103 protein-coding genes, 11 tRNA genes, 1 other RNA gene, 2 pseudogenes and 1 riboswitch (1 of these 118 running past the window's edge) are annotated in these 113,609 nt (G+C 69.6%); of the genes and pseudogenes, 60 read left to right on the top strand and 57 right to left on the bottom strand.

The window, feature by feature from the left end:
- Positions 1-1,112: the 3' portion of a PrsW family intramembrane metalloprotease gene (locus ACFYXH_RS16180; protein WP_389562966.1), read on the top strand. It extends 223 nt beyond the left edge of the window; only the last 1,112 of its 1,335 coding nucleotides appear in the window; the start codon falls outside the window, past its left edge; the stop codon is at positions 1,110-1,112.
- Here the strand turns inward: ACFYXH_RS16180 and ACFYXH_RS16175 are convergent.
- The 7 genes from ACFYXH_RS16175 to ACFYXH_RS16145 all read right to left on the bottom strand — a co-directional run bounded on the left by ACFYXH_RS16175 (position 1,109) and on the right by ACFYXH_RS16145 (position 8,465).
- Entirely contained in the window at positions 1,109-2,062 is a 954-nt protein-coding gene (locus ACFYXH_RS16175; RefSeq protein ID WP_389562965.1) for an aldo/keto reductase, read from the bottom strand. The two genes, ACFYXH_RS16180 and ACFYXH_RS16175, sit on opposite strands and share 4 nt — an antisense overlap.
- Before the next feature lie 97 nt (positions 2,063-2,159).
- Entirely contained in the window at positions 2,160-3,230 is a 1,071-nt protein-coding gene (locus ACFYXH_RS16170; protein WP_389562964.1) for a M23 family metallopeptidase, read from the bottom strand.
- 11 nt (positions 3,231-3,241) lie between these two features.
- Positions 3,242-3,397, bottom strand: a riboswitch (cyclic di-AMP (ydaO/yuaA leader).
- A gap of 215 nt (positions 3,398-3,612) precedes the next feature.
- Positions 3,613-4,830, bottom strand: a complete 1,218-nt coding sequence (locus ACFYXH_RS16165; RefSeq protein ID WP_389562962.1) for a PP2C family protein-serine/threonine phosphatase — start codon at positions 4,828-4,830, stop codon at positions 3,613-3,615.
- Positions 4,831-4,974: 144 nt separating this feature from the next.
- Positions 4,975-5,048 (bottom strand) — tRNA-Met (locus ACFYXH_RS16160).
- Between the two features lie 187 nt (positions 5,049-5,235).
- On the bottom strand, positions 5,236-6,486 hold the full coding sequence (locus tag ACFYXH_RS16155; RefSeq protein WP_389562960.1) for a hypothetical protein: 1,251 nt from the start codon (positions 6,484-6,486) through the stop codon (positions 5,236-5,238).
- A gap of 330 nt (positions 6,487-6,816) precedes the next feature.
- The gene (locus ACFYXH_RS16150) at positions 6,817-8,055 is read right to left on the bottom strand and encodes an RNA polymerase sigma factor (RefSeq protein ID WP_389562959.1); all 1,239 of its coding nucleotides are present in this window, start codon (positions 8,053-8,055) and stop codon (positions 6,817-6,819) included.
- Entirely contained in the window at positions 8,052-8,465 is a 414-nt protein-coding gene (locus ACFYXH_RS16145) for a YciI family protein (RefSeq protein ID WP_389562957.1), read from the bottom strand. Before ACFYXH_RS16145 ends, ACFYXH_RS16150 begins: the two co-directional genes overlap by 4 nt.
- Before the next feature lie 313 nt (positions 8,466-8,778).
- Here ACFYXH_RS16145 and ACFYXH_RS16140 point away from each other — a divergent pair, with 313 nt between their 5' ends.
- The 7 genes from ACFYXH_RS16140 (at position 8,779) to ACFYXH_RS16110 (ending at position 15,462) form a co-directional block, all read left to right on the top strand.
- Entirely contained in the window at positions 8,779-10,119 is a 1,341-nt protein-coding gene (locus tag ACFYXH_RS16140) for a hypothetical protein (protein WP_389562955.1), read from the top strand.
- Positions 10,120-10,423: 304 nt separating this feature from the next.
- Complete coding sequence (locus tag ACFYXH_RS16135; protein ID WP_389562953.1) at positions 10,424-12,148, top strand: LuxR C-terminal-related transcriptional regulator; 1,725 nt, start codon at positions 10,424-10,426, stop codon at positions 12,146-12,148.
- Positions 12,149-12,284: 136 nt separating this feature from the next.
- Positions 12,285-12,482: a hypothetical protein gene (locus ACFYXH_RS16130; RefSeq protein WP_327328388.1), complete on the top strand. Its 198-nt coding sequence runs from the start codon at positions 12,285-12,287 to the stop codon at positions 12,480-12,482.
- 30 nt (positions 12,483-12,512) lie between these two features.
- Positions 12,513-13,919, top strand: coding sequence for a DUF2252 domain-containing protein (locus ACFYXH_RS16125; RefSeq protein ID WP_389562950.1), 1,407 nt, complete (start codon positions 12,513-12,515; stop codon positions 13,917-13,919).
- Positions 13,920-14,071: 152 nt separating this feature from the next.
- Positions 14,072-14,479 (top strand): SHOCT domain-containing protein, encoded by a 408-nt coding sequence (locus tag ACFYXH_RS16120; RefSeq protein ID WP_389562949.1) that lies wholly within the window; start codon positions 14,072-14,074, stop codon positions 14,477-14,479.
- 166 nt (positions 14,480-14,645) lie between these two features.
- Positions 14,646-15,077, top strand: coding sequence for a hypothetical protein (locus ACFYXH_RS16115; RefSeq protein ID WP_389562948.1), 432 nt, complete (start codon positions 14,646-14,648; stop codon positions 15,075-15,077).
- A gap of 199 nt (positions 15,078-15,276) precedes the next feature.
- Positions 15,277-15,462 (top strand): hypothetical protein, encoded by a 186-nt coding sequence (locus tag ACFYXH_RS16110; RefSeq protein WP_362684582.1) that lies wholly within the window; start codon positions 15,277-15,279, stop codon positions 15,460-15,462.
- Positions 15,463-15,538: 76 nt separating this feature from the next.
- Here ACFYXH_RS16110 and ACFYXH_RS16105 read toward each other — a convergent pair whose 3' ends face one another.
- A complete protein-coding gene (locus tag ACFYXH_RS16105) occupies positions 15,539-16,120 on the bottom strand; it encodes an HD family hydrolase (protein WP_389562946.1) in 582 nt (193 codons plus the stop codon).
- A gap of 13 nt (positions 16,121-16,133) precedes the next feature.
- Entirely contained in the window at positions 16,134-17,258 is a 1,125-nt protein-coding gene (locus ACFYXH_RS16100; protein ID WP_389562944.1) for a helix-turn-helix domain-containing protein, read from the bottom strand.
- A gap of 130 nt (positions 17,259-17,388) precedes the next feature.
- Between ACFYXH_RS16100 and ACFYXH_RS16095 the strand changes: the two genes are divergently transcribed.
- The 4 genes from ACFYXH_RS16095 to ACFYXH_RS16080 all read left to right on the top strand — a co-directional run bounded on the left by ACFYXH_RS16095 (position 17,389) and on the right by ACFYXH_RS16080 (position 19,571).
- Positions 17,389-17,790 carry a recombinase family protein gene (locus tag ACFYXH_RS16095; RefSeq protein ID WP_389562942.1) on the top strand — a complete coding sequence of 134 codons (402 nt, stop codon included), beginning with the start codon at positions 17,389-17,391 and terminating at the stop codon, positions 17,788-17,790.
- A gap of 129 nt (positions 17,791-17,919) precedes the next feature.
- Positions 17,920-18,348 carry a hypothetical protein gene (locus ACFYXH_RS16090; protein WP_389562941.1) on the top strand — a complete coding sequence of 143 codons (429 nt, stop codon included), beginning with the start codon at positions 17,920-17,922 and terminating at the stop codon, positions 18,346-18,348.
- A gap of 67 nt (positions 18,349-18,415) precedes the next feature.
- Positions 18,416-18,793 (top strand): hypothetical protein, encoded by a 378-nt coding sequence (locus ACFYXH_RS16085; RefSeq protein ID WP_389562939.1) that lies wholly within the window; start codon positions 18,416-18,418, stop codon positions 18,791-18,793.
- A gap of 124 nt (positions 18,794-18,917) precedes the next feature.
- Positions 18,918-19,571 (top strand): class I SAM-dependent methyltransferase, encoded by a 654-nt coding sequence (locus tag ACFYXH_RS16080; protein WP_389562938.1) that lies wholly within the window; start codon positions 18,918-18,920, stop codon positions 19,569-19,571.
- Between the two features lie 174 nt (positions 19,572-19,745).
- On the opposite strand, the gene ACFYXH_RS16075 is transcribed toward ACFYXH_RS16080, so the two are convergent.
- From ACFYXH_RS16075 to ACFYXH_RS16030, 10 genes are all read right to left on the bottom strand, one after another.
- Positions 19,746-19,818 (bottom strand) — tRNA-Lys (locus ACFYXH_RS16075).
- An 88-nt stretch (positions 19,819-19,906) separates the two neighbouring features.
- Positions 19,907-21,493 carry an amino acid permease gene (locus ACFYXH_RS16070; protein ID WP_389562936.1) on the bottom strand — a complete coding sequence of 529 codons (1,587 nt, stop codon included), beginning with the start codon at positions 21,491-21,493 and terminating at the stop codon, positions 19,907-19,909.
- 48 nt (positions 21,494-21,541) lie between these two features.
- Positions 21,542-23,662 carry an FG-GAP repeat domain-containing protein gene (locus ACFYXH_RS16065; protein ID WP_389562935.1) on the bottom strand — a complete coding sequence of 707 codons (2,121 nt, stop codon included), beginning with the start codon at positions 23,660-23,662 and terminating at the stop codon, positions 21,542-21,544.
- A gap of 111 nt (positions 23,663-23,773) precedes the next feature.
- Positions 23,774-26,860, bottom strand: a complete 3,087-nt coding sequence (locus ACFYXH_RS16060) for an FG-GAP-like repeat-containing protein (protein WP_389562934.1) — start codon at positions 26,858-26,860, stop codon at positions 23,774-23,776.
- Positions 26,861-27,086: 226 nt separating this feature from the next.
- Positions 27,087-30,245: an FG-GAP-like repeat-containing protein gene (locus tag ACFYXH_RS16055; RefSeq protein WP_389562933.1), complete on the bottom strand. Its 3,159-nt coding sequence runs from the start codon at positions 30,243-30,245 to the stop codon at positions 27,087-27,089.
- Positions 30,246-30,400: 155 nt separating this feature from the next.
- Positions 30,401-32,632, bottom strand: a complete 2,232-nt coding sequence (locus tag ACFYXH_RS16050; protein ID WP_389562932.1) for a DEAD/DEAH box helicase — start codon at positions 32,630-32,632, stop codon at positions 30,401-30,403.
- 206 nt (positions 32,633-32,838) lie between these two features.
- Complete coding sequence (locus ACFYXH_RS16045) at positions 32,839-33,438, bottom strand: hypothetical protein (protein ID WP_389562930.1); 600 nt, start codon at positions 33,436-33,438, stop codon at positions 32,839-32,841.
- Between the two features lie 55 nt (positions 33,439-33,493).
- Positions 33,494-33,856, bottom strand: coding sequence for a fluoride efflux transporter FluC (locus ACFYXH_RS16040; protein ID WP_389562929.1), 363 nt, complete (start codon positions 33,854-33,856; stop codon positions 33,494-33,496).
- Positions 33,853-34,395 carry a fluoride efflux transporter FluC gene (locus ACFYXH_RS16035; RefSeq protein ID WP_389562927.1) on the bottom strand — a complete coding sequence of 181 codons (543 nt, stop codon included), beginning with the start codon at positions 34,393-34,395 and terminating at the stop codon, positions 33,853-33,855. The genes ACFYXH_RS16040 and ACFYXH_RS16035 overlap by 4 nt, the downstream gene beginning before the upstream one ends.
- A complete protein-coding gene (locus ACFYXH_RS16030; protein WP_327324599.1) occupies positions 34,392-34,742 on the bottom strand; it encodes a metallopeptidase family protein in 351 nt (116 codons plus the stop codon). Before ACFYXH_RS16030 ends, ACFYXH_RS16035 begins: the two co-directional genes overlap by 4 nt.
- Before the next feature lie 74 nt (positions 34,743-34,816).
- On the opposite strand from ACFYXH_RS16030, the gene ACFYXH_RS16025 reads away from it, so the two are divergent.
- From ACFYXH_RS16025 to ACFYXH_RS16010, 4 genes are all read left to right on the top strand, one after another.
- Complete coding sequence (locus ACFYXH_RS16025; RefSeq protein WP_389562925.1) at positions 34,817-36,454, top strand: metallophosphoesterase; 1,638 nt, start codon at positions 34,817-34,819, stop codon at positions 36,452-36,454.
- Positions 36,455-36,518: 64 nt separating this feature from the next.
- A tRNA-Glu gene (locus ACFYXH_RS16020) sits at positions 36,519-36,591 on the top strand.
- Positions 36,592-36,630: 39 nt separating this feature from the next.
- Positions 36,631-36,705 (top strand) — tRNA-Asp (locus tag ACFYXH_RS16015).
- A 22-nt stretch (positions 36,706-36,727) separates the two neighbouring features.
- Positions 36,728-36,801: transfer RNA gene (locus ACFYXH_RS16010), tRNA-Phe, on the top strand.
- Between the two features lie 114 nt (positions 36,802-36,915).
- Here the strand turns inward: ACFYXH_RS16010 and ACFYXH_RS16005 are convergent.
- The 3 genes from ACFYXH_RS16005 to ACFYXH_RS15995 all read right to left on the bottom strand — a co-directional run bounded on the left by ACFYXH_RS16005 (position 36,916) and on the right by ACFYXH_RS15995 (position 38,926).
- Positions 36,916-37,740 carry a cytochrome c biogenesis CcdA family protein gene (locus ACFYXH_RS16005; protein ID WP_389562924.1) on the bottom strand — a complete coding sequence of 275 codons (825 nt, stop codon included), beginning with the start codon at positions 37,738-37,740 and terminating at the stop codon, positions 36,916-36,918.
- Positions 37,737-38,468 (bottom strand): DsbA family protein, encoded by a 732-nt coding sequence (locus ACFYXH_RS16000; protein WP_389562922.1) that lies wholly within the window; start codon positions 38,466-38,468, stop codon positions 37,737-37,739. The genes ACFYXH_RS16005 and ACFYXH_RS16000 overlap by 4 nt, the downstream gene beginning before the upstream one ends.
- Positions 38,469-38,545: 77 nt before the next feature.
- Positions 38,546-38,926, bottom strand: coding sequence for a hypothetical protein (locus ACFYXH_RS15995; protein WP_389562920.1), 381 nt, complete (start codon positions 38,924-38,926; stop codon positions 38,546-38,548).
- 134 nt (positions 38,927-39,060) lie between these two features.
- Here ACFYXH_RS15995 and hrpA point away from each other — a divergent pair, with 134 nt between their 5' ends.
- The 3 genes from hrpA to ACFYXH_RS15980 all read left to right on the top strand — a co-directional run bounded on the left by hrpA (position 39,061) and on the right by ACFYXH_RS15980 (position 43,505).
- A complete protein-coding gene (gene hrpA, locus ACFYXH_RS15990) occupies positions 39,061-42,984 on the top strand; it encodes an ATP-dependent RNA helicase HrpA (protein ID WP_389562918.1) in 3,924 nt (1,307 codons plus the stop codon).
- Between the two features lie 94 nt (positions 42,985-43,078).
- A tRNA-Asp gene (locus tag ACFYXH_RS15985) sits at positions 43,079-43,153 on the top strand.
- Between the two features lie 145 nt (positions 43,154-43,298).
- Positions 43,299-43,505, top strand: a complete 207-nt coding sequence (locus tag ACFYXH_RS15980) for a DUF6274 family protein (protein WP_389562917.1) — start codon at positions 43,299-43,301, stop codon at positions 43,503-43,505.
- 366 nt (positions 43,506-43,871) lie between these two features.
- On the opposite strand, the gene bldC is transcribed toward ACFYXH_RS15980, so the two are convergent.
- Positions 43,872-44,078, bottom strand: coding sequence for a developmental transcriptional regulator BldC (bldC, locus tag ACFYXH_RS15975; RefSeq protein WP_003949541.1), 207 nt, complete (start codon positions 44,076-44,078; stop codon positions 43,872-43,874).
- A gap of 475 nt (positions 44,079-44,553) precedes the next feature.
- Entirely contained in the window at positions 44,554-45,384 is an 831-nt protein-coding gene (locus ACFYXH_RS15970; RefSeq protein ID WP_389562915.1) for a hypothetical protein, read from the bottom strand.
- Positions 45,385-45,539: 155 nt separating this feature from the next.
- Here ACFYXH_RS15970 and ACFYXH_RS15965 point away from each other — a divergent pair, with 155 nt between their 5' ends.
- Both ACFYXH_RS15965 and ACFYXH_RS15960 read left to right on the top strand, forming a co-directional pair.
- A complete protein-coding gene (locus ACFYXH_RS15965; RefSeq protein ID WP_389562913.1) occupies positions 45,540-46,625 on the top strand; it encodes a Leu/Phe/Val dehydrogenase in 1,086 nt (361 codons plus the stop codon).
- Positions 46,626-46,903: 278 nt separating this feature from the next.
- The gene (locus ACFYXH_RS15960; RefSeq protein ID WP_307662491.1) at positions 46,904-47,155 is read left to right on the top strand and encodes a DUF3073 domain-containing protein; all 252 of its coding nucleotides are present in this window, start codon (positions 46,904-46,906) and stop codon (positions 47,153-47,155) included.
- An 84-nt stretch (positions 47,156-47,239) separates the two neighbouring features.
- On the opposite strand, the gene purM is transcribed toward ACFYXH_RS15960, so the two are convergent.
- Positions 47,240-48,334, bottom strand: a complete 1,095-nt coding sequence (purM, locus tag ACFYXH_RS15955) for a phosphoribosylformylglycinamidine cyclo-ligase (RefSeq protein ID WP_327324608.1) — start codon at positions 48,332-48,334, stop codon at positions 47,240-47,242.
- A 33-nt stretch (positions 48,335-48,367) separates the two neighbouring features.
- Positions 48,368-49,885, bottom strand: coding sequence for an amidophosphoribosyltransferase (purF, locus tag ACFYXH_RS15950; RefSeq protein ID WP_389562912.1), 1,518 nt, complete (start codon positions 49,883-49,885; stop codon positions 48,368-48,370).
- Positions 49,886-49,928: 43 nt separating this feature from the next.
- Here purF and ACFYXH_RS15945 point away from each other — a divergent pair, with 43 nt between their 5' ends.
- Positions 49,929-50,159, top strand: coding sequence for a putative leader peptide (locus ACFYXH_RS15945; protein ID WP_389562911.1), 231 nt, complete (start codon positions 49,929-49,931; stop codon positions 50,157-50,159).
- 293 nt (positions 50,160-50,452) lie between these two features.
- Positions 50,453-50,647, top strand: a pseudogene (locus tag ACFYXH_RS15940) (twin-arginine translocation pathway signal protein); the annotation flags it as partial.
- Here the strand turns inward: ACFYXH_RS15940 and ACFYXH_RS15935 are convergent.
- The 6 genes from ACFYXH_RS15935 to purS all read right to left on the bottom strand — a co-directional run bounded on the left by ACFYXH_RS15935 (position 50,648) and on the right by purS (position 57,140).
- A complete protein-coding gene (locus tag ACFYXH_RS15935; RefSeq protein ID WP_389562909.1) occupies positions 50,648-51,454 on the bottom strand; it encodes an META domain-containing protein in 807 nt (268 codons plus the stop codon). It abuts the pseudogene before it with no gap.
- Positions 51,455-51,588: 134 nt separating this feature from the next.
- Positions 51,589-52,380 carry a sterol carrier family protein gene (locus ACFYXH_RS15930; RefSeq protein WP_389562908.1) on the bottom strand — a complete coding sequence of 264 codons (792 nt, stop codon included), beginning with the start codon at positions 52,378-52,380 and terminating at the stop codon, positions 51,589-51,591.
- Positions 52,381-52,421: 41 nt separating this feature from the next.
- Positions 52,422-53,759 (bottom strand): hypothetical protein, encoded by a 1,338-nt coding sequence (locus ACFYXH_RS15925; RefSeq protein WP_389562906.1) that lies wholly within the window; start codon positions 53,757-53,759, stop codon positions 52,422-52,424.
- A 212-nt stretch (positions 53,760-53,971) separates the two neighbouring features.
- Positions 53,972-56,221 carry a phosphoribosylformylglycinamidine synthase subunit PurL gene (purL, locus tag ACFYXH_RS15920; protein ID WP_389562904.1) on the bottom strand — a complete coding sequence of 750 codons (2,250 nt, stop codon included), beginning with the start codon at positions 56,219-56,221 and terminating at the stop codon, positions 53,972-53,974.
- A complete protein-coding gene (gene purQ / locus ACFYXH_RS15915) occupies positions 56,218-56,898 on the bottom strand; it encodes a phosphoribosylformylglycinamidine synthase subunit PurQ (RefSeq protein ID WP_389562902.1) in 681 nt (226 codons plus the stop codon). The genes purL and purQ overlap by 4 nt, the downstream gene beginning before the upstream one ends.
- A complete protein-coding gene (purS, locus tag ACFYXH_RS15910) occupies positions 56,895-57,140 on the bottom strand; it encodes a phosphoribosylformylglycinamidine synthase subunit PurS (protein WP_215092426.1) in 246 nt (81 codons plus the stop codon). The genes purQ and purS overlap by 4 nt, the downstream gene beginning before the upstream one ends.
- A gap of 279 nt (positions 57,141-57,419) precedes the next feature.
- On the opposite strand from purS, the gene ACFYXH_RS15905 reads away from it, so the two are divergent.
- The 8 genes from ACFYXH_RS15905 (at position 57,420) to ACFYXH_RS15870 (ending at position 61,837) form a co-directional block, all read left to right on the top strand.
- Positions 57,420-57,755 (top strand): Lsr2 family protein, encoded by a 336-nt coding sequence (locus tag ACFYXH_RS15905; protein ID WP_327324615.1) that lies wholly within the window; start codon positions 57,420-57,422, stop codon positions 57,753-57,755.
- A 100-nt stretch (positions 57,756-57,855) separates the two neighbouring features.
- Positions 57,856-57,927: transfer RNA gene (locus ACFYXH_RS15900), tRNA-Gly, on the top strand.
- 80 nt (positions 57,928-58,007) lie between these two features.
- Positions 58,008-58,080, top strand: a tRNA-Gly gene (locus ACFYXH_RS15895).
- Between the two features lie 133 nt (positions 58,081-58,213).
- Positions 58,214-59,131, top strand: coding sequence for an ABC transporter ATP-binding protein (locus ACFYXH_RS15890; protein WP_389562900.1), 918 nt, complete (start codon positions 58,214-58,216; stop codon positions 59,129-59,131).
- Between the two features lies 1 nt (position 59,132).
- Positions 59,133-59,897, top strand: a complete 765-nt coding sequence (locus ACFYXH_RS15885; RefSeq protein ID WP_389562898.1) for an ABC transporter permease — start codon at positions 59,133-59,135, stop codon at positions 59,895-59,897.
- A 14-nt stretch (positions 59,898-59,911) separates the two neighbouring features.
- Complete coding sequence (locus ACFYXH_RS15880; RefSeq protein ID WP_389562896.1) at positions 59,912-61,138, top strand: sensor histidine kinase; 1,227 nt, start codon at positions 59,912-59,914, stop codon at positions 61,136-61,138.
- The gene (locus ACFYXH_RS15875; protein WP_389562894.1) at positions 61,135-61,743 is read left to right on the top strand and encodes a response regulator; all 609 of its coding nucleotides are present in this window, start codon (positions 61,135-61,137) and stop codon (positions 61,741-61,743) included. The genes ACFYXH_RS15880 and ACFYXH_RS15875 overlap by 4 nt, the downstream gene beginning before the upstream one ends.
- A gap of 21 nt (positions 61,744-61,764) precedes the next feature.
- Positions 61,765-61,837 (top strand) — tRNA-Gly (locus ACFYXH_RS15870).
- Positions 61,838-61,913: 76 nt separating this feature from the next.
- Here the strand turns inward: ACFYXH_RS15870 and ACFYXH_RS15865 are convergent.
- The 6 genes from ACFYXH_RS15865 to ffs form a co-directional block, all read right to left on the bottom strand.
- On the bottom strand, positions 61,914-62,813 hold the full coding sequence (locus ACFYXH_RS15865; protein WP_327324620.1) for a phosphoribosylaminoimidazolesuccinocarboxamide synthase: 900 nt from the start codon (positions 62,811-62,813) through the stop codon (positions 61,914-61,916).
- Between the two features lie 137 nt (positions 62,814-62,950).
- Positions 62,951-64,411, bottom strand: coding sequence for a N,N-dimethylformamidase beta subunit family domain-containing protein (locus ACFYXH_RS15860; protein ID WP_389562891.1), 1,461 nt, complete (start codon positions 64,409-64,411; stop codon positions 62,951-62,953).
- A gap of 236 nt (positions 64,412-64,647) precedes the next feature.
- Positions 64,648-66,288 (bottom strand): hypothetical protein, encoded by a 1,641-nt coding sequence (locus ACFYXH_RS15855; protein WP_389562889.1) that lies wholly within the window; start codon positions 66,286-66,288, stop codon positions 64,648-64,650.
- Between the two features lie 211 nt (positions 66,289-66,499).
- The gene (gene purD / locus ACFYXH_RS15850; protein ID WP_389562888.1) at positions 66,500-67,750 is read right to left on the bottom strand and encodes a phosphoribosylamine--glycine ligase; all 1,251 of its coding nucleotides are present in this window, start codon (positions 67,748-67,750) and stop codon (positions 66,500-66,502) included.
- A gap of 60 nt (positions 67,751-67,810) precedes the next feature.
- Entirely contained in the window at positions 67,811-70,009 is a 2,199-nt protein-coding gene (locus ACFYXH_RS15845) for a DNA polymerase III subunit gamma and tau (protein WP_389562886.1), read from the bottom strand.
- A 122-nt stretch (positions 70,010-70,131) separates the two neighbouring features.
- Positions 70,132-70,230, bottom strand: an RNA gene (gene ffs / locus ACFYXH_RS15840) — signal recognition particle sRNA small type.
- Between the two features lie 72 nt (positions 70,231-70,302).
- Between ffs and ACFYXH_RS15835 the strand changes: the two genes are divergently transcribed.
- Positions 70,303-70,390 (top strand) — tRNA-Ser (locus ACFYXH_RS15835).
- A gap of 249 nt (positions 70,391-70,639) precedes the next feature.
- Entirely contained in the window at positions 70,640-71,134 is a 495-nt protein-coding gene (locus ACFYXH_RS15830; protein WP_389562884.1) for a hypothetical protein, read from the top strand.
- Positions 71,135-71,245: 111 nt separating this feature from the next.
- Here ACFYXH_RS15830 and ACFYXH_RS15825 read toward each other — a convergent pair whose 3' ends face one another.
- The gene (locus ACFYXH_RS15825; RefSeq protein ID WP_389562883.1) at positions 71,246-71,599 is read right to left on the bottom strand and encodes an ankyrin repeat domain-containing protein; all 354 of its coding nucleotides are present in this window, start codon (positions 71,597-71,599) and stop codon (positions 71,246-71,248) included.
- Positions 71,600-71,677: 78 nt separating this feature from the next.
- Here ACFYXH_RS15825 and ACFYXH_RS15820 point away from each other — a divergent pair, with 78 nt between their 5' ends.
- The 3 genes from ACFYXH_RS15820 to ACFYXH_RS15810 all read left to right on the top strand — a co-directional run bounded on the left by ACFYXH_RS15820 (position 71,678) and on the right by ACFYXH_RS15810 (position 73,767).
- Positions 71,678-71,860, top strand: a complete 183-nt coding sequence (locus ACFYXH_RS15820) for a hypothetical protein (RefSeq protein ID WP_389562881.1) — start codon at positions 71,678-71,680, stop codon at positions 71,858-71,860.
- 588 nt (positions 71,861-72,448) lie between these two features.
- Entirely contained in the window at positions 72,449-72,931 is a 483-nt protein-coding gene (locus ACFYXH_RS15815; RefSeq protein WP_389562879.1) for a class I SAM-dependent methyltransferase, read from the top strand.
- 371 nt (positions 72,932-73,302) lie between these two features.
- Positions 73,303-73,767 carry a LysR substrate-binding domain-containing protein gene (locus tag ACFYXH_RS15810; protein ID WP_389562877.1) on the top strand — a complete coding sequence of 155 codons (465 nt, stop codon included), beginning with the start codon at positions 73,303-73,305 and terminating at the stop codon, positions 73,765-73,767.
- Positions 73,768-73,829: 62 nt separating this feature from the next.
- Here ACFYXH_RS15810 and ACFYXH_RS15805 read toward each other — a convergent pair whose 3' ends face one another.
- Positions 73,830-74,591, bottom strand: coding sequence for an SDR family NAD(P)-dependent oxidoreductase (locus ACFYXH_RS15805; RefSeq protein ID WP_389562875.1), 762 nt, complete (start codon positions 74,589-74,591; stop codon positions 73,830-73,832).
- A gap of 129 nt (positions 74,592-74,720) precedes the next feature.
- Here ACFYXH_RS15805 and ACFYXH_RS15800 point away from each other — a divergent pair, with 129 nt between their 5' ends.
- Entirely contained in the window at positions 74,721-75,329 is a 609-nt protein-coding gene (locus tag ACFYXH_RS15800) for a TetR/AcrR family transcriptional regulator (protein ID WP_389562874.1), read from the top strand.
- Positions 75,330-75,990: 661 nt separating this feature from the next.
- The gene (locus ACFYXH_RS15795) at positions 75,991-76,488 is read left to right on the top strand and encodes a hypothetical protein (protein WP_389562873.1); all 498 of its coding nucleotides are present in this window, start codon (positions 75,991-75,993) and stop codon (positions 76,486-76,488) included.
- A gap of 83 nt (positions 76,489-76,571) precedes the next feature.
- Here ACFYXH_RS15795 and ACFYXH_RS15790 read toward each other — a convergent pair whose 3' ends face one another.
- Together ACFYXH_RS15790 and ACFYXH_RS15785 are read right to left on the bottom strand one after the other, a co-directional pair.
- Complete coding sequence (locus tag ACFYXH_RS15790) at positions 76,572-76,709, bottom strand: hypothetical protein (protein WP_389562872.1); 138 nt, start codon at positions 76,707-76,709, stop codon at positions 76,572-76,574.
- Between the two features lie 329 nt (positions 76,710-77,038).
- On the bottom strand, positions 77,039-77,257 hold the full coding sequence (locus ACFYXH_RS15785) for a hypothetical protein (RefSeq protein WP_389562870.1): 219 nt from the start codon (positions 77,255-77,257) through the stop codon (positions 77,039-77,041).
- Positions 77,258-77,992: 735 nt separating this feature from the next.
- On the opposite strand from ACFYXH_RS15785, the gene ACFYXH_RS15780 reads away from it, so the two are divergent.
- From ACFYXH_RS15780 to ACFYXH_RS15760, 5 genes are all read left to right on the top strand, one after another.
- Positions 77,993-78,265, top strand: coding sequence for a hypothetical protein (locus ACFYXH_RS15780; protein ID WP_389562868.1), 273 nt, complete (start codon positions 77,993-77,995; stop codon positions 78,263-78,265).
- 18 nt (positions 78,266-78,283) lie between these two features.
- Positions 78,284-78,571 (top strand): hypothetical protein, encoded by a 288-nt coding sequence (locus ACFYXH_RS15775; RefSeq protein ID WP_389562866.1) that lies wholly within the window; start codon positions 78,284-78,286, stop codon positions 78,569-78,571.
- Positions 78,572-78,882: 311 nt separating this feature from the next.
- Positions 78,883-79,239 (top strand): PRC-barrel domain-containing protein, encoded by a 357-nt coding sequence (locus tag ACFYXH_RS15770; protein WP_389562864.1) that lies wholly within the window; start codon positions 78,883-78,885, stop codon positions 79,237-79,239.
- 441 nt (positions 79,240-79,680) lie between these two features.
- Positions 79,681-80,067 carry a DUF5994 family protein gene (locus ACFYXH_RS15765; RefSeq protein WP_389562862.1) on the top strand — a complete coding sequence of 129 codons (387 nt, stop codon included), beginning with the start codon at positions 79,681-79,683 and terminating at the stop codon, positions 80,065-80,067.
- A 274-nt stretch (positions 80,068-80,341) separates the two neighbouring features.
- Positions 80,342-81,010, top strand: coding sequence for a CGNR zinc finger domain-containing protein (locus ACFYXH_RS15760; protein WP_389562860.1), 669 nt, complete (start codon positions 80,342-80,344; stop codon positions 81,008-81,010).
- 8 nt (positions 81,011-81,018) lie between these two features.
- Here the strand turns inward: ACFYXH_RS15760 and ACFYXH_RS15755 are convergent, their stop codons facing one another.
- Together ACFYXH_RS15755 and ACFYXH_RS15750 are read right to left on the bottom strand one after the other, a co-directional pair.
- Positions 81,019-82,236: an NAD(P)/FAD-dependent oxidoreductase gene (locus tag ACFYXH_RS15755; RefSeq protein WP_389562859.1), complete on the bottom strand. Its 1,218-nt coding sequence runs from the start codon at positions 82,234-82,236 to the stop codon at positions 81,019-81,021.
- A gap of 132 nt (positions 82,237-82,368) precedes the next feature.
- Complete coding sequence (locus ACFYXH_RS15750; RefSeq protein WP_389562857.1) at positions 82,369-84,006, bottom strand: LuxR C-terminal-related transcriptional regulator; 1,638 nt, start codon at positions 84,004-84,006, stop codon at positions 82,369-82,371.
- A 318-nt stretch (positions 84,007-84,324) separates the two neighbouring features.
- Between ACFYXH_RS15750 and ACFYXH_RS15745 the strand changes: the two genes are divergently transcribed.
- The gene (locus ACFYXH_RS15745) at positions 84,325-84,912 is read left to right on the top strand and encodes an HhH-GPD-type base excision DNA repair protein (protein WP_389562855.1); all 588 of its coding nucleotides are present in this window, start codon (positions 84,325-84,327) and stop codon (positions 84,910-84,912) included.
- 163 nt (positions 84,913-85,075) lie between these two features.
- Positions 85,076-86,608: a M28 family metallopeptidase gene (locus ACFYXH_RS15740; protein ID WP_389563027.1), complete on the top strand. Its 1,533-nt coding sequence runs from the start codon at positions 85,076-85,078 to the stop codon at positions 86,606-86,608.
- A 207-nt stretch (positions 86,609-86,815) separates the two neighbouring features.
- Here the strand turns inward: ACFYXH_RS15740 and ACFYXH_RS15735 are convergent, their stop codons facing one another.
- Entirely contained in the window at positions 86,816-88,495 is a 1,680-nt protein-coding gene (locus tag ACFYXH_RS15735; RefSeq protein WP_389562854.1) for a helicase HerA-like domain-containing protein, read from the bottom strand.
- Between the two features lie 94 nt (positions 88,496-88,589).
- Between ACFYXH_RS15735 and ACFYXH_RS15730 the strand changes: the two genes are divergently transcribed.
- Together ACFYXH_RS15730 and ACFYXH_RS15725 are read left to right on the top strand one after the other, a co-directional pair.
- Positions 88,590-88,886, top strand: coding sequence for a type II toxin-antitoxin system VapB family antitoxin (locus ACFYXH_RS15730; protein WP_003955420.1), 297 nt, complete (start codon positions 88,590-88,592; stop codon positions 88,884-88,886).
- A gap of 148 nt (positions 88,887-89,034) precedes the next feature.
- Positions 89,035-89,634, top strand: a complete 600-nt coding sequence (locus tag ACFYXH_RS15725) for a LytR C-terminal domain-containing protein (RefSeq protein WP_389563025.1) — start codon at positions 89,035-89,037, stop codon at positions 89,632-89,634.
- 22 nt (positions 89,635-89,656) lie between these two features.
- Here ACFYXH_RS15725 and upp read toward each other — a convergent pair whose 3' ends face one another.
- Positions 89,657-90,292, bottom strand: coding sequence for a uracil phosphoribosyltransferase (upp, locus tag ACFYXH_RS15720; RefSeq protein WP_389562853.1), 636 nt, complete (start codon positions 90,290-90,292; stop codon positions 89,657-89,659).
- Positions 90,293-90,408: 116 nt separating this feature from the next.
- Here upp and ACFYXH_RS15715 point away from each other — a divergent pair, with 116 nt between their 5' ends.
- The 4 genes from ACFYXH_RS15715 (at position 90,409) to ACFYXH_RS15700 (ending at position 91,909) form a co-directional block, all read left to right on the top strand.
- Positions 90,409-90,594 (top strand): hypothetical protein, encoded by a 186-nt coding sequence (locus tag ACFYXH_RS15715; RefSeq protein WP_389562851.1) that lies wholly within the window; start codon positions 90,409-90,411, stop codon positions 90,592-90,594.
- Positions 90,595-90,735: 141 nt separating this feature from the next.
- Positions 90,736-91,275: a hypothetical protein gene (locus ACFYXH_RS15710; protein WP_327324638.1), complete on the top strand. Its 540-nt coding sequence runs from the start codon at positions 90,736-90,738 to the stop codon at positions 91,273-91,275.
- A 62-nt stretch (positions 91,276-91,337) separates the two neighbouring features.
- Positions 91,338-91,766 (top strand): tRNA adenosine(34) deaminase TadA, encoded by a 429-nt coding sequence (gene tadA, locus ACFYXH_RS15705; RefSeq protein ID WP_327328396.1) that lies wholly within the window; start codon positions 91,338-91,340, stop codon positions 91,764-91,766.
- Between the two features lie 58 nt (positions 91,767-91,824).
- Positions 91,825-91,909 (top strand) — tRNA-Ser (locus ACFYXH_RS15700).
- Positions 91,910-91,962: 53 nt separating this feature from the next.
- On the opposite strand, the pseudogene ACFYXH_RS15695 reads toward ACFYXH_RS15700, so the two are convergent.
- Positions 91,963-92,571, bottom strand: a pseudogene (locus tag ACFYXH_RS15695) (tyrosine-type recombinase/integrase); the annotation flags it as partial.
- A gap of 1,331 nt (positions 92,572-93,902) precedes the next feature.
- On the opposite strand from ACFYXH_RS15695, the gene ACFYXH_RS15690 reads away from it, so the two are divergent.
- The 5 genes from ACFYXH_RS15690 to ACFYXH_RS15670 all read left to right on the top strand — a co-directional run bounded on the left by ACFYXH_RS15690 (position 93,903) and on the right by ACFYXH_RS15670 (position 97,291).
- Positions 93,903-94,067 carry a hypothetical protein gene (locus ACFYXH_RS15690; protein ID WP_385304306.1) on the top strand — a complete coding sequence of 55 codons (165 nt, stop codon included), beginning with the start codon at positions 93,903-93,905 and terminating at the stop codon, positions 94,065-94,067.
- A 9-nt stretch (positions 94,068-94,076) separates the two neighbouring features.
- Positions 94,077-94,370: a Dabb family protein gene (locus ACFYXH_RS15685; RefSeq protein ID WP_385304305.1), complete on the top strand. Its 294-nt coding sequence runs from the start codon at positions 94,077-94,079 to the stop codon at positions 94,368-94,370.
- 177 nt (positions 94,371-94,547) lie between these two features.
- Positions 94,548-95,390, top strand: coding sequence for an RNA polymerase sigma factor SigF (locus ACFYXH_RS15680; RefSeq protein WP_385304303.1), 843 nt, complete (start codon positions 94,548-94,550; stop codon positions 95,388-95,390).
- 235 nt (positions 95,391-95,625) lie between these two features.
- Positions 95,626-96,480 carry an RNA polymerase sigma factor SigF gene (locus ACFYXH_RS15675; RefSeq protein ID WP_389562848.1) on the top strand — a complete coding sequence of 285 codons (855 nt, stop codon included), beginning with the start codon at positions 95,626-95,628 and terminating at the stop codon, positions 96,478-96,480.
- Between the two features lie 61 nt (positions 96,481-96,541).
- Positions 96,542-97,291 (top strand): hypothetical protein, encoded by a 750-nt coding sequence (locus tag ACFYXH_RS15670; RefSeq protein ID WP_389562846.1) that lies wholly within the window; start codon positions 96,542-96,544, stop codon positions 97,289-97,291.
- Between the two features lie 28 nt (positions 97,292-97,319).
- Here the strand turns inward: ACFYXH_RS15670 and ACFYXH_RS15665 are convergent, their stop codons facing one another.
- Positions 97,320-97,538: a hypothetical protein gene (locus ACFYXH_RS15665; RefSeq protein WP_389562844.1), complete on the bottom strand. Its 219-nt coding sequence runs from the start codon at positions 97,536-97,538 to the stop codon at positions 97,320-97,322.
- 199 nt (positions 97,539-97,737) lie between these two features.
- Between ACFYXH_RS15665 and ACFYXH_RS15660 the strand changes: the two genes are divergently transcribed.
- The 4 genes from ACFYXH_RS15660 (at position 97,738) to ACFYXH_RS15645 (ending at position 102,178) form a co-directional block, all read left to right on the top strand.
- Positions 97,738-98,232, top strand: a complete 495-nt coding sequence (locus tag ACFYXH_RS15660; protein WP_389562843.1) for a MarR family winged helix-turn-helix transcriptional regulator — start codon at positions 97,738-97,740, stop codon at positions 98,230-98,232.
- 31 nt (positions 98,233-98,263) lie between these two features.
- Positions 98,264-100,705: an MFS transporter gene (locus ACFYXH_RS15655; protein ID WP_389562842.1), complete on the top strand. Its 2,442-nt coding sequence runs from the start codon at positions 98,264-98,266 to the stop codon at positions 100,703-100,705.
- Positions 100,706-100,871: 166 nt separating this feature from the next.
- Entirely contained in the window at positions 100,872-101,690 is an 819-nt protein-coding gene (locus ACFYXH_RS15650; RefSeq protein WP_389563022.1) for a YceI family protein, read from the top strand.
- 17 nt (positions 101,691-101,707) lie between these two features.
- Positions 101,708-102,178 carry a PPOX class F420-dependent oxidoreductase gene (locus ACFYXH_RS15645; RefSeq protein ID WP_389562841.1) on the top strand — a complete coding sequence of 157 codons (471 nt, stop codon included), beginning with the start codon at positions 101,708-101,710 and terminating at the stop codon, positions 102,176-102,178.
- Positions 102,179-102,661: 483 nt separating this feature from the next.
- On the opposite strand, the gene ACFYXH_RS15640 is transcribed toward ACFYXH_RS15645, so the two are convergent.
- From ACFYXH_RS15640 to ACFYXH_RS15600, 9 genes are all read right to left on the bottom strand, one after another.
- Positions 102,662-103,429, bottom strand: coding sequence for a TetR/AcrR family transcriptional regulator (locus ACFYXH_RS15640; protein ID WP_389562839.1), 768 nt, complete (start codon positions 103,427-103,429; stop codon positions 102,662-102,664).
- A gap of 71 nt (positions 103,430-103,500) precedes the next feature.
- Entirely contained in the window at positions 103,501-105,006 is a 1,506-nt protein-coding gene (locus tag ACFYXH_RS15635; RefSeq protein WP_389562837.1) for an MFS transporter, read from the bottom strand.
- Positions 105,007-105,078: 72 nt separating this feature from the next.
- Entirely contained in the window at positions 105,079-107,427 is a 2,349-nt protein-coding gene (locus tag ACFYXH_RS15630; protein WP_389562836.1) for an ArnT family glycosyltransferase, read from the bottom strand.
- The gene (locus tag ACFYXH_RS15625) at positions 107,424-108,833 is read right to left on the bottom strand and encodes a glycosyltransferase (protein ID WP_389562835.1); all 1,410 of its coding nucleotides are present in this window, start codon (positions 108,831-108,833) and stop codon (positions 107,424-107,426) included. The genes ACFYXH_RS15630 and ACFYXH_RS15625 overlap by 4 nt, the downstream gene beginning before the upstream one ends.
- A 25-nt stretch (positions 108,834-108,858) precedes the next feature.
- Positions 108,859-110,376, bottom strand: coding sequence for an ATP-binding protein (locus ACFYXH_RS15620; protein ID WP_389562833.1), 1,518 nt, complete (start codon positions 110,374-110,376; stop codon positions 108,859-108,861).
- 1 nt (position 110,377) lies between these two features.
- Positions 110,378-111,115, bottom strand: coding sequence for a response regulator transcription factor (locus ACFYXH_RS15615; RefSeq protein WP_327324650.1), 738 nt, complete (start codon positions 111,113-111,115; stop codon positions 110,378-110,380).
- Positions 111,116-111,181: 66 nt separating this feature from the next.
- Complete coding sequence (locus ACFYXH_RS15610) at positions 111,182-112,090, bottom strand: amidohydrolase family protein (protein ID WP_389563020.1); 909 nt, start codon at positions 112,088-112,090, stop codon at positions 111,182-111,184.
- A 49-nt stretch (positions 112,091-112,139) separates the two neighbouring features.
- Positions 112,140-112,475 (bottom strand): antibiotic biosynthesis monooxygenase family protein, encoded by a 336-nt coding sequence (locus tag ACFYXH_RS15605; RefSeq protein ID WP_385304281.1) that lies wholly within the window; start codon positions 112,473-112,475, stop codon positions 112,140-112,142.
- 121 nt (positions 112,476-112,596) lie between these two features.
- Positions 112,597-113,466: a DUF2797 domain-containing protein gene (locus ACFYXH_RS15600; RefSeq protein ID WP_389562831.1), complete on the bottom strand. Its 870-nt coding sequence runs from the start codon at positions 113,464-113,466 to the stop codon at positions 112,597-112,599.
- Positions 113,467-113,609 lie beyond the last annotated feature (143 nt).

Genomic DNA, 113,609 nt, shown 5'->3' with positions numbered 1-113,609 from the left:
CCCAGGGCTTCCTGGTCGGCCTGGGCCTCGCGACGCTGCCCGTCCCGCTCCTGATGGCGGCCTTCCGCTGGCTGGACCGCGTCGAGCCGGGCCCCTGGAAGAATCTGCTCTTCGCCTTCGCGTGGGGCGCCTTCGCCGCCGCCCTCGTCGCGATCATCGCGAACTCCTTCGCCACCCGCTGGATAGCCACCGCCACCGCGGATCCGGCGAGCGCCGACACCCTCGGCGCGACGGTGATAGCCCCGATCGTCGAGGAGAGCGCGAAGGCCGCCGCGGTCCTGCTCATCTTCATCTTCCGCAGACGGGACTTCACCGGAATCGTCGACGGCGTCGTCGTGGCCGGCTTCACCGCGACCGGCTTCGCCTTCACCGAGAACATCCTCTATCTGGGCAACGCCTTCGGCGAGGACCAGGAGATAGGCACCTCGGGCCTCGCCTCGATGACCGCGGCGACCTTCTTCGTACGCGTCGTGATGTCGCCGTTCGCACATCCGCTCTTCACAGTGCTGACGGGCATCGGCTTCGGTATCGCCGCGCTCGCCGCACAGCGCCAGAAGATCCGCCGCGTCGCACTGCCGCTGCTCGGTCTCGTCCTCGCCATGGGCATGCACGCCCTGTGGAACGGCGCGTCGTCGCTGTTCGGCCCGCTGGGCTTCTACGGCGTGTACGGGGCGTTCATGGTGCCGGCCTTCGGCCTGCTGACCTGGCTGGCGATCTGGACGCGGCAGCGCGAGCTGCGCACGATATCCGCCGAGCTGCCCGCGTACGCCGCGGCCGGCTGGCTCGCGGGGGACGAACCGCGCGCGCTCTCCTCGATGCGGGCACGCACGATGGCGCGCGACTTCGCGCGGCGGGCGTACGGACCGGCCGCGGCGCACGCCGTATCGGAGTACGAGACGTTCGCGACCTCCCTGGCCTTTCTGCGCCACCGGGCCCACCGCGGCGCGGCGGGCCCGGACTTCGTGGAGCGCGAGCAGGAGCTGCTGCACCACCTGTGGCAGCGCAAGGAGGTGGCCGCGCCCGCGCTGACGTACGCGGCACGGGCGACGGGCCGCGTGTGGGTGCCGCCGCCGTACCGCGACTACGGCGGCTACAACCCGTACCGCTCCTAGACGCCCTGGGCGGACGCCGCCGTCAGCTCGGCCAGCTCCTCGGCCGTCAGCTCCAGGTCGGCGACCGCCAGCAGGGCGGGCAGCTGCTCGACCGTACGGGCCGAGGCGATCGGCGCGGCGACGGTCGGCTGCGCGGCCAGCCAGGCGAGCGCGACAGTCGCGATCTCGGCACCGCGCGCCTCGGCGACCTTGTCCAGCGCGGCGAGCACGGCCACGCCCCGGTCGGTCTTCAGATGCCCGGCCGCGCCCTCGGCCCGTGGGCTCCGCACCGTCGCACCCGGCCGGTACTTGCCGGTGAGGAAGCCGGAGGCGAGCGAGTAGTACGGGACGGCGGCGAGACCGGCGCGGGCGGCCGTCTCCTGGCGCTCGCCCTCGTACGTCTCGCGCGAGACGAGGTTGTAGTGCGGCTGCAGCACGGAATAGCGGGCCAGCCCCTCGCGCTCCGAGAAGTCCAGGGACGCCTGGAGCCGCTCGACGCTGAGGTTGGAGGTGGCGATGGCGCGGACCTTGCCGTCCTTCACCAGCTGGTCGAGGGCGGTGATGATCTCCTCGACGGGGACGGCCGGGTCGTCGAAGTGCGTGTAGTACAGGTCGATGTAGTCGGTACGCAGCCGGCGCAGCGACTCCTCGGCCGCGGCCGCGATATTGGTGGCGGAGAGGCCCCTGTACTGAGGGTGGGCGCCGACCTTGGTGGCGACGACGACCTCGGAACGGTTGCCGCGCGCGGCAAGCCAGTTGCCGATGACGGTCTCGGACTCGCCGCCCTCGTTGCCCGGCCCCCATGCGGAGTAGACGTCGGCGGTGTCGATGAAGTTGCCGCCGGCGGCCACGTACGCGTCGAGCACGGCGAAGGACTGCGTCTCGTCGGCGGTCCAGCCGAAGACATTGCCGCCGAGGCAGAGCGGAAAGACGGCCAGGCCTGACGAGCCAAGGGTACGGAGGGAAGTCATACCTTGATCAACAGCCAGACCGGGCCGCGCTATTCCGTTTACGCCAGGACTGCCGTGAACTGCTCACGCCAGGACTGCCGGGCACTGCGGCGCTCGATCAGACAGTGAGGCCCTTGCCCTGGAGCCAGGCCATCGGGTCGATGCCCGAACCGCCCGGGGTGTGCACCTCAAGGTGCAGATGCGGGCCCGTGACATTGCCGGTCGCGCCCACGCGGCCGATCGTCTCGCCCGTCGTCACCTTCTGGCCCACGCTGACCGACATCGACGACTGGTGGCAGTACCAGACCTCCGTACCGTCCTCGAGCTCCAGGACCGTGCGGTAGCCGTACGAGCCTGACCAGCCCGCCGACTTGACGGTGCCGCCGTGCACCGCCTTGACCGGCGTGCCCGTCGGGGCGGCGAAGTCCAGGCCGGTGTGGTAGCCCGAGGACCACATGGAGCCGGCCTCGCCGAAGGTGGAGGTGATCGTGTACGCGGAGGTGGGCAGCGCGAAGTTCGCGGCCAGCTTGGCGAGCCGCTCCGCCTCCGCCTTGGCCTCCGCGGCCGCCTCGGCCTTCTGCTTCGCGGCCTCGGCCTTCGCCTCCGCCGCCGTCTGCTGCTGCTTCGCCTCCGCCGCGGCCTTCTCGGCGGCGAGCTTCTCCGCGGCCGACTTGGCCTCGGCGTCCGCCTCGGCCCGCTGCTGATCGGCCTGCTGAAGGATGCGGGCGCGCAGGGCCTCACCGGCGCCGGCGGCGCCCGTCTCCGCGTCCGCCTCGGTGCCGTCGTCCGCGGCGAGGGTCATCGCCGTGAGCGGCGAGGCGTTCGCGTTCCCCGACTGCGCGTCGGCGCCGTCGGACATGAAGGCGCCCACACCCGGCAGTGACGCGGCGTCGGGCAGCTTGTCCTTGATCGAGTCCGGAAGGTCCGGCAGCGATATGGAGACCGGCGGCTTGTCCTGCGCGCTGGCCATGCCGCCCGCGCCGACCGCTGCGATCACACCGACGCCGAGCACCGTGGAGCTGCGGGCGAGTCCGCCGCGCTGCTTCATGACACGGTGCCGACCGCGCACCGGACGAACGGAGTCCTCGGTGGGGTTCCATTCCTCCCATGCCCGCTCCGCTACGTCGTCGCCGAAGAAGTCGGATTGAAAGGGGGTTTCGGGTGCGGGGGCAGGGCTGTTGGACGCCACGGAGGCGTACTCCTTTCCTTCCTTCTCGCCTACCGGGTTAGCTGACGGGTTCGGAGCAGGAAGGTCTCCTACGAGCGCTTCGACCGCGAACAAAGCGGCAAAAGGTGCCCGATTCACCCCAATTGGTGGTTCCCCGGTTCCCTTGCGGGATTCGGCGCGTGCGCACGGTGCCGTCTCTTGCGACGGCTGGGACAACCGCGCTGCGTTATCGAACGTTAATAGACGCCAGGGCCGGATTCCAAGCTGTTCCGACTAATCATTAAAGACATTGGCCTGGACTTACCGGGACACAAGCGGCCGGAGTCGGGCGACTTGATCGATGCCCGGACCGCACCGCACTTCTGACGGTGCTTCACATGTTATGCGGAGGGGTGTCCTTCGACTACACACGGTACTGGCCCGTGTCTTCCTGCTCCCCTTTGATCACGCCTACGGTCCTGCGGCGCTCCGGCTGCCCGTCGAGCGGGCGGCTGACCGCCAGCAGCGCCATGTCGTCGTTGGGACCGCCACCCGTATGCAGGCGTACATCGTCGACGATCGCGTCCAGCAGATCCTCGGGGCCGGCGAAGAGCCGGCCGCCGAGCCGCTCGACGGGGTTGTAGAAGGCACCGTCCGCGTCGCGCGCCTCGGTCACCCCGTCGGTGTAGAGGAGCAGCGTGGCCCCGGCCGGGAGCGGATACTCGTCCGCCAGGTCCGGCAAGATCCCCAGATCACCCATTCCCAGCGGCAGCGCGTGCTCGGTCGGCTCCAGCTTGTCCAGATCGCCGCCGGCGTGCAGCACCAGCGGCTCCGGATGGCCACGGTTCACCACCCGCACCACGCCCGCGCCATGCGGAATCTCGGCGAGTACGGCGGTGGTGAACCCCTCGAACACGTCCAGGCTCCCCCGCCTCGTCCCCTCGCGCGTGAGCGCCCGCTCCAGGCGCCCGGCGACGCCCTCGATCGATCTCTCCTGCTCGGCGGCCTCCCGGAACGCCCCGATGACCACGGCCACGGCCTCGACCGCCCCCATCCCCTTGCCCCGGACGTCGCCCACGACCAGCCGCACACCGTGCGGAGTGTCCTGCACGGCGAAGAGGTCGCCGCCGATGAACGCGTCCGCCTGCGCCGCCTCGTACCGCGCGGCGATCTGCAGCCCGCCGATCCGGTCGGCGGGGGTGGGCAGCACGGCGCGCTGCGCGGTCTCGGCGATGTCGCGGGCGGAGGCCAGGCGCCTGCCGCTGAGCCGGACCACCCGGTTGATGAAGAGTGCCAGGCCGGCGACGGTGACCACGGTGAACAGCTCGGTGTTCGCCGGGGTCAGGGTCAGGGTCCCGTTGTAGACGTGCAGACCCAGCACACTGACGACGGCGGCGATGCCGGTCAGCAAGGTGGCGGGAAAGGAGAAGAACGGCGCGGCGATCAGCGGAGCGGCGGCGAAGAGCGGAGATGCGGTGTACTCGGACGGGGTGAGGAGATCGAAGATCACGCCGGCAATGATCATCAGCGAGGGCAGCGCGAGGACAAGACGGTGAGCGCTGGCGCCGCCGTCCTGCTCTCGCTGCCCCACCAGTGATCTCCTGACCAGTCCAGCCACGGCTGCGGAAAGTACCGCGCTCATCCCAGGTTGGCCGTAGCCGCGCCGGGCTGCGACTCTCCGTCGGCCAACCGGGCGACGCCGACGGTTGGGGCCGAGTACGGACGGTTGGGGCCGGGTACGACAGTGGCCCGGCACTCTGATCGAGTGCCGGGCCACTGGCTGCAGTAGCGGGGACAGGATTTGAACCTGCGACCTCTGGGTTATGAGCCCAGCGAGCTACCGAGCTGCTCCACCCCGCGTCGGTGAACACAACCTTACGCCATCCGGAGCAAGATCAAATCCATTTTATGAGGCGGTCTGCTCCGAAGCCTCTCCGAAGGCTCTCCGTATGGCTGTGGCCCACGCTGCGCAGCACCCTCGCCGCCGGCCGTCCCGCGACGGACGAGGAACTGCTGAGGGTGCTGCGCAGCGGCAATGCGCGCTGTTTCAGCGGCGGCGCAGGCGGAGTGCGGTGAGCGCGCCGCCGGCCGCGATCAGCACCGCGGCCGTGATCGCCGCGTACCAGGTGGAGCTGGACGATCCGGTGCTGGCAAGGGCGCCGGTGGTGGTGACGGAGTCGTTCGCGACGGCCGCCGCCGAGGTCGTGGCGGACGCGGACGGGGTGCCGGACGGCGTCGCGGACGCGGTCGGGGAGGGCGAGGCGGACGCGGTCGAGGACGGGTTCGCGGTCGGCTTGCCGCTCGGGGCGGTGCCGCGCTCGGGGGCGACCGTGATTCTGCCCTGGGCCCCCAGGAACGGATGGATGTTGCCCTCGGTGAGCGAGGTCGTCGCCTGCAGCGTGAGCTTGACCGGCTTCTGGATGCCCTTGAAGTCGATGACGCTCACGCGAAGGCGGGCGCGGTGCATGACGTAGCTCTTGCGGATGTCCGCCAGCTGCCACTTCTCCTCGCCCGCGAACTTCTTGACCCTGGTGTACCTGCCGTCCTCGCCGAGCTCATCGATCACCAGCTCAGGGATCTTCCCCGTGGAGCCGGGCTCCTCGACGACCTCCAGGGTGGTCCTCAGGTCGGAGTCGAAGGTCACCCCGCCCTTGAGCTGGTGGACGATGTCGACGTTGCCCGTCGTGCCGGGCTTGATGGGAGCGTTCTCGTCGGTCTCGAGCGTCATGGAGGCGGGCCCGGTGCTGATCTTCGGGCTGGCCTCGAAGACCAGGGTGTCGTCGTTCTGGCGCTGGGTGTTCTCGGCCAGGTCGTCGGCCAGGAGCTTCAGATTGCCGTTGTTGGAGGGGTAGTTCTTGCCGAGGCCGACGGAGACCTTCCAGCTCAGCTCACCCTTGGCAGGCACCGAGAACGCGGCGTTCCTGCCCTTCTCGGCCGGGTAGAACATGCCCTGCGCGCCCGCGTCCTGCTGCCCGACGAACTCGTCCGTGGCCGGGGCGTTCACCGGCTGCACGTCGAAGACGATGTGCGAGGCCGCGATGGGGCTCGCGCCGTCCGTGTCGCCGATCATCCACGGCTGGAAGTCCACCGCCTTGTCCGCGGAGTTCTTCACGGTGAACGTGAAGGTCTCGCTCGCCCCGCCGCGGGTCAGCGGCCCGGACGGCGCCGGGGTGCCCAGCTCGATGGTGAGGGGCTTGCTCGAGGCCACCGGGGCGGCGTGGGCGCTGAACGGGACAAGGGTGGTGCCGACGGCGGCGGCGACGGTGAGCGCGGCGGCGGAGGCGAAGCGAGCGGACATGGTGGACTCCCCCCAAGGAATCGACTAGGGGCCGGACTGCCGATGGATGGGCGACAGTCGGCCGTACGTAGGAGCAGCACGGCACAGCGCCGCTACAGACGGTGAAGCGAGATGAGCGAGACAAGAGAAACGAGCGGCGAGCTCGCAGAGCGCGCTGGATGAGAGATCGCCTTCCGTCCGGCCCTGTGCGGTCCCGGCTTGCGGCGATGTGCTTATCCTCACCGCTCAAGATCGGCCGGGCAATCCCCGTACTGTCACCGCTTCGCAACAGCGTCCGGAAGGCGAAAATCCGCCTCTGACCTGGGAGTTGCCTCCAGTCGTCGGGTCCGGCTACGCAGGGGGCAGCAGCCGCGCGGCCCGCATCTGCAGGTAGCGCGTCTCCGGGACGCTGAGCGTGCGCTGTGCCGCCAACCGGTAGGCGGCCCGGGCGCCTTCGGCATCCCCGGCCTTCTCCAGCAGGTGTGCCCGTACGGCGTCGAGCCGGTGGTGCCCCGCCAACCGGTCCTCCAGCTCGGCGACTTCGGCGAGCCCGGCCTCGGGGCCGTGCACCATGGCGACGGCCACGGCACGGCCGAGCTCGGCCATCGGCTCGGGGGCGCGGCGTACGAGGATGTCGTACAGAGCGAGGATCTGCGGCCAGTCGGTGTCCTCGGCACGAGCCGCCTCGTCGTGCAGCGCCGCGATCGCCGCCTGCAGCTGGTAGGCCCCGGCCGGCCCCTCGGACAGGGCCTCCTCCACCAGCGCGCTGCCCTCGGCGATCGCCTTCCCGTCCCAACGGCCGCGATCCTGCTCGTCGAGCGGAACCAGTTCGCCGTGCGGTCCGGTGCGGGCCGCGCTGCGCGCGTCGGTGAGCAGCATCAGCGCGAGCAGCCCGGTCACCGCCCCCTCCTGCGGCAGGAGCCGGCGTACGGCCCGGGTCAGCCGGATCGCTTCGGCGGCGAGATCGGCGCGGTGCAGATCGCTGCCGGAAGTCGCCGTATATCCCTCGTTGAAGATCAGGTAGAGCACCTGCAGCACGGCCGCGAGCCGCTGATCGCGGTCCTCGGGCCCCGGCTGCCGGAACGGCACTCCCTTGACCTTCTGCTTGGCCCGACTGATGCGCTGCGCCATGGTCGCCTCCGGCACAAGATGCGCACGGGCGATCTCGGCCGTGGTCAGACCCCCGACGGCACGCAGGGTGAGCGCGACCTGCGCGGCCGGGGTGAGTTCGGGGTGACAGCACAGGAAGAGCAGGGTGAGGGTGTCGTCCTCGGACGGTGCGCGGCTCTCTCCGGGCGCGGGCGCCGTGAAGGCGTCTCGAGGCGTCAGCGCCGCGACCGTCTCCTCACGTCTGCGCCGGGCCTCGTCACTGCGCAGCGCTTCCGTGAGCCGACGGGACGCGACCTTGATGAGCCAACCGCGCGGATTGTCGGGCCGGCCCGCATCGGGCCACTGCTGCGCGGCCGCGAGCAGCGCCTCCTGCACGGAGTCCTCGGCCAGATCGAAGTGCCCGTACCGGCGCACCAGCGCACCGAGGACCTGCGGCGCGTGCAGGCGCAGCAGGTCCTCGATGCCGGTCGTACGTCTCACACACAGCCTCCGCCGTCCTGGATGGGCCGGATGACCACCGGATAGGGGGGAGCCCCCTCGGGCGCCGGGCACGTCGCGACGCGCGCGGCGATCTCGGTGACCCGCTCCAGGCTCTCGCAGTCGAGAACCCAGTACCCGGCGAGCAGTTCCTTGGTCTCTCCGTACGGACCGTCCGTGATCACGGGCTTCCCGTCCTTGCCGGCACTGACGAGGCGGGTCTGCGCGGGCTCGGCCAGGCCGTTCCCGTCGACGAGCTCACCGGACTCGGAGAGGTCGTTGTTGACCTCGCCCATGAAGGCGAACATCGCCTGCAGATCCTTCTCGCTCCAGGCCGGGCTGTGTGCGGACGCCTGGCCGCGCATGGCCTCGTAGTCGGCCTGCGAGCCCTGGACCATCACCAGATACTTCATGGTTTCGCTCCCTCGGATGCGTTGCCGCCCCTTGCGGGCAACTTTCACAGGGGACGTCGCAGCCGATGACGGATTCTCGACACCTCGCGGAGAAATTTTCCGGAACTACTCGTCAGGACCACTCGCCCGGGACGTCGTGCGGGGTGTCCGGGCGGCCCGGCCTGAGGGAGTCGTCCCGCAGGACCGGCCTGTGGAGTCATCCCGCGTTTTCGTCCATTCGGCCCGGCCGGACGTGCCCTCTCCGTCGCCATGAGCGGAAATGGATCAGGAGGCAGCAGCCCTCGGCGGCTACCGAACTGACGCAGGAGCACGGATGACAAACTCGTCGGAACCGCAGCAGGAACCGTCACCGGAACCTGCGCCGGAGGGCTCGGCGGCGGGCGGTCGGCCGCAGGGTTCGCCGGCGGGCGGTTCGGCGGCGACGCGGATCGCGAGGAAGGTGTCATCGGCAGTCCTCATCGTCCTCACGTGCATTCTCGTCCCGCTGTCCGTGGTGACGGTCTGGGTGCACGACATCGTGCTCGACACCGACCGGTACGTCGCCACGGTCGCTCCCCTGGCGAGCAATCCGGCGATCCAGGACGCCGCGGTGAATCGCGCCGTCCAGGCGGTGGACGTCCGCTTCGACGCCAAGGAATTCACTACCAATGTGGCTGACTGGCTTCAGTCGCAGGGACTGCCGCCCCTCGCCGCGGAAGCAGTCAAGGGCTTCGCTCCGCAGGTGGCTTCCGCCGTCAACGACGCGGTCGAGAAGGTTGCCCGCCGCTTCGTCGAGAGCGACCGGTTCAAGAAGGTGTGGACCACAGCCAACCGGATCGGCCACAACGCCGTCGACCACGCGCTCACCGGCAAGGGGCGCGGAGCGGTCGGCATCGAAGAAGGAACCGTCACCCTCAATGTCGGCACTGCCGTGGAGACCGTCAAGAAGGACCTCGTCGACGCGGGGCTGAAACCGGCCTCGAAGATTCCCACCGTCAACAAGCAACTGGTCCTCTTCAAGTCCGACGAGCTCGCCAAGTACCAGAACGCCGCGCATGCGCTCGATGTGATCGGCAACTGGATGCCGATCATCACCGTGCTCCTCGGTGCGGCCGGTGTACTGCTCGCCCATCACCGCAGGCGCGCCCTGGCCAAGACCGCCCTCGGCGCCGCCCTGGCCTGCCTGATCGTTGTCATCGCCCTGGTCGTCGGCCGTAGCTACTACCTCAGCCACCTGCCGCCCCAGGTGCTGTCCCACGCCGCCGCCGGAGCGGTCTACGACACGCTTCTGCACTTCCTGCGCGTCACGCTCCGCACCGTGATCGTGCTTGGCGTGATCATCGCTGTCGGCGCGTACCTGATCGGACCCGGCCGACTGCCCCGCGCGGCGCGGGACAGGGCCGACCGCACCGCCGACTCCGTGGCGGGCTGGGGCTATTCGCACGGAGTGCACACCGGCGGGGTGGGCACCTGGACGGAGAGCCACCGCCGCTGGATCAACGTCGGCCTGCTTCTCGTACTGGCCCTGATCTTCGCCCTGTGGAACCACCCCACGGCGCTGACCGTACTGCTCCTGGTCCTGATCCTCCTCGCGGCGCTCGCCGTGACCTCTCTGCTGGCCGCGACGGGCCGCCGGACACAAGCGCCGAAGGACACCGGCACCCGCGGCGGGTGATGCGAGGCGAGGCGGAGCATCGCCTTCCACGGGTGAGCGCCGGACCACCGGAAGCGGCTTTTTCACCCGTTTCGGGTGATGCCCACTCACCCGCCTCAGCCTGAAGCACCAGTGCGCGAAACCCACCGTCGGCCGACCGCCCGACGCGCTGCCGCTCATCCGCACCCGGCCGCCTGCCTGGCGATCATGAACATGCGCGGTGAAGATTGACGTGTCGGTCCACGTGCCGTCGGCACGTTACATACGGTTCGCACGATACGTACGGTTGGCAGGACAAGGCAGCCGACAGCCAGATGGTGGTCGCATGCCCCGGAGCACAACCTCCGCAGCGCTGGACGGCGGAGCCCCCCGTACCGCCCGGACACCGTCAGTCCACACGTCCGGAATCGGCACCACGGCGTCGCAGCTGCAACTGGCTCCGACCGGTGACCCACTGCTGGCCGCGAAGTTCTCCGTACCGTCCGTTCCAGGGACGTTCGTACGCCGCAAGCGCCTGCTGGACCGCCTCACGGACGGAACAGCGGGACCGCTGACCCTGATCACGGGCCCGGCCGGCGCCGGCAAGACCATGCTCGCCGCCTCGTGGGCGGTCGGTGCGACGGCACCGCACCCGGCGGTCGTGTGGCTCACCCTCGAGGACGACGACAGCGCGCCCGGCGTGTTCTGGACATACGTCCTCGAAGCCTTCCGTCACCACCACGTGACCCTGCCCGACACTGTCGGCTCCCCCACGCGCGCCGACAACGTCGACCGTTCCCTGCTGGTCCGGCTGGCTTCCGCGCTGGCCCGGCTGGATCAGCCGGTGGTTCTCGTACTCGACGGCCTCGACCAGGTCCCCGGCCGCGAGGTGGCTTCGGGCCTGGATTTCATCCTGAGTCACGCGGGACCGCAGCTGCGCCTGGTGCTGATCAGCCGGGTCGACCCGCTGCTCCCTCTGCACCGCTACCGCGCCGAGGACAGCATCTGCGAGATCCGCGGGGCCGACCTGGCGTTCACCCGGCACGAGACCGCGACGCTGCTGCGGCGGCACGGTCTGGTTTCGTCGGCGGAGACCGTCGACGCCCTCACCCGGCGCAGCGAGGGCTGGGCCGCCGGACTGCGGCTGTGCGCCCTGGCCATGCAGCGGAGCGACGATCCGACCGGCTTCGCCCGGTCGTTCGCCCTTTCGCAGAGTGCCGTCGCCGACTATCTGCTTGCCGAGGTCGTCGAGGCCCAGCCCGCCGCCACCCAGGACCTGCTGGTGCGTACGAGCATCCTGAACCGGGTGCACCCGCAGCTGGCGAACCTGCTGACCGGACGCGAGGACGCCGAGGCGATCCTGGCCGGGCTCACCCGCGCCAACACCTTCGTCGAACCGATCGGCGACACGCCCTGGTGCCGCTTCCATCCGCTGTTCACCGAGGTTCTCCACGCACATCTGCGCAGCCACCAGCCCGGCCTCGAACCGCAGCTGCATCGCCTCGCGGCCCGCTGGTTCGCCGACGCCGGCCTGGTCTCCGAAGCCATGGAACACGCGGCCGCGGCACAGGACTGGGAGTGCGCCGCCGCCCTGATCGTCGATCACCTGGCCCTCGGCGGCGGGCTCACCGGCCCGGACAACCACCGGCTGGAGCGGCTCTTCGCCGGCATGCCCGCCGACCTCCCGGGAGCAGCCCCCTGGCTGCGCCACCTGCTCGAGCAGCGGCCCGAACTCACCAGTGGCCACCCTTGGCGCAGTGAGCGCACGGCATCCGCCGACGGCACGCCGACCCTGAACGGCACGGCGACGCTGAACGGCACGCCTGCCCTGAACGGCACGCCGGCCCTGAACGGCGAGCCGGCGCAGGCGATTGTCGTCGAGTCGCTCAGCGACCGCGAATGCGACGTACTGCGGCTTGCCGCGGAGATGATGTCGACCGAGGAGATCGCCGCGGAGCTGTATGTGTCCGTCAATACGGTGAAGACACATCTGAGGAGCACCTACCGCAAGCTTTCCGTTTCCCGGCGCAGCGATGCGGTCCGCCGTGCGAGGGAGCTCCACCTGCTCTGACGGCGGCGTGGGCTCAGCGTGCCTGCTCAGCTTGCGGGCTCACCTCAACCGGGTGATGCCGCACCGGCCGCACCTCGGACACCATGCAAGGAGACGATTCCTCAGGAGCATCCAGGATCATTGGGAAGTGCGGGCCATGCGTTACGAGTTCCGCGTCACCGGCCTCCTGTCCACGCCGGTTGCAGAGGCCTTCCCCGAGTTGGCGGAAGTGCCCGCCCCACAGCAGACACTCCTCTTCGGCCCTGTCACCGACGAGGCGCATCTGTACGGGCTCCTCATGCGCTTCCAGGACTTGGGCCTGCACGTGGTCGAGATGCGTCGGCTGCCGGACTGACCCGGTCCGAAGAGGCAAGGAGGCCTCGCGATGAAAGCGACGACCCCGGACGTACATCTGACCCCGTACGAGCGGGCCGCCCGCGGCAAGGCAGCCCGCGACCGGATGCCACGCGCCGGCCATGCCCTGTTCGAACCGCCGGCGAACCGGACCGACCCTATAGAGATCATCGAACGCCAGTCCGCCGCTCGCGTGCCGGAGCTCGTACCCATCCGGTACGGCCGGATGCTGGAATCACCCTTCCGGTTCTACCGGGGCGCGGCCGCGATCATGGCCTCCGACCTGGGCGCCGCGCCCCACACCGGGATCGTCGCGCAGCTCTGCGGAGACGCCCATCTGCTGAACTTCCGGCTGCTCGCCTCCGCCGAACGGCATCTGGTCTTCGACATCAACGACTTCGACGAAACCCTGCCCGGCCCGTGGGAGTGGGACGTCAAACGGCTTGCGGCGAGCCTTGTGATCGCCGGTCGCGAGAACGGCTTCTCGCGGAAACAGCGCAGAGCCGTCGTACGGGGCGCCGTCGGCGCGTACCGGGACGCGATGCGCGGCTTCGCCGGGATGACCAACCTCGAGGTCTGGTACACCCAGGCCGACGCCGACCAGCTCCGTGACCTCCTGCCGGAGCGGCTGGGCAAGGGCGCCCGCGACAGGGTGTCCCACGCGCTGTCCACTGCACGCACCCGCGACACCGAGCAGGCGTACAAGAAACTCACGAAGGTCGTCGACGGCGAACGACGGATCGCGGCCGACCCGCCGTTGATCGTCCCGCTGAGCGACCTGCTCCCCCACGTCGCGCGCCATGAGCTCGAGCAGCAGATCCGTCTGCTCATCAAGGGATACAGCCGCAGCCTCCCGTCCGACCGGCGTCATCTGCTGGAACAGTTCCGGCTGGTCGACATCGCCCGCAAAGTGGTCGGTGTCGGCAGCGTGGGCACCCGCTGCTGGGTGCTGCTCCTGCTCGGCACGGACGACGAGGACCCGCTGCTGCTGCAGGCCAAGGAAGCCGACCAGTCCGTACTCGCCCCGTATGCCGGTGCCGGCGAGTACGAGAACCAAGGGCAGCGCGTCGTATCCGGGCAGCGACTCATGCAGGCGGCCGGCGACATCTTCCTCGGCTGGGAGCGGGTCACGGGCATCGACGGCCTTCAGCGCGACTTCTACGTCCGCCAGCTGCGCGACTGGAAAGGCATCGCAGCACCGCACCTCATGCCCCCGGACCAGCTCGAATACTTCGGCAGTCTGTGCGGCACCACACTGGCCCGCGCCCACGCCCGGTCCGGCGACCGGATCGCCATTGCCGCGTACCTCGGCAGCAACGACAGCTTCGACCGGGCGCTCGCGGAGTTCGCCGAGCTCTACGCCGATCAGAACGAGCGCGACCACCAGGCCCTCACCGACGCCGCGCGCGCTGGACGGATCACTGCTGAGACTGTCTGACCCGGGTGGCGACCGGTGAGCAACGGGTGGGCGACCGGGTGGCGGCCGATCACACACGATTCACCCGTGACGGGTGAGGGCGCGCGCCGGGAAACGAGGAGGCTGGAGGGGAGCGGACCTGGAGTCCGACTGTGAGTGGCAGGAGGAGAGCTATGGATGGAGATCTGGTCCTGGCGTACGACTATCCCGTGCTGGGCGCCTTCTGGACCGTGATGTGGATCTTCCTCTGGGTCATGTGGCTGATGCTGCTCTTCCGGATCATCATCGACATCTTCCGTGACCACGAGATGAGTGGATGGGCGAAGACGGGATGGCTGATCTTCGTCCTCATCATCCCCTTCCTGGGTGTCCTGGTGTACGTGATCGCCCGCGGCAAGGACATGGGCAAGCGCGAACTCGAACATGCACAGGCGCAGCGATCCGCCATGGACTCCTACATCCGTGAAACAGCCGGCGGTGCCGGCGGGGTGGACCAGCTGGCCAAACTGTCCGAGCTCAAGGCCAAGGGCGACATTTCCGAGGCGGAGTTCGAGCGGGCCAAGGAAAAGCTCCTGCACTGAACTCGCGTACCGCTCTCGGTGTCGTGGGGTTCCCGGCAGGTCTGCCTGTCGGCAGCGGAGGTGGTGAAGAACCGGGTCGGACGCGAAACGGCCGACCCGCCGAAATCCGAAGCCGCCGCACCGGCAGGTGCGGGAGCGGAGAACAACAGGGAGTAGAGGAAACACCATGTCGCAGACAACTCATCCACGGTCGACCCACGATCGCTCCGAGGCATCCCTGGCGGCTGCCGGCGGGCTCGTGGTGTTCGCCGCAGTAATGCTGATCATCGGCGGTATCCTCGACGTCTTCCGAGGCATCATGGCCATCGCCAACGACGACATCTTCGTCTCAACACCGCGCTATGTCTTCAGATTCGATCTGACCGGGTGGGGCTGGCTCCATCTGATCCTCGGAATCGTGGCCATCCTCGTGGGCGTCGCCCTGTTCAAGGCCCCGCTCTGGGCGCGGATCATCGGCATCGCCATCGCGGCACTGCTCATCATCACCAACTTCCTGTCCCTGCCGTACTACCCCTTCTGGTCGATCATCGCGATCGCGCTGTACGCGTTCATCATCTGGGCGCTGTGCGTGGTGCGGCCGGACGAAATGACCGGGTGACGGCGCGCGTCCGGCGGCACGTGCGGGGGTGCCGATGGTCAGGCCGCATACCGGTCGCGTACCGCAAGGCCGACGAGGTCCGCTCCTGGGAAGGGCGCGGACCTCGTGCGCTGCTCCGGCTGCGGGCGGTGGTACCCGACGCACTGCCACTGACAGAGGCACTGGTGACACACAACTCACCGACCGGGATCATGAGTTCATGCCACCACTCTGGATATCCTTCACGTCCGAAAAATCCAATGGCGACGTAACGCTCGGCGAGCTCGAGGCCTTCGTCAAAGCAGCCCTGGAGGCGGGAGCGCCGCCAACGCAGCCGGTCGTGATCGAGCGGGAGAACACCCGCAAGACGTTGAAGTGGGTCGGCGTGGTGAAACCCGGCAAGTAGGGCCTGACGCGGGGCGCCCCACCCGTAGCCCACTGCGCCCCCTCTGGTGGGAGGGGGCGTCTTTCCGCGTCCAGGGTCAGGCCGGCTTCTCCCCCAGGGCGGCGCGCAGCCAGTCCAAAGACCCCTGCGAGAGGAGCTCGTCCGCGAGGCGCCGGCCAGTCTCGGTGACGAGCCGACCGCGGCTGTTGTCGATCCAGCGCTGCGCGTTCTCGTACCCCTGCGCCTTGTACTCGATGCCCTGCAGCATGCACTCGAGCTTGTCCGCGTCCCTGGCGCAGACCGCTTCCGGGCTCTCCCTCGCCTCGTACTCAGCGATCAGGTCCCTCACAGTCGAGGCCAGCACCTCGGGCATACCTGCGGTCTGGTCGGCCGTGACCGCCTGCGGGTCGGCCTCCGTCCCGTACTTCTTCCCGAGATAGTTCACGTCCCCGGTACGTGTCTCCTGGGAGTCGTGCCACACCGCAAGGAATGCGGCCCGCGCGGGGTCGGCGCCCTCGAGCTTCGCGATGATCGACGCGATCAGCGAGGTGCGCCAGGCGTGTTCAGCGACGCTCTCCGGATCTCGCACGCCCGCCATCCACCATCCGGAGCGCTTCGTGTGCTTCAGCGTCCCCGCCTCGTACAGGAAGTGCGCGACCGCGGACAGGTCGTCAGCCACCGTCCGTCTCCTCTCACGCCTCGGCGAGGCGGATTGCGTACCGGATGCTCTCTAGTTCCCGGCGCGCCCGCGTCGACAGCTCTGGGCTATCCAACATCACAGGGAGGTGGTCGCGTAGGGCATGGGCTGCTGGGGCCCTGCTGCGCAGGAGGTTCGGTCGCACGGTGAGCAGCGCCCACAGGGTGTGGACGTTGAGATCGAAGAACCCGTGGGCTGGTGTGAGGCCTCTCACGAGGTGCTGCAGGAGCCGGTCGCCCTGCCAGGGGCCGACGTCGGCGGCGATGAAGTCATCAGAGAGCTGGACGTGCGGGGCCTCGCCGAGCCAGTACGCCCAGTAGTTCAGGTTGGCGGCCTCGCCGGCTTCGTCGTCGTCGAGGGTGGCCGCGATGAAGTGGCCCATCCTGTCGCGGTCGCCCTGGCGAACTGCGACGGCGGCGACCGAGCGGGAGTTGAGCCAGCGGGTCAGCCAGTCGTCCGGGCACTCTTTTCGCTCTGTTCGCTGCTGGTGGGCCAGCCACTCGGAAGTCTCCGCATCGTCGTCGTAGCCGGCCAGATAGAGGGCCTGGCGGCGGAGCAGGAAGTGGTCGCCGCCCCGGGCCTGTTCAGCAGTTCGGCGCATGCAGGAGAAGAAGCACCGACGGCCCTCGGCGGACAGTTCGGGCTGGTCGGGAACAGGCCCGCGTCGCGGCCGCGACGGTGCCGGCAGTTCGCGGAGCGGGGTGGGTGCGGTCCCGTTGAGCGGCCAGGTGAGGACCTCGACGAGCTCGCGCTGCATGACCCAGACGCCGATCGGGTTGTCCGCCGGCGAGACCGTCTCGTCGAGGGCGCTGGCGAGCAGCACGTCCGCTTCCATGGCGCGCTCGAGGGCTAAGAGGAGCGCAGGGCGGGTGCCGAGCTGCATGAGCCGGTGGCGGTGCACCAGCATCTGGCCGACGGGCACGGCGGTGAGTGACCGTCGGCCGGTCTCCCATCCCGCGATGGTGTCGACCGAGACCCGGAAGTGCTCGGCGAGGGTGTCCTGGGTGTGGCCCAGCTGCTCGCGGATCAGCCGGAAAACGTATCCCGAAATGACGCCCCCGCGGGGGCGTGGCGGGAATCCCGTACCGCCAGTCAGGGCGGAGTGCGAGGTGCTGGTCATGGCTGCCCCTTGCCCGCGGATCGCGGCCGCTTTCCCGTACTGCCTGTCACTACAGGCGGCCCGCGCTGCTACATACGGTCGTCGTCGTAGTGATGACCGGGCAACTCGGCGTAGTAGGAAGGCCGTCGTTGTGGAGATCGAAGAGCCCACCCCGTCAGTGGAGACGCCGCGCGCCTTCATCTACGACCGGCACGCCACCACCTCGACCGTCATTCTCGACATCCGCCTCGACCGCTGCCGCGCCTACGCGGAGTCCTGCGGCTGGGACGTCGCAGGTATCTGGCTCGACCTCGGCGACCACGCGCTCGGCCACCACAGGCCGCAGTTCGACGCGCTGTGCGTGGCCATGGACAGAGACCCCGGCCCCATCGTGTGCCTCGTCGACGACTGGGACCGGCTCACCCGGGACGCCTCGCAGAGCTCAGTCATGCGACACCGCGTCGCGCAGGCCGGCGGGCACTGCGTGACAGCCGAGGGCGAGAACGACGCGCCCACCGAGAAGCGGCGCGGACGGCTCTGCACACCCCACTGACCCCACCTCGGCCGATGACTCCGGCCAGGAAACCCCGGCCGAGGCGGTGACGGGCTCCTCGCAGAGCCCGGCACGCGCACCGCGGCGCGAGGAGAGGCCTCGCGCCGAGCACACACAACGGAGCATCGCATGACCGCTCTTGCAACGGAACTGACCCACGGGCGCCAGCTCGTCAACGGCGAACTGTTCGACCGGCTCACCGACTTCTGCGCCGACGAGTACGGCCTCGAGCGCTGCGTCGCCGAACGCATCATGGATGAGGGCCTCGCGTTCCTCGACGTCATGGGGCGCACCGGCGAGAGCCTGTCGCCCTCGAAGACCGTTGACCCGGCGTGGCACACGTTCATGCTGCACAGCCCCGAGTACACCGACTGGTGCCAGAGCCGCTACGGCCGCTACATCCACCACGCCCCGAACTCCCGATACCGGGACAAGGCGGCGATAGTCGACGTCGTCGCGAAGATCCGCGCGGCCGGCTACGCGGTCGACGAGTCCCTGTGGGGCATCAAGGCGAACTGCAACGAGCCGACCTGCTGCGGCGACGGCCCCTGCTGCTGACCTGATCCCTGCGCGCGCGGCCGTCGAGAAGGCGGCCGCACGCCACTCACAGAACGGAGCTGACGCCGTGGCACCCACGCCTCTCTCCGCCTGCAGCCGCATTACGGCCTTCCCGCTGGAGGGCCTGACCGTCGCGTACACCACGCAGTCGAGCGACTCCCGCGGCTTAGGGGATGTCGCCATCGTCGGCGTCACCGACTCGGACAGCGCGACCGGCGACCACCTGTGGCGGCTGGCCGCGAGCATGTACACCAACCCGCCCACCGGCCAGACGCAGGCCCGGTGGATCCTCACCCAATGCACCAGGGCCCGCACCGTCAAGGCCCGCTCGTACCGTGATCTGCCTGACGCGAAGTGGACCGGCGACCTGACCCGCGAGTTCCACCTCGACGCCCTCTTCGCCAACCACGCCATCCTGCGCACGGGTCGTCTCACCATCGAGTGACGGCACGAGCGCCCCGGCCGCCCCGGCCTGACTGCATCCCCCTCGCGGACAGGCCGGGCCTATCCCGACAATGGCGGCAACTCCGGCCGCCAGGGCAGGGGCCCCACCCGTCGAAGGGAGCGTCGTGCCCGCACGACACGACATCGCAGCCGAGACTGAACTCTGGGACACCTACGCCGGCAGCGCCTTCAAGGAGGACATGGAGCCGGTTTTCCACTGGACGCAGTACGCCGGACACGGCCCCGGCCCCGAACTGCTGGGCGCGCCGGAGAACGTGCTGGAAATCGGCTGCGGCACCGGCCGCGCCCTGGTCTACCTCGCCCAGCGCGGGGTGAAGGCCACCGGTGTGGATCTCTCTCCGGTCATGGTGAAGAAGACGACGGAGCGATGGGGGCCTTCGGGGGTGAAGTTCGTCTGTTCCGAGGTCCTCGACCACCTGCGCGAGAATACCGAGACCTATGACGCGATCTACTCGATCTTCGGCGCCGTCTGGTTCACCGACCCGGCCAAGCTACTGCCGCTGATCGCAGCGCGCCTCAAGCCTGGCGGCGTCCTCGCCTTCTCTCACCCGTCGGCCATCCCTGGCGCCTACGGGCCGCAGGGCATGTATAAGGGCGGCTTCGCCGGGAAGGCGATGTTCACCTACCGCTACAGCTACACGCCCAAGCGTTGGACCAGCATCCTCGAGCGGTACGGCTTCCGCGATGTCGAGGCGTGTGTGCTGGATGCTCCGGAGCCGGGGCACATCGGCACGCTCCTCGTCCGCGCCCACGGGTAGCGCGCACCCCCATCACCGCCCGGTCTGTCTGGCTCCCCCTCGCGGACAGGCCGGGGCTCTTTCACGTCCTGATCGTTGGCCGCTCGGGCCAGCAGCGGGCCAGCAACCGCCCCGAACCGCCCCTGAAACGCAGTCAGCCCCAGATCAGATGTGCTCTGACCTGGGGCTTAGCGGTAGGCCGTGTGGGACTCGAACCCACAACCAACGGATTAAAAGTCCGCTGCTCTGCCAATTGAGCTAACGGCCCTCGGCATTGCATCCCCGAGCATAGCCGGACGGGACCGGTGAGCCGATCGGGTATCGGATCACCGGCCCCGTCGAGACCCCGCCGCAGGTCACCGACGTGACGTCTCGCGGGCGATCGTCCGGGGGTGGTTGCGGTTCAGGAACCAGTGGCGGGCCGAGACCAGCCACCACACCGCGGCGAAGCCCAGGACGACCAGAACCGCGACCGGGGCGTAGTTGAACGTCTCCGAGGTGACCGGGGAGACCTGCGGAAGCATGAAGAGCACGGTGATCACCGCGACCCAGGTCACCGCCACGATGCCGATCGGCCGGGACCAGCGGCCCAGGTGCCAGGGGCCGCGATCGAAACTGTCGCCGCGGAACAGCCGCAGCAGGGTGGGGATGACGTACGCGATATAGAGGCCGATGACCGCGATCGAGGTCACAGCCGCGTACGCGGTGACATTGATCAGATACGGCAGACCGAGGACCAACGCGCCGATGGTCGCGAGCCAGACCGCGGCGACGGGCGTACGGGTCCGAGGGCTGACCGTGTGCCAGACCTTCGAGAACGGCAGGGCGCCGTCCCTGGAGAATGCGTAGATCATGCGGCTGTTCGCAGTGACCGACGCCATACCGCAGAAGAGCTGGGCGCCGATGACGACCAGGAGCAGCAGCTTCCCGCCGGTCGCACCGAGAGCGTCCAGCAGGATCTGGGCCGGCGGCGCTCCCGTCGGAGAGGTCAGGGCTCCTTCGTACGACTGGATGGCGAAGGTGAAGCCGAGCAGCAGGACGAAGCCCGCGATCCACGAGGTCCAGATGGACTGGACGATGCCGCGCGGGCCGGCGGTCGCGGCGTCGTGGGTCTCCTCGGTCATATGGGCCGAGGCGTCGTAGCCGGTGAAGGTGTACTGGGCCATCAGCAGTCCGATGAGGACGACATACAGGCTGCTGCTCCAGCCGGTGTTGTTCACGAACTTCGTGAACACGAACGACGCCGACTGGTGGGAGTCGGGGGCGAGGGTGAGCGCGCCGACGATCAGCGCGACGCCCAGCACATGCCACCAGACGCTGACGTTGTTGAGGATCGCGACTATGCGTACGCCGAAGGTGTTGAGGAGGCCGTGCAGCGCCAGGATCGCGGCGAACAGCAGGATCGTGCGGCCCGGCGTGACCTCGAAGCCGAACTGGAGATTGAGGTACGCGCCCAGGAAGGACGCGGCGCCGAAGTCGATACCCGCCGTGACGGCGACCTGGCCGAGGACGTTGAACCACCCCGTGAACCAGGCCCAGGCGGCCGCGGTGCGCGGCGGTGCCAGCCGGTGGGCCCAGAAGTACAGACCCGCGGAGGTCGGGTACGCCGAGCAGATCTCGGCCATCGCCAGGCCGACGAACAGGGTCATCAGGCCGACGGCGACCCAGCCCCAGGTGATCACGGCCGGGCCGCCGGTGTTCATGCCGAAGAGGTAGAGGGTGAGACAGCCGGAGAGGACCGAGATGATCGTGAAGGAGACGGCGTAGTTGGAGAACGCCGACATCCGGCGGGCGAGAACCTGGGTGTAGCCGAGCTGCGCCAGGCGTTCCTCGTCGGACCCTGCGGAGGGTGGGGTGGGGGTGGATACGGGTTCGGGCGCGGCGACGGGCGCGGGCACCGAGCCGACTGGCGGGGGCTTCCCCGTACTGGCGTTGTCTGTCATGCCCCCAGCAATTCCCTTGCCGGGGGCACCACATGCGCCAGTCGTGGCCTAAAACAGCGCCCGGTAGTTCTGCCAGCCCGTTCCGATCGTCTCCGTCGCCCCGAACGAACCCCTCCCGTCACCCCTGTTGCGCAGCAGCTTGCCGTTCGTGTCGCGGGAGATGAGGTCGCACACGCCCTCACCCGTGATGTCACCGACCGCGATGATCTCCGTGCGTCCCGCGCCCCAATTGCTGAAGACCAGCTTCCGCGGCTTGAACGAGCCCGTCCCCGTGCCCTCGTAGCGCCACACCTCGCCGCCCGGGTCGCGCGCCAGCAGATCGCCGATGCCGTCGCCGGTGAGGTCGGCGGCGCCGATGATCATGTAGCCCTTCCAGCCGGAGCCGACCTTCACGGCCGGGTCGAAACCGGCCCGCGCGTTGCCCCGGTAGAGGAAGAGGTAGCCGGTGGACGCCTGGCGTACGAGCAGATCCGGGCGACCGTCCCCGGTGAGGTCCTCCGAGGCGGCGAAGGCGTCAAAACCGTTCCAGCCCTTGCCCATCAGATGGTGCGGCACCTTCGGGTCGATGGGGTGGTTGTCACCGCCCGCGCGGTAGAGGTTGCCGTCCGGGGTGTGGATCAGGAGGTTGCTGCGCGGGTCGCCGGTGTTCGCTCCGTACGGGATGAGGCGCGTCCGCGGATCCCATCCGGTGGTCGCCCAGGACCGGGCACCGCCCCGCGGATGGTGTACGGCCGCCTTGCCCGTCGTCGTCATCGAGTAGAACTCGCCGTAGCCGTCGGTGTTCATGTCCCGGAAGGCCGAAGCCCCGTTGACGAGCCGTACGGGTCCGGGCGTCCAGGACTCGCGACCCGTGCCGTCGGCCGGCCGCGCCACCACCTCCCACTGGTACGCCCCACTGACCCTGTCCTTCGGATCCCAGTCCCGGGCATCCCACGCGACACGTACCAGCGCGCCGGTCCGATCCGTACTGGTCTCGTTCACCAGGACCCGCCTGCGCCAGTCCTTGATCGTGAAGGTCCTGTTGACGGACGGGCGGTTCAGCAGCAGCTTCGCCTCCCAGGGCCAGTGCCGGTCGTCGACTGTGGCCGGGGCGGACACGTCGAGCACATGGAACTCGCCCCGCGGCACCGTCACCGGCTTGATGTGGATACGTCCCTCGGTGTCCGCGTACGCGACGTGGCCGCCGTACTTGTCGACGCTCCACGTTCCCGTGCCGGGCGCCACATGCTCGGCGAGCGGGGTGGTCACCGGAGGCGTGGCGACGCCGCTGTGGAAGTCGGTCATCGTCAGCGTCCCGGCCGCGTCGTCCCGCTGGACCACGAAGCCGTCGCCGAGCTTCGCGGACTTCGAGTACGGCACGGAGGTGAACCGGGGGAAGTTGGCGTCGGAGTCCCAGATCCAGGACTTCTTGGCCTCGTCGCAGCGCCAGTAGACCCACCGTCCGACCTTCTGCAGCTCGTCCGGCGAGCAGCTCAGACCGGTGTCCGAGTCATACGGAGCGTCGGTCCTCGTCGCCAGGTCGTACCACCTGATGCTGCCCAGCCTGCTGCCGGGCGTCCACATCGTCGAGCCCCAGATCGCGACCGCGCTGATCGAGCGGGTCGTGAGAACCCGGGGTCCATCGTCGTCGAAGGTGGCGATGTACTGCTTGCCCGTACTCGGCTCGTCGACCGCGAAGAACCGCCCCTCGGCGGCCACCATCCGCTGGTCCGCGCCGAGCTGCCCGAGGGTGATGACGGTGGTCGGCGTTCCCTCGCCGGTGACGGTGTGACCTGCCGCGGTCGGATTGGTGTACGCGAACCGGCCGTCCCCGAGCGCCGAGAGCAGCGGGCTGAACTCCGGGTAGCTGTCCCACACATCGGGGTTCACCGTCCGCCGCGGCCCGGCCTCGGGTGTGCCGGTGACGGCGAGGTCGTACGCGTACAGCGCCCGCCTGACCTGCGGATCGATACGGGCCACCACCCCGAGCTGCCCACCGCCGAGCGCGATGCGCTCGGGCACGGCGGGCTTGCCCTGGTAGGTGCCGAGGTCGATGACGACCTCTTCCGGCTCGGCCTGCCCCGCCGCGACGGCGACACCGCCGGGCGCAAGCCCGAGGCCGCCGGCCGCGAGAGCGACGGCGGCCCCGAGAACGAGGATGCGTTTGGTACGTCCGGTGGTGCGGGTCATGCGTACCCCCCTCGTGAGCGCCTCAGCTACAGCGCCTCATCGAACTCGGAAGGTACGACAGCCCGGACCATTGCTTGGTTGTATACGGTTGACCGGTTGTCAGCTCGGCTCTCAGAAGAGGCCCTTGTAGCCCTGCCACCCCGTCCCGATCTTCACTGTCGATCCGAACGAACCCTTGCCGTTTCCGTTGTTGCGCAGCAGGTGGCCGGCCGCGTTGCGGGAGATGAGATCCGGCTTCCCGTCCTTGGTGATGTCACCGACGCCGACGAACGCATTCCGGCCGAGGCCCCAGTTGTTGCCGAACACCAGCACCCGCGGCTTCAGCGCACCCGTCGCCGTACCGTCGTACCGCCACAGCGAGTTCGTCTTGTCGACCGCCAGCAGGTCGCCGATCCCGTCGCCGTTCAGATCCCCGGCACCGAATACCGCTCGGTACGCCGTCCACTTGGCGCCGATCCTGCCGCGGGCCTTCAGACCGCCCGAGCCGTTGTCCGCGTACAGATACAGATCGCCGGTGGAGGCCTGACGCGCCACCAGGTCCGGGCGCCCGTCGCCCGTCAGATCACCTGGTGAGGTCAGCACATTGAACTGGTTCCAGCCGCCGCCCAGTCCCTGCGCGGAGTCGTCGAGCGGGCCACCCGATGAGGTGCAGCGCCCATTGATGCGCGAGAGATGGCCGTCGGTCTCCCGCACGATCAGATCGTTGCAGCGGTCACCGTTCATGTCACCGAGGAGGACCGCCTGTGTGACGTTGTACCAATACATGAAGCCACCGCTCCGGAAGCCTCCGGCACCGTTGCCGAAGTGGAAGCGCATGGCGTCGTCGCGGTCGAGAGCGACCAGGTCACCGACGCCGTCCCGGGGGTACGAGAAGTCCCGCCGGGCCGGCGCGCCATGGGTCTGCGTGAACAGCCCGGTCAAGGTCAGCGGGGCACCGTGCCCGTCGGCGGGCTGCGCGGTCAGCGTCCAGGTGTATGCGCCGTCCGGCATCAGACCTCCGCTGTCCGACCGGCCGTCCCAGGAACGCTCGAGGTGTCCGCGGACCTCCTCGTTGCCGCGCATGGTGCGGATCACGGCACCGGTGGTCTTGTCCTTGACCGCCAGTGTCACGGAGTTGGCCGGCTTGGACAGAACACCCGAGAACTGCCACTCGCCTCCGTTGCTGCCGTCCCCGGTGACGGTCTTCGACACCTCCGAGACGGAGAGCGGCTGAGTCGCCACCCCCGTGGGCACGACATGCATCCGCTCCGCCGCGTCCGCGTAGGCGATGTGCCCGCCGAACTTGTCCACCGTCCAGCGGATGCCGCGCTGCGAGGCTGCGGTCGCAGGGAGATCGGCGACCTCGCGGTCCACGGCCGTACCGCCCGAGAAGTCGGTCAGTTCCAGCTTGCCTGCGGTCTTGTCGTGGCGGACCAGGTAACCGTCGCCCAACAGCGCCTCGTCGGCTGCAACGGCGATGCTCTTCTTGGCCGTACGGTCGTAGATCCCGGCACCACCGCTCGCCCCGCAGGACCAGTAGAGCCAGCGTCCGAGCGTCTGCAGCTCCTCGGGAACGCAGCCCGCACCCGTGTCGACCGTCTCCGTGGTCCTCTTGGCCGCCAGGTCGTACGCGGTCACCGTCCCGGCCGTGGTCCCCGGGCTCCACAGCTGCCCCGCCCACACGGCGGCAGCCGAGGCGGCCCGCGTCAGCACCGGCTGCTGCCCTGTGACATCGATGACCAGCTGCTGGTGGACAGCCGGGTTGGTGTAGATCACGTACCGGCCGGCGGCGTCGGTGACGCTGCCGCCGTGGGTCTTGGTGCGGTGGAGCGAGGTCGTGTAGCTGGAGTCGATCAGCTGGATCTCGTCACCGCCGACCGACCCCGGGTAACGCACTACGTACGCGAAGCGCCCGGCGCCCAGGGTCTTCAGGGCCGCACATCCCGGATCGTCCCCGGCGCAGCTCGCGAACGTACCGTTCAGGGTCCGCCGGATCACCTGCGTGGGCGTTCCGTGTACCTCCAGCATCCGGAACTGGGCACGGAACAATCCGGTGCTCGCGTCGGTGGAGAGCAGATATCCGTCCCCGGCGGCGATTCCACGCACCGGCGCGGGCACGGGCGGCAGGTCCAGCACCGTGGTCACGACCGGCACGCCGTCAGGGCCCACGCCGATCCGACGCAACGCCCAGTCGTCGGCGTCCTCGCCGCCGACCACGAGCACGGTGCCGTCAGGAGCCTGCGAGAGCCGGAAGGTGTTCCTGCCAAGCACCGTCCGTGGCGTACCCCCTGCGATGGGGGTCGCGATGATCCGCCCCGTACTCGAGTTGATGTGGACGACCCAGTCCCCGACCAGTCCGATCTCATAGCCGGAGCGATCCTGGGGCGCCGGGGCGGCGAGTTCGACCGGGGTAGCCGTGATGTCGGACCTCGGTACGACCTTGATCGTGCCACTCACGCTGTACCAGCCCAGATACTTCGGTGACAGCAGCACTCCGTTGATATCGGACGATGCCGTGTAGGCGGTCACCCGTGCGGTGGCGGCGTCGACCGTCGCCAGGCGAAGAGTGTCGCCGACCTTGACCCGCAGCACGACGGTCGTCGCGTCACCGCCGACGGCCCCGCCGTAGAGACCCCCGTCGGGCAGCCCGGTGACGAGCCGGTCCCGGGTGCGGCCGTCCTCGGCGGAATCCAGGAGGTGCGCCTCGGTGATCCGTGAGGTAGAGGTGCCGTCGACCACGACGGTCTCGCGCTTCACCGCGACCACCGTGTTGCCGTACACGCCGCTGTACGACAGCCCCTCCGGCACCGTCACGAACTGCGAGGTCCCGGCGGCCGGATCGCGTAGTTCGACATCGCTGCCGCTGATGTAGGCGAGGGTGTCCGCTCCGGTGCCGACCGTCCGGCTGAGGGCGCCGGTCCCCGTCCGCTGTGCGGAGAACGTACGGCCGTCCGAATAGCGGGTCCACAGATTGCCGGCCACACCTTCCTGCGTGTGGAAAACACCCTGCGCGCCTGCCGCGTCGGCCTGCTGGTACGTCCCGGTGCCCAGGAGCCCGAGTGCCCGGGGAGTTGTACGGAACGTGGTCGGGATCTCCACGGCGGCAGCGGGCTCGCCCGGGTCCGCTTGAGCCTCGACGGGTCCGAGACCGATACCCAGCGCAAGTGATACGGCAGCGGCGGCTGCTGTGGTGGCGCGGACGACGGCACGACTGGCCACTCAGGCCCTCCCCATGGAAGAAGAAACAGGGCATGGGGCATCAATGTGGCCTGGTGCGAACGAAAAGTTGGTGACTGGCCCCCCAGTCAGGCCCCCCCATGCAAGTGGACGGATCGTAACAGCCGCCTCACAGGCAACGGAAGGTACATTCGAACCCGTTCAAAGAGCGGGGCCCGCCCAGTGCCAGGACGACACCGAGCAGGCCCCTTTCGAACCAACCGCGCTGCTAGAAAAGGCCCTTGTAGCCCTGCCAGCCGGTCCCGATCCTGACCGTCGACCCGAACGACCCGGCTCCGTTGCCGCTGTTGCGCAGCAGATCGCCCGCAGCGTTCCGGGACACCAGGTCGGCCTTACCGTCGCCCGTGATGTCGCCGACGCCGACGAACACATTCCGGCCCGCGGCCCAGTTGCTTCCGAAGACCAACGCCCGCGGCTTCACCGTGCCCGCCGCCGTACCGTCGTACCGCCACAGCTGGTTCGTGCCGTCCACGGCCAGCAGTTCGCCGATGCCGTCGCCATTGAGATCCCCGGCACCGAACACCGCCCGGTACAGCTTCCAGTTGGTGCCGAACTTCCCGCGCGCCTTCAACTTGCCCGCGCCGTCGTCCGCGTACAGATACATGTCCCCGGTCGACGCCTGCCGCGCCACCAGATCCGGACGACCGTCACCCGTCATGTCACCCGGTGACGTCAGCACATTGAACTGCGCCCAGGTCGTGCCGAGGGAGGTGTACGGAGCCGTCGGCGTCAGCGCCTTCCCGCAAGCGGGCCTGTACGCGCGCAGCTCACCACCCAGGCGCACCAGCACGTCACTGCACCGGTCGCCGTTCAGGTCACCGAAAGGCACAGCCACCGCGGAGGTACCCCAGCCGGTGCCCGAGAGCTTGCCGGAGAAGTTCCCCGGCCCGTAGTGAACGGACAGCGCGCCGGACGAGCTGAGCGTCAGCAGGTCACCGAGACCGTCGGGGCGGCCCTGGTCGCTGAAGTAGTCGCGGTGGACGGCCGCGCCGTCCCCCAGCCAGCCGGTGCCCGAGGCGAGGGACACGGCACTGCCCGCGCCGACCGGGACCGCGGTCAGGGACCAGCTGAACCGGCCGTTGGGTGCGTACGCCCCCGCGTCCGTGCGGCCGTTCCACGACGGCGAGATCACGGCGCGCGCATCGGTGCCGGTCAGCTTGCGCAGGACCTTCCCGGCCGGGTTCTTGAAGGTGAGGGTCCAGGAGGCAGCCGGCCGGGACAGCGTCCAGTTCCCGTACCAGGTGGTGTAGCCGGGCTCCTTGAGCCACAGGCCCTGGCTCACGTCCGAGCCGACCAGGGTCAGCGGCGCCGAGGGGCGGACGGTTCCGAGGACATGCACCTGCTCCAGGGCGCCGACGTACGCGACCATGCCCGTGTACTCGTCGACGGCCCAGCGGTAGCGGCGGTCGGTGGTCAGCGCCGTACCCGGAAGCGTGGCGAGAGTACGCGTGGCAGCCGTACCGGACGACACATCCGTCAGCAGCAGCTTTCCGGTGCCGTGGTCGTGCCGCACCGTGAAGCCGTCACCGAGCAGTACATCGCCCGCATCCACCGCGACCGACGTCTTCTTCACCGTGTCGTACACACCGGCCGGGCCGGCGCTGCCGCAGCTCCAGTAGAGCGATGTGCCGGCCGCCTGCAGCTCCTGGGGCACACAGGGTGCGCCGACCGACACGGTGCCCGTGGTCTTCGACGTACGCAGGTCGTACGAGGTGAGCCGGCCCTTGGTGGTCGTCGGGCGCCACAGCACCGGACCGGCGAGGGCGGCCGCCCCGACCGTGCCGGTCAGCTGTACCTCGCGGCCGAGCTCACCGATGTACTGCTTGGGGCCGGTGCCGGTCGAGTTGTAGACGACATAGCCGTCGGAGACATCGACGATCGTGCCGTTCTTGGTGCCCGCGGGGAATTCCAACCCAGCGCGTGACCACCCGTCGTCGTCGATCGGGGCTGCCCAGTCCTGGTCCTCCTCGTACCGGTGCGCGAGATGGATGTCGCCGCCGGTCTCGTAGTTGGGCCAGACTTCCTGGCACTTGAGTGTGCTGACGGGGCACCGGGAGGCGACGGCCGGTCCGACGACCGGGCTTGTCGACACCGGCGTTCCGGTCGCTCCCAGGTCCCAGGAGTTCGTCTTGAGCGAGTCTCCGGACACATACCCGACGCGCAGATGCCCCCGGCTGAAGGCGAGAGAGCCCTTCGCCGTCTCGTACGGCGCGAGCTTGAGCACCTTGGTGAGGCCGAGCGAGCCATCACTGCCCTGCGTGATGCGCCACGCCCACCAGTCCGACGCGCTCGTACCGCCGGTCACCAGTGCTGAGCCGTCGGGAGCGGGCTGGACGCCCTGGCCGGACCTGGCCAGCAGGGTCTTCGCGGGGCCGCCGCCGAGCGGCAGGGCCATCACTCGGTCACCGGCGCCCGGTCCCGCGTGATTCTCCGCGAGTACGAGCCAGTCGCCGACGAGCGCGGCTTCGGAGCCGAACTCGCTGCTTCCGGCGAAGGTGTGTGTCGTCTCCGGCTCCGTCAGCGCTGTCCGCTGCTTGAGGTGGAGCTTCGAGGAGGCGGAGTCGTACCAGCCGATGCGTTCGTCGTCGAGCAGCGTCTCGGGCAGCGTCTCGGGCAGCGTCTCGGGCAGCTCCCCCTGGCCGAGACCGCTGAACGCCTCGGTCACGGTCGCGGTGGCGAAGTCCAGGTAGCCGAGGCGGTATTCGACGTCGGACACGTCGTAGCGGACGATGGCTCCGCGTGCGTCGCCCGTGGTCACCCTGATGGAGTCGGGCCCGTCGCCGGCGTCCGGGAAGCCGGTGACCGGGCGGATCCGCTGCTCCCCGCCGACGGTGTCGGCGAGAGAGAACTCGCCGCGGTTGTAGCCGACCACGACGACGGACCCGAAGGCACTCTGGTACGGGCTTTTGAGACCCTCGATCTTCCGCGTCGATCCCGTCGCCATGTCCCGCAGCACGACCGGGGGTACGGCTCGGTAGGGCTCCTTCATGGCGACGGTGTCCCCGCCACGGCCGAACTGACCGTCCGCGCAGGAGTTGTAGATGTAGTAGCAGTCCGAACCCAGCTCGGGCCCCTTGAATATGGCGCCGCGGTCGTCCCGGACGGACACCGTGGTGGAGCCGTCGTACGTACTCCACAGCACGCCCTCGGCGTCGCGCCCGCCCTGCCGGTAGAGGAAGCCGGTTTCCCCGGCCGCCAGCAGCTGCGTCGGCCGCGGTGTGGTCGTGCTGGGGTTGTCCAGCACGACCTCCGGTGTGACGGTCTCCGCCACGGCGACACCGCCGCCCAGCGGCAGCAGACCGGCTGCGACACAGGCAGCGACGAATGTGGAAACGAGCGCGCCACGGCGCACGCGATGTCTGGCCAAGAAAGGCCCCCCAAGAATCCCCGAAGAATCGCGAGGAGGCGCCCGACCCCCCAGTCGTCGCCCGTCACCCGCACAAGTGCGCGGATCATAGCAATGGGCCCGGACACCACCGTTCTCACGGTGCTGTCCGGGCCCATCAGGCGCGGAGCCGGGGATCAGCCGTTGCGCTTCCAGCGCGGCTTGTCGTCACGGCGCCCGAAGGAGCCGGTGTTCGTGCCGGTGCTGCCACCACGGTGGTCGTCACGACGGCCGTGCGGGCGGTCGCTGCTGCCACCGGAGCGGAAGCCGCCCGTGGGACGGTCGTCGCGGCGGTCGCGGTTGAACGGGCGGTCGCTGCCACGGTGGCCGCCGGTGGGGCGGTCGTCGCGACGGAAGCCACCGCGCTCGTTGTCACGGTTGAAGCCACCGCGCTCGTTGTCACGACGGTCGTCGCGGCGGAAGCCGCCCGCAGGACGGTCGTCGCGGCGGAAGCCACCGGACGGACGGTCGTTGTCCCGACGGAAGCCGCCCGCGGGACGGTCGTCACGGCGCTCGAACGAACGGCCGCCACGGTCGTCACGACGGTCGTTGTCGCGGCGGAAGCCACCGGACGGACGGTCGTTGTCGCGGCGGAAGCCACCACGGTCGTCACGACGCTCGAACGAACGGCCACCCCGGTCGTCACGACGGTCGTTGTCGCGGCGGAAGCCACCGGACGGACGGTCGTTGTCCCGGCGGTCGTCGCGGCGGAAGCCACCACGATCGCCACCACGGTCGCCGCCACGACGGTCGAAGTTGCCCCGGTCGTCACGACGCTCAACCTGCTCCGGCACAGCCGCCGCAGCAACCGCGGCCTCGACCTCGGCCTCGGCGGCCTCGGTCACCTCGGCGACCGCCGTCTCCGGGTCGTCGCCCCGCTCGCGCGCCGCGCGCGCCACCAGGCGGTCGGCCTCCTCGCGGAGTTCGGACGCCCGGCGCTGGACGCGCTCCAGCTGCTTGGTCAGGTCGACGACCTCGCGCTCCGCCTGCTTGGCGGCGTTGTTCGCGGAGTCGGCCTGGACCTCGGTCAGCGAACGGGCGCCGGTGATCTCGGCGACCTCCGGGTCGAACGCGCCCGCTCCGGCCACGATGTGGCGCGAGGCGTCGACGCCCGCGTCCTCCATCAGACGGAAGATCTGGCGGCGCTGGTGCGGCAGCGACAGCGAGACGACCGTGCCGGACTTGCCGGCGCGGGCGGTACGGCCCGAGCGGTGCAGGTAGTCCTTGTGGTCGCCGGCCGGGTCCACGTTCAGGACCAGGTCGATGCCGTCGACGTGGATACCGCGGGCGGCGACGTCGGTCGCGACGAGCGCGTTGACGTAGCCCTTCTTGAAGTCCTCGAGGACGCGGGTACGCGCGCCCTGCGTCATGCCGCCGTGCAGCGCGTCCGCCTTCACGCCCGACTCGACGAGCTGCTCGGCGATACGGTCGGCACCCAGCTGGGTGCGTACGAAGATGATGGTGCGGCCCTTGCGGGCGGCGATCGCCGCGGTGACCGGCGCCTTGTCCTTCGGCTTCACGACGAGCACGTGGTGCGTCATGGTCGTGACGTTGCCCTGGGCGCTGTCGACCTCGTGGCTGACCGGGTTGACGAGGTAGCGGCGGACGAGCGTGCCGATCTCGTTCTCCATGGTGGCGGAGAAGAGCATCCGCTGGCCGCCGGCCGGGATCTGGTCGAACAGCTCGGTGACCTCGGGCAGGAAGCCCAGGTCGGACATCTGGTCGGCCTCGTCGAGGACGGCGACCTGGACGTTCTCGAGCGAGCAGGCGCCACGGTTGATGATGTCGCGCAGTCGGCCCGGGGTGGCGACGAGGACGTCGACGCCGCGCTCGAGCGCGTAGATCTGGTTGCCCATCGACGTACCGCCGCAGACGACCTTCATCTTCAGGCCGAGTACGTCGCCGTACGGCTGCAGGGCGTCCGCGACCTGCATCGCGAGCTCACGGGTCGGGGTGAGGATGACCGCGCGGGGCTTCTTCTTCTCGGTGTGGCCGCCGGCCAGCGTGGCCAGGGTCGGCAGACCGAAGGAGAGGGTCTTGCCGGAGCCGGTACGGCCGCGGCCCAGGATGTCCTTGCCGGCCAGGGCGTCCGGGATGGTCGCGGCCTGGATCGGGAAGGGGGTGGTGACGCCGTTCTGTGCGAGCTTGCGGACGACGCCCTCGGGCAGTCCAAGGTCGGCGAACGTGGTCTGCGGCTCCTCGGAAGCCTCGACCGTCTCCGAGACGGCCTCGAGCTCGGCCTCGAGCTCCGCCTCGATGTCGGCCTCGAGCTCGGCCTGGATCTCGGTGTCGACGGCGGCGGCCACTACGGCCTCCGCGGTCTCGTCGTTCTCGGGCATGACGGCGTGATCAGTACTGAAAGTGGACATGCGAAATGCGAAACCTTCCGGAGTCTCGGCACGCGCCCAAACTCCGTGATTTCGCAATTCGACCGCCTCAATGCGGTCAGCCACGGCTAGGGAGAGTACGCGCCACGCGGCGCTCTTCTGTGTCGGCGCCGGGCAATGGGATCAAACGATCTACCACCATACGCACCCTCACCCACGTATGGCAAACCCGACCCGAGTGACCCCCGTTACACAGGTCCGACCTGCGGCGATGCCGTCGGTTCCATGCACTGCCCGTCCCCCATGCTCCCCTGCCCGTCCGCCATCCTCATCGCCTCGGCGTGCACCTCTGGCGCGGACGAGGCCGACGGGGCGTCGGTCGGCTCGGACGGCTGCGGCGTGGGGCTCTCCGGCGGCAGTTCCGACGGGGTCGGCTGCGGCGGCGGCTGCTCGGACGGGACCGGTCCGCCGCCGGTCGGCCCGGGATCCCGCGGCGGCTGGGGCCGCTGCCCGCTCCGTGGCGGCTGAGCCTTGGGCGGCGCGGAGCCGTTCGGACTCGCCGAGGCCTTCGCCCCCGCCCCGGTCTTCGCGTCCGACCCGCCGTGACCGCCACGGGCCTGCCGACCACCGCCCGACACGCCATGCCCGCCGTCCGGTTCGCTCACCGTCCCGCGCCGACCGGTCGACGAATGGGGCGCCGGCTTCCCGCCTTCGTCGTCGCTCACGCTCATACAGCCCGCCGAGGCCGCGACGGCCAGCGAGGCGGCGGCCCAGACAGCCAACCGGCCGGGGAAGGACGAGGGGACGGACGACTGGCGCACGGGGAGCACCTCCGGGGCACGGGACATGCGTTTCCCTGCCCAACTCCCTGTACCCCACAAGGGACACGCCCCCGAACGCCCCTTACGCCACCAGCCCGCGCGCCAACTCCACGCCCAGGAACACCGATCCGAGCCCGACCAGCAGTGACGCGGCCACATTCGCCACCGCCAGAAACATCCAGCCCCGCTCGGCCAGCCGCAGCGTCTCGTAGGAAAAGGTCGAGTACGTCGTCAGTGCGCCGCACAGCCCCGTCCCCAGCAGCGCGTACGTCCCCGAGGACACCGCCGCCCCCGAGAGCGCCCCCAGCACCAGACTCCCGGCCGCGTTGACCACGAAAGTCCCCCACGGGAACACCGAGTCGTGCCGCGCCTGCACCGCACGGTCCGTCAGATACCGCAGCGGTGCGCCGATCGCCGCGCCCACCGCCACCAGCAGCCAGTTCATCGCGTGACCGCCCGCCGGGTCACTGCCCACCGGGTGACCGAGGCCGCCAGCCACACCGCGCCGAGCGCCCCGGCCAGCGTCCCGGACGCGTACCCCAGTGCGGTGTCCGCCTCCTCGCGAGCCAGCAGGTCCGAGAAGTCCAGTGCGTACGTCGAGAAGGTCGTGAACCCGCCGAGCACCCCCACACCGAGGAACGGCCGCACCAGCGGATGCGCCGTCCGGCCGCCCTCGCTGACCAGCACCATCAGCACTCCGATCAGCGCGCAGCCCAGCACATTGACCCAGAAGATCGCCCATGGGAACGCCCCCTCGGCGGCGGGCCACAGCACAGTGGCCGCGTACCGCGCCAGCGCCCCTGCCACGCCGCCGGCCGAGATCGCGGCGAGCACCAGCCACTTGTGCCCGCCCGTGGTCTCCGCGCATTGGGCGGGCACATGCAGATCGACATCCGGATCGATCGCCTCCGTGGCGTCCGGAACTTCCGGGAGATCCGGGGTCTCGGGAACCTCCGGGACCTCCGGAAGACCGGGCGGACTCATCCGTACCCCAGCGCGTGCAGCCGCTCGTCGTCGATCCCGAAGTGATGGGCGATCTCGTGCACCACGGTGATCTCGGTCTCCGCGACGACGTCCTCGCGGTCCTCGCACATCCGCAGCGTCGGCCCGCGGTAGATGGTGATCCGGTCCGGCAGCACGCCCGCGTACCACTCACCGCGATCGGTGAGCGGAGTCCCCTCGTAGAGCCCGAGCAGCTCCGGATCGTCGGCGGCCGGTTCGTCCTCGACGAACACCGCGACGTTGTCCATCAGCCGCGTCAGCTCCGGCGGGATCCTGTCCAGCGCCTCAGCGACCAGTTCCTCGAACTCCTCGCGCGTCATCTCCAGCACGTGGCCATTGTCACGTACGCCGTGCGACCGGTCGCCCCGGCATGGCTGCCCGTCGGGGTGGGCATACGGGACCAATGGCCCGCGAAGCCCCGGAACCGATCAGTTCGCTCCGAGCCGCACTCACCCGGCTCCGGCGGCACTACCGCTCGCGCCACACCGGCCCCACCAGCGCCCTGGTCCACTCCCCGCACCCCTGGGTCCGCGCACTGGGCCTCACCGCCGTGGTCCTGCTCGGCGCCTGGCTCGGCCTGCTGATCGTCGGCAGCGTCCGTACGCCGGTGGGCCCGATGGACACCAGCATGACCCTGCGCCCGTCCCTGTCCGGCGGCACAAAGATCAACGTCTCGCCGCTCGGCGCCCTGGAGCTCGACTCCCATGTCGCACCCATCCGTCTCGACGTCGACGTCGAACAGCTCGACCCGGTCCGCTCCCAGGCCCTGGTCGAACACCCCGAACGGATCTCCGGACTCCAGGACGAGGTCGCCCGCGACGTGGCGGACGGCACCACCGAGCTGGCCGTACGCTCCTGCGTCGCCGTCGTCTCCGGCGCGACCGCACTGGGCCTCGCCGTCTACCGCCGCCCGCGCCGGGCACTCGCGGCGGGCGGCCTGGCGCTCGCGCTGCTGGCAGCCTCGGGCATCTCCGGGTACGCCACCTGGAACCCGAAGTCCGTCCTTGAGCCGAGGTTCTCCGGACTGCTGTCCAGCGCCCCCTCGGTCGTCGGCAACGCCCGCTCCATCGTCACCGAATTCGACGTCTACCAGCGGGAGTTGGCGCGCCTGGTCACCAATGTCACCAAGCTGTACGACGCGACATCGACGCTCCCGACGTACCAGCCGGACCCTGGCACGATGCGGGTGCTGCACGTCTCCGACATCCATCTCAATCCGGCGGCGTGGCACATCGTCGGCTCGCTCGTCGAGCAGTACGGAATCGACGTGATCATCGACTCCGGCGACACGATGGACCACGGCACCGCCGCCGAGAACGGCTTCCTCGACCCGATTCCCGACCTCGGCGCGCCGTACGTCTGGGTCCGCGGCAACCATGACTCCCGCATCACCCAGGCCTATCTCGCCCGCCTCAAGAACGTGCACGTCCTCGACGACGGCAAGGCCGTCACCCTCGCCGGCCTGCGCATCGCGGGCAGCGGCGACCCCCAGTTCACCCCCGACCGCTCGATCGTCGCCCAGGGCGACCCGGCCGAACGCATGACGGGCATCCGCCTCGCCTCGGCCCTGCGCGACCAGCAGCGCGCAGGCACCCCGGTCGACATCGCGGTCACCCACAACCCGGTGGCCGCGCGGGAGACCGACGGCGAGGTCCCGCTGGCGCTGGCGGGCCATGTCCACCACCGCGAGACGGAGGTACTCGCACACGGCACCCGCCTCAAGGTCGAGGGCTCGACGGGCGGCGGGGGCCTGCGCGCGGTGCAGAACGACAAACCGGAGAAGGTGCGGGCGTCGGTGCTCTATCTGGACCGTACGACCAAACGGCTGCAGGCATGGGACGAGATCACACTGGGGGGTCTGGGCCTGACGACGGCCGAGGTCAGCCGCCACCTCCCGGGGGAGAACCAGCCCGGAGCGACACCGTCCCCGAGCAGTCCCTCCACCAGCCCCTCCACCACTCCCCGCGCGCCCCCCTCCCGCTCCCCGACGGCGTTGTCCTGGGGGCGCCCCGCGGACCCCCGTAAACCGTTTTGGCGATAGCTCCCCGCATCCCATATGCTTCTCACGTCCCCGACGCGCCGAAAGGCGCCCAGGTGGGCCCTTAGCCCTCATCGTCTAGTGGCCCAGGACGCCGCCCTTTCAAGGCGGTAGCACGGGTTCGAATCCCGTTGGGGGCACGCAAAACCGTGTGCGAGACTTGTGCTCGCACATTGCTTGGTCCTGTGGAGCAGTTTGGAGTGCTCGCCACCCTGTCAAGGTGGAGGCCGCGGGTTCAAATCCCGTCAGGACCGCTGCGGCTCGTAAGAGCTGCGTGGCTGGGTAGCTCAGTTGGTACGAGCGATCGCCTGAAAAGCGATAGGTCGCCGGTTCGACCCCGGCCCCAGCCACAACCCGAAAGCCCCGATCCTTCCCGGACCGGGGCTTTCGTCGTGTTCCGGGAGCGGCGCGGTCCCGAAGGGCCCCGCCCGTCGGCGGGGCCCTTCGGCTTCTACGCCTCTTCTTTACGCCTCTTCCCGGCGGCGCCGGCCGCGGACGCCGAGGGTGATCGACACCACCGCCACCACCACGATCAGCAGTGCCCAGTCCGGGACCGCACCGCCGAGGCCGCTCGCCCATTCCTCCGCCGCGAACGAGTCGTCGACCGACAGCAGCCCGGGCAGCGCCGTCGTGCCGTCGAAGGCGAGGAAGACCACCCCGAGCACGATGAAGAACAGGCCCGACAGCAGCGAGGTCGTATGCAGTTCGAAGCGGCCCACGCGCATCGAACGGCCGCGCAGCCAGGGGCGTTTGCCCAGGTCGAACCGTTCCCACAGGAGCGCGAGCAGGAAGAGCGGGACAGCCATGCCCAGTGCGTAGACCGCGAGGAGCAACCCGCCGTAGACGGGGCTGCCGCTCAGTGCCGCCACCGTCAGGACGCTGCCGAGGATCGGCCCCGCGCAGAAGCCCGCAAGGCCGTAGACCAGACCCAGGGCGTAGACGGAGACCGCGGTCGTCGGGCGGATGCGGCCGGAGATCTCGGCCATACGGCGCGAGGCGAAGCCCATCCCGAGGATCTGGGCCACCCCGAGCGCAATGATCAGCCAGCCGCCGACGGAGACGAGCAGATCGCGGTGGCCGTAGAAGAACCGCCCGGCGAGGGACCCGGCGGCGCCCAGCGGGGCGAGGGTCGTCGCCAGTCCCGCGTAGAAGATTCCGGTACGGGCCAGCAGCTTGCCGCCCGAGTCGAAGGAGTACGCGAAGAACGCCGGGAGCAGCAGCGCGCTGCACGGGCTGATCAGCGCGAGGAGGCCGCCGAAGAAGGCGGCCAGATAGCCGATGTCCGTCACTTGGCGGCCTGCTTCGCCGCCTCGATGGCCTCGGTGAAGGTCGCCGTCGACTGGGCCCCGGCGATGGGACGGCCGTTGATCAGGAACGAGGGGGTGGAGGTGGCGCCGAGTCCGTACGCCTCCTCCTGGTCCTTCTTCACCGCCTGCCGCGCGCCTCCCCCGTCCAGGTCGCGCGCGAAGCGGTCGAGGTCCTTGACCCCGGCGTCCCGCGCGAGCGCGACCAGCCGGTCCTTGGCGAACCCCTTCTCCTTCGAGCCCTCGGCGTACGCGGCGGCGTGGAACTGCCAGAAGCGGCCCTGCTGCCCGGCCGCCCAGGCCGCACGCGCCGCCGCCTCCGAGTCCTCGCCGAAGATCGGGAAGTTGCGCCACTCGATGCGCAGGACGCCCTTGTCCACGTACTTCTTCACCAGCGCGGGCTCGGTGTCACGGGCGAACTTCCCGCAGTAGCCGCACTTGAAGTCGGCGTACTCGACCATGACGACGGGCGCGTCCGCGCGGCCCAGGGCGAGCGGGTCCCTGGCGTCGCGGCGGGCGAGTTTCGCCGGCTCGGGGTAGGCGCCGGCGCCCGGTTCGGCGGAGACCTCGGCGGCTGCGGCGGAGCCCGAAGGCGACTCGGGCCTGGTGGCTGTGTACGAGGCGATGCCGAGCAGCACCGCGGCGACGACGACACCGGCACCGATGGCGATCGGCTTACGGGAAGAGCGAGAGGAACGGGAAGCGGAAGACATGGCGGTTCGGTACTCCTGAGCGAAAGGCGAAAACGGCACGAGCGCGGCCACGCCGAAGCGCGGCCCGTCGGGCGGGCCTAAACGCGCAGGATGGAGAGGTCGACCGGTGAGGGCGGGGCCAGTGCCGGCGGCCCGCGTTCCGGGCTGATGTCCAGGGCCGTACCGTCCTGGCACCAGGAGCCGGAGCCGTCGTGGGCGTGATGCAGTGCGGGCAGCAGCTCGTACGAGGAAGAACCGCGCGGCGGGGTCGAGGGCCGCGCGCCCCTGCCGTCGTCCGGCACTCCCTTGCCGCAGCCGGGCGCCTGGCCCTGGTCGGCGACGACGACGCCCACCGCCCGGCCCTCGGCCGGCTCGGCGCTCGCATGTGCCGTCGAACACAGCAGCAGCGCGAAAAGCAGTCCCAGCAGCGCGGTCACGGTCGCCGGAAGACGGCGCCGGCACTCGCGGCTGAGCGGCATGGACGCGCTTCCCTTGGCTTCGGATCTGCTTCGGATCTTGCTGCAGAACTGGACGGATCTGCTCCATACTGCACCAGCTCCTGAGCGAAATGCGTTCGCCAGTGCTTTCCCGGGGGTGCGATCCTGGGATCCGTATGTCTACTTCCTTCGCCGACCTTCAGACCCTCCTGGCCGGGGTGTCGCTGCGCGACGCCCAGCGGCTCGGCCGTCGTCTCGAAGGCGCCCGCCGCATCCGTAAGCCCGAGGCGCGGCAGGCCGTGCTGGACGAGATCGCCTCCGAGGCCGAGCGCTCCGCTGCCCGCGTGACTGGGCGCGCCGACCGGGTGCCCGAGGTCACCTACCCCGAGCAGCTGCCGGTCAGCCAGAAGAAGGACGTGATCCTCGAGGCGATACGGGACCACCAGGTCGTGATCGTCGCGGGTGAGACCGGTTCGGGCAAGACGACCCAGATCCCGAAGATCTGTCTGGAGCTGGGCCGGGGCGTACGCGGCATGATCGGCCATACGCAGCCGCGCAGGCTCGCCGCCCGTACCGTGGCCGAACGCGTCGCGGAAGAGCTCCGTACCCCGCTCGGCGAGGCGGTCGGCTGGAAGGTCCGCTTCACCGACCAGGTCAACCAGGACGCCACCTTCGTCAAGCTGATGACGGACGGCATCCTCCTCGCCGAGATCCAGACGGACCGCGAGCTGCGCGCGTACGACACGATCATCATCGACGAGGCCCATGAGCGGTCCCTCAACATCGACTTCCTGCTCGGCTATCTGGCCCAGCTGCTGCCGAAGCGCCCCGACCTCAAGGTGATCATCACCTCCGCGACGATCGATCCGGAGCGCTTCTCGCGCCACTTCGGCGACGCTCCGATCGTCGAGGTCAGCGGCCGTACCTACCCCGTCGAGGTCCGCTACCGACCACTCCTCGAGGACGAAAGCGAGGAGTCCGACCGCGATCAGATCACCGCGATCTGCGACGCCGTCGAGGAGCTCCAGTCCGGGGGCAAGGGCGACATCCTCGTCTTCCTCTCCGGCGAGCGCGAGATCCGCGACACCGCGGACGCGCTCAACAAGAAGCAGTATCGCTTCACGGAGGTACTCCCCCTCTACGCACGCCTCTCGCATGCCGAGCAGCACCGCGTCTTCCAGCCGCACACCGGCCGCCGCATCGTCCTCGCCACGAATGTCGCCGAGACCTCGCTGACCGTCCCCGGCATCAAGTACGTGATCGACCCGGGCACCGCCCGTATCTCCCGCTACAGCCATCGCACCAAGGTCCAGCGCCTGCCCATCGAGCGGATCAGCCAGGCCAGCGCCAACCAGCGCAAGGGCCGCTGCGGCCGTACGTCCGACGGCATCTGCATCCGTCTCTACTCCGAGGACGACTTCGACTCCCGTCCCGAGTTCACGGACGCCGAGATCCTCCGGACGAACCTGGCCTCCGTCATCCTCCAGATGACCGCGGCCGGCCTCGGCGACATCGAGAAGTTCCCCTTCATCGACCCGCCGGACCACCGCAACATCCGCGACGGTGTCCAACTCCTGCAGGAACTGGGCGCGTTCGACCCGGTCCAGAAGGATCCGAAGAAGAAGCTGACGCCGCTCGGCCGCAAGCTGAGCCAGCTGCCCGTCGACCCGCGACTGGCCCGCATGGTCATCGAGGCCGACAAGAACGGCTGCGTACGCGAGGTCATGGTGATCGCGGCCGCGCTCTCCATCCAGGACCCGCGCGAGCGGCCCGCCGACAAGCAGACGCAGGCCGACCAGCAGCACGCCCGCTTCAAGGACGAGACCTCCGACTTCCTCGCCTTCCTCAATCTCTGGCGCTACATCCGCGAGCAGCAGAAGGAGCGCGGCTCCTCCAGCTTCCGCCGGATGTGCAAGCAGGAGTATCTGAACTTCCTGCGCATCCGCGAGTGGCAGGACATCTACGCGCAGCTGCGTACAGTCGCCAAGCAGATGGGCATCCATCTCAACGAGGAGGACGCTCCCGAGCAGTCCGTCCACACCTCGCTGCTGGCCGGTCTGCTCTCGCACATCGGCCTCAAGGACACGGACAAGAACGAGTATCTGGGCGCCCGCAGCGCCAAGTTCGCGGTCTTCCCCGGCTCGGCGCTCTTCAAGAAGCCTCCGCGCTTCATCATGTCGGCGGAGCTCGTCGAGACCTCCCGGCTGTGGGCCCGCGTCAACGCCAGGGTCGAGCCGGAGTGGATCGAGCCGCTCGCCCAGCATCTGATCAAGCGCACCTACAGCGAGCCGCACTGGGAGAAGGACGCTGCGGCGGTGATGGCGTACGAGAGGGTCACGCTGTACGGCGTGCCGATCGTCGCGCAGCGCAAGGTGAACTACGGGCGGATCGATCCGGAGACGTCCCGCGATCTGTTCATCCGCAACGCGCTGGTCGAGGGCGATTGGCGTACGCACCACAAGTTCTTCGCCGACAACCGCAAACTCCTCACCGAGGTCGAGGAGTTGGAGCACCGCGCACGCCGCCGCGACATCCTGGTGGACGACGAGACGCTCTTCGACTTCTACGACCAGCGGGTGCCCGAACATGTCGTGTCGGGTGCACACTTCGACTCCTGGTGGAAGCACAAGCGCCGGGACGAGCCCGAACTTCTCGATTTCGAGCGCGAGATGCTCATCAACGAGAAGGCCGGATCGGTCACCAAGGACGACTACCCGGACTCCTGGCGCCAGGGTGCGCTGAAGTTCCGGGTGACGTACCAGTTCGAGCCGGGCGCGGACGCGGACGGCGTGACCGTCCACATCCCTCTCCAGGTGCTGAACCAGGTCACCTCCGAGGGCTTCGACTGGCAGATCCCGGGCCTGCGCGAGGACGTGGTGATGGAGCTGATCCGCTCCCTCCCCAAGCCGATCCGCCGGCACTACGTCCCGGCGCCGAACTACGCGAAGGCGTTTCTGGAGCGGGCCGTGCCCCTGCAGGAGCCGCTGCCCACCACGCTCGCACGTGAGCTGCAGCGCATGGTCGGCGTCCCGGTCACGGCCGACGACTTCGACCTGACCCGGATTCCCGATCACCTGAAGATCACGTTCCGGATCGTCGACGAGCGCCGCAAGAAGCTCGCCGAGGACAAGGATCTGGAGGCGCTGAAGCTCCAGCTGAAGCCGAAGGCGCGCCAGGCCCTCTCCAAGGCCGCGGCGGCCGCCACGTCCGGCCCCTCGGGGGAGTCCCTGGAGCGCACGGGTCTGACCGACTGGACGATCGGCACGCTGACCCGAGTCTTCGAGACCCGCAGGGCGGGCCAGCCGGTCAAGGCGTACCCGGCCCTGGTCGACGACGGCGCGAACGTCTCGGTACGCCTCTTCGACACCGAGGCCGAGCAGCAGCAGGCGATGTGGCGGGGCACGCGGCGGCTGATCCTGCTCAACATTCCGGTGAACCCTGCCAAGTTCGCCTCGGACAAGCTCAACAACCAGCAGAAGCTGGCGCTGTCCCGTAACCCTCACGGCTCGATCCAGGCGCTCTTCGACGACTGCGCCATGGCCGCGGCGGACAAGCTGATCGCCGACCACGGCGGTCCGGCCTGGGACGAGGAGTCGTTCCGCAAGCTGTACGACAAGGTGCGTGCCGACCTCGTCGACGCGACGGTACGGACCGTGGGCCAGGTGGAGCAGATCCTGGCCGCCTGGCAGGCCTGCGAGCGCCGTCTGAAGGCCACGAACAGCCTGACGCTCGTCAACAACGTCCAGGACGTACGACAGCAGCTCGCGGCCCTCATGCCGGCCGGCTTTGTCACCAGGACGGGCCTGCGGCGGCTGCCGGACCTGATGCGCTACCTGGTCGCGGTGGACCGCCGGCTGCAGCAGATGCCGACGGGCGTGCAGCGCGACACGACGCGCATGGAGAAGGTCCACGAGATGCAGGACGAGTACGCCTGGCTGCTGGAGCAGATGCCGCAGGGCCGCCCGGTCCCGCAGGAGGTCCTGGACATCCGCTGGATGATCGAGGAGCTGCGGGTGAGCTACTTCGCGCACGCGCTGGGCACGGCGTATCCGGTCTCCGACAAGCGCATCGTCAAGGCGATCGACGCGGCGGCGCCGTGACCGGCGGGGCTGCTTGCATCGAGTTCGACCGCACCCCCTGACCTGCTGTACAGTCTCTCTCGCAGCCAACGCGTAGTTAGAGGCTGCGAAACCTGGTCCTGTGGAGCAGTTTGGAGTGCTCGCCACCCTGTCAAGGTGGAGGCCGCGGGTTCAAATCCCGTCAGGACCGCAGTAGATCGAAGGCCCGTATCCCTAGGGGATGCGGGCCTTCGTCGTGCCATGCCCCCACGCTGCGTCGTACGGCCGTCTTGACGGCGTCATCTGCCACCGGTACCCAGTCATTAGAGGACGGCACACACCCGGAGGTGACGTGCATGGCGGCGTCCGCAGCGAGGCAGCACGAGACCAGAGCGCTTCTACGCGCCCACCTGAAGGCAGCGTCCGGCTACCGGCATCTCACGCGGCACTGCCCCATATGCCATCGCCTCCAGCGGCTCGCCATGGAACTGCCCATGTCCGCCCCCACGTCCGTCCCCGCACTCACCCCTACAGCCGAGGACGAAGCTCCTGCCCCTGAGTGACCTACGCCTCGTTACCGCCGGTTTTTTCGGTGACAGGCGCGTCTTTGGCAAGAGTTGTGCGGTGTGACGGGTGTCACCGGGTGAGTTTTCGAAAGCGGGGAACTTACCCCCTTCTTACAAGCAACCAATTTAATATGTGCAATTGCACCACTCTCCGGGCACTTCCCCGTCCGCCGGCCGCCCCCACCCGCAGCAGCCTCCACGGGTCACCCCGGCCCGCCTGCGGGCACAAAAAAGATCGCGCTGGACCCGGCGGAGTCCAGCGCGATCAATGACGAAGTCTGTTGGGGCAGACGGCCGCCATGTGGCGCTATCGGTGGGCTTGCCCGGGATGGGGGTCCCGGAAATGCCCGATCAATGGGGTGTTCAGGCCTCGCTACGCTGCTGCGGAATACCCGCAAGCAGTGCGCGGACCTCTGCCTCGCGGTACCGACGATGTCCACCGAGCGTGCGGATGGACGTGAGCTTGCCAGCCTTGGCCCAGCGGGTGACCGTCTTCGGGTCCACGCGGAACATCGTGGCAACCTCAGCCGGGGTCAGCAGCGGCTCGGCATCAGGGGTGCGAGCGGTCATGAGCGGCCTCCTCGGGAGAACCGAACCATCTCGGTTCTTTCCTCTAAATTCTGCACCTTGACCCGCGTTGCCCGAAATGGCGGACGCGGGTCGAGTCGGTTATAGGACGAACGGCTTGTCCTCGGCACTACAACTACACCATCCGTCCAGCCACGTCGGCCAAACCGATGGAATTGCCCTCTGAGGTGTTCATCAGCGGCGGAAGCCGATGGACCATGCCATAACGGACAGTCACGCCACAGTGACGATCAGTCACAGGATGATCAGGAGTCATCAGACCCCCCATAGAGTGCAATGCCGAGTATTCCGCCCTTACTTGGACGGAAGGAGCCCTCACCGGGCTCCTTGTCCTATTTTGACACGAGGGTAGGTGATGGGCGCAAGGGGCTGGTAAGTGCCGTCCGTCACGCTTGATACAAAGGCCCGGAACGGGACCTACGTCCTGGACCGATGAGCTCAGTGGTCCCCGGAACGCTCAGTTTGCGGACTGAAGGTCCCTGACGGCCCGCCAGCGCTCCACAAGACGCGCGTACGCCTCGCCCGCGCCTTCACCGTCTCCGGCCCGCAGCGCCGCGATCCCCTCGGCCACATCCGCCGCCGAGCGGTCCTCGGCGAGCTGCGGTCCGGGAAGAGCGTGCACCAGGCCGCCGTAGTCCAGCTCGACCAGGGAGCGCGGATGGAATTCCTCCAGCCACCGCCCCACATCTACCAGGCCTTCGGTCAGCTGTCCCTCGTCGATCGTCTCTCTCAGCGTCTTCAGCGCGCGGGCCACCCGCCGCCGGGCCTGCACCATCGGCGTCCGGTAGCGCAGCACCGGCCCGGCGGGCTCGTACTCGCGCTCCTCGTCCGAGAAGAGCGCGAACCAGCGCACCGGGATCTGCCAGACCGACGTCCTGATCCACGGCCGCGCGTCCGGGTTGCGCTCGCGCCACTGCTCGTAGTCCGCGGCGGCCTGCCCGCGCACCACCGGCGGCAGCACCGCGTCGAGGAGAGGCGCCGGCAGCTGCTCCGCCAGCTCCTCCAGGGCCAGCCAGCCGCGCAGCCGGGTACGCCACGGGCAGACGCACACCACCCCGTCCACCTCCGTCACAAAGGCGTCGGCGCTCTCGTGGACCGGCACCGGGACCGGCGGGGTGGGCAGCAAGTCGGCCAGCGAGCGCCGCAGTTCGTCCTGGGCGGTGGGGGTGGTCTCCCGGCGGGCGTAGCGGGCCCAGTGGCTCCGCTCGGGCTCGGGAAAGGCCGCCAGCGGCTCGTACACCCGCAGGTAGGCCGCGTAGGGAACGAGGACCGAGGACAGCGCTGGCATGCCGCGAATCCTTCCACGCCGGTACTCCGCCAGGGGGTGATCCTCAGCACTGCGTCGGATCTACGCACGCGTAGGACTTACCCTCGTCCCCAACTGGGCCTTCCCCACCCACAGGAGGGCCTTCCTCCGCCGCTTCGTACCTGGGAGTCACCACCGTGACCGATCTGACCGACGGCGTCCTGCACACCCTGTTCCAATCGGATCAGGGCGGCCACGAGCAAGTCGTGCTGTGCCAGGACCGCGCCTCCGGGCTGAAGGCCGTCATCGCCATCCACTCGACCGCTCTGGGCCCGGCCCTGGGCGGCACCCGTTTCTACCCGTACGCCACCGAGGCAGAGGCCGTCGCGGACGCGCTGAACCTCTCGCGCGGGATGTCGTACAAGAACGCCATGGCCGGGCTCGACCACGGCGGCGGCAAGGCCGTGATCATCGGTGACCCCGAGACGATCAAGACCGAGGAACTACTGCTCGCCTACGGCCGGTTCGTCGACTCTCTCGGCGGCCGTTATGTGACCGCCTGCGACGTCGGCACGTACGTCGCCGACATGGACGTCGTGGCCCGGGAGACCCGGTGGGCCACCGGCCGCTCCCCCGAGAACGGCGGCGCGGGCGACTCGTCCGTGCTGACCGCGTACGGCGTCTTCCAGGGCATGCGGGCCTCGGCCCAGCATCTGTGGGGCGACCCGACGCTGCGCGGCCGCAAGGTCGGCATCGCGGGCGTCGGCAAGGTCGGTCACCACCTGGTCGAGCATCTGCTGTCGGACGGCGCCGAGGTCGTGATCACGGATGTACGGGAGGAGTCCGTACGCCGGATCCTCGACAAGCACCCGGGCAAGGTCACCGCGGTCACCGACACGGACGCCCTGATCCGCGCCGAGGGCCTGGACGTCTACGCGCCGTGCGCGCTCGGCGGCGCGCTGAACGACGACTCCGTGCCCGCGCTCACCGCGCACGTGGTCTGCGGCGCCGCCAACAACCAGCTCGCGCACCCGGGCGTGGAGAAGGACCTCGCGGACCGCGGGATCCTCTACGCCCCCGACTACGTCGTGAACGCCGGCGGCGTGATCCAGGTCGCCGACGAGCTGCACGGCTTCGACTTCGACCGGTGCAAGGCGAAGGCGTCGAAGATCTTCGACACCACGCTGGCCATATTCGCACGCGCGAAGGAAGACGGTATTCCGCCGGCCGCGGCGGCCGACCGGATCGCCGAGCAGCGCATGGCGGAGGCCCGCGGACGCTGATCCTCGCGGGGCCGGCCCGCCGACCTGGGAGACAAGACTCACCCCGGTCGGCGGGTCGACTGCCAAGAAGAGGTTAAAATCGCAGTTGACCAGCGAGGACGGGGCTCCTCGCGGGTCCTGCGAAGTGGCGCGTCATGCGGGCGGCGTACCGTATGGCCGCGGAAGCAGGTACCGTTGAAGTCCTACGGACCGGTCTCTCCATGGAGAGTCCGTTCCGAATTATGAACGCGTGTCAAGACTCTGGGGCCGTCGAGCCCCGTCACCGAGGGGGTCGAGCCATGGGGCGCGGCCGGGCCAAGGCCAAGCAGACGAAGGTCGCCCGCCAGCTGAAGTACAACAGCGGCGGGACTGACCTGTCGCGTCTGGCCAATGAGCTGGGCGCATCGCCTTCGAGTCAACCACCGAACGCTGAGCCGTTCGAGGACGACGACGAGGAAGATGACCCGTACGCACAGTACGCGGATCTGTACAACGACGACGATGACGAGGACGACGAGTCCGGTCCGTCGTCACAGCGCCGCGGCGCTTGACGTACGTACACCTCAAAAAGCGTTGCTACGTGACCCGGTCCGAGGCCCACGCCCCGGACCGGGTTTCGCGCTGCCCTTGTGGGCTCAGCCTGCGTAGTCACCCGTGAGCGTCGCGCCCGTGGTGTGCTCGCCGCGCTCGGTGATCTCTCCCGCGACCCAGGCGTCGACGCCGCGGTCCGCGAGCGTGGTCAGCGCCACGTCCACCGACTCCTCGGGGACGACGGCGATCATGCCGACCCCCATGTTGAGGGTCTTCTCCAGCTCGAGCCGCTCGACCTGACCGGCCTTGCCGACGAGGTCGAAGACCGCGCCCGGGGTCCAGGTCGAACGGTCGACGACCGCGTGCAGGCTGTCCGGGATGACCCGGGCCAGGTTGTTGGCAAGACCGCCGCCGGTGATGTGGCTGAAAGCGTGCACCTCGGTGGTCCGGGTGAGCGCCAGGCAGTCCAGCGAGTAGATCTTGGTGGGCTCGAGGAGCTCCTCGCCCAGGGTCCGCCCGAATTCCTCGACCTGCTGGTCCAGGGACATCTTGGCGCGGTCGAAGACGACATGGCGGACCAGCGAGTACCCGTTGGAGTGAAGGCCGGAGGACGCCATGGCGATGACCGCGTCACCCGTACGGATACGATCCGCGCCCAGCAGCCGGTCGGCCTCCACCACGCCCGTACCGGCGCCTGCGACGTCGAAGTCGTCCTCGCCCAGCAGTCCGGGGTGTTCGGCGGTCTCGCCGCCGACCAGCGCGCAGCCGGCCAGCACACAGCCCTCGGCGATGCCCTTGACGATGGCGGCGACACGCTCGGGGTGGACCTTGCCCACGCAGATGTAGTCGGTCATGAAGAGCGGCTCGGCGCCGCAGACGACCAGGTCGTCGACGACCATGCCGACGAGGTCGTGGCCGATCGAGTCGTACACGCCCATCTTGCGGGCGAGATCGACCTTCGTGCCGACGCCGTCGGTGGCCGAGGCGAGCAGCGGACGCTCGTAGCGCTTGAGGGCGGAGGCGTCGAAGAGGCCGGCGAAACCGCCGAGGCCGCCGAGGACCTCGGGGCGCTGCGTCTTCTTCACCCACTCCTTCATCAGCTCGACGGCGCGGTCGCCGGCTTCGATGTCGACGCCCGCGGCTGCGTAGCTGGCACCGGCGCCCGCGTGCGGAGCACGCTCAAAAGACTCAGCTGTCATGACGGAGAGAACTTTCGTGTCGTACTGCAGGACTTACGGGCGACGGAGCGCGTCGGCGGCATCGGCGCCGCCCGCCAGCTCCGTCTCCAGAAGCTGCTTGCCGAGCAGCTCGGGGTCGGGAAGGTCCATCGGGTACTCGCCGTCGAAGCAGGCGCGGCAGAGATTCGGCTTGGCGATGGTGGTCGCCTCGATCATCCCGTCGAGGGAGATGTACGAGAGCGAGTCCGCGCCCAGCGAAGTGCCGATCTCGTCGATCGTCATGCCGTTTGCGATGAGCTCGGCGCGGGTCGCGAAGTCGATGCCGAAGAAGCAGGGCCACTTCACCGGCGGGGACGAGATCCGGATGTGGACCTCGGCGGCGCCGGCCTCGCGGAGCATCTTCACGAGCGCACGCTGGGTGTTGCCGCGGACGATCGAGTCGTCGACGACCACCAGGCGCTTGCCGCGGATGACTTCCTTGAGCGGGTTCAGCTTGAGGCGGATGCCCAGCTGGCGGATGGTCTGGGACGGCTGGATGAAAGTGCGGCCGACGTAGGCGTTCTTCACCAGACCGGAGCCGTACGGGATTCCGCTGGCCTCGGCGTAGCCGATCGCGGCGGGAGTGCCGGACTCCGGCGTCGCTATGACCAGATCCGCTTCGACCGGGGCTTCCTTGGCGAGTCTGCGACCCATCTCCACACGGGAGAGATAGACATTCCGGCCGGCGATGTCGGTGTCGGGGCGGGCCAGATACACGTACTCGAAGACACAGCCCTTGGGCTTCGCGTCTGCGAATCGGGAGGTGCGGAGGCCGTTCTCGTCGATGGCGATGAGCTCGCCCGGCTCGATCTCGCGGACATAGCTGGCGCCGCAGATATCGAGGGCGGCGGACTCGCTCGCGACGACCCAGCCGCGGTCGAGGCGGCCGAGGACGAGCGGGCGGATGCCTTGCGGGTCGCGGGCCGCGTAGAGGGTGCCCTCGTCCATGAAGACGAGCGAGAAGGCGCCCCTGACCTCGGGCAGCACCTTGGCGGCGGCCGCCTCTATGGTCAGCGGCTTGCCGTCGTCGTCGACCTGGCCCGCGAGGAGCGCGGTGACCAGATCGGTGTCATTGGTTGCGGCGACCTGGGTGGCCCGGCCGTTCTCCTTGGGGAGTTCGGCGACCATCTCGGCGAGCTGGGCGGTATTGACCAGGTTTCCGTTGTGGCCGAGCGCGATCGAGCCGTGGGCGGTCGCCCGGAAGGTCGGCTGCGCGTTCTCCCACACGGAGGCGCCCGTGGTCGAGTAGCGGGCGTGACCGACCGCGATATGACCCTGGAGGGAGCCGAGGGAAGTTTCGTCGAAGACCTGCGAGACCAGGCCCATGTCCTTGAATACGAGGATCTGTGAGCCGTTGCTCACCGCGATTCCCGCGGATTCCTGGCCTCGATGTTGGAGGGCGTAGAGCCCGAAGTAAGTGAGCTTCGCGACCTCTTCACCCGGAGCCCAGACACCGAAGACGCCGCAAGCGTCCTGGGGGCCCTTCTCACCGGGGAGCAGGTCGTGGTTGAGTCGTCCGTCACCACGTGGCACGGCACCGAGTGTAGGCGAGATCGACCACTGGTCCGAATTGGGGATGCGGAACGGGCTCCCTCGGGGGTGGTCCGGGGCGGTCCTGACGGGCGCACAGGGGCTTGGCGGGTGTCCATTCGGGTGTCCACATTTCGGGACGATCGTTGACAGGTACACGGAGGTTCGGGGAGGCTCCTGGCTCATGCAGCCTCTTGGTGACCGGACGGTCACGCTGGTGGAGCGCCGACACGTTGACCTGGTCCGTGTCGCGAGCGCGATCTGTCGCTGCGTGTAGTTCCTCGCTGACCCCGGTTCGGGGGTCCTTTCGGTTCTTGTTCCGGGGTCCGGTCCGGGTCCGGTCTGCTCACAGGGCGGTCGGTCCGCCCCGCGTTGCGCATTTCACACTGCCGCTCCCCCTCGGGAGCGTGGCCAGTCATGTCTGGAGACACGGTGACCTCGTACGACCACAAGCTGAGCCGGCGCGCCTTCGGAGGAGCCGTTGGCGCCGCGGCCGCCGCCGTGGGGCTCGCGGCCGGGACCGCCGAGGCCGCAGCGCCTCAGGAGCGGGCCTGCCGGGCGGCGCGGGCGCTTAGGGCGGCATGCGCGCTGCGGCGAGGGGAGTGGAAGTACTACCGGGGCAGGAGCCGCAAGGACCAGCTCTTCAAGCTGACCGAGGACGCGCGGGAGCAGGCGGACAAGGCGGCCGTGGAGCCCGGGCGGCTCGCGGAGCTGCGGGCGGCCTGGGAGCGGACGGACGCCGGGCTGCTTCCGTACCCCGGCTGATCACTTCTGCGCGGCGGTCGCGGCCAGTCCCTTGCCGTTCGGCGTGGTGAGGGACAGGCCGCGGTGCTGCAGTTTGTACGTCACCGTCCCGTCGAGGACCTTGAGCAGTTCGCGCTCCACGGTCATCTCCGGGCCCGGGCACTGCTTCCGGGTGGTGGCGAGACGGCCGAAGGTGATGTTGGTGCCGGTGATCTTCGCGGTGCTGTGGAAGGTGTTGCAGCCGAGGCTGCCCTGTACGGAACCGTCCTTGCCGAAGGTCAGATACGCCTTCTTGTCCGTGCCGGCCGGCAGGGACGACGCGGTCCCGTCGGAGAGGAGTGAGTTCACCCACCACTTGGTGCCCACCAGCGCGGCCGGACGCTCGGAGGTGAGGGCGATGGAGTCGCCCTTCTCGGTGGTCAGCGTGAGCTTCCCGTCGGCGATCTTCGCCTTGAGCTTGCCGGAGAAGGCGGCCCGCAGCTCGTCCTCGAAGCCCTGGATGTCCTTGGCGCAGGCCATCTCGGTCATCTCGGCCGGGCTCACGGTGACCGTGTCACCGTCGACCTTGACGTCCGCGCCGAAGTGGTTGCAGCCGTAGTTGCCCTGGGCCCGGCCCTTGTCCGTGATCTCGACATGCGCGCCGGCCGGCGCCGCGGACTTCTTACCGCCGACGGTCACGCTGTCGACGGACCAGTGAACGCCGGTGAGGGGCAGATCGGTCTTCACCGAGCCGCCTCCGTCGCCGGAGCCGGATCCCGGCTCCGTGCCGCAGGCGGCAAGGGCGAGGAGGGCCAGGACGGTGACAGGAATGCTCAGCTGGTTGCGCATACCGTTGGGACGGGGGAGGTGTGGCTCTGGTTCCCCGCCGGGTTCCGGCGCTGCGTTCAGCCGCTGGGTCCCCGCGCTGCGTTCCCCCGCCGCGATCAGCCACTGCGCTCAGCCGCTGCGATCAGCCACTGCGCTCAGCCGAGGATCGGCAGCAGCCCCGAGAGGTCGGCGCGCTCGCCGCTCGCGCTGACCTTCGCCGCCTCGAGCGCCTCGGCCCATCCCGTACGCCCCGTGGCGAGCCGGATCCAGGTCAGCGGGTCGGTCTCGACGACATTGGGCGGGGTGCCGCGCGTGTGCCGCGGGCCTTCGACGCACTGCACAACGGCGAACGGCGGCACGCGCACCTCGGTGGATGCACCCGGAGCCTTCACCGCGAGGGCGTCGGCGAGCAGCCGGGTGCAGGCGGCGAGCGCCTGTCGGTCGTACGGGATGCCGAGGCCCGTCGCGTCGTTCAAGTCGTCCGTGTGGACGATGAGTTCGACGGTGCGGGTGACGAGGAAGTCGCCGAGGCGCATCGCGCCGACGCGGGTGGCGAGCAGCCGGCCGTCGGACGCGGCGGGCAGCAACTCGGCCAGCCGCGCGGCAGTTCGCACATAGAGCTCTTCGGGCTCACCGCTCGCCGCAATCTCCTTGGTGTCGTCGGAGACCTTCCCGGCGAAGGCGACGGTCGCGAACGGCCAGTCCAGCAGATCGAGTTCCTGCCTGGCGGGCTCGCGCTGCTCGAGACTCCGGCCGACAGCGCCGACGACCATGGCGATGTGCCCGGCCAGATCGCGCACCGTCCAGTCGCCGAGTCGGGTGGGAAGGGCGAGCTGCTCGGGCGTGAGCGTGCCCACCGCCTGCCGTACGTTCTCGAACTGGGCGAGGACGGCCGCGCGGATCTTGACGGGGTCGTAACTGCGGGTGCGCTTCTTGGCCGGTGGCATGAGACCGACATTAAGGGGTGGGTACGACAGCGGGCGGGCGTTCACTCCCTGACGAAGTCCGCGGGCTCGGGGAACTTCACGTCCGTGCAGCCGCGGCGGGCGGCGACGTCGTCGACGTACGCACGCAACAGCCCGCTGAGGCGTCCTTGAACGACCCTGTCGTACACATTGCCCAGCGTCATCGTGTGCACAGCCGGCCGTCCTTCGCAGACGGAGGAGGCCCACCACACCCGGGTGCCGCGGCCCCTGCCCGCCGTGCCGGGTGCCACCTTGACCTGGTCGCCTCCGAAGCCCTGGGCCACGACCTCGGCCGCCTCGTCGCCGAAGAACGACTGCGTCCTCACCCACCACCCCGCGAACCGCAGCACGTCGGAGAGGCGCTGGTCCTTGAGCACGCCGTCCGCGTGGTGCGGCCAGATCCTGCGGGTCTCCTCGGCACTGACCGCAAGGAGGCAGGTTTCCTGCCAGCTCGCGGAGCCGGCCGGCGCATCGAGGGCCCGGTCGGGCAGCTCGCCGCGCCCCTTTGCGGTGAACCGCGCGTACCAGCCGCAGGTCCCGGAGGCCGACTCCGCCCTGCCGAGCCGCACCTCGGCGGCTGCCAGCCGCTTCGGGACCTCGGGCAGCGCCGCCTCGCAGCCCAGCCGGTCTGCAGCCCGATCGGCGGCGTGGCGGGCGATACCGGCCAGCGCTCTGAGGTCCGCCGCGGTGACGTCGGCGTCCTCCTCGTACTGAGCCACGGCCAGCGCCTTGACGGACGTAATACGCCCCTTCGTCCTGGCCGGGTTCGCGCACACCGCCTTCGCCGTGGCGGTCGAGTCGTCGTAGTGGCCGAGCCTGCCGTCGCCGAGCGGGTGCGGCAGCGCCTCGTCGGCGCGTGCCACGAGAGCCTCGTCCCTGGGACGGTCGCGTCGGTCGAAGGGGTTTTTCGAGCTTCCGGAGACGATGTTGGCGTATCCGTCGGAGGGCTGCGGGACGACCGTGAGCGCGAAGTGCGCATACGTGGTGCCGGGTTCGCCCACCCGGTAGATGACGCAACTGCCTGTCTGCTGCTCGGAGTCGATGGTGTCGTCCGCGTCGCTGCTGGGCTTGACCCGGTGGATGCCGCCGTTCAGCCGCAGGACCGCGTCCGGCTCCACCAGCCCGCCGCACGCGCTCACGATCTTCTCGCGGCTCGCCGCCACGTCCCGGTGCTCGTCGTACTCCAGCCAGAACCCCCAGCAGGCCCCGCCGATCCCGGCCACCGCGAGCGCGCACAGCAGCCGGTTGACCGCATTGCGCCGGCGGCTTCCGCGGTCCGGAAACAGCCGCGGGGGGCGGTCGGGGAACGCGATGTGCGAGCCCGGATCGTCCGGCCAGCGCGATATGGGCGATGAGTTCATGGACTTCCCGCTCCCCCGTACGACGGCACGGCCGACGAAGCTATCAGGCAGGCATGTCCGGCTTCGCGGCGGTGAACGGTTCGCCGTTCCCGGAACGCCGATATCGCGCCGACGGAACGGAATTCCACGCGCCGTATCCACGACGTCGGGGCCACGACTGAGCCCCTGTCCGAGGCGGACCCGGACAGGGGCTCAAATCAATCGGTGATGCGTCAGACCAGCAGACCGGGGATGGTCTCCTCGTGTGCCGTACGGAGCTCGCTCAGCGCGATGCTGAACTCGCCCTGGACCTCCACGTCCTCGCCGTCCACAACACCGATACGGGTCACGGGCAGACCCCGCGCCCCGCACATGTCGTTGAAGCGGAGCTCCTCGCTGCGCGGCACGGCCACCACCGCACGGCCCGCCGACTCGCTGAACAGCAAGGTGAAGGCGTCGAGCCCGTCCGGGACGATCAGCCGCGCGCCCGTACCGCCGCGCAGGCACGACTCGACGACGGCCTGGATCAGACCACCGTCCGACAGGTCGTGCGCCGCGTCGATCATGCCGTCGCGGGAGGCCGAGATCAGGATGTCGCCGAGCAGCTTCTCGCGGTCCAGGTCCACGGCCGGCGGCAGCCCGCCGAGGTGGTCGTGGACGACCTGGGACCAGGCCGAGCCGCCGAACTCCTCACGCGTGTCGCCCAGCAGGTAGAGGAGCTGGCCCTCTTCCTTGAAGGCGATCGGCGTACGGCGGTTCACGTCGTCGATCACGCCGAGCACCGCGACGACGGGCGTCGGGTGGATGGCCACGTCGCCGGTCTGGTTGTAGAGCGAGACATTGCCGCCGGTCACCGGAGTGCCGAGCTGCAGGCAGCCGTCCGCGAGACCGCGCGTGGCCTCGGCGAACTGCCACATGACGGCCGGGTCCTCGGGCGAACCGAAGTTCAGGCAGTCCGAGATGGCGAGCGGCTTGGCGCCGGAGGCGGCGACATTGCGGTACGCCTCGGCCAGCGCGAGCTGCGCGCCCGTGTACGGGTCGAGCTTCGCGTACCGGCCATTGCCGTCGGTCGCCATGGCCACGCCCAGGTTCGACTCCGCGTCGATCCGGATCATGCCCGCGTCCTCGGGCTGGGCCAGCACAGTGTTTCCCTGCACGAAACGGTCGTACTGGTCGGTGATCCAGGACTTCGAGGCCTGGTTCGGCGATGCGACCAGCTTCAGCACCTGCTCGCGCAGTTCCTCGGACGTCGCCGGCCGGGGAAGCTTGTTCGCGTCGTCGGCCTGGAGCGCGTCCTGCCACTCCGGACGGGCGTACGGACGGTGGTACGTCGGGCCCTCATGGGCCACCGAACGCGGCGGTACGTCCACGATCTGCTCGCCGTGCCAGAAGATCTCGAGCCGCTCGCCCTCGGTCACCTCACCGATGACGGTGGCGATGACGTCCCACTTCTCGCAGATCTCGAGGAAGCGCTCGACCTTCTCCGGCTCCACGATCGCGCACATGCGCTCCTGCGACTCGCTCATGAGGATCTCCTCGGGCGAGAGGGTCGCATCACGCAGCGGCACGGTGTCGAGCTCGACCCGCATACCGCCGGAGCCGGCGCTCGCCAGCTCGCTCGTCGCGCAGGACAGTCCGGCGCCGCCGAGGTCCTGGATGCCCGCGACCAGCTTCTCCTTGAAGATCTCGAGCGTGCACTCGATGAGGAGCTTCTCCTGGAAGGGGTCGCCGACCTGGACGGCGGGACGCTTGGCCGGACCGGTCGACTCGAAGGTCTCGGAGGCCAGCACGGAGACACCGCCGATGCCGTCGCCGCCGGTACGGGCGCCGTACAGGATGACCTTGTTGCCGGGGCCGGAGGCCTTCGCGAGGTGGATGTCCTCGTGCTTCATCACACCGATACAGCCGGCGTTGACCAGCGGGTTGCCCTGGTAGCACTCGTCGAAGACGACCTCGCCGCCGATGTTCGGCAGGCCGAGGCAGTTGCCGTAGCCGCCGATGCCCGCGACGACACCGGGCAGCACCCGCTTGGTGTCGGGGTGGTCTGCCGCGCCGAAGCGCAGCGGGTCGACGACCGCGACCGGACGGGCGCCCATGGCGAGGATGTCGCGGACGATGCCGCCGACGCCGGTGGCCGCGCCCTGGTAGGGCTCGATGTAGCTCGGGTGGTTGTGCGACTCGACCTTGAAGGTGACGGCGTAACCCTGGCCGACATCGACGACGCCCGCGTTCTCGCCGATGCCGACGAGCATGGCGTCGTTCTCGGGAACCTTCTCACCGAACTGCTTCAGATGGACCTTGCTGCTCTTGTACGAGCAGTGCTCGGACCACATGACGGAGTACATGGCGAGTTCGGCGCCGGTCGGGCGGCGCTCGAGGATTTCGTGGATGCGCGCGTACTCGTCCTGCTTGAGGCCGAGTTCCTTCCAGGGCTGCTCGACGTCGGGCGTCTCGGTGGCGTGCTTGACGGTGTCGAGAGTCATACGGAGACCAGCTTCTTCAGGATCGAGGTGAAGAATCCGAGGCCGTCGGTACGGCCCGTACCGATCAGCGGCTCGACGGCGTGCTCGGGGTGCGGCATCAGACCGACGACATTGCCCGCGGCGTTGGTGATGCCGGCGATGTCACGGAGCGAGCCGTTCGGATTGAAGTCGAGATAACGGAAGGCGACCCGGCCCTCGGCCTCGAGCTCGTCGAGCGTGCGCTCGTCGGCGACATACCGCCCGTCCATGTTCTTGAGCGGGATCTGGATCTCCTGACCGGCGGTGTAGTCCGCCGTCCAGGCCGTCTCGCTCGTCTCCACCCGCAGCTTCTGCTCGCGGCAGATGAAGTGCAGGTGATTGTTCTGGAGCATCGCGCCCGGCAGCAGATGCGACTCGGTGAGGATCTGGAAGCCGTTGCAGATACCGAGGACCGGCAGACCGGCCTTGGCCTGCTCGATGATCGTCTCCATCACCGGCGAGAAGCGGGCGATGGCTCCGGCCCGCAGATAGTCGCCGTAGGAGAAGCCTCCGGCCAGGACCACGGCGTCGACCTGCTTGAGGTCCTTGTCGCGATGCCAGAGCGAGACGGGTTCGGCGCCCGCGAGTCGGACGGCGCGCAGACTGTCCTTGTCGTCGAGCGTGCCGGGGAATGTGACGACGCCGATACGAGCGGTCACGACTCCACCTTTACGACGAAGTCCTCGATGACAGTGTTGGCGAGGAACGTTTCGGCCATCTCGTGGATGCGGGCGAGGGCGGCGTCATCGACCGGCCCCTCCACCTCCAGCTCGAAGCGCTTTCCCTGACGTACGTCCGCGATCCCGTCGAATCCGAGGCGGGGCAGTGCGCGCTGCACCGCTTGGCCCTGGGGGTCGAGGATCTCGGGCTTGAGCATGACGTCGACTACGACGCGTGCCACGGGCACTCCCGGTGGTGTGTTGCGAGGGCGGTTCCCTCAGCGTACCCGCCCGAAAAATCTACGCGGGTAGATATCTCGAGAACGCCCGGGGAAAATCCAGAGAAAAATCCCGCCCCACATTGCCGTCGGACACGCGCATGTAATTGGCTGGGCTTCACAATGCGCCGCCTACCGCTGTACAAAGGAATACAGAGGAAAGCAGCATTGCCCCTCACCAGCCGGAAAGCCGGTATCACCGCATGCCAGAACCGGCGATACCGCAGGAAAGGACCGATATCCGTGGCTCAGCGAGTAGTGGTCACGCTCTCCGACGACATGGACGGCGGAGAAGCGGCGGAAACGGTCGCGTTCGCCCTGGACGGGAAGTCGTACGAGATCGACCTCAATCCCTCCAATGCAAAGAAACTGCGCAAGGCCCTGGCCCCGTACATGGCGGCCGGCCGAAAGCAGACAAACGCCGGGAAGCGTGACAAGTCCCGCATCTCCTACCGGCACACCTCGCTCGCGCCCGCACCGGCGGCCGTGCGGGCCTGGGCGCAGTCCAACAAGATGGACGTGCCCGCTCGCGGCCGGATCCCCAAGAGGGTCTACGAGGCCTTCCGCGAGGCCAGTTGAGGGGCGCCCGCGGATCCGAGTTGCACTGCACCCCTGCTGTTCGGCTAGAGTCTGGAGCACGCCGAGGGGCGAGGCCGCAAGGCCCGACCTCACGCAGCGTGCGGGTGTAGTTCAGTAGTAGAACATCCCCCTTCCAGGGGGAAGGCGCAGTGTGCAATTCCTGTCACCCGCTCTGCATCGCTTTACCGGCCATCCAGGTGGATCAGGTAGAGTGGTGATCGCACCGCCCAGTGAGAGCTGAGCGGCAGCAATGCGGACGTGGCTCAGTTGGTAGAGCATCACCTTGCCAAGGTGAGGGTCGCGAGTTCGAATCTCGTCGTCCGCTCAGAGTGAAGGCCCCGGTCGAATCGACCGGGGCCTTCGTCGTATCCGTACGGCCCGGGTCCGATGACATTTGTCATCGGCAGTGATGACAGCGCGCACTGCCCGTCGCTCACGCTCGGCGGAAGCCTTGAGCCATGACCACAGACCAGTACGTCATCGAGGCGGAAGGGCTGCGCCGGACCTACTCCGGCGGCTTCGAAGCGGTGACCGGAATCTCCTTCTCCGTGGCGCGCGGCGAGATCTTCGCCCTGCTCGGGACCAACGGCGCGGGCAAGACCTCGACGGTCGAGCTGCTCGAAGGCCTCGCCGCCCCCGACGGCGGGACCGTACGCGTCCTCGGCCACGATCCGTACCGCGAGCGCGCCGCCGTCCGGCCGCGGACAGGCGTGATGCTCCAGGAGGGCGGCTTCCCCTCCGACCTGACGGCCGCCGAGACCGCCCGCATGTGGGCGGGCTGCACCAGCGGGGCACGGCCCATCGGTGAGGCGCTGGAGCTGGTGGGGCTCGAAGGGCGCGCCGACGTGCGGGTCAAGCAGCTGTCGGGCGGCGAGCGGCGGCGGCTGGACCTGGCGCTGTCGGTGCTCGGGCGGCCGGAGGTGCTCTTCCTCGACGAGCCGACGACCGGTCTTGACGTGGAAGGGCGGCATGGCACCTGGGAGTTGGTGCGGGCGCTGCGGAACGGTGGCACCACCGTGCTGCTGACGACGCACTACCTGGAGGAGGCCGAGTCGCTGGCCGACCGGCTGGCGATCATGCACCGGGGACGGATCGTGACCGCGGGGAGCCCGGCCGAGGTGACGGCCGCCCGGCCGTCCCGCATCCGGTTCGCACTGCCCAAGGAGGTGACGCCGGCACAGCTGCCGCTCTCGCTGCGGGCCGCCGCGGACGGACGGCGGATCGAGATCCGTACGCACCAGCTGCAGCAGTCCCTCGGTGAACTGCTGCTGTGGGCAAAGGAGTCGGACGTACGGCTGGAAGAGCTCGACGCCCGCTCGGCCTCGCTCGAAGAGGCCTTCCTCGACATCGCGCAGACTCAGACGGCGGGTGTGTGACATGACTGCGACGGCCGGACGGCTGACCGCTCTCGGGCGGGCCGAACTGACTCTTCTCCTGCGCAACCGGACCGCACTCTGCGTGGCGCTGCTGATGCCCGGGGCGATGGTGGTGGCGGTGAAGTCGTCGCTGGACCAGATCGATCCCGACCAGGCCGGGATGAGCGCCGCCGAGGCGGCGATGACCGGCGCGATCGGCATGGTGCTGATCCTTGTCGTCCATCTCAACCTCGTCTCGGCCTATGTGACCCGGCGCGAGGAGCTGGTGCTCAAGCGGCTGCGTACGGGGGAGGTGCCGGACCGCGAGATCCTCGTCGGGACGGCACTGCCCGCCGCCGGTCTCGCCCTCGCGCAGTGCGTCCTGCTGGTGGTGGCGGGGGTCGCGCTCCTGCACCTGGGGGCGCCGGAGCGGCCCGAACTGCTCATGCTGGGCGTGGTCTTGGGGATCGTGCTGCTGACCGCACTGGCGGCGGTGACGTCCGCGGTGACCCGGACCGTGGAGAGCGCACAGATCACCACCATGCCGATGTTCATGATCTCGATGGCGGGCTCCGGTCTCACCGTACCCCTGGAGGTGCTGCCGGAGAGGCTCGCGTCGATCTGCGAACTGCTGCCCCTGACCGGGGTGATGACGCTCGTACGGGCCGGATGGCTGGGCGGAGCCGACGCCCATGACGTGATCGGAGCCGCGGTGACGGCTCTGGCCTGGACCGTGCTCTCGGTGTTTGCTGTGCAGCGGTGGTTCCGTTGGGAACCCCGCCGCTGACTTCGGGAGTTTCTGTGCGGGTGAAGGGCTGGAGCAGCCGCAGCGGACTGGCGAAGGTGGACCTGTACACCCGCGGCACGGTCTATCTGATCGTGTGGGTGGGGGTCCTCGGGCTGACGTTGCTGCTGCAGGCCCGGCCGGTCCACGAGGGTGGGCAGCAGGTGCTGGTCGTGAGCGCCTCGCTGCTCAGCGTCGTGGAAGGGGTGTTCTGCGGACGGCTGGCCCGGCACGCCATGGACGCCTATCTGGGGCAGGGACAGGTGCCCCGGAGACTGGTCTCGTGGGCAGCGGCGGCGACGGCCGCGACGACGGCCGCCGTGGTGGTGCTGGCGGCGACGGCCGATCTGACCGGGCTGCTGCCGACGATGCTGGCGGCGGCGCTGGCACCGTTCCTGGCCGTCCACAGTCTGCTCGTAAGCAACCGGACCACGGCCCTGATCCAGCTCGTGGTGCTGGTCGTGGTGTACGGGATGGTTTCGCTGACCGGCCGCACGGCCGATGAGGTGCTGTCCACCGTCGTGGCTGCCGGCTTCGTGAACGGGTGGATGGCCTTCACGGCCCGCTGGTCCATGTGGGTGCTGGCGGTGATGTGGGAGCTGCGGGAGGCGCGTGACGTACAGGCGCGGCTTGCGGTCGCGGAGGAGCGGCTGCGCTTCGGCCGCGATCTGCACGACGTGATGGGCCGGAATCTCGCCGTGATCGCGCTGAAGAGCGAGCTGGCGGTGCAGCTGGCGCGGCGCGGGCGGCCGGAGGCGGTCGACCAGATGACCGAGGTGCAGCGCATCGCCCAGGAGTCGCAGCGAGAGGTACGGGACGTGGTGCGCGGCTACCGGGAGGCGGACCTGAGCGTGGAACTGGAGGGTGCGTGGGGCGTCTTGGCGGCGGCCGGGATCACCTGCACGGTCCGGTCCGGGGACGCGGAGCTGCCGGTCGGCGTCCAGTCGGCGCTGGGCTGGGTGGTCCGGGAGGCCACGACGAACGTCCTGCGCCACGGGGACGCGCGGCGCTGCACGATATCGCTGCGCACCGCGGACGACACCGTGGTGCTGGTCGTCGAGAACGACGGGGCGGCCGAGGCGGCAGACGGCACCCCGGGCTCGGGCCTGGCGGGCCTGCGCGAGCGGCTGTCCGCCGTGGACGGCACGCTGGAGGCGGGACCGGCGGGGGGCGGGCGGTTCCGTCTGACGGCCCGCGTTCCGCTGGGACAGCAGACCGGACAGGACATGGAGGAGGCGGTGTGACCGTACGGGTACTGCTCGCCGATGACGAGCATCTGATCCGCGGCGCGCTGGCCGCGCTGCTCGCGCTCGAGGACGATCTCGTGGTGGTCGCCGAGGCGGCCTCGGGCACCGAGGCCCTTGCCATGGCGCGGGCGCACCGGCCCGACGTCGCAGTCCTCGATCTTCAGATGCCGGCCCCGGACGGTGTGAGCGTGGCCACATCCCTGCGGGCCGAACTGCCCGAATGCCGGACGATGATCGTGACCAGCCACGGGCGGCCCGGGCACCTGAAGAGAGCGCTGGCTGCGGGCGTCCGGGGCTTTGTCCCGAAGACGGTCAGCGCCCAGCGGCTGGCGGAGATCATCCGTACCGTGCACGCCGGAAACCGTTATGTGGACCCGGAGTTGGCGGCTGACGCGATCTCCGCGGGCGACTCGCCGCTGACCGCCCGCGAGGCGGAGGTGCTGGAACTGGCGGCGGACGGGGCACCGATCGCGGAGATCGCGGAGCGGGCCTCACTGTCCCAGGGGACCGTGCGGAACTACCTCTCTTCCGCCGCCTCCAAACTGGGGGCCGAAAATCGGCACGCGGCGGTGCGTCTCGCACGTGAGCGAGGTTGGGTATAGTGGTCTCCGCGCACGGCGCATGCGGACGTAGCTCAGTTGGTAGAGCGCAACCTTGCCAAGGTTGAGGTCGCCAGTTCGAACCTGGTCGTCCGCTCAGATTGAAGGCCCCGGTCCTGGTGACCGGGGCCTTCTTCGTGCGTGCCCCTTCTCGCGTACTTCTTCGTGCGCCGCTACTGCCAGGGGGTGCCGGTCAGCAGCTCGTACGCCTCGATGTACTTGCCGCGGGTCGCGTCGACGATCTCCTGCGGGAGGGCCGGGGGCGGCTGCTCGCTCTTCCTGTCCCAGCCGGAGGCGGGCGAGGTCAGCCAGTCTCGGACGTACTGCTTGTCGTACGACGGCTGGGCGCGGCCCGGCTCCCAGGTGGCGGCCGGCCAGAAGCGCGAGGAGTCCGGGGTCAGCACCTCGTCGGCGATGACGAGCTCGTCGCCCTCGAAGCCGAACTCGAACTTGGTGTCCGCGAGGATGATGCCGCGCTCGCGGGCGATGTCACGGGCCCGGCTGTAGACGGCGAGGGTCGTCCGGCGCAGCTGGGCAGCGGTGTCCGCGCCGACCTGGCGGGCGACTTCCTCGTAGCTGACGTTCTCGTCGTGGTCACCGACGGCCGCCTTGGTGGCGGGCGTGAAGATCGGGGCCGGGAGCTCGGAGCCGTCGCTGAGGCCCTCGGGCAGCGCGAGACCGCAGACGGTGCGGGACTCCTCGTACTCGACGAGACCCGACCCGGTGAGATAGCCGCGGGCGACACACTCGACCGGGACCATCCGCAGGGACTTGCAGACAAGCGTGCGGCCGGCCCAGTCGGCAGGGGCGCCGGCGGGCAGCTCGGTGGAGATGACGTGGTTCGGTACGAGGCTCTCGAGACGCTCGAACCACCAGAGCGAGAGCTGGGTGAGCACCCGTCCCTTGTCGGGGATCTCGGTGGGCAGCACCCAGTCGTACGCGGACATGCGGTCGCTGGCGACCATCACGAGGTCGCCCGCCTCGTTCTGATACAGATCGCGCACCTTGCCGGTATGCAGATGTACCAGGCCCGGCACCTGTAGCGGCTCGGGCTTTTCGACGAATCCGGACACGGTTCCTCCCCGTGGTGGAACAAGAGGGGCGCCCCGAAGGGGCACAAGTAGGGCGGTGGTGGGAGACGGGTGGGCCAACGCGTCCGATTGTCCCGTACGCGGGAAGTGCGGGCCCGGCCAGGGGGCCCTCGGCGCCTCTAGTCGCGTTTGCAGATGCGGTCGAGCAGATTGGCGGTCGCCCGCTGGACGCGGGTGTCGACATGGCCGGGCCGGTCCAGCGCCGGGGACCAGGCGAAGGTGCCGGACGCGAAGACCAGGGCGCCGGAAGGGGCCCGGTAGAGGGACGTCTCCTGGTGGCGGGTGGCGTCCTCGCTGTCCTGGTACGGGGAGTGGGCGAGCAGGATCCGGCCCTGATGCTCGGGGAGCGCGGTGCGCGGGAAGTAGCGGTCGGCCTCGCCCGCGACCAGTCCGGCGAGCTCGTCACCCTCGCCGGCGCCGGTCGCCTCCCAGAGCCAGTGGTCCGCGTTCCGTACGACCAAGGGATGCGGCTCGGGGACCCGTCCCGCGTACTGGATGCCCAGCAGCTGCTGCTCGGCCCGGTCGATCTCGCGCCAGAGTGCGGGCTTGCCGGGGCAGCGGCGCTTGCGGCAGGTGAGGAGACGGTCGGGTACGCCAGAAGGCGCGGGCCCGAGCTCGACCTGCCAGTACATGGTGTTGGCGGAGAGGAAGACGAGCGAGGTGCCTTGGTCGCGGGCGAGCTCGACGGTGCGGCGCATGGGCGCCGACCAGTACTCGTCGTGGCCGGGGAAGACCAGTCCGCGGTAGCGGGAGGGGTCGACCCGGCCGGCGTGGAGGTCGCGGGTGTCGGCGTAGGCGAGGTCGTAGCCGTAGCGCTCGGCCCAGCGGATGAAGTCGTAGGCGTGACCCACGTGGAGGGGGAGGCCGGCGCCTGCGTACGGACGGTCGAAGGAGACCGTGATGGCGGCGTCCTCCTCGCCGAGGAGCCGGCCCTTCTCGTCCCAGGCGTGGTAGAGGCTGGCGCCGGTACGACCGTCCTCCGGATAGAGGTTGTACGCCTGCCAGGTGATGTCCGGGAGGAGCAGGAGGAGGTCGGCGGGGCGGTCGTCGCGGACCGTGAAGGGAATGTGGGAGCGGTAGCCGTCGCCGGTGGTGAGGACGGCGACGTAGGCACCGATCGACCAGTAGGAGGGGATCTGCAACCGCCAGGAGAGCCACCAGTGGTGGCAGGAGACCGTGCGGTCGGCGGCGAGCGGGGGCGGCTGGACGATCCCGGAGAGGCGCGGGCTGGTGGTGATCTTGGCGGCGCCGTCGCCCGCGTAGTGCCCGATGCGGTAGATGTCGACGGAGAACTGCTGGGGCGGGTCCACGGTGATGTGGAAGTCGATCGACTCACCGGGTGCGGCCGCGCCGGTGGACGCGAAGCCCTTGATCTGGCGGCGTACGTCGTCGGCGGAACGGGGCCCGCCGGAGCGGCCTCTGGCCAGGGTGGGGTCGGCGTACCAGGGGACGACCTGGCCGGTGTCGTCGAAGTAGTGCTCGCTGCCGCGCAGCCACGGGAGCGGGCCCTGCCCGAAGGGATCCGTGACCGCGTGGGCCAGGGCGCCTGATTCCCATCGCCGGATCTGCTCCGCCCCCATGCTGCGCCCTCCCTCGATGCCCCGGGACCACTGTGATGCGCCGACTGTTCAGCGCCGGTCTCCAGCACATCACATAACGCACGCACTCCGTCACCGTTCGTCGCGAATTGGCGTGAACGGAACGTGCCGTTCCGTCGTGCGGGAGCGTGGCTCACCGGTTTCGGAAGGGTGGCTCGACCGGTTTGGGAGCGTGGCTCGACCGGCTCTCGGAGGCCGGTGAGTGGGCAGATGCGCGCCTACACCAGGCGGACCGGCTTCTCAGGGCGGATGCCCAGCGTGGTCAGCCAGCCGCGCAGTGGGGCCGCGTCGCCGTCCTCGATCAGGCTCAGGACGCGGCTGCCCAGGTCTGCGCGGCGTTCGCCGTTGATCAGAAGGGCCGGGCCGTCGAGCCAGTCGAGGCCGGGGGCGGCGCCCGCGGTGTCGACCGCGGCGCAGCAGACCATCGCCGTGACATGGTCGGCGAGCAGCTCGCGGCCGGTACGCGGCGGCTGCAGCGGGAACAAGGGCAGCGGGTCCGCACCCCAGCCGTTGACGGCGTCTGCCGGGCTCTGCGGGACCGGCGCCGCCTCCTCCTCGCGGGCGACCTCCGCACTGATCCCCGCCGCCAGGGTGTCGCCGATGGCGGTGCCCCGCGCCGACAGGTGATTCATCACCCGCGCGAGCGTCGGGCCGTCGGGGCCGGTCGACGGAGGCACGCCCAGGCCGTCGAGCACCCGGTGGAGCCGGGCCGCCTCCGTACGCCACTTCCGGTCGACGACCTCTTCCGGATACTGCTGCCAGTCCACCGGGGACCAGTCGGGACCTGCCTCGGCCGGGCCGCCGTGGAAGAGGCGGGCCGCCAGCAGCGAAGCCGCCTCGTCGACCGCGCCCGGCTCCTCGAGCAGGTCGCAGGCGGGGCGCTCGCCCAGCCGGGAGGCGAAGCCCTCGGCGAGGCGGTCGCGGCGGGAGAGCTCGGTGAGGGCCGAGACGACGCCCGCGTCCAGACGGGAGGGCCAGCGGCCCATACGCCAGGCGGGCAGCGCGACCCGGGTGAGCAGCCGGTCCCACCCTGCGTAGGCGAGGCCGACCTGCTCCTGGGCGACGATCCGCAGACCGTAGTCCACAGCCTGTGCACGCTCGGAGGCATCGGCCGCGACCCCGCGCTCCATCTCACCGACATGCAGCTGGCAGCTGCGCAGCAGCAGCCGGGCGATCCGGCCGACAAAGCCGAGCGCGAGCCTGGGTATCGCCCCCCGGCCGGGGCTCGCGGCAACCGCGACCGCCGCGTCCAGTCCCCGTACGAAACGGCGCGCCGCGGCTATGTCCGGGTGCGCGGAGGGCGCGGTCCCGGCCACGACCGGCGCCAGCACCGCCCGCAGCTCCGCGACCCGCATCCACCACAGGAACGGCGAGCCGATCACCAGCACGGGCGCCTCGGCCGTCCGGCGTCTGCGCCCGCCCTGGATCCCCCGGATCGCATGGGCCGGGTGCGTACGGTCCTCGAGCCAGCTGTCGCAGTCGGGTGTGAGCGCGAGCGCGGACGGCGCGGGCACCTCGAGGCGCTCTGCCACGTCCCGCACCAGCCGGTACAGATCAGGGGCGGCCCGCTCCGAGAGCTCCACGGTCGGGCTGAGTGCCGGACTGGCCCGAACGATCACGGTCGCGACCGCCGCGGCGACCAGCAGCACGATCACCGCGCAGAAGGTCACACTCCAGCGCGCCGCGTTCCAACTACCGCCGTCCATATGGTCAGTGGTACCGCCTGCCAGCAGCACGACGGCGACGGCCGCGGGCAGCAGCGCCACGGCCAGCGCCCGGCTACGTATGCGCAGCACGGCGAGAGCCCGGGACCGCGCGGCCTGCGCGCCCATGGACTCACCGATACCGGAACCCGACACGGCCGGACTCACCCCCTCTGCCCTGCGACGGTGCTGCTCACTCCCCCACTGTGGCACCCACCACTGACATCGCAATGCCGGTGGGCCAAGTGCCGGAACGCCTGCGCCGCACCCTAGTTGGGGCTTCGGCGGGCGTCATCCGGATGGGTCACCCGTCACTCGATGGAATGGCTTTGGGCAAAGGTGATGACGGGCTCCGGGCCCTAGAGGTTCACTCCCCGGCGGCTTTGCGTGCGATGTCCGTACGGTGCTGCGAACCGTCCAGGCGGATCCGGGCCACCGCCTTGTACGCGCGTTCGCGGGCCTGCGCCAGGTCCTTGCCGGTCGCGGTTACCGAAAGTACCCGGCCACCGGCGCTCACGACCGCGTCGCCTTCGTGCCTGGTCCCGGCGTGCAGGACATACGCATGGGGGGCATCCTCGGCCGCGACCTCGTCCAGGCCCTCGATCGGGTCGCCGGTGCGCGGGGTGTCCGGGTAGTTGTGGGAGGCGACGACCACGGTCACTGCCGCGTCCTCGCGCCACCGCAGCGGCGGCTCGAGGTCGAGGGTGCCCTGGGCCGCGTTGAGCAGGACGCTCGCGAGCGGCGTCGCGAGGCGGGCCAGGACCACCTGGGTCTCCGGGTCGCCGAAACGGGCATTGAACTCGATGACCCGTACGCCGCGCGAGGTGATCGCGAGGCCCGCGTACAGCAGCCCGGAGAAGGGCGTGCCACGGCGGTGCAGCTCGTCGACGGTCGGCTGGAGGACGGTGGCCATGACCTCGTCGACCAGCTTGGGGTCGGCCCACGGGAGCGGGGAGTACGCACCCATGCCGCCGGTGTTGGGGCCTTCGTCGCCGTCGAGGGCGCGCTTGAAGTCCTGGGCGGGCGTCAGCGGGACGACGGTCTGGCCGTCGGTGATGGCGAAGAGGGAGACCTCGGGGCCGTCGAGGAACTCCTCGATGACGACTCGGTCGCAGGCCAGCGCGTGCTCGCGGGCGGCGGCGAGGTCGTCGGTGACGACGACGCCCTTGCCGGCGGCCAGGCCGTCGTCCTTGACGACGTACGGAGCGCCGAAGGCGTCCAGGGCCTGGTCGATCTCCTCGGGAGTCGTACAGAGATAACTGCGGGCCGTGGGCACTCCGGCCGCCGCCATCACGTCCTTGGCGAAGGCCTTGGAGCCCTCCAGCTCGGCGGCCTCCCGGGAGGGGCCGAAGCACGGGATGCCCGCGGACCGTACGGCGTCGGCGACCCCGGCGACGAGCGGCGCCTCGGGGCCGACGACGACGAGCTCGGCCGCCAGCTCGGTGGCGAGCCGCGCCACGGCCGCGCCGTCCAGCGCGTCGACCGGGTGCAGCTCGGCGACCTCGCCGATGCCGGCGTTTCCGGGCGCGCAGTGCAGAGCGGTGACGTCGGGGTCGAGGGAGAGAGAGCGGCACAGGGCGTGTTCGCGGGCGCCGCCGCCGATGACGAGGACCTTCACGGCAGCCAGCCTAACCGCCGGGGGCGGCTGGTCCTGTACGGGCCTCCGAGGACCCGCCCCCTACTCGTTCGTATATTCCTCCACGACCGTGGCACCGAGCTCGCGCACGATCAGGTCGTGGCCGGAGAGCGCGGAGTCGACGAGGTCGGGATCGTCCTCTTCCGGTACGTCGTCCTCGGGAGCGACCGGGGGCGGGGTGTGCGCCTGGGCCGCGCGCGGGGGCTCCGGCGCGGAGGTCTGCGGGCCTGATCCGGAGTGGGGAGCCGCCGGGGCGGGGCGGGGCGCGGGGGCTGCGGGGGGCTGCGGGGCCGGGGCACGACCGCCGCCGAATCCACCACCGAAGCCGCCACCGCCGGACGGGGGCTGGGCACCACCGCCGGGACCGCCTGCGCCGCCGGCACCGCCCGCACCGCCCGAGGGATCGATGATCGCCTCGACCTTCCACTGCACATTGAACTGCTCGGAGAGCGCCTGCTTCAGCACCTCCTCGCTGCCACTGCTCGCGAAGTTGTCCCGAGCGCCGGCGTTGATGAAGCCGAGCTGGAGAGTGGTGCCGTCGAAGCCTGCGACCTGGGCGTTCTGACTGAGCAGGATCCAGGTGAAGCGGCGGCGGTTCTTCACGGCCTCCAGGATGTCCGGCCACATGTTCCGCACCTGTACAGCGCCCTGCACCATGCCGGCGCTCGGCGCGGCGGGGGCGGACGCGGCCGACGCGGGAGCGGGGGCTGCGGGCGCGGGTGCCGCGGGCTGGCCGCCCTGTCCCGGGGCCGATGCCGTGGGCCAGCCACCGGGACGCCGCCCCGACTCCGCCGCGGCCGCGGCGGGCCAGGCCCCCGGGCGCGACCCGGCCGGCTGTGGCTGCTCCGCCGGGGGAGCCACCGCCTCGGGAGCGGGCGCAGGCGCGGGAGCAGGTGCGGGTGCGGGTGCCGGAGTGGGCGCGGCAGGAACAGGAGCGGGTGTGGGCGCACCTCCGCCCCGAGCCGCCGCCCGGGCGGCGGCCGGCCCGCCTCCCTGGGGGACCGGCGGCACGGGGGCGTGCGCCTGGGCCTCCGGCCCCGGCACGTACCCCATCGCGGGCCCGGAGCCCCCGGTCGAGAACGTCGCACCCCGCTCCAGCCGGTCCAGCCGCGCCTGCATCGACCGCTCGTCGTCGAAGGCGGCGGGCAGCAGCACCCGCGCACAGATCAGCTCGAGCTGCAGCCGCGGCGAGGTGGCGCCGCGCATCTCCGTGAGCCCGGTGTTGACCAGATCGGCGGCGCGGCTCAGCTCGGCCGCACCGAAGACGGACGCCTGCGCCTGCATACGCTCGACCACGTCGGCCGGTGCGTCGATCAGGCCCTTGTCCCCCGCGTCCGGCACGGCGGCCAGGATCACCAGGTCCCGCAGCCGCTCCAGCAGATCGGCAACAAAGCGCCGCGGGTCGTTGCCGCCCTCGATGACCCGGTCCACGACCTCGAAAGCCGCGGCCCCGTCGCCCGCCGCAAAGGCATCCACGATCGAGTCGAGCAACGACCCGTCCGTGTACCCGAGAAGGGAGGTGGCCATGGCATACGTCACACCTACCTCGGTCGCGCCCGCCAGCAGCTGGTCCATCACGGACATCGAGTCACGCACCGACCCGCCGCCGGCCCGCACGACGAGCGGCAGCACGCCGTCCGCCACCGGGATGTTCTCCTTGCCGCACACCTCGCCGAGGTACTCGCGCAGCGTCCCCGGAGGCACCAGCCGGAACGGATAGTGGTGCGTACGCGACCGGATCGTCCCGATGACCTTCTCGGGCTCGGTGGTCGCGAAGATGAACTTGAGGTGCTCCGGCGGCTCCTCGACCACCTTCAGCAGAGCGTTGAAGCCCTGCGGGGTGACCATGTGCGCCTCGTCGATGATGTAGATCTTGTACCGGCTGCTCGCCGGCCCGAAGAAGGCCTTCTCCCGAAGATCACGCGCATCGTCGACACCACCGTGCGACGCGGCGTCGATCTCGATGACATCGATCGACCCCGGCCCGTTCCTGGCGAGGTCCTGGCAGGACTGGCACTCGCCGCACGGCGTCGGCGTGGGCCCCTGGGCGCAGTTCAGACAGCGGGCGAGGATGCGCGCACTGGTCGTCTTTCCGCATCCGCGCGGCCCGCTGAACAGGTACGCGTGATTGACCCGGTTGTTCCGCAGGGCCTGCTGCAGCGGGTCAGTGACATGCTCCTGCCCGATGACCTCGGCGAACGACTCGGGGCGATAGCGGCGGTACAGCGCAAGGGACGACACGCCTACGAGGTTATCGGGGCCCACTGACAAGCGGCGCCGCCCGACGGCGCTGGGCGACCGGCCCGCATCCGCATCCGCGTCGCGGGCCTGGAGGCGGGACCGTCGGACGGGCAGCGCCCGCAAACGCAAGCGCCCCCCACGCACCCGCCAGAGCCGACCTACCCTTGCTGCCTTCCGGCCCTGGGGGAGTTCAGTCAGATAGCGCCACGTGAGGGGCTCCGCACAGGGTACCTGATCGCGGGGGGTGGGAACGAGTTCGCTAGCACTCCTCAACGTCTTGTATTGTTTGCCGCGGAGGATTCGCCTAGTGGCCTAGGGCGCACGCTTGGAAAGCGTGTTGGGGGCAACCCCTCACGAGTTCGAATCTCGTATCCTCCGCCATTGCTCTCACCGGGCAATACGTTGAAGGGCCCCACCGTTCGCGGTGGGGCCCTTCGGCGTTGCCCGTCTCAGTTTCCGTCTCAGTTGGTCTTCGGCGGTTCCCAGAGCATGTCGCCGGACCGACGCTCCATGTCTTCGCCACCGCTCCGGCCCGGCTTCGCCGGCCGCGCGGCTAGAGCGAGCACACAGAGGGGCGCGCTTGCAGGCCCCGTGTAGATCCAAGTGCAGCCTTCGCGCCAAGATGAGCGAGTGACGGAGAGCGAAGCGGATCTGCTGGCGCTGCTGCGTGAGCTCGATAATCCGGAGTGGCTGGAGTGGCCGCAGCACTACAACCGCAGCGAGACCGCGATCCCATTCGGCGGCCTGGTGGCCCGGCTCGAAGGTGACTTCGCAGCTCGCTGTACTGCCGAGCAGGACGCCCAGGACTCCAGCGAGTACGGACGTGTCGTCGTGCCCGCGGCGGCAACCATGTGCGGGACCCGGATCGTCGTCTGTGTGAGTAAGTTCGGCTCCCTGGCTCTGGTCTGCGCTGAGAACCCAGGGGCCTTCTTCAGTACGGCGGATGCCCAGGCTGAGGGCGAGCTGGATGCTGCCGATCTCACCAAGGTCGATCGAGCGTTGGTCGACCTCGGGTATGCAGTGGTTCCCGAGGAGCTGCTGGAGCGCGACTACGACGGACCGAGCCAGCTGCCCTGGCACGTTCAGCGGCCCAGCTGGTGGCATCGTTTTTTCGGAACCTTCTGACGATCACGTCCCGAGGGTCGGGTTGGTGCCAGCGAGGCCACGACGGGTTTCAAGATCGCTGAGGGGGTTGACTCGCCCATTGAGACTCCACCGACCTCTCATTCGTGGCCGTCATCGCATCGGACGACGAAGGGCAATGTGGGCTTCGAGCAGTCGCACAGCCAGCTCATGCCGCACTTGGAAGGCGAGGTGGAGTGGCGTTAGCCCGTCCCTTGACGGACGCTCGGGATCTGCCCCGTAGGCGAGCAAGACCGCAGTACAGGCGGCGTCCAAGGGGTCGCCGGTCTGAATGGCACCGTCGGCCTCACCATCGATGGCCCGCAGCAGAGGCGTCCAGCCACTGAACTCATCCAGCTCATTGGGATCTTGCCCCTGGTCCAGGAGGCGTGTCAGCTCGGCCAGATCGTCAGCCTCTACCGCACGGCGGAGAGGAGACAGCTCGTAGCGAGGCTCAGAGTCGGTCATGGAGTTGGTCCAATCAGCTGTGCAACCAGGCGCATTGCCGGGTAGCGGTACTCGGCCATGAACTCAGGGCGACACTGATTGCGGTACTGGTCGAGTGCCTGGCCGGGCGAGATCGAAGGACTCGAAGTCGGCCTCGCCGGCGCCCAGGACAAGCTCGCCCAGCTCGACGCCGAAGAGGCCCGCAGCCGACAGGTCGTCGATCTTGGGATGCCGTCCTTCTCCCACCTTGCCGGGCGCACGTCCGCGGCCACTCTCGCCTGACCTGCGTTGATTCGGCACTGTCCGGTGCGCGATCCGTACGGGTCCGGCGCAGAGGTGTTGGTGTGGTCCTGACTCACCACCCGGGGCGTAGGTGTGCATCGGCGCGATCGGAGTGCGTCGCCATGCTCCAGTGGCGCCGGGGTGGACCAGACATGCGTTCCTTCCGATCCCTCTGGGCCAACGAGCGGTGAGGGATCCCACAAGCGGGCCACCCGCTGGCGCGTGGACGCCAGGGGGGTTATCGTCGAGAGGGAGAACGACCGGTCTTCCTACCCCTTGGGGAATGGCCTCTCGGCCTTCCGGGGCGGGACTGCCTCCGGGCAGAGAACTGCCAGTGGGTCACCAACGGGACCCCACCACGCATTGCCCGTTCACGCCGACACGATCGACCACCCGCACCCCCCGACAAGGGCATCGACATGACCACCAGCACCGCGCACCGCACAGCCCAGCGCTGCCGTCTCTGCAAGCCTTCGCAGGAGCCGAACGACTACGCCCTGTTCCTGCGGCAGTGGGTGCGCGAACCGGCCCGCATGGGAGCCATCGCCCCCAGCTCGCGGCACCTAGGCCGAGGCGGTCTGCGCCCCGGTGCCCGAACGCGGCGAGCCCGTCGTGGTGGAACTGGGTGCCGGCACCGGACCGTTCACCGCCGAGATCCAGCGCCGGCTCGGCGGCCGCGGCCGCCACCTGGCCGTCGAGATCGATCCACTCCTCGCCCAGCGCCTGCGCCACCGCCACCCGGAGGCGGAGGTGATCCAGCGCGACGCCGTGCACCTGCGCCACCTGCTGGATGAGCGCGGCATCGAGAGCGCCGACGTGGTGGTCAGCGGCCTGCCCTGGGCACTCTTTCCCTCCGCCACCCAACACCAGCTCATGAACGCGGCAGCCGCAGTGCTCGCCCCGGCGGGTGCCTTCACCGCGTTCACCTACCTCCACGCCGTTCCCCTCACCCCCGCCCGTCGGTTCCGCGAGCTGCTGGCCAACCGCTTCGAAGAAGTCGTCCCCAGCCGCACCATATGGCGCAATACACCCCCGGCCTTCGTCCTCCACGCCCGCAGACCCCGCCCATAACCCCCTCTTCCGTCATGGTCGACGCTCTCTGGGACACGGGGTGGTTCAGCTGAGTCGAGGGAGAGCTCGGCCTTACTCGGTCTGGTTACTCGGTCTCAGCCAAGGCACCGAGAATCAGGTCGCTGACGGCCTTGGTGGACACGGGGTTCGAACGCCGGGCGCAAGGCGTCACCCCGCTGCCCCACGCCGCTGCCCCACGCGGACGAACTCGCCACCCGGCTGTCGGCACCCTCGACCAGTTGGCCGCCATCACCGGCGAGGACCCGAGTAGCACCGTGGCACCGGTGCATCCGGCGGGACCCGCCGAGTGCATGAGGCGTGGCCGGCCTCAAGGTGCCGGCCCCGCTGGGCGCGCAAGGCGTCCGGCTGCGGTGGCCATCGGACTGACCGAACCGCTGCTCGAAAAACTGCGGGCCGGACGCCACCACCTCGTCGTCGCCACCCAGCGGCCCTGCGGCCGGACAGCGCACGCCGAACTCCTCGCCGACGAGGAATTCGTCCTGATCGCCGCCCCCGCATGTGCCGAACGGCTCAAGGGGCAGGACCTGCGCACCGCCCTGGAGAGCTTCCCACTGATCACCTATGCCGAGGACCTGCCCATCGTCCGCCGCTACTGGCCCCACGTCTTCGACCGCCGCCTGCACGCCCAGGCCGCGATCACCGTCCCCGACCTGCGCCGCGTCTTCACCGCCGTCACCGCCGTCACCGCCGTCACCGCCGGCGCCGGCTGGAGCGTCCTGCCCAGCTACCTGTGCCAATTGCTCCAGGCAGCCTCCGAGCGCGATGGCGGTGGCCGGCAGCAGGCAGGACACGGACGATGGTGTCTGCTGGTGTGAGAGGGGTGTGGGCCGCCATCATGGCTCCTTTCTCGCCGCGGAGTTGGCCGCGGGCTCGGTGGTCAGGCCTGCTCGGTGGGGCGTACGAGCAGTTCGGCGACGGCCACGTGCCGGGGGCGGGTGACGATGTAGCCGACGGTGTCGGCGATGTCCTGGCTCTGCAGCCGCTCGATGTCGCCCAGGGCGGCGACGATGTGCTGCTGGATGACGTCGGGGTTGTGCGTGCGCAGTTCGGTGTCGACGCTGCCCGGCTCGATGACGGACACGCGGACGTGCTGGCGCGCCAGTTCCTGACGCAGCGCTTCGCTGAAGGCACCGACGCCGAACTTGGTGGCGCTGTACACGGCGGACATGGCGTAGGCGTTGCGGCCGGCGAGCGAGCCGATGTTGACGATGTCGGCGACCTGACGCGGCTCCTCGGCGGCGGCCTTGACCAGGTGGGGCACGGCCGCGTGGGCGGTGTACATCAGGCCCATGAGGTTGATGTCGATCATGCGCCGCCAGTCGTTCAGGTCCGCACCGGGGGCGGGCCCGAGCAGCATGAGGCCGGCATTGTTGACCAGCGTGTCCAGACGGCCCAGGCCCTCGACGGTCCGCTCGACCGCTTCCGCAGCGGCCTGGGCGGTGGTGATGTCGGCGGGCACGACCAGGGCCTTTCCACCGGCGCCGGTGATTTCCGCGGCAAGGTCGGTGAGCCGGTCCTCGCGCCGGCCGACCAGGGCCACGGAGGCGCCCTCGCGGGCAAGCTCCAACGCGGTGGCGTGGCCGATACCGCTGGATGCTCCGGTGACCAGAGCGACGGTTCCTTCAAGACGACGAGTCATGGGTTCAAGCCTTTCGATGAACGGCCACGCTGCTGCGCGCCGTACGGGATAGGGAGGTGACGGCCCTATGGGTAGGGGCCGTACGGGGGTAGAGGCCGCTCAAGGCGGGGCCGAGGGCACAATGGGGAAGTGAGCAGCACTGGGCAGAAGACCACCGACAGCACGCGTCGAGAGACCAAGACCGAGGGACAACTACCGCCTCGCGAACGCCTGGTCCGGGCCGCGTCGCGGCTGTTCTACTACGAGGGCGTCCGCGCGATCGGCGTGGAGCGGCTGATCGCCGAGGCCGGGGTGACGAAGGCGACCTTCTACCGGCACTTCGCCTCCAAGGACGACCTGGTCGTGGCCTACCTGCTGACCAAGGACGCCTACTACAAGGCGGTGGCCGAACCACTGGCCGCCGCGCACCCGCCCGCGGAAGCGATCGACCTGATCTTCGAGGCCATCGCCGAGCACGCCCGCGAGCGCGGCTTTCGCGGATCGCCGTTCATGAACGCGGCCGCCGAGTACCCCGACGCCGACCATCCTGTCCGTGGCCTGGTGACGTCCCACCGGGACTGGATCCGCACCCTCTTCCAGGATCTGCTCACCCGGCTCGGCCATGCCGATGCGGAGTCGGCCGCCGGTGCGCTGCTGATGCTGTACGACGGCGCGATGGCCGCCGGCTACCTGGACGACTCGACGGCCGCCTACAGGACCCTGCAGAACGCGGTCCGGCTCATCCGATCGGACGGCTGACCCCATCGGGGCCGCGCGAAACAGCGGCCCTCTGCGAGGCCCCGGCCAGGCCGGGGCGCGGTTTGCTTTCATAGAACTTTTTGATCTCTCTTCGACGTGCACCGGGGCCCACCAGCAGATCTCTGCCCGGAGGCAGTCCCACCCGGAAGGCCGAGAAGCCATTCCCCAACAGGTAGGAAGACCGGTCGTTCTCCCTCTCGACGATAACCCCCCTGTCGTCCACGCGCCAGCGGGTGGCCCGCTTGTGGGATCCCTCACCGGTCCGCCGCTGGCTCTCGCCGCCGACCCAGAGGGCCATCCATGACCCCGCTGACCGTTCTCCGCAGAACCACGGATCGTCGGTGAGCGCGGACACCAACCGTCAGAGAAAGGGGGCCCGGCGGGTGAACTGAGCGCGGATGAGTCCCACGACGACCGCTGCCGGTCGTGGTGGCCCGTGTGGATGCCAGTCGCTCAGCCCGCCAGGTGCGGACGCGGGGCGCGGTGATCGAATCTCGTCAGCCCCTTCGTGATGGGCGAGGCGCCACGGCATCTCGCCCAGCCGGCATCGCCTCCGTGCCCTGCGACTGTCTGTCGACGTCACCCGGGTGCTGCGCGTGGCTGGTGCGGCGGGCCGGCACGGCCGACGCTGGACGGAATTACCGTCGAGCCGGGAGAAGCCATGGAACGCCAGGTCAACCGATGCGCTGCTGCTTGGGTGGCCGTCATGCTCGGCTGGGCCGGACTGACTGGCTGCTCGTCGGACGAGCCCTCAACCTCCCCCGCGTCCTCGGCGGCCTCTGCGGTGAAGTCGAAGGCGTCCGGACTCGCTTCCTCGGCGGCGGCTGCTGCGGTCGCTGCAGCCGAGGCAAAGGCGTCGGCCGCTTTGGCGAAGGTGAAGGGCGGATTGGACGCCAAGGCGGACGTCACCCTCGGCAGCGTCGCGACCGGCTCCAACGGCCGGGCAGAGGTGCCGGTGAACGTCACCAACCACGACTCGAAGCCCAGGCGCTACACCCTCGTGGTCAACTTCAAGGACCAGTCGGGCAACCTGCTCGACGTGGTCGTCCTCGAGGTCCCCGACGTCGCCGCGGGCGCTACGGACCACGCCACCGCCCGGAGCAACCGGGAACTGACCGGCACGGTTACCGCCGAGGTCCGCAACGCATTGCGGTACTGATGCCACACACCGCATCCGCGGTCGAGAGGTGGCAATGGGCGGACCTTGACGGCGAGTGAGGCCGCGCCGTCGGCACGCCCGGTTCAGCGCAGGCGTCGCGGGCCGCTGTGCTGTTTCCCGAAGCCTTCCGGCGCGCCCTGGGCCTCGCGCAGGTCCGCGGTGGCGACCTTCGCAGCGTCGTACCAGTTCCCGTAGCGGTCGGCGAAGTACCGGGCCGACATGCCGTGCATCAGAATGCTGAGGCGAGCGCCCCGTAGCGCAGCCGGGTGGGGAAGAGTGCCGGCAACGTCGCAGCCGCCGTTCCGGCGAAGCAGACCAGGAGAAGGCCCAGGATCGGGCAGCCGATGGAGGCTGAGGCGCTAAGGGCGTGGAGCGAGGGCCCGATCGAGCAGGCCCGCCAGTCCGAGCGCCGCGGCCGAGACCGCGCGCCGCATCTGCATGAACCCCGGAACTGGAGGCTCCGGGGTCCTGGCCAACCTACTGGTATTCAGATGCACCGGTGGGTCGAGTAATACTCCTGGCCATAAGACGTTGCCGCAAAATGTCGCCGTCAGATGCCGGTGGTCTGCACCGAGACGAGACCGGAGAGCTGCGAAACGGGCAGGGCGGGCGCGAGGGACTGGGCAGTCCCGACTACGTCGCCGATGCCCACGGAGGCACCGTTACCGGCGACATCGGCACCGGCGCTGGCGACACCACCGGAAATGTTGTCCAGCTCGCTGTCGGAAATCTCGACGGTCTCAACCTGAGGGGTGAAGTCCTTGCGCATGACTTTCCCTTCCTTTCAATTCTCTGGGGTTCCTGAACTGGTGTCGGCCGGGTTTATGGCAAAACAAATCCGGCCGGTTCAACGGTCGCCTGACACCCAACCGGGCACCAATAATTACGACTCCCGTACTCGCAGGATGCAATCACGCCAAGGGACCGCCGGGCAACTTACCTCCCGGTTCTTTTCGGTGCACACACTTCGTCACCACAACATGCTTGAAGTGCAGTTTTGCCTGCCGGTTGGTGACGAACCCCATCACACGGAATCTACGGTCAACACTCACATAAAAGCCCTGCACACGACCCCGACAGGGCATATCTACATTTACGGTTCGACGCACACCCAGCAAGACGAGATGGCATGAGATGTCTACATCTTCCACTTATCGATGTATAGGTGAAACGAAAACGGCATTTAGCGACCAGGTTCCCTGGAGCACACGCCGCCTCCCTTGCGGTGGACAGTGCAGAGGAAATAACTCCGTCACACCGAAAACGCACCACAAGAAACCGAACCATCGCCGAAAAATTTTGATTCAGAACCGGCGGTTCGGGACCACTCGGACTGTGAAATCGGGAGCCGGGGCCGGGACATCGAGCGGATGTGAGCCAGGGCCCCTGTTCGCGCCGGAGTAGTGTGAAGACACCGGGGCCATTTCGAGCGCGCCCGCGCATGCCGTTCTACGCCTTCGCCTCACACCACTGGGCACACCATTCGCCGGACAGCGAGGCCATCATGAAATCTGCGCAACCAGTCCCCGGGGCAGGGCTCGCCGAGGTTCGTATTGTCGCCACGTCCCCCGAAGCCGCCCGCCGGGTCGCAGAGGTTCTCCGGCACTTCTTCACCTCCACCGAACAGCGCAGCTACCCCGCCGGCCGCGACGGCGGGACCCGGCTCCACATCACCGTGGACACCACGCACACCCCCGAGCCCGCCGATTCGACCCCGCCATGGCTGGTGACCAGCAAGTCAGCGGCGAGTGACCGCCCGCACAAGGACGAGGTCTGAGGAGACCAGGTGGCAGTCATGGCATCTCTGACCGAGCGGAAGGCGTACCGCGAGAAGATCATGCAGGCTCTGTACGAGGCCACTGAAGGCAACCGCCTCCTGGGTGTCACCGGGGCGCAACTGGTTCACGATCTCGGGATCCGCGAAGAGGATCTGGCTGCCGCCTGCACCTATCTGGTGGGCGAGGAGCTGATCGTGGTCGACTGGGCCACAGGCAACACGCCCTCCATGGTCACGCTGACACACGAAGGAATTCGGCGCATGGAGGCCATGGAAGAAGAGCAGGGACGAGACAGCGGGCAGTAAAATCGACTGTGGGTTGGTGCACTCTCACGTGCAACCGCCCGGAAGGGCGACCCCGGCGTGTATACGCCGGGGTCGTTGCCCAGGTCGTCGGTGCGACACCGCAGCAGATGCCAGGGCTCGCCTGCGGGGCGGGCGCGGATCCGACTGGGTGAGTGAGCGTGGCGTCAGGGGCCCGCGGGGGCAGGCTGGAAAAGTGGAGGGCCACCGATCCAGGTGCTCGGCCGCGACATTCCGTGGGACGGCTCGCACCGACTGGTGATCCGCTCAGGTGGCTCGCACCGACCGGGTGTCCCGTTCAGGAGGGAGAGGGCATGATCCAGGCAGCCGACATCCGCGAGTGGCGCGACCACGATGTCGTCGACGAGAAACAGCGCAAGATCGGCGTGCTCGAAGCGGTCTATGTGGACACCACCACCGACGAACCGGCCGTGGCCACCGTCCGGACCGGGCTGCTCGGTCGCCAGCGCCTGGTCTTCGTCCCCCTCGACAAGGCCATCCTCGGACCGGGATACCTCAAGGTCTCCTACGCCAAAGGACTGGTGAGGAAGGCCCCTTCGATCGGCACGGACGACGTACTGCCCGCCGGGCAGGAGGAAGCGATCTTCCAGCACTACGGCATGACCTACCAGCCGGGCGCCAACGGCGAACGGCAACTTGCGCGCCGCTGACCCCCCGACGCTCAGTACGGCGGACTCCGGCCGGGAGTACCCTGGCAATGCCGAGAAGTCTTCGCGCACCAGCTTCCAATGCTCGTGTCATTTTCGGCGATTCACGACACCGGGCCGGTTTCGATCGGGCCGGGGCAGGGTCCGCGTCATGACCGCGACCATGTTGCATACGCCCGCGGTCGAAGACCGGACCTCTTCGCTGCCACTCCGACTCATGCTCGCGCCGGCCAGCAGCCCGCCCGGCCTCAGGTTCAGCTGCGCAAGAAGTCGTTGCTCAGGTACCACTCGGCCCACGGCAGTTCCACCCACGTCCCGCGGACACGCGGCTTCGAGTGCCACTGGCGGCGTCTCATGACTTGCGATTCCAGCTTCCCGACTCCTCTCCTGCTCCTCGAGGACACAAGCGATCAGCCGATAGTTCCCGGCGCGGCTGTGCTGAGGATGGAGACGACCTCCAGCCGTGTGGGGTTGTTCGACGGCGCGTGGTGGCCGAGCTCCCGTGACATCGAAACCCAACTGCCCGGCCTGATCACCGCCCTGACCGCCCGACTGGGCCCCATCGCAAGCGTCGGCCTGGACGCGAGCGCCTGGAACCACGCTCCCGGCCACCTGACCATCGACGGCCGCACGGTCCATATCGACTGGTCGGCCGTCGACGACAGCACAATGATCATCACTCGCGGGCCTCAGGACCACTTCTCCTTCCTGGTGATCCCGCCACAGGCTCCCGCATCGGCCGCACGCGCCGCGATGGCCATGGCCGTACTGGACAGCAACTGCAGATCGGCGGAGCAGATCCTCACCGTCACCGGCATCACCCCCGCGTAGTCCCAGGATCAGCGGCGGGCGGCCCGCACGGTGATACGAACCGGCAGGGATGAGCGCGTCCGCACGGTTCACACCGGCCGCCGCGACCCGCACCAGCACCTCGCCCGGACCTGCCACCGGGTCGGGCACCTCGACCGGGACCAGAACCTCAGGCCCTCCGAACTCCTCGATCCGCACCGCACGCATACCGCACCTGCTCTCCCGTCGACACTGGTTGAACCGGTGTCACCATGCGACACCCCATGAACAGGTGTCAAGAGGTAGAGTGCGGAGCATGACCCGTACGCCTGCGTCCGCCCGAAGGGATCCCGCCGACCAGCAGATGGCGTTCCCGTTCATCGGCGGGCGCCCCTGCCTGGACTTCGTCGCCACGCTCGGCAAGCGCCACACCACTCCCGTCGAGAGGCTGGCCGACCCCGGCGCCCTGGCCCGCTGGATCAGCCAGGCGGGGCTGCCGGCAGATCCGGACGGAATGCGGATCACCACCGAGGACCTCGCGGACGGGCGCGCCCTGCGCGAAGCGCTCTACCGGCTCCTGCTCGCCGCGATGGGCGGGCAGGACCCGGATCCGGCCGACGTCGCACACGTCAACGAAGCGGCGGCCCGCCCCGACCTCGCACCCCAGCTGGCCCTCGTGGAGACGGAGTCGGACACGGAAGCCGAAGCCGGTACGGAAGCGGAAGCGGAGAGCGAGCGGCAGCCGGTCCTGCACTGGCGGGCCGAGCACCCCGCGCCCGCCGCCCTCGCGACGGTGGCCCGCGACGCGGTGCTACTGGTCAGCGGCCCACTGCTGACCCGGGTCAAGGAGTGCGCGAACCCCGAGTGCGCCCTGCTGTTCCTCGACGACTCGCAAGCCCGCCGACGCCGCTGGTGCTCCATGGACCGCTGCGGCAACCTCGCGAAAGTCGCCGAATACCGCTCCCGTACACGCAACAGATCCTGACGCCGCGGTCACCCGCTCGGAATCGCCGCGCCCATGATCCGGTCCACGCTGTCGTCCGAGAAGAAGTCCGCCGGCGACGTGACCCCGGCCGCCACCCTGGCGAACCCGTCCATTGCCGGACGGCTCTGCGACACCGCACCGAGCAGTTGTTGCAGCTCGGGAGGCGGCGGGTCCAGCGCGGCGAGCTGGGCGGTGAACTCGTACATCGGCATGACCTGGGTGTCCCTCCCCTCCTGGTAGTCATGCATGGCCGCGTCGAACGCCCGGCTGCCGGTGAAGGTCTCGTCGAGCGCCCGCGCACACAGTTCCGCGTCCCTGAACGCGTCCTGGATGCCCTGGGCAGTGATGAAGTCCTTGACGTAGCCGGCGTCGCCGACCAGTGCCCAGCCGGGGCCGTACGGCCGCCGGAAGAAATTGGGCACCGCCATTCCGACGAGTCGTTCCACGCGAGCAGCCGAGCCGACGCGTTCGGCGAACGACGGGACGAGCGCCATGGTGGCCAGGTAACCGGCTTCGATGTCCGCACGGTTGGCCTCGAAGTCACGGATCGGCAGCCCGCAGATGACCACGGTCCGGTCGTCGTTGGTGGGCCATGCGGCGAAGGCCCGGTCGGGCCGTACGTAGGTCTCGAACCGGCCTTCCATCGGTAGGCCCGTCCAGTAGGAGTAGTAACTGCACTGGAGCTTCGGCTTCTCGGCGTACCGGACGTCGCCGACGGTTTTCGCCACCAGCGAGTTGATGCCGTCGGCTCCGACGATGACACGGGCGTACTCCGTGACGCTCTTCCCGCCCGTGCTGTGGCCCCTGATCCCCGTCACCGCGTCCCCCTCGATCACGAGGTTCTCGACGGTGAAGCCTTCGCGCACCTCCGCGCCGGACTCGGCTGCGGCATCGATCAGGATCTTGTCCAGGACCGTACGGCGTGGTGCGTACGCGGCCCGGAACCCATTGCCGGCCGGCGATCCCTCGATGGTGAAGTGCCCGAAGTCGAAGGAGTAGGTGTCGATCGCCGGACAGCCGCTCGCGATCACCTGGGGCAGAAGTCCCCAGCTGTCCAGTGCGGCAACCCCCGGCGGATGGACAAGATGAGTGGAGACCGTGTCGCTCGGGAACCTCGCCCGGTCGACCACGAGCACCCGGTAGCCCCGGCGGGCCAGGAGCATCGCCGTTGGTGCGCCGGCGCACCGTGCACCGACGACGATGGCGTCGTAGACCTGTTTCGACATGACGTCACCTCTCACATCGCGGAAGGACTCATCGACGAAAACGCTAGCCAGCAGGCAGGGTTCGGCGCTTCCCGCGAACGTCCACTCCCGGGCATGGGTATTTCTTCGTAGGCGCCGGACGAGGACGTGACGTCAAACAAGGTTGTGCTGATGGGCGTACGCCGTGGCCGCCGAGCGTGATGACACGCTGAGCTTGATGAAGATGTTGCTGAGGTGACGGGCGACCGTCTTCTCGCTCAGGAACAGGTCGTCCGCGATGGCCCGGTTCGACTTCCCCACCGCCACATGACGCAGCACTTCCAGCTCGCGTGCCGTGAGCAGACCAGCCGCTCTGGTCGTGGCCTTGAGGGCCAGCTCCTCGGCGCGAACCAGGTCCGGTGCGGCACCCAGCTCCCGGAAGGCCGATTTGGCGGCTTCGATCTCCAGCCGGGCGGTTACCTCGTCGCCGGTCTCCCGGCAGGACAGGCCGATCAGCAGCCGGGCCCGCGCGGCGTCGTACGGTGCGTCGAGTTCGCGGAAGGTCGCCACAGCACGACCGAGCACCGCCTGCGCGCCGCGCGCCTCACCGGCGGCCAGCAGCACCGACCCCTTCGCCAGAGCGCTGATCGCGTTCAGCAGGGGAGCGTCCAGGGTCTCGGCCACCGCGGCCAGTTCCTCTTCGGCGGTCCGTGCGTCATCGGCCTTGCCCGCGGCCAGCATGACCTCGATGTACGCCGGCAGGATCCGGCACCGCGACGCCTGGTCGGCGGCGGCGTCGAGCGCGGTGCGGATCGCGTGTTGGGCGGCCCGTACATCTCCCGCGGCGAGCAGCACAAGCGCCAGTCCCGGCTGCGCGGTGTGTCCGAGTCTGCTGGCCTCGCGGTAGGCCTGGTCCGCCTTGCCGTACTCGCCGAGCAGCCGGTGGAGCTCACCGAGCTGGTAGTAGGCGGCGTCGGCGGACCGAGCGGACGGCGCGGAGCCCAGCCAGCGGCACGCCTGGTTGACCTCGTCCATGGCGTCGGCCCAGTCGCCGTGCAACCGCATGATCTCGACACGGTGGGCCAGGCACACACCGCGGTACGGCACCACCTGCTGCTGCGACGCACACCACCGGGACAGCTCGGCCGTCCACTCGCGGGCTCGGCGCAGATCGAAGATCTCGTGGCAGGCCGCGATCACCGCGCAGTACGCGAGTCCGGAGACAACCGGGGACACCTCGCCGGCCGTCACCGCGATCATGGCCTCGTCGAGGAGCTGGACACCTTCTCCTGCCTCACCTAGCCCGATCAGGCTTTCGCCGACGGTGACCATGGCGAAGCACAGCAGGTCGCGGTCCCCGAACCTCGTCGCACACGCAAGGGCTTGCTCGGAGACGGCCTTGGCGTTGGCCACATCCCCGGAGAAGTGGCTCTGCAGGCCTTCCAGCGCCAGCAGATACCCCTCCTCCACGCAGCCAGGACGCTCGGCATCGAGCAGACGCCGGCCCCTTGCCACCCAGCCGGTGCTGCGGGACCACTCACCGCTCAGCACCAGATCGATGCCCAGCCAGAACACGCACCGCACCGCCCGCGACACCTCGCCGCGGCTCAGCCACGCATGGTGGGCCCTCGCCCACACCTCGTCGCTCTCGGGATCCTTGCCGGTCATGTGGGCGGCAAGCGCGAGCCGCTCAAGGTCGTCAGGATCGAGGGGATGCAGCCCGTCGGCCTCCGACAGAATCGCGTACACATCCCCCCACGCGTGCCGCGACATCGCTTCGTCGACGGACTGCAGCGCTGAGGCCGGGTGCATGTAACCACTGTCCCAGCATCCGCGGAACGAGGGAACCGCTCCTCGATCCGGCAGGTCTCGGCAGGTCTCGGGGGCGCCGGCAGACGGGCCCGCTGCCCCGTCCGGACGAGGCAGCACCGGCCGAATGGGGCGACCGGCGGACCCGGCCGCTCCTCAGCACCGGCCACCGGATCAGCCGCACCGGCTGCCACCGCAGCTTTCCGATCCTCGGCGGCGCGGCGACGACCCTGGGCGCGCTCCAGCCCTTGTGCACCCCGGAGCGACCCGATCGCCCGCGTGAGACTGGCGGCGCGTCAGCAGCCGGGTGATCATCGGGACATGAGCCCCACGATTCATCTCGCCCAGCAGCCCGAGGCCGACGAACTGCTCAGCCGCAGTCCGCTCGCCGTGCTCAACGGCATGCTGCTCGACCAGCAGGTCCCCATGGAGTGGGCGTTCTCCGGCCCGTACACCATCGCGCAGCGCCTGGGCACCGACGATCTCGATGCTGCCCAGATCGCCGCGTACGACCCCGACGCCTTCGCCGAGCTGCTGAAGCAGAAGCCCGCCGTCCACCGCTATCCGGGAAGCATGGCCAAACGGGTGCAGCAGCTGTGCCAGTACCTGGTCGACGAGTACGACGGCGATGTGAGCGCCATCTGGCGCGATGTGGAGACCGGGGAGGAGCTGCTGGCGCGGCTGAAGGCGCTGCCCGGCTTCGGCGAGCAGAAGGCGAAGATCTTCCTGGCTCTGCTGGGCAAGCAGTTCGGGGTGCGGCCCAAGGGCTGGCGCGAGGCGGCCGGAGCGTACGGCGAGCAGGGCTCGTACCGCTCGGCGGCCGACATCACCGGGCCCGAGTCGCTCGCCAAGGTGCGCGCGTACAAGCAGGAGATGAAACGCGCCACGAAGGCGGACAAGAAGGCCTGATGCACGGCGTGTTGAAGTGGATGGGGCGCCTCCTGGTATCAATGCGATGAAATATGCCGTGAGTTGGGGCACATCGGTTCACAGAGCTCGCAAAGATCGCTAACTTCCCCTCAACCTCGTACACACGGGAAGGATCTCTGTGAAGGCAACCCATCGCAGAGCCGTGGCCACCATGGCCGCAGCCGCACTCGCGACCCCGCTCCTGCTGGCATCCGCAACCCCCTCCGCAGCCCGCCAGAACCCCGGCGAGCAGGCGGCCAAGGACGCGTCGAAGCTCGCAAGGAAACTGGTCGAGAAGTCGTCCGCCAAGGACGCGTTCCAGCACCTGAAGAAGTTCCAGCAGATAGCCGACACGACCGACGGCAACCGCGCCGCAGGGACGCTCGGGCACGACGCCTCCGCCGCGTACGTCTACCAGCAGCTGAAGAAGTACGGCTACGACGTCTCGTACCAGCAGTTCGACTTCATCTACACCGAGACGCAGGCCGAGAAGCTCTCCGTGGTCTCGCCCGCGCCGCGCGCCGTCGAGATCAAGGCGATGACGTACACCAAGTCCACTCCGGTGGGCGGCGTCAAGGCCGATCTGGCCGCCGTGCCGGTGGACGCGACCACCGGCTGTGAGCCGGCCGACTACGCCTCCGGGACCTTCACCGGAAAGATCGCGCTGATCAAGCGCGGCGGCTGCACCTTCGGCGAGAAGCAGGCTGCCGCGGCCGGTGCCGGCGCGATCGGCGCGGTCATCTACAACAACGCCGACGGCGCGTTGTCGGGCACCCTCGGCGACCCGGCGACCGGCAAGCTCCCGACCGGCGGAATCACCCAGGCCGAGGGCGAGCAGCTCGCCGCCGACGTCGCCAAGGGCCCGGTGAACATCTCCTTCGAGATCCGCCAGCTCCAGCAGAAGCGCTCCACCAACAACGTCATCGCGGAGACCCGCGGCGGCAACGCCGCGAACACCGTGATGCTCGGCGCGCACCTCGACTCGGTCACCGCGGGCCCCGGCATCAACGACAACGGCTCCGGTTCGGCCGGACTCCTCGAAGTCGCCCAGGAACTCGCCAAGTCCAAGGCGAGGCCGACCAACAAGGTCCGCTTCGCCTGGTGGTCGGCGGAGGAGAACGGCCTGCTCGGCTCGGAGGCGTACGTCGCCCAGCTGAGCTCGCTGGGCAAGAAGGAGATCAAGCTCTACCTGAACTTCGACATGATCGCCTCGCCGAACTACGGGCTCTTCGTCTACGACGGCGACAACTCCGACGGCGTGGGCGCGGGCCCCGGCCCGGCCGGCTCGGCGCAACTCGAGCGTGACATCAACGAGTTCCTCGACAAGCGGGGCAGGCCGCACGAGGGCACGGACTTCACGGGCCGCTCGGACTACGGCCCGTTCATCGAGGTCGGCATCCCGTCCGGCGGTACGTTCACGGGCGCCGAGGGCATCAAGACGGCGGCCCAGGCGAAGAAGTTCGGCGGCACGGCCGGGGTGGCGTACGACTCCTGCTACCACGCCAAGTGCGACAACATCAGCAACATCGACATGAAGGCGTTCGCCGTCAACATCGGCGTCATCGCCAACGCGGTGGGCACTTACGCCCACGACCTGAGCTCGCTGCGCAAGCCGGTTGTCACGGTCCCGACGGGCGGCGAAGCGGGCAGCGGTGGCGGCCTGCACGACGGACACGACCACGATGTGACCGAGTAGGCCGCACCTGGGGCTCCGCCCATGCCCCGCTCCAAAAGCCGGAGGGGCTGAGTGTGTCGCCGGCGAGGCTGGGTTTCCTGCCCGACGGGGCGGGAAACCCAGCTCGTCCGGCGATTGAGGACACGGCCGAAGGCCGTACGGGGCCTGGGGGCGAGCCCCCAGGCCCCGTACGGGCCTGGGGGCGAGCCCCCAGGCCGAAACACGCGACTAGCGTCGCCTGTGGGCCGTGCCGAAGATCGAGCGGGAGATCTCCCGGCCCAGCTGCGTGCCGACCGAGCGCGCCAGCGACTTGAAGATGCCGCTGCCCATCACCTGACCCACCACCGACTCGTCCTGCGCCCGCGCCCGCGGGGCCTTCGCCGTCCTCGCCGCCTCCTTGGCCTCCTTGGCCTGCTCGGCCTCCGCCGCCCGCACGGCCGCCGCCTCCGCCTCCTGCTGTTCGGCCGTCAGCTTCTCGTACGCCGACTCCCGGTCGACCGCCTCCGCATAGCGCGAGTACAGCTGCGAGGACTTCACCGCCTCGTCCAGGGCAGCCACGTCGATCGGGCCCATCAGCGACTGCGGGGCGCGCAGACGGGTCACCGCGACCGGCGTCGGGGCGCCCCTGTCGCTGAGCACGGTGATCACCGCCTCGCCCGTGCCGAGCCCCGTCAGCACCTCCTCCAGGTCGTACGGCGAGTTCGGGAAGGTCTTCACCGTCGCCTTCAGCGCCTTGGCGTCGTCCGGAGTGAAGGCGCGCAGCGCGTGCTGCACCCGGTTGCCGAGCTGCGCCAGCACATCCCCCGGAACATCCTTCGGCGTCTGCGTGACAAAGAAGACGCCGACTCCTTTCGAGCGAATCAGCCGCACCGTCTGCGTAATCGACTCCAGGAACGCCTTCGACGCCCCGTTGAAGAGCAGATGCGCCTCGTCGAAGAAGAACACCAGCTTCGGCTTCTCGACATCCCCGACCTCGGGAAGGTCGTGGAAGAGGTCCGCGAGCAGCCACATCAGAAACGTCGAGAACAGCTGCGGCTTGTCCTGCACGGCGGGCAGTTCCAGTACGGAGACGAGCCCGCGCCCGTCCGGAGCCGTACGCAGCAGCTCACTCGTGTCGAACTCCGGCTCGCCGAAGAAGCCGCCCGCGCCCTGCTGCTCGAAGGCGGTGAGCGCACGCAGGATCACCCCGGCGGTGGCCGTGGAGAGTCCGCCGATGTTCTTGAGCTCCGCCTTCCCGGTGTCCGACACCAGAAAGGCGACCACGGCCCGCAGATCCTTGAGATCCACCAGCTCCAGACCCTTGGAGTCGGCGTAGTGGAAGATCAGCCCGAGCGACTGCTCCTGCGTCCGGTTGAGCTGGAGCACCTTGGAGAGCAGTACGGGTCCGAAGCTGGTGACCGTCGCGCGCAGCGGAACGCCGGGGCCGATGCCGCCGAGGCCGTAGAACTCGCAGGGGAATCCCTTGGCCTCCCACGCCTGCCCGACCTGCCCGGCCCGCTCCTGGACCTTCGCGCCCGACTCGCCCGGGGCGGAGATGCCGGAGACATCACCCTTGATGTCGGCGAGGAAGACGGGCACGCCGTTCGCGGAGAGCTGCTCGGCGATCAGCTGGAGTGTCTTGGTCTTTCCGGTGCCGGTGGCGCCGGCGACCAGACCGTGCCGGTTGAGCATGGACAGCGGGATACGGATCTGGGCCTCGGGTCGGCACTGGCCGTCCCAGAGCAGTGCGCCGAGGTCCAGTGCGGCGCCGCTGAGGGCGTATCCGGCGGCGATCTCCTGCGCGGGCGGCGGTAGCGCGGACCCGGCGGCCGACGCGCCCGCCGGGGTGGACGCAGCCCCATCAGCCCCGGACACACCCGTGGGCGTTTCCGTTTCCGGCGCGTTCAGCGGCTGTTGGCTGGCGCTCATGGCGACCCCCTATTCCCGATATAGGCACTTTGACCAGCATTACACTGGCGCTGCCTGGCTGCGCCGACCGCCGCTTGCCCGGTAGGCTTTCCGTGTGATCTTCAAGCGCATCGGTAACGGGCGGCCGTATCCCGACCACGGCCGGGAAAGCACCCGGCAGTGGGCGGATGTCGCGCCGCGCCCGGTCCGCCTCGATCAGCTCGTGACCACCAAGGGCCAGCTGGACCTGGAAACGCTGCTCGCCGAGGACTCCACGTTCTACGGCGACCTCTTCGCGCATGTCGTGAAGTGGCAGGGCGACCTCTATCTGGAGGACGGCCTGCACCGCGCCGTGCGCGCCGCGCTGCAGCAGCGCCAGGTACTGCACGCCCGCGTGCTCGAGCTGGGCTGAGGCCGGGGCCGGGGCCGGTCGGCGACCAGTCCGACTGAGCCTTTCGGACCCTTTCGGGGCCGTACGGACGCAATCGATTGATCATCTAGTAGGCATCGGCACCAGCCCGCATTACGCTGCGCCCATGAGCATGCTCACTCCCCCCGGCATGGGCGGAAAGTACCGCATCACGGGCGACAAGTACCCGCGTATGCGACGCCCCAGCAACCGCCGCAGGATCGTATCGGCGGCCATCGCCGCGGCGGTCGCCCTCGGCCTGGCCGGCTGGGGAACGCTGCAGCTCATCGACGTCTTCGCGGGCGACGGCAAGAAGACAACCGCGGGCGGCCGCACGACGGACTGCAAGCCCGCGCCGAGATCGTCCGCCGCGCCCCCGGCGCCCAAGCCGGGCCAGATCACGGTGAACGTCTACAACGCGACCCCGCGCGGCGGCCTCGCCAAGGCGGCGGCCGACGAGCTGAAAAGGCGCGGCTTCGCCATCGGCAAGGTGGGCAACGCCTCTCCGGCGTACGACAAGAAGGTCCCGGGCACCGCAATACTGCTGGGCGCCCCCAACGCGTACGAGGGCGCCTTCCGCGTGCTCGGCACCCAGCTCCGGGGCAGCCAGCTGAAGACCGACACCCGCGAAACAGCGGACGTCGACCTGATCCTCGGCACGGCGTTCAAGGCCCTGGACACGAAGAAGGACGCCGACGCGGCTCTGGCCACCCTGGCCAATCCCGCTCCGGCGCCCTCCAGGAAGTGCTGAGGAACCACCCGGCTCCCAGCTCCTAGTCCACGGTCCCGTACATGCGGTCGCCCGCGTCGCCCAGGCCCGGCACGATGTAACCGTGGTCGTTGAGCCGCTCGTCGACCGAGGCGGTGACCACGGTGACCGGCGTGCCCGCCAGCTCGCGCTCCATCACCTCGACGCCCTCCGGCGCCGCGAGCAGCACGACCGCGGTCACATCGTCCGCGCCGCGCTTGATCAGCTCCCGGATCGCCGCGACCAGCGTGCCGCCGGTGGCCAGCATCGGGTCGAGCACGTACACCTGGCGGCCCGAGAGGTCCTCGGGCATCCGGGTCGCGTACGTCGACGCCTCCAGGGTCTCCTCATTGCGGATCATCCCGAGGAAGCCCACTTCGGCGGTCGGCAGCAGCCGCACCATGCCGTCGAGCATGCCCAGGCCGGCCCGCAGGATCGGCACCACCAGCGGGCGCGGGTGCGAGAGCTTCACGCCTGTCGTGCTGGTCACCGGGGTCTCGATGTCGACCTGCTCGGTGCGCACGTCCCTGGTGGCCTCGTAAGCGAGCAGGGTGACCAGCTCGTCGGCGAGGCGCCGGAAGGTCGGGGAGTCGGTGCGCTTGTCGCGCAGCGTGGTGAGTTTGTGCGCCACCAGCGGGTGGTCGACGACATGGATCCGCATGCGCACAACAGTATCCGCTCGCTTCAAGCCAGGGTCCGGAGGGAAGGTGGAGGGGGTCCCTCCCAGGCCGCAGGGCCTAGGGGGAATACGGACCAAGCCGTGGGGTGGTGTGGCCGATGCAGGAGCCTGAGCGGGAGCAGCACGACATAGAACCCGAGACTGAAGCGCAGCGCAGGCGGCGACGCGCCCAGTTCCTCCGCGAACTCAACGAGGCCAAGGCACTGCGTGAGCGAGTCCAGCCCAGAAGGGCCCGAGCGGCCCGGATGCGCCAGCAAATGCGCATGCGGACCTTCCGCTGGTAGCCCCTCCTCGTAAGAACTGATGGCCGACGCAACGACGGAAGACCTCTCGCAACGGGCTCGTTTCTGCCACGATTCCGAGTGGGCGGGGCACAAAGCACAGCGCCGCCGGTCGTCACACCTCTGATCAGTGGGAGAGTCACGGTGTACTTCGCCGCACTGCTCGCGCGCACTCAAGACGGGTGGCAAGCGAGCGACACAGAGCTCGACGATGTGGAGACCCTGTCGGATCTGACCGACCTGGCCCGTGATGCCTCGGTGGACGAGGACACGGTGCTCGTCTTCATCGAGCAGGAGGACGCTTGGTTCGGTGTCGTCCGCGTGGAGGGCGAGGAGGATCCTCGTATCTACGTCTCGGACGCGGCCGCGGCCGCACGCTCCTCGTACGGGGAGATCCTCACCAAGGAACTGCTCGGCGGGGACGATGACGACCCCGCCGACGATCTCGACACGCTGGACCTCGACGGCACCGAAGACGGAGAGCCGGAAGAGGACGACGAGGAGGAGGCGGACGGCGAGTCCGGCCCGGCCGGCGAGTTTGTGCCGGCAGGACCGGTCGGCGACCGCGACATCCTCATGGACCTGGGACTGTCGGAGAAGGAGCTGCTGGCGCTGGACACGGACGCGCTGCTGGAGATCGCGGACGCCCTGGGCGCCGCCGAGGTACTGGAGACCGTCCGCTAGTGACAGGACCGGCACCCGGTGGCGTACCGCCCGATCCCGTACGCGAGCCGTGGGAGGCGCCGATGCGCCTTGCCCTGGCAGCGGCGGAACGCGCGGCGCTGTCCGGCGATGTGCCGGTCGGCGCTGTCGTGCTGTCCGCGGACGGCACGGTCCTTGCCACCGGTCACAACGAGCGTGAGGCGACGGGCGACCCGACGGCGCACGCCGAGGTGCTGGCGATCCGCCGGGCCGCCGCGCATTTGGGAGAGTGGCGGCTGACCGGCTGCACGCTTGTCGTCACGCTGGAGCCGTGCACGATGTGCGCGGGCGCGATCGTGCAGTCCCGGGTGGACCGGGTGGTCTACGGCGCACGGGACGAGAAGGCGGGCGCGGCCGGTTCGCTCTGGGACGTCGTACGGGACCGAAGGCTCAACCACCGGCCCGAAGTCATCCTCGGAGTGCTGGAGGCCGAATGCGCCGAACAGCTGACGGGCTTCTTCCGGGACCGGTGAACGACGGGATCCCGGGCGGATTTCAGAGCACGGCCCACCTTGGGCTAAGCTCTCTCCCGGTAGCGTGTCCGAGCGGCCGAAGGAGCTCGCCTCGAAAGCGAGTGTGGCGCAAGTCACCGAGGGTTCAAATCCCTCCGCTACCGCAGATAGACGAAAGGGCGGTCCCGATGGGGCCGCCCTTTCGCGATCTGCCGTCTCAGTTGGCCTTCACGAGCGCTCCGGCGATCCCGTCGTCATCGTCGTCCGTCCCGTTTCCGTCCGGCTTCCAGATGAGTCCGTCGACCTGCCGAGCAATGCTGGTGCGGACCGTGTCGACCATGTGCTGATACCTCGCAGCCATGGCCGTGGACGACCAGTCCATGAGCCCCATCACTGCGCGCTCCGGCACTCCGAGGATGGGCAGGACCGTGGCGGCGGTATGCCAAGCGTCGTGCAGTCGGCCGTCCCGCACCTCGGCGTCAATGGGCCGCCTCGGCTCGCTCGGCATCCTGCTTGACCCTTGCGGGTGTGGAGCAGTTCCACAAGCTGTGGAGGAAGCCCGACCACCCGGCGTCCCGCGCGCGATTTGGTGTCGGCCGTCTCGGAGTTGGTCCGCTACCGCTGCGGGTAGTACCCCCCGGCCTTGCGGCCGCAAGTGTCTCCGCATCCGTGGGCGTAGCGCGGACGACGACGGCTGCGACGGGCCATCAGGAATCCTCCGTTGACGTCCACATCGGTCCACTTGAGGCCAAGGGCTTCCCCCCTGCCGGAGTCCGAGCGAGAGGGCCACGGCCCATCGTGCCGAGTTCCGGCGATCTCCGGCAGCCGATGACGCCGACCTGCGCACAGACAAAGGGCGGTCCCGAGGGGGACCGCCCTTTGTGGGCTCTCGTCTCGGTTACCAGTCCACGTACCGGATGGGCATCGAATACCCGGTCGCCGACGTTTATGCGATCGTTTCGCAGACGGAGAACCAGGTCACTTCGGGATTCTGGTCGGTGGAGCCGTTACGCACGTTGGTCGACCAACCGTTGAGTGTCTCGTCGGGGTACGACTGAGCGATCGTCGTGGCGGCAGTGTTGGACCTTGCATCCCCCGATACAGGCTCCAGTCCTTCAGGACATTCCGGGGTCCGCAAGTCAGCCGCGCCGGCAGGAACGACAATGGGGCCGACGGTAACCACCTCGCGCGTGATCGTCGGACCGGCAGGGCCAGTCGGACCGGTGGGACCCGGACCACCCGGACCACCCGGCGCCCCGGTCGGTCCCGTCGGACCCGGATCGCCCGGCGTACCCGGCGTGCCCGGCGCCCCGGTCGGTCCCGTCGGACCTGTCGGACCGGTCGCTCCCCTCTTGCAGTCACCCTTCTGGGACTTCAGCTTGTCGTCGTGCGACCCGCCCTTGCACTTGTCGCCTCTGCTGCCCTCACGGCTGGACACGCTCACGCCGTCAGCCATGCTCTGAGCCGTGGCCGTGACCGGGCTGACTACTCCGGTGGGGCCAGGACCAGCGCAAGCGAGGCGAGGGCGCCGCCGGCCATCCACTTGCCTCGTGGGGGCAGAGGTCCCAGCGGGGACACTGTCCTGTTGTCAGGAGTCATGCACTTCCTCCTTGTCCTTAAGGAATTCAAGTTCGAACCCAAGGCGGAGCCTGACCCGTACACAGTCGATAGGTCGTCACGCTCGGCCGGAACTCACCAGATGATCAGCAATTCGGAGCATTCGACTCAAACCTCGCCGGGGTCCACGCACCGGCATCTTCATCGCGTCCGCACGATGATCAGAAAGAAACGGTCCAGCGCACAACTTTCGGCTTCGCGAGGCGCCTTCGACCAGGTAGCCCCCCAGTCGGCGCGCAGTCTGCCGTCTCAGTTTCCGTCTCATTCACCGGCGTCCGTCACGGTTCACGGACGTACACCGCCCGCGGCCGGGGCGCAGTGCGAACCGAGGTGAACGCGTCCGAACGGCGTCTGGGCAGCCCTTGACCAGCACGAACAGACCTCGCCAGGCCCGGCCGCAGTCAGGGTCGGCCTAGGCCTCGACACCCGGACCCTTGGTCTTCAAGGGCTCGGTTAGACTCACGCGACTGCGCGACCGGGGGACAGTAGGGACCGCAGAGGCTGCAGGGACCACAGGCATCGCAGGGGAGGCAGGGGCTGATGGTGCAAACGAAGAAGATCGCTCTCTACGTTGTCGTTGTCTTCGTGCTGTACACGATCATCACCTCCCCGGACAGGGCTGCCGACATGGTCCAGATAGGCTTCGAGGGCATTTCGAGCGCCGCACAGGGCGTCGGACGATTCATGACAGAGCTCGTCAATTAGGAGTGCCCCTTGATCCGCCATCTTGTCCTCTTCAAGCTCAATGAGGGCGTCGATCGCGATGAGCCGCGGGTGGCCGCCGGCGTGAAGGCCTTCCAGGCGCTCGACGGGGTCGTGCCCGAGCTGGAGTTCTGGGAGTGCGCCTGGAACATCACCGACCGGCCGATCGCCTATGACTTCGCCATCAACTCCGCGGTGTCCGACCGCGAGGCGCTGGCGCGGTACATCGGGCATCCGGCCCATCAGGCTGCCGCCGGACAGTGGCGCGAGTTCGCCACGTGGGTGATCGCCGACTACGAGTTCTGAGCCCCCGGTTTCCCCAGCCCCTCGCCTGTCCGGCGGGGGGCCTTTTGAGTTTAGCCCTCAACTTGCCTTCAACACGGCGTTTTCGGGTGCTTGCACACAGTGGACATGTCTTGTGATGCTATGACCGCTTTTGACGGATGAGTTGACCGTAGTTGACCGCAAAGGGGTGGCGTGACCGTGTCGGCCAGTACTGCGCCTCAGGTGCCGCCCCAGAACGAGCGGCCCGACGACACCCCGGCGCCCGGAAAACCCCAGAGCCGGGGCGCGGACACCCGGGCACTGACCCAGGTGCTCTTCGGCCAGCTCAAAGAGCTGAAGCCGGGCACTCCGGAACACTCCCGGGTGCGTGGGGCGCTGATCGAGGCGAATCTGCCGCTGGTGCGCTACGCCGCCGCGCGGTTCCGCTCCCGCAACGAGCCGATGGAGGACGTCGTCCAGGTCGGCACGATCGGGCTCATCAATGCCATCGACCGCTTCGACCCGGACCGCGGCGTGCAGTTCCCGACGTTTGCGATGCCCACCGTGGTCGGCGAGATCAAGCGGTACTTCCGCGACAACGTACGGACCGTCCATGTGCCCCGGCGGCTGCACGAGCTGTGGGTGCAGGTCAACGGCGCCACCGAGGATCTGACGACGGCTCATGGGCGCACCCCGACGACAGCCGAGATCGCCGAGCGGCTGAAGATCGGTGAGGACGAGGTGCTGGCCTGCATCGAGGCCGGGCGTTCCTACCATGCGACCTCCCTGGAGGCGGCCCAGGAGGGCGACGGGCTGCCGGGGCTGCTCGACCGGCTCGGTTACGAGGACCCGGCGCTGGCCGGCGTCGAACACCGCGACCTGGTTCGCCATCTGCTCGTACAACTGCCCGAGCGGGAACAGCGGATCCTCATGCTCCGCTACTACAACAATCTGACGCAGTCGCAGATCAGCCAGGAGCTGGGCGTTTCACAGATGCATGTGTCAAGGCTGCTTGCCCGAAGCTTTGCCCGACTCAGATCCGCAAACAGGATCGAGGCATAGCTGAAACGGGTAAACCGTTTCAGGGGCAGCTTTGGGCTGCCCAAATGCCGCACACCCTCTGCTTCCTGCGCAAATTCACCCGATACATGTCGACATGTCACTACAGCGTGTTGCCGACATGTGACATTCTGCGGGAACCGCGTTTGCCGCAGCCCCGCCTCCGGTATTCAGGTGGAGGCTGCGTTCCTCCGATGGTCGTGGCCGCCGCGACCGTCCGCGACCTCAAGGGGGTGGCATGTCCGTAGAACAGGGCAGCTCGAAGGTGCTCACGCTCACAAAGAGCGCACCCGCACCTGTCGTGCCTGACAGCTCGGAAGCCATCGACACGCGCACTCTGTCCCGCTCCCTGTTCCTGCGGCTGCGCGCGCTGGACTCCGAGGGAACGGGCGACGCCCCGGAGCGCACCTATGTGCGCGACACCCTCATCGAGCTCAATCTGCCTCTCGTGCGGTACGCCGCGGCGCGGTTCCGGTCCCGCAACGAGCCGATGGAGGACATCGTCCAGGTCGGCACGATCGGCCTGATCAAGGCGATCGACCGGTTCGACTGCGAACGGGGCGTGGAATTCCCGACGTTCGCGATGCCGACGGTCGTCGGCGAGATCAAGCGCTTCTTCCGCGACACCTCGTGGTCGGTGCGGGTGCCGCGCCGGCTCCAGGAGCTGCGGCTCGCGCTCACCAAGGCCAGCGACGAGCTGGCCCAGAAGCTCGACCGCTCCCCGACCGTTCCCGAACTCGCAGCGGTGCTCGGGGTGTCGGAGGAGGACGTGGTCGACGGTCTCGCCGTCGGCAACGCCTACACCGCCTCCTCGCTGGACTCGCCCTCGCCCGAGGACGACGGTGGCGAGGGCTCGCTCGCCGACCGGCTGGGGTACGAGGACACGGCGCTGGAGGGCGTCGAGTACCGCGAGTCCCTCAAGCCCCTGCTCGCCAAACTCCCGCCCCGCGAGCGGCAGATCATCATGCTGCGGTTCTTCGCCAATATGACCCAGTCGCAGATCGGCGAGGAGGTCGGCATCTCGCAGATGCATGTCTCGCGGCTGCTGACCCGTACGCTCGCGCAGCTGCGGGAGGGCCTGATCGCCGACTGACCCCGGACCGAAGCCCGCCGACAGGGTTCCTTATTGACGGTGCGTCAGACACACTGACGCGATGCGACGACGTCATGGAGCAGCTCTCGCAGCGGTCGCGCTCTGCCTCGGCGGGGCGCTGACCGCGTGCGGGAGCGGCGGCGGCGACGGCTATGTGGCGGTCGGCGCCGCCGGATCCGGGCCCGATGAGGCGCCCACGGCCGCCGTGCCACCGAAAGGCAAGGTCGTGCTGGTGCCGCTGGACGGTGGCATGCCGTCCGGTGATGCGGAAGGCAAGACACCGGGCAGGCCCGGGAAGCCGGGCGGGACGGGGACGGCGCCGGGCGGGCAGGAGCTGCCCGCCGTACCGGACAGCGGCGGTACGGGACGTACGAGCGGCGGCACCGGCGGCACGGACGGCAGCACCGGCGGCGCGGGAAGTTCCGGCGGCAGCACCGGCGGTGGACCCGCCACCCCGACCCCGCCCGGCACCACCCCGCCGAAGCCCACTCCCACGCCCCCAGGACCCGCCGTGCTCAGCCTCGGCGTCCCGGTTCGCGCAGCCCTGGAGGTGCGCTGGTGCGAGAAGGTGGCCGTGGAGTTCCACAACACCGGCGGCTCACCGGCGGCTTCGGGCAGCGTCACCTTCGCGACGCACATCATCGGCGCGCTCGGGATCGACTGGGCGACCATCGAGTCGGCTCAGCCGCTGCCCGCGCCGATCGCCGCAGGAGCGGTGAGAAAGCAGGCGTACACCGTGTGCGTGGACGCCTGGCGGGTGCCGCTGGGCATGCATATCGAGACCCAGGACGTCACCGCCGTATGGAAGTGAGCCGACCCGAGGCGGGCCAGGGCACGCCCTAGCCGAGGGCGAGCCAGGCCACCGCGCCGAGGATCACGACGGCCGCGATGACGCCGACGATCAGCCCGACCCGCGAGGAGGACTGCGTGGCGGGCGCGGCCTGCCGGCCCCGCGGAGCGCCGTCGTCGACAAAGGCGCGGAACATCTGGGTGCTGCCCGCGGGGTCGTAGTTGCCCTCGGGGCCCTGACCTTGGGGAGCATGGGGGTTGTGTGCCATGGGGCAGGACCCTAGCGAACCCGCCTGCTGCGCCCAACCCCGGGCGGGTAGCGCATCCCTCCCCCGGCGAGCCATGACCGGACCCATGCAAAGCCTTTGAGGTTCCTTTACTGCCGCAACCCCGCTTTTAGTTTGCCTGCAGCAACCAACAGCTTCTATGGTTGCCCTAAGCAACAAGATGTGGGAGGGGCGGGCTGCCATGGCCGCACACAGTCAGTACGCGGAACTGGCCCGCCAGCTCAGCGCCATCGGTGCCGTGAAACGCGGCCTCGCGCGGATACTGCCCGCCGAGTGCCCGTCCGGCTCCGCCGCCGTCCTGACCCTGCTCGATCGGCACGGTGAGATGCGGATGAGCCGACTCGCCGAGCTCCTCGCCGTCGACATGTCGGTGACCAGCCGCCATGTCGCCCACGCCGCCGAGCGCGGCTGGATCGAACGGCTCCCCGACCCGGGCGACAAACGCTCCCGCATCCTGCGGCTGACCCCCGCGGGCCAGAACATGCTCGGCGAACTCGCCGAACGGACCACGGACATGTTCGCCCGCAACCTCAAGGACTGGTCCGACGACGACGTCGGACAGCTCATCGAGATGCTCGCCCGCCTGCGCGACTCCTTCGGAGACTGCCGGGCGCGCCATCCCGACGAACGACAACAACAGCAGCACGGCAGCACGACGACCCGCACACCCGCGTGACTCGACGTAAAGACGCAAGTAAAGGATGAAAATGGCTACGACCACACCAACCGGTGTGCGGGGCGGCCACGCCAAACACGGAGGCGCCCACGCCTCCGACGGCGGCGCGCCAATGACACACCGGCAGATCATGGAGGCGTTGTCCGGGCTGCTGCTCGGCATGTTCGTCGCCATCCTGTCGTCGACGATCGTCTCCAACGCCCTGCCGGAGATCATCACCGACCTCGACGGCGGCCAGAGCGCGTACACCTGGGTGGTGACGGCCTCGCTGCTGGCGATGACCGCGACCACGCCGCTCTGGGGCAAGCTCTCGGACCTCTTCTCCAAGAAGCTGCTGGTCCAGATAGCCCTCGTCATCTATGTCCTGGGATCGGTGGTCGCCGGACTCTCGCAGAGCGCGGGCATGCTGATCGCCTGCCGTGTGGTCCAGGGCATCGGCGTCGGCGGCCTCACCGCCCTCGCGCAGATCGTGATGGCCGCGATGATCGCCCCGCGCGAGCGCGGCCGCTACAGCGGCTACCTCGGCGCGACCTTCGCCGTCGCCACCGTCGGCGGCCCGCTGATCGGCGGCGTCATCACCGACACCGAGTGGCTCGGCTGGCGCTGGTGCTTCTACGTCGGCGTGCCGTTCGCGATCATCGCGCTGATCGTTCTGCAGAAGACCCTGAAGCTCCCGGTCGTGAAGCGCCAGGTCAAGGTCGACTGGTCGGGCGCCTTCCTCATCAGCGCGGCGGTCTCGCTGCTGCTGGTCTGGGTGACCTTCGCCGGCGACAAGTACGACTGGATCTCCTGGCAGACGTACGCCATGGTCGGCGGCTCCGTCGCGCTCGGCGCGCTCTTCCTCCTGGTGGAGGCGAAGGCGAGCGAGCCGATCATCCCGCTGCGGCTGTTCCGCAACCGCACCATCACACTGGCGTCGCTGGCCTCACTCTTCGTCGGTGTCGCGATGTTCGCGGGCACCGTCTTCTTCAGCCAGTACTTCCAGCTGGCGCGCGACAAGTCGCCGACGATGTCCGGCGTCATGACGATCCCGATGATCGGCGGCCTGTTCATCTCGTCGACCGTCTCGGGCCAGATCATCACCAAGACGGGCCGCTGGAAGGCGTGGCTGGTCAGCGGCGGTGTGCTGGCGACGGCGGGCCTCGGACTGCTCGGCACCATGCGGTACGACACCGAGTACTGGCGCATCGCGGTCTTCATGGCCGTCCTGGGTCTCGGCCTCGGCATGATGATGCAGAACCTGGTGCTCTGCACGCAGAACCAGGTGGCCCCGGCGGACCTCGGCTCGGCCAGCTCGGTCGTCACCTTCTTCCGGTCCCTGGGCGGTGCGATCGGTGTCTCGGCGCTGGGCGCGGTCATGGCCAACCGGGTCACGCGCTACGTCAAGGACGGGCTCACCGAGCTCGGCCCACAGGGCGCGGCGCTGGGCCACGGCGGCACGGGCGGCGGCGGCATCCCCGACCTGGACAAGCTGCCGGGGCCGATCCGTACGGTGATGGAGAGCGCGTACGGGCACGGTGTGGCCGACGTCTTCCTCTACTCGGCGCCGTTCGCGCTGCTCGCCTTCCTGGTGACGCTGTTCATCAAGGAAGTCGCGCTGAAGAGCCACGCGGCGCCGGAAACGGCGGACACGGCGGAGACCGTCGCGGCTCCCGAGGCTGTGGACGCTCCCGTCCAGGCCGTCGAGACCATTCCCGTCCCTGCGGGCGGCACGACGGTATGTGGTGTGGTGCGCGGAAACGAGGGCGTGCCGGTGCCTCAGGCAGCGGTCACGCTGATCTCGCCGACCGGACGGCAGCTCGGCCGCGCGGTCGCCCAGCCGGACGGAAGCTATGCGCTGGATGCTCCGGGCGCCGGTTCGTACGTACTGATCGCCTCCGCCGACGGCTTCCAGCCGCAGGCGTCCACGGTGGTCGTCGGCGACGAGACGCTGGTCTACGACATTCTCCTCTCCGGCACGAGCGGTCTGACCGGGACCGTGCGGGCCGCCGCGAGCGGTGCGCCGATCGAGGGCGCCATGGTGATCGTCACCGATGTGCGCGGCGATGTGCTGGCCACCGGGAAGAGCGCGGAGCAGGGCGAGTTCGCCTTCGGTGAGCTGGTGCCCGGCTCGGTGACCGTCGCGGTGAACGCCGCCGGCTACCGGCCGCTGGCGTTGCCGGTGGAGATCGGCGGCCAGGGCGTGACCCGTATCGAGGCGGCCCTGCAGGCCGGAGCCCTGGTCCAGGGCGCCGTCCGCGGCGGAGCCGACCGGCGTCCGCTGGCCGACGCCCGGGTGACCCTGGTGAACGCCGCGGGGAATGTGATCGCCACCGCGACGACCGGGGACGACGGGGCGTACGCCTTCGCCGACCTGGACGCGGGGGAGTACACGGTCATCGCGACCGGGTACCCGCCGGTGGCCTGCGCGCTGACGGTGGCCGGGCGCGGGGTCGACGGCCACGACATCGAACTCGCCCACCCCGGCGAGTAGCTGAGCCCCCGGCCGGGCGCTCGCTCTGTAGCGGAGGCGAGCAGCCGGCCGGTGGAAACGGGCCCCGAAGGCGGGGACGGCGGGCAGGGGACGGCCTGCCGCCCCCGCCCGGGGCCCGATCATTTTTTGCGCATGTGCGGCAAGGAGAGAAAACGGGATGAGCGGCATGGGACTTCGCGCACAGGTGAGGACGCGGGACGGCTGGGCGGTCCAGCACGCGGTCGTGACCGTGACCGACATGACCGGCGCGCAGGTACTGCGGGCGACGGCGGACGGGGACGGCGCGGTGACCTCCGCGGATCCCCTGGCCCCGGGCCCGTACACGGTGATCGTGACGGCGCTCGGGTACGCCCCGGCCGCCTCGACCGCGCTGGTCACGGCGAGCGGCCGGGCCGAGGTCGGCACGGTGGTACTGGCCCGCCAGGGCGGCGTGGAACTCCCGCCGCCCGGCGCGTGGTCGGTGGACCCGGCGCACTCGTCGGTGGGCGCGGCGGCGCAGCATCTGGGGATCTCCAGCGTGAACGGGCGCTTTACGGAGTTCGGCGGCCGCATCACCATCGCGCCCGACCTGTCGCAGTCCCGCGTGGACGCGGTCATCCAGGCGGCGTCCATCGACACGGGCAACGGCCTGCGCGACAAGCACCTGTGCTCCGCGGACTTCCTGGACGTCGAGCGGTACCCCGAGATCACGTACCGCAGTCACGGCCTGACCCCGGCGGGCACGGACCGCTGGACGGTGCACGGCCAACTCTCGCTGCACGGCGTCGCACGCGAAGTCGACCTGGACCTGGCGTACTTGGGTACCGGACCGGACCCGTGGGGCGGGGTGCGGGCGGCCTTCCGCGCGACCACGGAGCTGCACCGCGAGGACTTCGCGATGAACTACAACCAGGTGGTGCAGGCGGGCATCTCGGCGATCGGAACGACGCTGAAGGTGGAACTCGCGGTCCAGGCGGTCCAGGGCGAGCAGCTTCCGGCGGCCTGAGGATTAGGCTGCGGCGCATGGCACCCAACATCGCCACCAACACCCAGGTGGAGCTCGACCAGTTGCTGGAGTTCGTACGCCCCAGGCACCGGGCGATCCTGCTGACCACCCGCGCCTCGGACGGCACCCCACAGGGATCCCCGCTGACCTGCGGGGTCGACGATTCGGGCCGGATCGTGGTCTCGACCTACCCGGAACGCGCGAAGACGCGGAACGCGAAGCGGAATCCGCGGGTGAGCGTGATCGTCCTGTCGGACGACTGGGACGGGCCGTGGGTCCAGATCGACGGCACGGCGGAGGTGATCGACTCCCCGGAGTCGGTGGAGCCTCTGGTGGAGTACTTCCGGAACATCTCGGGCGAGCACCCGGACTGGGACGAGTATCGCGCCGCGATGGTGAAGCAGGGCAAGTCGATCATCCGGGTGACGCCGGAGCGGTGGGGGCCGATTGCGAAGGGCGGCTTCCCAGCGAGGCTCAGCGGGAGCTGAGGCCGGGGGGTGTGGCTCTGGGGGCGGTGCCCGCGGCCCCGCCGCTCCAACGGCTCCGCTGCGGGGCGCGGGGTCTCGGGGTGCGGGGTCTTGTGCGGTGACCGGGGCCGGGGGTGATTCCCCCACCCCACCCCTTCCCGAAACTGGGGGCTGCGCCCCCAGACCCCCTGCCGGGGGAAGGGGGTACGCGTCGGGTCCTTGGCTCAGTACCCCCGTGAGGCCCCGGGCACTGGACGAGTCCGGCGCACCGGTGTCGTCTCGTTCGGGTGGGGAGGTGCCGTGCAGGGTCGGCCCCGCAGGGGATTGGCGGCAAAACCGGGGTCACGCACCAAGACCCTGTACGCCGCCGACCCCGAGGAGTCGAGCCCGGAGGGGCACCGGAGCCCGCACCCGACAAGACCGGACGACCCCGCCGGAGGCAACCCGCACCCCGCAGCCCGAGCAACAAGATCCCGCACCCCGCCGGAGGCAACCCGCACCCCCCTACGCGCGAGCAACCATCGCTTCGATGCCGGCTACCAGCAAGTCCAGCGCAAACCCGAAGTCCCGTTCCCTCATCTCCTCCACCGTGTCCCCGCCCCTCGCCTTCATCAGTTCAGCCGACTCCTCGAACGCCGCCTGCAAACCCGGCTGCTGCCCGATCGCGCCCATGACCTGGTGGAAGTAGTCGTCCTGGCTGATCCCCGCCGTCGCGCAGCGCTGCGCGAAGCGGCCCTCCACCGTGCCGAAGCCGTACACGAACTGGAACACCGCCGAAAGGGCGCCGGTCTGGCCGTGCAGCGGCAGACCCGTGTTGCGTATCACCCGCTGGACCGTCGTGGAGAAGGCCATCGAGCGCGGTCCGATGTTGAGGTACTCACCGATGAGCGGCGACACCCAGGGGTGGGCGACCAGCAGTGACCGGTAGCCGCAGGCAAGCCGGCGCAGCTGGTCGCGCCAGTCCGCGTCCGGGGCGTCCGCCGGCGGAAGCGGGAGCTCTCCCATGACCCGGTCGAGCGCCAGCTCCAGCAGATCGTCCTTGGTGTCCACGTACCAGTAGACCGACATCGCGGTGACGTTCAGCTCCGCGGCCAGCCGCCGCATCGAGAACTTCGCAAGGCCCTCCGAGTCGAGGAGCCGGACCGTAGCTGCGATGATCTTGTCGCGGTCGAGGCCGGCGGGCTGCTCGGTCCTCCGTTTGGGGGTCGCCTTGCCGTCGAGCCACACACTGGTCCGCGCGTGACCCTTCGCGCGGTCGGCCGCACTCACCATCGCGCATCCTCCTCGGTTCTTCCCGGCCGGGGCGGACGAGCCGGAACGGGCCGGTCCGCCCGCTCCCGATGCTATGCCGCTGCCTTGGGTGAGTCTGCCCGCTCCGCCCGCCTCAGCAGCATCGCCGCCAGCAGACCGCCGGCCAGCACCGCCACCGCGCCGACCAGCTGACTCGTCTCCAGGCCCGAGGCGAACGCGTCGGAGATGCGGCCACGTTCCGCGGGACCGTCGGCCGCGGCGAGCGCCGCGGGCAGCGAGGCCGCGCCCACCACCGTCGGCACGAGAGCGGTGAAGCGGGAGTTCAGTACGGCGCCCAGAACGGCGACGCCGAGGCCGTTGCCGAACTCGGCGAGGGTGCCGTTCACACCCGCCCCCACACCCGCCTTCTCCGGCGGAATCGCGCTCATGATCGCGTTGGCCATCGCCGGCATGGAGAGCGCGACACCCGCACCCATCACGATCAGCCCGAGCAGCATCCCGCCGTAGCCGTCGGCGCCGAGCACCGCGATCGCGGCGAGGCCGGCTGCCACCAGGGTCATCCCGGCGGCGATGCTGCCCGGAGTGCCGAGCTTCGGCAGCAGCCGCGCCCCGACACCCGTGAGGTTGAGGGCGATGACGGTCAGCGCGAGCGGAGCCGTACGCAGACCCGCGTCCAGCGGCCCGTAACCAAGTACGAACTGCAGATGCTGGGTCAGCAGAAAGAGCGAACCTCCCATGCCGAAAGCGACGAGGATCGCGCCGGCGACCGCGCCGATGAAGCGCTGGTTGCCGAAGAAGTGCATGTCCAGCATGGGGTACGGGATCCGGAGCTCCCAGAGTACGAAGACGCCGAGGACGAGTACGCCGACCGCGGCCGAGCCCAGAACCTGCGCGGAGGTCCAGCCGTGCCCGGGCCCGGAGATGATCGCGTACACCACCGCGGTCATGCCGATCGTGGACAGCAGCGCGCCGAGCAGATCGGGACGGTCGCCCTGCGGGTTCCTGGACTCCGGTACGAGTGCGACCACCGCGAACAGTCCGATCGCCGCGACCGGGATGTTGACCAGGAAGATCGCTCCCCACCAGAAGTGGTCGAGCATGACCCCGCCGATCAGTGGACCGGCCGCGAAGCCCAGGGAGTTGACGGTGGACCAGAGGCCGATGGCCTTGACTCGCTCGGTGTCGTCGAAGATCTGGACGACGACGGCAAGGGTCGTGGTCATCAGCAGCGCACCGCCGACGCCCATGCCCGCGCGGGCGGCGATCAGCTGCGTCGCGGACTGGGCCAGCCCCGCCGCGAGCGAGCCGAGGCCGAACAGCGCGAGGCCCGCGACCAGCATCTTCTTCCGGCCGTAGCGGTCGGCTGCATTGCCCGCCGTGAGCAGCAGTCCGGACTGGACCAGCGAATAGGCGTTGATCATCCACTGGATGTCGGCGGTGGAGGCGTCGAGTTCCCGGGTGAGGGAGGGGATCGCGACGCTGAGGACGGTGTTGTCGAGCAGCACGGTGAGCTGGGCGAGGCAGATGACGCCGAGGATGAGCCAGCGCTGCGGGTGGCCCGTGGGGGCCGGGCGGGTCTCGGCAGTCGTTGCCGTCATACATGCTCCTTGTACGGTGTACGAGCTCGCTTCTCGTACACCGTACAAGGAATCCTCGTACGGCGTATAGGACTATTTCTTGTCCGTCAGGTCGTAGAGGGTCGTGCCGCCCACGGTGACCTTGGTGAAGGTGGACTCGATCCAGGAGGTGATCCCGGAGCTGGAGTTGCCACCGGGGCCGCCGCCCATGCCACCGCCGCTGCCGCTGCCGCTCGAGATGAAGTAGTGGATCTTCCCGTCGGCCACGTACTGCTTGAACCGGGCGAGGCTCGGGGACGGGTCGCTTCCGTTGAAGCCGCCGATCGCCATGACCGGCTTCTCGGTGGCGAGCTGGTAGCTGGCGGCATTCTGGGAGCCGATGGCTGCGGCGGCCCAGGTGTAGTCGTCGGCGTTCTGCTTCAGCTTGGCCTCGACCGCCGAGTTGACGTTCGCGCCCTGGAGGAGGCCACCCATGCCACCGCCTCCGCCGCCGGCGCCGCGTTCGCCCTGACCGGGGAAGCCGCCGGGCAGCCGGCCCTGACCCTGCCCCTGACCTTGCCCCTGACCTTGCCCCTGGCCCTGGCCCTGGCCCTGACCTTGGCCCTGGCCCTGACCTTGGCCCTGGCCCTGGCCCTGGCCCTGACCCATCTGACCGCCGGTCGGAGGCTGCCCCATACCGCCGGCGGGACCACCCTGCTGACCCTGACCCTGCGCTTGGCCCTGCTGCCCCGGCGGCTGCATCCGGCCGCCGGGGCCGCCGCCGTCACCGCCGCCCCCAGGACCGCCACCGCCGCCGGGACCACCCCGGCCGCCCGCGACCGCCGGCCCCGCCGTCACGATCGAGCCGGCGTGGCCCTCGCTCACCGTGCTGAGGGAGTACGCGAGCGGGCCCGCCAGCGAGACCGCGATTCCCAGTCCGGCCGCACCCAGCGCCAGTCGACGGCCCATCCGGCCCGCGAGCAGCAGCCCCGCGGCCGCCGCCAGACCGCCGATCAGCACCGCCCAGCGCAGCCACGGCAGATAGTCCGTGCTGCGTCCCAGCAGCGTGTACGACCAGTACGCCGTGACCGCGACCGTGCCGCCCAGCGCCGCCGAGCCGAGCAGCTTCGTCCGCTCCTCCCACAGCACCGTGGCGCCCATGCCGACGAGCGCGGCGATGTACGGCGCCAGCGCCACCGTGTAGTACTCGTGGAAGATCCCGGCCATGAAGCTGAAGATTCCCGCGGTCATCAGCAGCGAGCTGCCCCAGACCAGGAAGGCCGCGCGCGCCGTGTCCGTGCGCCTGGCGCGCCAGGTGACGACGATCCCCGCGACGAGCAGCAGCAGCGCTGCGGGCAGCAGCCAGGAGATCTGGCCGCCGATGCCGGCGCTGAACATCCGGTCGATCCCGGTCTCGCCCCAGCCACCGCCACCACGGCCGCCAGCTCCTCCTCCGCCGCCGCCTCCGACGCTGCCGGTCTCATTGCCGTTGATCCGGCCGAGGCCGTTGTAGCCGAAGGTCAGCTCCAGGAAACTGTTGTTCTGCGAGCCGCCGATGTACGGACGCGACGCCGCCGGCCACAGCTCGACGATCGCCACCCACCAGCCGCCCGCGACGACCATCGCCAGCCCCGCCAGGGCGAGTTGGCCGACCCGCCGCCGTACGGTCGTCGGCGCGCACACCGCGTACACCAGCGCCAGCGGCGGCAGGATCAGGAACGCCTGCAGCGTCTTCGTGAGGAACGCGAAGCCGACCGCGACGCCCGCCCAGACCAGCCACTTCGTCCGCGCGTCCTCCAGCGCGCGCAGCACGCAGTACACGGTCACCGTCATCAGCAGTGCCAGCAGCGCGTCCGGGTTGTTGAAGCGGAACATCAGCGCGGCGATGGGCGTCAGGGCCAGCACCGCGCCCGCGATCAGCCCGGCGGCGGGCGTGAAACGACGGCGTACGGCCCCGTACACCACGCCCACCGTCGCGACGCCCATCAGCACCTCGGGCAGCAGGATCTGCCAGGAGCCGAGCCCGAAGAGCCGTACGGACAGGGCCATCGGCCACAGCGCCGCCGGAGGCTTGTCGACGGTGATGGAGTTCGCGGCGTCGGACGAGCCGAAGAAGAAGGCCTTCCAGCTCTCGCTGCCCGCCTGCACGGCGGCGGAGTAGAAGGAGTTGGCGTAGCCGGACGCGCTCAGGTTGTAGACGTAGAGCAGCGCGGTGGCGAGGAGGATCGCGAGAAAAGCGGGCCGCACCCATGAGGCGTCCTCCTCCCGGCCGCGCCAGATCCGAGCCATGCGCCCGCCCGCCCGGCGGTGCCCGCCGAGTCCCTGCTGGTCGGCGCCGGGCGGGAGCGGGGCTGCGCCGGGCGCGGGCCGGACGGCGTCGGGCGCGAGCCCCACCGCCTGCGGCGAGAGACCGGGCGGGCTCCCCGGTGGCGGATACGCGTGGCTGTCGTGCGACGTGGTCATCGTGCGTTCCTCTGGTCGTTGTCCTGCGGGACGACGCGCAGCTGCGTCGTCACGTCCCACATGCGGTCCGCGGCTTCACCGGCGCGGAAGTCGGCTGTGTCGTTCGGGTGTTGGGCCTGTCCGGTAACGGGCCGGGCCGTCGCGGATTCGTCCGCCGCAGGCGCATCGCGCCGGTCCGGGAAGACCCACGCCCGGAAGAGCAGGAACCGCAGCACCGTCGCCGCCAGGTTCGCGGCGATCAGGACCGCGAGTTCGGTGCTGTGGGAGGGGCTTCCGGCGGCCGCGTCCAGGGCCGCCAGCGAGCCGCTGGTCAGCGCGAGCCCGATGCCGAACACGACCAGGCCCTGCGCCTGATGGCGTACCGCGCGGTCCCGGCCGCGTACGCCGAAGGTGAGCCGGCGGTTGGCGGCCGTGTTCGCGACGGCGGAGACCAACAGCGCGCCCGCATTGGCAACTTGGGGCCCCACGCCGGCTCGGAAGAGCGAATACAGCAGCAGATACAGGAGCGTGGAGAGCGCCCCCACCACACAGAAACCGACCAGCTGCCGGGCCAGACCGCCCGGCACTCCGCTGAGCTGCCGGTCCCGCGGGTCGTCGCCGAAGGGCCGCGCCAGCCGGTCGAGCGGCAGCGCGCCGACCGCCAGCGCCCGCCCCACCCGCCACACGCCCTTGAGGTCGTCCGTCGCCGTGCTCACGATGTGCACCGTGGAGTCCGGGTCGTCGACCCAGTCCACCGGCACCTCATGGATACGCAGCCCGGCGCGCTCCGCCAGCACCAGCAGCTCCGTGTCGAAGAACCATCCGGTGTCCTCGACCATCGGCAGCAGCCGCTCGGCGACCTCCCGCCGTATCGCCTTGAATCCGCACTGGGCGTCGGAGAACCGCGCGGCAAGCGACCCGCGCAGAATCAGGTTGTAGGCGCGCGAGATGAACTCCCGCTTCGGGCCGCGCACCACCCGCGACGACCGCGCGAGGCGCGATCCGATCGCCAGGTCCGAGTGCCCCGAGATCAGCGGCGCGACCAGCGGCAGCAGTGCGTTGAGGTCGGTCGACAGATCCACATCCATATAGGCGAGTACGGGGGCGTCGGAGTGCGACCACACGGTGCGCAGCGCGCGCCCCCGCCCCTTCTCCTCCAGCCGGTACGACCGCACCTCGGCGATCGTGTCGTCGAGCCACGCCGCCACCTCGGGCGTGCGGTCGGTGCTCGCGTTGTCGGCGATGGTGATCCGGAAGCCGTACGGGAAGGTCCGCGCAAGGTGGTCGTGCAGTCGCAGCACGCACCGCTCGAGGTCGGCCTCCTCGTTGTAGACCGGGATCACCACATCGAGTACGGGCAGTCCGGCCGCGGCGGCGAGCAGATGCTCCCGGGCCGGCAGAGTCCCCCTTGGGGTGTCGGTTCGCATGGAACGACACTCGGCGGGCGCGCTGTCACATCTGTGTGATGCGCCTGTGCCCCGTCTGTGAGTCGTACACGGCGGGCAGTTCCACCGCGAAGACGGTGTGACCGGGCCGGGACCACACCTTCACGGTGCCGCCGTGCGCGCTGACGACGGCCTGCACGATCGTCAGGCCGAGACCGGTGCTTCCGGCGCCCCGGGACCTGGACGCGTCGCCGCGCGCGAACCGTTCGAAGATGTGCGGTTGCAGCTCGGGCGGGATGCCGGGCCCGTCGTCCTCGATCTCCAGCACGACCTTCGGCCCGCCGACACGCACCCGCGCGGTGACAGTGGTGCCGGGTGGCGTGTGGGTACGGGCGTTCGCCAGCAGATTGACGAGCACCTGATGGAGCCGGGCGCCGTCGCCGCGTACGGTCGCAGGGTCGACCGGCAGCTCGAGCAGCCACTTGTGGTCCTGGCCCGCCGCCCGCGCATCGCTGAGCGCGTCCACGACCAGCGGGGAGAGATCAGTGCTCTGGTACGAGAGCGGGCGTCCGGCATCGAGCCGCGCGAGCAGCAGCAGGTCCTCCACCAGGCCCGTCATCCGGGTCGCCTCGGCCTCGATCCGACCCAGTGCGTGCCGGGTGTCCGCGCCGACCTGCTCCCGTCCGCGCCGGGTCAGCTCGGCGTACCCGCGGATCGACGCCAGCGGCGTACGCAGCTCGTGGCTGGCGTCCGCGACGAACTGCCGCACCCGTGTCTCGCTCTCCTGACGCATCGCGAGCGCCGAACCGACGTGCCCCAGCATCCGGTTGAGCGCGGCGCCGACCTGCCCGACCTCGGTCCGAGGATCGGCCTCGGCGGCCGGGACCCGCTCGTGCAGGGCCACCTCACCGCTGTGCAGCGGCAGTTCGGAGACCCGGGTGGCGGTGGCGGCGACCCGCCGGAGCGGCCGCAGCGCGACGCCGACCAGGGCGGCGCCGGCGATCCCGGCGGCGATCAGTCCGGCGCCGGTGACACAGACCTCGACCACTATGAGGGTGCCGAGCGCGTCCTGCAGCTCTCGCGTAGGGAGCCCGACGAGGAAGGAACCGCGGCTCCCGGTGATGTACTTGACCCGGTATTCGCCCAGGCCCGCCAGCTCCACGGTGTGCGCACTGCGGTCGCGCGGGGCCTCCGCCAGGCCCTCGGCCTGCGCCACGGTGAGCAGGCTCACCTGCGGCGCGAGCCCGTCCGACGCCTGCTCGGTGCTGGCCACGCCCCGGTCAATGTTGCCGTCGTCGCCAACCAGGGCGCCGACGGTGCCCACCGGCATACCGCCGCCGTTGACGAAGCCGAGCGGATCCTTGGACAGCGTATCGATGGGCGACCGCCCGCCGCCCATGTCCGGCGGGCCCGCGGCCCGGATCGCGACGTTGCGCAGCTGGATGTCCAACTGGCCGTACAGATAGGTGCGGTACGCGATGGTCGTGACCGTGCCGATCACCGCCGCCACCACCGCGATCAGCGTCACCGCGGAGACCACGAGCCGGGTCCGCAGCGACCATCTGCGGCCCCTGAAACCGCTCAAGCTACTCACCGGGCTTGATCAGATACCCGGCACCGCGCCTGGTGTGGATCATCGGCGGCCGCCCCGCATCGATCTTCTTCCGCAGATACGAGACATACAGCTCGACCACATTGGCCTGGCCGCCGAAGTCGTAGGACCACACGCGGTCGAGGATCTGCGCCTTGCTCAGCACGCGCCGCGGATTGCGCATCAGAAAGCGCAGCAGCTCGAACTCGGTCGCCGTCAGATGGATGGAGTCCCCGCCGCGGCTGACCTCATGGCTGTCCTCGTCGAGCGTCAGGTCGCCGACCGCCAGCATCGACTCGCTCCGTACGGTCGCCGCGCCCGACCGCCGGATCAGCCCGCGCAGCCTGGCCACGACCTCCTCCAGCGAGAACGGCTTGGTGACATAGTCGTCGCCGCCCGCCGTCAGCCCCGCGATCCGGTCCTCGACCGCGTCCCTGGCGGTCAGAAAGAGCACCGGCACCTCGGGCAGATCGCGGCGCAGCCGCCCCAGCACGGCCAGACCGTCCATGTCCGGCAGCATCACATCCAGCACCACCGCGTCGGGCCGGAAGTCGCGTGCCGTGCGCACCGCGCCCGCGCCGTCGCCGGCGCTGCGCACCTCCCACCCTTCGTAGCGCAGGGCCATCGACAGCAGCTCGCTCAGCGCTGTCTCGTCGTCCACGACGAGTACGCGGACGGGGCTGCCGTCCGGCCTGAGCATTTCGGTACGCCCATGGGGCGAGGTCGCGGTCATGCTCGTACCCTGCGACCCCGCCCTGAGAAGGTCCTTTCCACTTCCTGTGAATTTCCTGAGAATGCGCTAGGAGTGCGGAAGACCGAACAGCCTGGCGCCGTTCTCGTAGCAGACCGCTCGCAGCCAGTCGTCCCCGAGCCCGAGGCCTTCGAGCGCGCGGAGTTGATGGACGTACGGATACGGGATGTTGGGGAAGTCCGTGCCCAGCACGATCCGGTCGCCGAGGTCGGCGAGCCGTGCCCTCTCCCGCTCCGGGAAAGGCGCGAACCGCTCGCTGAAGTCCGTGAAGGCCATCGTCGTGTCCAGTCGCACCTCGCCGTACCGCTCGGCGAGATCCAGGAAGTCCGTGTACTCCGGCATTCCCATGTGCGCGACCACCAGCCGCAGCCGAGGATGCCGCGCGAGCAGCCGGCCCACCGGCTCGGGCCCGGTGTGCTTGCCGGGCGCAGGCCCGGAACCGCAGTGCATCACCACGGGGACCCCGGCCTCGGCGAGCAGCCCCCAGACGGGATCGAGCCGCGCGTCATTGGGGTCGTACGCGCCGACTTGGAGATGCGACTTGAAGATCCGCGCGCCGGTCTCGACCGCCTCTCGTACGTAACGCTCGACGCCGTCCTCCGGGAAGAGGGTCGCCGTATGCACACAGTCCGGTGTGCGCGCCGCGAACTCCGCCGCCCAGCCGTTGAGCCAGGCGGCCATCCCGGCTTTGTGCGGATAGAGCATCGAGGTGAAGGAGCGCACCCCGAACTCGCGCAGCAGAGCGACCCGTCGCTCTTCCTCGTGCCGATAGGTGATCGGCCACTCCAGGCCGGTCAGCGGCCCGGCGGCGTCGAAGTAGGCCCACACCTTCCTGAGGACCTGCTCCGGCATGAAGTGCGTGTGGACGTCGACGAGGCCGGGAAGCCGGAGCCGCTCCCAGAACCTCCGTACGTCCGCCGTCTCGTTGTCGTTCGAACCCTCGGTCCGGCCCTCGATCCGGCCTTCGTTCGAGCCCTCGATCCGGCCGTCAGTCCCGTCAGTCCCGTCAGTCCCGCTCAAAACCGTAACTCCGCTCGACCTTGCCGACATGGACGCTGTAACTCTCGTACCACTCGGCCCGTCCGCGCTTCTGCGCGGCCTGGTGCTCCAGATTCCGCTGCCAGGTGGCGATGGCTTCCTCGTCCCTGAAGTACCCGACGGTGATCCCGAGCCCGCCGGGTGTCCGCGCCGACTCGTACCCGAGGAACCCGGGGACCTCTTCCACCAGTTTCTTCATGCGCTCGGCGGTCTCGCCGTATCCCTCGGGCCGCTCCGTCTGAACCGAGGTGAAGACCACGGTGTAGTAGGGCGGTTCATGTGCCGCGACAGGTTTGATGCTCATGACACTCACCTTCCGTTCCCGGTCACGGAGGTGTCCAGACTCATTGCCCGAAGGGATCCATACGGGATCCAACATTTGACCTTCGGGTCGCACGAGTTGGCAAAGCCGCCGGAATCAGCCGTCAGAAGAGCCCGTCCTGCACGGCGCCGGGAGCGCCCTTCTCGGCGAGGGGCACCGTCACCCCCGCATCGCACTCGGCCCCCACCAGCGCCCACCCGGTCATCAGCCGCGTATCGACCACGACAAGACCGTCACCCGCCGTCCGCAGATGCAGATCGGGCCCGGCGGCCGCCACCAGCAACCCCGCGACCACCCCGCCGTCCACCAGCTCGCGCACCACCCCGGTCGTTGCCGGCAGCCCCTCGAGCCCGAACACCTCGGCGTGATCGACCGCCTCGAAGTCCATCCGCTCCAGCGACTCCGCCCACCCGCCAAGGCCGACCGCGCGCCGGTGCAGCTCTTCGATCTCCGCGGCCCGCTCGACCGCACCCGGCAGCGCGGCCCGTACCGCCCGCTTGTCGGCGTACGGAATCCGGTCCGGCACGCCCAGCGCCGTACGCAGCAGTTCCTCGGTCCGCCGCGCCGCCATCAGCGGCCCGCGCCCCAGCCAGCTGAAGACCACGGCCCCCTGCTCCAAAAGCCGCGCCGCTCCGCGCTCCTCGGCGGTGATCCCTACCTTGACCATGCCAGGACCGAACCAGGCGAGATACACGCGGTACGTCCGCGGGTCGTCGGCGATCGTGTCGGCGGCCACCGAGTGCGCCCGGTCCAGCCGCGCACACTCCGCACACCGCGCCTGCGTCGCCCGCCCGGACACGACGGCCCGCAGGGGGCAGGGATTCCCCCGCGCTCCGACACACCGCCGCTGCCCCTCGGCCTGGAAGCCCAGCTCTTTCCCAGCGGTGAGCGGACTGATCCGCCCGCCCTCCCACTCGAGCACGGGCATCCGCGTCCCGCGGGGCCAGCCGAGCCCCGCACACCGCCACGCCATACACACACCTCCGGCCGAATACGGGGACGCTACCGGAGCGCACGGACCGCGGCCGTGGTTACGCCGGCCGCGACCCTCAATGGGCTGAACACCCGTTCAGTTGTGGCCGGAACTCGTCGCCGTCTAGGCTTGGCGCAGACGCA

The sequence above is a fragment of the Streptomyces sp. NPDC002730 genome, from assembly GCF_042888805.1.
Taxonomy (GTDB): Bacteria; Actinomycetota; Actinomycetes; order Streptomycetales; family Streptomycetaceae; genus Streptomyces.
This window is presented reverse-complemented; position numbering and strand designations above follow the sequence as displayed.

Coding starts and splice junctions, on each gene's coding strand:
- ACFYXH_RS16175 (WP_389562965.1), bottom strand. CDS start 2,062: ATGACTTCCCTCCGTACCCTTGGCTCGTCAGGCCTGGCCGTCTTTCCG.
- ACFYXH_RS16165 (WP_389562962.1), bottom strand. CDS start 4,830: ATGAGCGCGGTACTTTCCGCAGCCGTGGCTGGACTGGTCAGGAGATCA.
- ACFYXH_RS16155 (WP_389562960.1), bottom strand. CDS start 6,486: ATGTCCGCTCGCTTCGCCTCCGCCGCCGCGCTCACCGTCGCCGCCGCC.
- ACFYXH_RS16145 (WP_389562957.1), bottom strand. CDS start 8,465: ATGAAGTATCTGGTGATGGTCCAGGGCTCGCAGGCCGACTACGAGGCC.
- ACFYXH_RS16140 (WP_389562955.1), top strand. CDS start 8,779: ATGACAAACTCGTCGGAACCGCAGCAGGAACCGTCACCGGAACCTGCG.
- ACFYXH_RS16135 (WP_389562953.1), top strand. CDS start 10,424: ATGCCCCGGAGCACAACCTCCGCAGCGCTGGACGGCGGAGCCCCCCGT.
- ACFYXH_RS16130 (WP_327328388.1), top strand. CDS start 12,285: ATGCGTTACGAGTTCCGCGTCACCGGCCTCCTGTCCACGCCGGTTGCA.
- ACFYXH_RS16125 (WP_389562950.1), top strand. CDS start 12,513: ATGAAAGCGACGACCCCGGACGTACATCTGACCCCGTACGAGCGGGCC.
- ACFYXH_RS16120 (WP_389562949.1), top strand. CDS start 14,072: ATGGATGGAGATCTGGTCCTGGCGTACGACTATCCCGTGCTGGGCGCC.
- ACFYXH_RS16115 (WP_389562948.1), top strand. CDS start 14,646: ATGTCGCAGACAACTCATCCACGGTCGACCCACGATCGCTCCGAGGCA.
- ACFYXH_RS16110 (WP_362684582.1), top strand. CDS start 15,277: ATGCCACCACTCTGGATATCCTTCACGTCCGAAAAATCCAATGGCGAC.
- ACFYXH_RS16100 (WP_389562944.1), bottom strand. CDS start 17,258: ATGACCAGCACCTCGCACTCCGCCCTGACTGGCGGTACGGGATTCCCG.
- ACFYXH_RS16090 (WP_389562941.1), top strand. CDS start 17,920: ATGACCGCTCTTGCAACGGAACTGACCCACGGGCGCCAGCTCGTCAAC.
- ACFYXH_RS16070 (WP_389562936.1), bottom strand. CDS start 21,493: ATGACAGACAACGCCAGTACGGGGAAGCCCCCGCCAGTCGGCTCGGTG.
- ACFYXH_RS16065 (WP_389562935.1), bottom strand. CDS start 23,662: ATGACCCGCACCACCGGACGTACCAAACGCATCCTCGTTCTCGGGGCC.
- ACFYXH_RS16050 (WP_389562932.1), bottom strand. CDS start 32,632: ATGTCCACTTTCAGTACTGATCACGCCGTCATGCCCGAGAACGACGAG.
- ACFYXH_RS16045 (WP_389562930.1), bottom strand. CDS start 33,438: ATGTCCCGTGCCCCGGAGGTGCTCCCCGTGCGCCAGTCGTCCGTCCCC.
- ACFYXH_RS16040 (WP_389562929.1), bottom strand. CDS start 33,856: ATGAACTGGCTGCTGGTGGCGGTGGGCGCGGCGATCGGCGCACCGCTG.
- ACFYXH_RS16035 (WP_389562927.1), bottom strand. CDS start 34,395: ATGAGTCCGCCCGGTCTTCCGGAGGTCCCGGAGGTTCCCGAGACCCCG.
- ACFYXH_RS16025 (WP_389562925.1), top strand. CDS start 34,817: ATGGCCCGCGAAGCCCCGGAACCGATCAGTTCGCTCCGAGCCGCACTC.
- ACFYXH_RS16000 (WP_389562922.1), bottom strand. CDS start 38,468: ATGTCTTCCGCTTCCCGTTCCTCTCGCTCTTCCCGTAAGCCGATCGCC.
- ACFYXH_RS15995 (WP_389562920.1), bottom strand. CDS start 38,926: ATGCCGCTCAGCCGCGAGTGCCGGCGCCGTCTTCCGGCGACCGTGACC.
- hrpA (WP_389562918.1), top strand. CDS start 39,061: ATGTCTACTTCCTTCGCCGACCTTCAGACCCTCCTGGCCGGGGTGTCG.
- ACFYXH_RS15980 (WP_389562917.1), top strand. CDS start 43,299: ATGGCGGCGTCCGCAGCGAGGCAGCACGAGACCAGAGCGCTTCTACGC.
- bldC (WP_003949541.1), bottom strand. CDS start 44,078: ATGACCGCTCGCACCCCTGATGCCGAGCCGCTGCTGACCCCGGCTGAG.
- ACFYXH_RS15970 (WP_389562915.1), bottom strand. CDS start 45,384: ATGCCAGCGCTGTCCTCGGTCCTCGTTCCCTACGCGGCCTACCTGCGG.
- ACFYXH_RS15960 (WP_307662491.1), top strand. CDS start 46,904: ATGGGGCGCGGCCGGGCCAAGGCCAAGCAGACGAAGGTCGCCCGCCAG.
- purM (WP_327324608.1), bottom strand. CDS start 48,334: ATGACAGCTGAGTCTTTTGAGCGTGCTCCGCACGCGGGCGCCGGTGCC.
- ACFYXH_RS15945 (WP_389562911.1), top strand. CDS start 49,929: ATGCGGAACGGGCTCCCTCGGGGGTGGTCCGGGGCGGTCCTGACGGGC.
- ACFYXH_RS15935 (WP_389562909.1), bottom strand. CDS start 51,454: ATGCGCAACCAGCTGAGCATTCCTGTCACCGTCCTGGCCCTCCTCGCC.
- ACFYXH_RS15930 (WP_389562908.1), bottom strand. CDS start 52,380: ATGCCACCGGCCAAGAAGCGCACCCGCAGTTACGACCCCGTCAAGATC.
- ACFYXH_RS15925 (WP_389562906.1), bottom strand. CDS start 53,759: ATGAACTCATCGCCCATATCGCGCTGGCCGGACGATCCGGGCTCGCAC.
- purL (WP_389562904.1), bottom strand. CDS start 56,221: ATGACTCTCGACACCGTCAAGCACGCCACCGAGACGCCCGACGTCGAG.
- ACFYXH_RS15890 (WP_389562900.1), top strand. CDS start 58,214: ATGACCACAGACCAGTACGTCATCGAGGCGGAAGGGCTGCGCCGGACC.
- ACFYXH_RS15885 (WP_389562898.1), top strand. CDS start 59,133: ATGACTGCGACGGCCGGACGGCTGACCGCTCTCGGGCGGGCCGAACTG.
- ACFYXH_RS15860 (WP_389562891.1), bottom strand. CDS start 64,411: ATGGGGGCGGAGCAGATCCGGCGATGGGAATCAGGCGCCCTGGCCCAC.
- ACFYXH_RS15825 (WP_389562883.1), bottom strand. CDS start 71,599: ATGACCGACTCTGAGCCTCGCTACGAGCTGTCTCCTCTCCGCCGTGCG.
- ACFYXH_RS15805 (WP_389562875.1), bottom strand. CDS start 74,591: ATGACTCGTCGTCTTGAAGGAACCGTCGCTCTGGTCACCGGAGCATCC.
- ACFYXH_RS15795 (WP_389562873.1), top strand. CDS start 75,991: ATGGAACGCCAGGTCAACCGATGCGCTGCTGCTTGGGTGGCCGTCATG.
- ACFYXH_RS15790 (WP_389562872.1), bottom strand. CDS start 76,709: ATGTCGGCCCGGTACTTCGCCGACCGCTACGGGAACTGGTACGACGCT.
- ACFYXH_RS15785 (WP_389562870.1), bottom strand. CDS start 77,257: ATGCGCAAGGACTTCACCCCTCAGGTTGAGACCGTCGAGATTTCCGAC.
- ACFYXH_RS15780 (WP_389562868.1), top strand. CDS start 77,993: ATGAAATCTGCGCAACCAGTCCCCGGGGCAGGGCTCGCCGAGGTTCGT.
- ACFYXH_RS15775 (WP_389562866.1), top strand. CDS start 78,284: ATGGCATCTCTGACCGAGCGGAAGGCGTACCGCGAGAAGATCATGCAG.
- ACFYXH_RS15770 (WP_389562864.1), top strand. CDS start 78,883: ATGATCCAGGCAGCCGACATCCGCGAGTGGCGCGACCACGATGTCGTC.
- ACFYXH_RS15765 (WP_389562862.1), top strand. CDS start 79,681: ATGGAGACGACCTCCAGCCGTGTGGGGTTGTTCGACGGCGCGTGGTGG.
- ACFYXH_RS15760 (WP_389562860.1), top strand. CDS start 80,342: ATGACCCGTACGCCTGCGTCCGCCCGAAGGGATCCCGCCGACCAGCAG.
- ACFYXH_RS15755 (WP_389562859.1), bottom strand. CDS start 82,236: ATGTCGAAACAGGTCTACGACGCCATCGTCGTCGGTGCACGGTGCGCC.
- ACFYXH_RS15750 (WP_389562857.1), bottom strand. CDS start 84,006: ATGCACCCGGCCTCAGCGCTGCAGTCCGTCGACGAAGCGATGTCGCGG.
- ACFYXH_RS15745 (WP_389562855.1), top strand. CDS start 84,325: ATGAGCCCCACGATTCATCTCGCCCAGCAGCCCGAGGCCGACGAACTG.
- ACFYXH_RS15735 (WP_389562854.1), bottom strand. CDS start 88,495: ATGAGCGCCAGCCAACAGCCGCTGAACGCGCCGGAAACGGAAACGCCC.
- ACFYXH_RS15725 (WP_389563025.1), top strand. CDS start 89,035: ATGGGCGGAAAGTACCGCATCACGGGCGACAAGTACCCGCGTATGCGA.
- upp (WP_389562853.1), bottom strand. CDS start 90,292: ATGCGGATCCATGTCGTCGACCACCCGCTGGTGGCGCACAAACTCACC.
- ACFYXH_RS15715 (WP_389562851.1), top strand. CDS start 90,409: ATGCAGGAGCCTGAGCGGGAGCAGCACGACATAGAACCCGAGACTGAA.
- tadA (WP_327328396.1), top strand. CDS start 91,338: ATGCGCCTTGCCCTGGCAGCGGCGGAACGCGCGGCGCTGTCCGGCGAT.
- ACFYXH_RS15690 (WP_385304306.1), top strand. CDS start 93,903: ATGGTGCAAACGAAGAAGATCGCTCTCTACGTTGTCGTTGTCTTCGTG.
- ACFYXH_RS15675 (WP_389562848.1), top strand. CDS start 95,626: ATGTCCGTAGAACAGGGCAGCTCGAAGGTGCTCACGCTCACAAAGAGC.
- ACFYXH_RS15670 (WP_389562846.1), top strand. CDS start 96,542: ATGCGACGACGTCATGGAGCAGCTCTCGCAGCGGTCGCGCTCTGCCTC.
- ACFYXH_RS15665 (WP_389562844.1), bottom strand. CDS start 97,538: ATGGCACACAACCCCCATGCTCCCCAAGGTCAGGGCCCCGAGGGCAAC.
- ACFYXH_RS15660 (WP_389562843.1), top strand. CDS start 97,738: ATGGCCGCACACAGTCAGTACGCGGAACTGGCCCGCCAGCTCAGCGCC.
- ACFYXH_RS15655 (WP_389562842.1), top strand. CDS start 98,264: ATGGCTACGACCACACCAACCGGTGTGCGGGGCGGCCACGCCAAACAC.
- ACFYXH_RS15650 (WP_389563022.1), top strand. CDS start 100,872: ATGGGACTTCGCGCACAGGTGAGGACGCGGGACGGCTGGGCGGTCCAG.
- ACFYXH_RS15645 (WP_389562841.1), top strand. CDS start 101,708: ATGGCACCCAACATCGCCACCAACACCCAGGTGGAGCTCGACCAGTTG.
- ACFYXH_RS15640 (WP_389562839.1), bottom strand. CDS start 103,429: ATGGTGAGTGCGGCCGACCGCGCGAAGGGTCACGCGCGGACCAGTGTG.
- ACFYXH_RS15635 (WP_389562837.1), bottom strand. CDS start 105,006: ATGACGGCAACGACTGCCGAGACCCGCCCGGCCCCCACGGGCCACCCG.
- ACFYXH_RS15630 (WP_389562836.1), bottom strand. CDS start 107,427: ATGACCACGTCGCACGACAGCCACGCGTATCCGCCACCGGGGAGCCCG.
- ACFYXH_RS15625 (WP_389562835.1), bottom strand. CDS start 108,833: ATGCGAACCGACACCCCAAGGGGGACTCTGCCGGCCCGGGAGCATCTG.
- ACFYXH_RS15615 (WP_327324650.1), bottom strand. CDS start 111,115: ATGACCGCGACCTCGCCCCATGGGCGTACCGAAATGCTCAGGCCGGAC.
- ACFYXH_RS15605 (WP_385304281.1), bottom strand. CDS start 112,475: ATGAGCATCAAACCTGTCGCGGCACATGAACCGCCCTACTACACCGTG.
- ACFYXH_RS15600 (WP_389562831.1), bottom strand. CDS start 113,466: ATGGCGTGGCGGTGTGCGGGGCTCGGCTGGCCCCGCGGGACGCGGATG.